A 115,343-nucleotide genomic window follows, 5' to 3' on the forward strand; every position below is an offset into this window, starting at 1 on the left:
GTTTTCGTTATAGATACTTACCCGAGTGCAGGAGTGGAGTTTTTGAAAATCAGAACTGATTGCATGGGTAAATTCAGCGCGGTTTTCGCTTGAAATCACGAAACGCTCCGTAAGCCGATGGCTTATTAAGCGGCAATCGTCTATTTTAATCAAGCTGGATTCGTGAAGACAAACACATTGCTCCTCGCCTTTTTGCTACTGGCATCGGTAGTGCAGGCCCAGAAAAAAGTATTCCCCCAGGCGCCGGGTATGGTGTCGTATACCTATCGCAACAGCTTCTCGAAAAATGTGGCTGCAACCCTCGATACCATCAAAGCCCTCGGTATAACGGATATGGAATTCTCCAACTTGTTTGGGAAAACCGCAGCTGAATTACGTAAGCTCCTCGACGAACGCGGCATGAAGTGCTCCTCGTTCGGGGTTAGCTACCCGGATGCCCTGAACAAGACGCAGGAGGTGGGCCAGAACGCCAAAACCTTGGGCGCCAAATTTGTACGGGTTGCCTGGATTCCGCACGATGGACCGTTTACGCTCGACATGGCCAAAAAAACCGTGGCGGATTTCAACCAGATTGGCAAACGCCTGAACGATGACTATGGCATTACGTTCTGCTACCATAACCACGGCTTCGAGTTCCAGCCCTATCAGGACGGCACCCTCTTCGACTACATTGTTCAGCAGACCGACCCCAGGTACGTAAGCTTTGAGATGGACATTCTCTGGACTTTTTTTCCGGGTCAGGATCCCGTGGCCCTGCTTAACAAATATGGCAAACGCTTCAAACTCATGCACCTGAAAGATCTGCGCAAAGGCGTTACCGGCAACCTGTCAGGGGGTACTCCTGTCGAGAATGACGTGGCGCTGGGAACGGGTCAGATCGACCTGGCGGCTGTGCTGAAGGCAGCCCGCAAAGCCGGTGTGCAGCATTATTACATTGAAGACGAAAGCCCCAGCATCAAAACCCAGGTGCCGCAGAGTATTGCCTACCTCAAAAATCTGAAAGATTAAGCGCTGGCGGAGGCCGGTTCAATTAGCTGTCCGCAGGTGGTCGTTGCAGAATCTGAAGCATATTCCCCTCCGGATCGAAGAAACTACGGACCTGGCCTCCGCCAATAGCCTCGACCCGCTCGCCATCCCAGCGAACGCCCTGCTGGTCGAGATAGGCGATGGCCCGATCGATGTCGGCAACGCGCAAGGCCAGATGCGACCAGCCGGGTGTCCAGGTGGTGCGGGGGGACCGGGTCGTGTCATCTTTGGGCATGATCTCGAGCAGGGTATTGTCGGGCGCCTGCAGCATCCAGACCGGCCGGCCCGCATCGGCTTTCCAGTGGCGGAACCACTTCGTATAGCCCAGCACTGTGCAGTACCAGTCGGCCAGGGTTTCTACGTCGTCGGCAGCAACAGCCGGATGGTCGACACCCGTAAGCGTAAGTTCATTCATCGGTCAGTGGTTAGATGCCTATTTTCTCCCGAACCAGCCGCAGCCAGATAGCCCGCCCTTCACAATCCCAGTGCGTATCGCTCTTCAGATAGGGTGAGGCAGGGGCCTGGCTAAAAGGACTGTACACATCGATGGTCGGAACGGCCAGCTTCGGATGTTGCTGAATACGTTCGATCAGGTGATTATAGGCGTACCGGTTTGGTTCGAGGATACTCGCTTTGTTGGGAATGATCGACAGATATACGGCGTCGAAGCCCTGCTGCTTATAATAGTCTGCCGTAGCATTGAGGCTATCGACATAGGCATCGACCTGAGCGCTGGTCAGGGGCGAGTAGGACGATAGTACGCTGCTGGTATCGGTGTCGGAGTTCAGAAAGATGTGTTGTCTGTTCCGGGACAGACTAACCCCCTCGTTGGACCGGTCAAACCAGCGCAGGGTCAGCGTGGCTTTTAGCTCCTTGAACCAGAAGGCCCACTGGTGACTGAACAGGGCCGTTTCGAGTCGTTGCTCCACATCGCTCCAGTGAATATCCGTTTTGACGCGCTCCCAGCCCGTTGGCGGTGGTAGCCGCGACTGGTTGGTGTCGGCGTCGACGACCAGCTCACGCACGGGCTGGGTCACGTGATCCCGAAAATGGCGCTCGATGGTTTCGATCAGTAACACGTTTCGTTTGCTGGTATCCAGCTGGGCCCGTTGCTTGTTGTACCAGTGTACTCGCTGGTAATGGCTGACCCTAAAATCATCTTTGGTAATCCGCTGCGGCTCCGAAAAACTGTCGCCGATGATGTACAGATGGGTTGACGCGGTGTCGCTGTCGCGGTTGGAAGGCGTACAGGTGGGTTGTTCCTGTTTGAACTGAGGCAGCGCTGACAACCGGTACAGGTCGCCATAGCGGTAATCGTCGGCTATGACCCCGGCTTCGTATAACCAGTGCGAAACTGTAGCCGACAGGCCACATAGCCAGAATATACCGGCAATTACTAAGACAGCGTAGCGAAGAAAACGCATGGAAAAATAAATTATCGGACCCGGATCGAGTAAAGGTTGACGGCGCGCTGAACGCTGCTGAGCACGTATAACTCATTCGATCGCTCATCGAACTGCAAAACTACCGGAAAATCGCTTGGGATGGGTCGATCACCTACAATGCGTCCGTTGAGATCATACAAGGTGGTGAAACTGCCCGACTTGATACTCACCAGCTCGACCCCCGCGCCCAGCCGGTGGTACCGAATGCTGTTACGACCCGACTGAAGCGCCCGGACCTCGAACCGGCGTTCGCCTTTCTGATCCAGTATGGCCACCTCGGTATCGGTTGAGCGCAGCACCAGCCAGTTCGTCTGTTCTTCGTCGGGAAGGAGCCGGAACGTGCCGCTGCGGACGGGCCGGTACAACTGCGTTCGTTTGGTTACAGTCCCGTTGGTGAGCAGGGTCAGGAGCTGACCTTCGTCGGTGATGGTCTGTAACGTCGACTGACCGGGCGGAATCAGGGCGGGACCGGCGAAGCGAACGTCGGGTTCGTCTTCGGTCTGCCGCTCGACCTTAACCGGGAAATGAGGATGCTGCGTACCGGTTTCGCGCCAGTAGTTGAGCGTACCGTCCGCCTGTGCGGCCAGGATATCCATACCATCGGGGGTAACCATAATCTGGAACGGCAGCAGCAACGGTCCTTTGCGGGGAGCGCTCATGAGTTTAACAAAGGCTTTTCGCTGACGATCCAGCCCATAGACCTGCCCGTTTGGATGAGTGGCGAGCGCAACGATGCTGCGTTGCCGGCTACCCCGGGGGCGTACCAGGTAAGTTGGATCAAGACCAGCGGGGAGTGGTATCTGCTGGAGCGATACGGCACCCGTACTACCTGGCTTCTGACCCGGGTCGGCGATGTACAGCGTCCGGTCGGTCATGAACAGGTACTGCAACCGCCCATTATCCAGAAAATCAACGGCCAGCGCGTTGCTGCGAACCGGCCCGTCGGTGCTGCTCTGTATGGCCCCATCGCCGTTGGGGGTGATCAGGCTCAGCTGCGCATCGGCCTGCTGGGCGTAGAACGGTGCCGTTCCGTCACTCAGGCTACCGGTTGCAAAAGGAGCTGCCACGAGCGGAGCGGCCAGTTCGGTGCGTTTGCGGAGCAGGAGCTTGTTCAGTACGGCCCGGCTGGCCCGGCGGGTCGTGCGGCCGAGAATTACCGTCGACTGAATATTTTCATTACCGTAGCTGGCCTGGTACGCCATGTTCTCCAGATTGGCCAGGGCGGGGCTACCCGTGGCGGGGTCTGGCTGGTCGAGGAGATTTTGCCAGGCTAACGGCCAGGTTGTTGGTACGGTGGTGTGGGCCCGGTTGAGCCGTACGAAGGCGGTAAAGTTGGCCGGGCGCAGGGTACCGTTCAGAAATTCGGCCTGACGGTCGTCGGCCGACCAGACCGCTTTTCGTTGGACCTGCTGAAGATAATCCTGCAGGGCTTCTTCGCTGTTGGCCACAATGAGGGCCGAGCCGTGTTGGGTAATCCAGCTTTGCGGAAAGCCGGTAAACAGGCTGCTGAATAAGGACGCAGGCAGCTCGGGAACGTTCAAGAGCAGCGTTTTGTGGCCCAGAAAGCTTCGCAGGGGAGCGGGGGCGGTGGCGCCGGCGCGGTATGCAATGCGCTGATACGCACTGACGAGCTGTTTACCATCCCGGCCGGGTAAGATAAGCACCTGCCGCTGAGCGCCTGTTGCCGACTCCATGCGGCAGAGGAGCACGTCCCGGTCCAGCGCCTGATAAAACGGTTTGGTGTCTGGTTTGATCTGATCGAATCGGTCGCGCAGGAAGTCGCTGGAAGCGGACCCCAGCAGCTGGCTCAGGGACCGGCCAAACCGCGCAGCATCGCTGATGCCGATATGGTACAGACTGGCGGTTGTCTGCGGAATCAGGTCGGGCCGGGCAATGCGCTGGGGCGTCTGGTCCTGAAAAAGGGCTGCTACATCACGCCGACCACCGATCTCATCGACGGCATACCCGATCAGGTGGGTCCGCGAGGCCGATGGCCGAAATTGTAAGGTTAACGACTCGGGTAAGAAAAGCCGTACCAGCGAGCTTGCATCGCTGAACAGGCCCTGTAGCACCTCCGGCCGAACGCTGACCCCGGCGGGATGGTCGGCATCGACTTTTCCTTCTACCCGGATGATAGAGCCGTTTTCGGCCAGTTTGAGCGGACGATGCATCTGCCGCGCTACGTTCTCGACCAGGATGCCGGATACGCTGCCAACCAGGAAGTCGTCGGTCAGGATAAACGAACCGACCGGCTCATTCGCTCGCGAGACCAGGTCAAATATCTTCTCCCCCGAGAACGTGTGATTAAGGACCCGGTACTGGCGGGGATCGGGGTTGGTGAGCCGTTGCAGAAACGACTGATCAGTTTCTGTCAGAGGAATGTAGAAGATATAGTCGAGGGTCGTTCTGGATACGGTATGGAGGGAATACCGGACGTTCCTGCCCGAGATAAACTGCAGCACCGTGGCCGTGTCGGCGGTAGCGTACAGGAACCGGTCGAGCCGCTGACGGGCTTCGTCAAAAACGGGTAGCTGCCGCAGGGCGATCTCATTCCGCAAAGCCTGGGCCGACACCGTATCCTGCAGGCGATCACTGGCCAGCATCATCAGCGCCCCCGGTGGAATGAATGCATCGATACTGCGGTCGTTGGCCCGGTAATGACGGTAGCCGAGCCAGCCACCGACCAGCAGCACCACTACACCAATACCCAACCAGACGTTACGGTTCATAGAGTAAATAGAAATAAGCAAAACAAGACGGGGCCAGCTGGTCGTCATAAGTGATAAAGATCGCCAAAGTAGGCATACTACTTACGACTTTCCGCACTCACAACGGCCGGGTGGCCCCGTCGGGATACTAATTCAGATTTATTTACCCCACATCGCGTTGGCGGTTTCGGGGAACGGCAGGGTCAGCTCCGGTACGTTGGCTGCTACGCGGTTAGCCCATTCGACCCCCTGCATCAGCGAGTGGTCCTGGTTGCTTACCTCGTATTTCCAGGCGCCGAACCGGCCCCGCGAATAAATTCCGAACGGTTCCAGTTTCGGCAAAACAGCTTTCAGAATCCCGTCGCGCTCGACCGAAGGGGTCGGGTAGCCGTAATCGAACGCCATGTGGAAGGTCGAGATAACATCGTCGGCCGACTCGATCAGCTGATCTTCAACCAGGGCGCGGATGGTGTCGTCGATCAACGTTTCGCGATTGACGGGTTTTGCCGACGATTCGCTGGTCTCGGTCATCAGCGACCAGTGCTGGTTGATATCGGGTACGTTGTTGGGGCTGTAATTCGAGAATACCGTTACCCGGTAATACGGGCTGTTGGCTTCCGGGAAATACATCCAGCACATCGTTTCGAGACTTGGCTTCGGCTTGCCTTTCAGGCCGATACCCACCACGTTGGTCGACGAGTGTTTCAGACCCTGGGCGGTTTGTACCGTTTCGGGGGCCAGCCCTTCGACCCGCTGGGTGAAGAGGTCGAGCGGCATGGTGCTCATCAGGTGTTCGTACTGAATGGTTGAGCCATCGGCCAGCACGATTTTCTTCTCGGGGCCAATTACTTTCTCAACCGTACAGTTCAGCTTCACGTATTCGCGGCCAACCAGATCGCCCACGGCTTCCCAGATCCCGCCGGTACCGCCTTGTTTCGGAAATTTGAAGGTGCTGTTCGGCCCCCACGAAAAGTCGTCCTGATTGAAGATGATATTTTTCGTAACCCGCTGCAGATCGGTAACGGCAACGCGCTCGCCCACCCAAACCGCGTTCATATCTTCCGGTGGGTAAGCCCACACCTTGAAGTTATAGGGGAACATGAAGGTGTCGGCCAGCCCCTGTCCGAACGTTGCCAGAATCCACTCGCGGAAGTTGGCCGGCTTCTGATTGTTCGGGAATTTGTAGTTGTGGATAATCCCTTCCAGGCATTTCCACATCGTTTCGGGCGACAGGTATTTGATGTTGTTCTGGAACGGGTAAGGAACAAACCGGTTCTCGATCCAGACCCACGATTCGCGCTGGTGACTGAGCCAGCCATCTTCGCCCAGTGCTTTGAGCATCAGGTCGTCGAAGTACTTGTAGTGGGAAAACTGCACGTGGCCGCCCACATCCCAGGTAAAGCCCTGTTCATCGACAAAGCTTTTCGACAGACCCCCGATCCGGTTTTCTTTTTCCAGGACAATAAAGTCGGTGATGCCCAGTTCTTTCAGGCGATACGCGGCTCCCAAGCCGGTAGGGCCCGAACCGATAATAACATATTTATAGTTCATGATGACGTTTTTGGCCAACCCGATTCAGTGGTCCGGGCGCTACGGCCCCGTAGGGACACGCCAGCGACTGGACTACCGGAAAAGGGCAGACTTGTTTTCAGGCGGCTACTGGCTCTGGTGATTTGAGGGCTTTAACTTTACTGCCCAGGTCGAACCGGAACTGAGCCAGTTCTTTAAAACTCTGCATACAAACTTTCAGCAGCTTCCACTTCAGAATCGATACCGTACCGGTTTGCCGCTCTTTGTGGGTAATGGGAATATCGAAGGTGTTGTACCCGGCTTTCTTGGCCATAACAGCCAGAAAAATGTTGGGCGCAAAGGGCGTTGGCGTTGGCAGCTGGGCCAGCAGCCGACGCAGGAACGAACCCCGGATCAGACGGAACGGGATATTGCTATCCATAATGTAGGTTCCGTAGATGAAGGCGATACTGAATCGCAGGATGCGGGTGATGATCAGCCGCGCAAACGCATCGTAACGTTCTTCGCGGTAGCCGAGAATAAACGGTGAGTCGTTTCGCCGGGCCCATAGTTTCTCAAAATCCTCGGTGACGAACTGATCGTCACTGTCGGTCTGAAAAACGTATTCGGAATCGAGCGCAACGGCTTGCCGGTACCCGTTTACCACGGCATTACCATGGCCGCCATTGGGCTGATGAACGACCATCAGTTTAGGGTAGCGTTCTTTGATCTGGTCCAGAATAGCCCCAGTATTATCTCGGGAACCGTCATTAACAACAATCAGGCGCGTGTTCTCGGTAGGGAATCGACGGGCCAGCATGTCTGTCCATTGCCGGACAACAACTTCGATGACTTCTTCTTCGTTGTAGGCCGGCATTACTATTGACAAGAGGAGACTCATGCAGGGGTATATAGTGATGAATGTATACTGAACGGTGTATAGTGAGAAGAGTCACTACATACATCCTAAACATCGCAAATATAAGAAATTGTTGCCGGGAGTCTGACGAACCGTCTAGTAGATTATCGAGCGGACTAATCCGGGTGCTCAATAGGAAAAACGGTCTTTCAGATTATTGATCGGTTTTTCGATCAAATACCACGAAACGGTAGCCAGCGCAACTGTCAGCAACAGGAAAAACGAAAACTGAAACACGTAGGTGCTATCCAGAACAGGGGCCATGTCTGTAAGCCGGCGCCAGGCCCGGAGCGAAAAATGGGTGGGCTGGGTATGATATACGTTGAAAACAAAGTTGTGGAAGAGATACAGGCCATAGCTGATCCGGCCGAGGTACTGACTTACGGGATTTTCGAGCAGCCATTTCATAATGGGGTTGGTAAAGCCCATCACCGCCCGCCCAATCAGGAAAAAACCAACCAGCGAGGCCGCCAGCCGCTCCCAGACGTCGGACATGATGTTGTGGTGACCGGTCCAGCCGCGCGGATCCGGAATGGCGGGGAGGAGCTTGGTCGCTACCAGCACGATGATGAACAACCCGACGCTGGCCCAGACCCAGCCCGACGACCGGAAAACCTGGTTGAAACGCTCGCGCTGGTAGAGCCACCAGAACGCCATAATAGCGCCCAGTCCAAACGAATCCAGGCAGGCAGGCATGGTCACATACCCGATGAACCACGGCATACGGGCGCGGAAGATGACGTACCGCAGGCATACCGCCCCGATAATCATCAGCGCAGCCGTTAGCGGCACCCACCGGCGGGGCACGACGAACAGCAGCAGCGGAAAAAACAGATAAACCTGCTCTTCAACGGCCAGCGACCACAGGTGATCGACGGTGCCCATCCAGGTCGAGAAGTAGGCCATATACAGGTTGGTCGCGTAGAGGGCCAGCCAGGCGAAGGTACGCCGGACGGGGGGCTCGTTGACCAGATACAGCACGAACAGGGTGAGGTAATAGACCGGAAAAATGCGCAGCGTCCGGCGGATGTAGAAGACTTTCATGTACTTGGAAAATCCTCGTCCGGGCTGATGACTCAGCTTGTCTTTGCTGGAGAGCAGAATCCGCGTGATTAGAAAACCGCTCAGCACGAAGAAGATTGTGACGCCCAGCGCACCCAGCGGTAGCTCAACCCGGCCTGCCATCCAGTGATCGAACAGAACCAGCGCCACGGCGATAAACCGGACTCCATCCAGCTGGAGCAGATGAGTCAGAGTCGGGCGGGTAGCGGATGGGGTCAGGGTTTGATTGGACTGCATACAGTGATGATTGAATCTACCAGTTTTTTTCGGTTGTATCGGCGGGTTGTCCCGCCGACGTAACGGTCTGGCCAGTGTTGATGAGATAAGGTGTTGCCGGGCCGTCCGGAACGACCAGCACGCTTAGCTGATACGTGCCGGCAGCCAGTTCGGCCATCAACACGTCGGCCCGGAAGCCGGTGGTAAACTGCCGGTCCGGCAGCAGACGGGCCCCGCCTGCCGACCGTTTGTTCTGCCAGACAGGAAACAGATACCGCCGTTGACCGGACCGGGCCAGCACATAAGCACCCGCATCGCGCAGGCCCTGGGGGGGCAGCTCTGTTTCCTGGATCGTGAACCCGGCCGGACTGGGTTGAACCGTCATCTTCAGATTACCCGGCCGACCGGCGCTGAACAGAACAGGCAGGGCGGTGTCGTAAAAAGCAGGAGCGGGGTCGGTATAGCGGGCCGTTACGGCATCGAGTTGAGCAACGGGCCGACGGGTCGTATAGTGCCAGTTGAACTGGTTGGTCGTGAGCCAGTGCCGCCACCAGATCGTTTCGTCGAGGAACGAAAAATACGACAGCCAGGCCAGGGCCAGACCGCCAGCTCCGCCAACCAGACCGGCCCACTGACCCAGCCGACCGGGCAGGGTGGCCACGACATAGCTGTACAGTAGGGCCAGCAGGGTAAGCGAGTAAATCTTGTAGCGGCTGGTGATGAGCAGATCGGCACCGAAGCCAGTCCGGGCGTAGGCCACTATAGCCGCCGTGCCCAGCAGAAAGGCCGCGCTGCCCCAGAAAAACAACGCAATGGCCGGCATCGTGGCCAGGCCGCCCGCCCGATTGGGGTGTCTGACCTGCTGCCATACGCGGCTAAGGCTGCGCTGGTTCATAACCAGGCCCATGCCTACTATACCCAGGGTCAGTACGACCGTAAGCCCGCCCAGAGCCGTGCTGTTGGTTAGCGGCCGGCCCATAGGCAAAGCCTCCCCGGCAGCACCGATTACGGCAAACCAGCCCTTCAGCAGATCGGTAACGCCCGGTCGGATGGCATGCGCCCCGCCTGGTTTCTCGAAGCCAACGAAGTACAGGCCTATGACCAGCAGTGCACACAGGGTCCAGCCCAGCAAGGGGCGATAGGATGTCCGGCTGGCACCCGCCCGCACTTCGGCGCTGCGGAGCAGGAGTAGCGCAAACCCAATAGGCCAGACGAGCAGGCCATTGCCGCTCGTAAGCGTCGCCAGTACGGCGGCTCCAACAGCCAGCCCCCACCGGTCTGTGTAGGCCAGCCAGTAGAAAGCGGCCAGCACCCACAGAACAACCGAGAAATTCTGGAGAGCGGCCATGCCCCAGTACATATTTTCCCACTGCGACAGGTTGAAGAGCACCAGTGCCACCGGAACGGCGTAGAGGCCGGTATTCCGGCTGGCGGCTCCGGCGCTTCGACCCAGAACGGCGTAAAAGACGGCCAGCAAGCCAACCAGACTCAGGTTGCCAATGGCCATCAGGTGCACGTAGTTGAGCTTGCCGGTCAGCCAGTAGTCGAGCAGAGTAATCAGTCGGTCATAAACAATCCGGTGTTCGTTATGCTGCCTGAAGAGCTGATAAAGCTTACCGGAGAGGGTCGTTTCCTGATCGGTATTGAACAGAAAAGCCCGCAGCGCGTGGTCGTCCCACTTGGGTATGTTGATGGCATACTGCTGCCACACCCAGCCAAAAACCAGCAGCGGCACGGCCAGTAGTACCCAGCCCAGCGCGGCCTGTCCTCCGGTCGCGGTTCGTATTGAGCGCGACGGGGGAGCGTAGGTAGGTTGCGAGCGGGAAATCATGCCGTATTGATTTTGGTGGACTGGCCGTCAGCGTCGGCCCGGTACTGTTTGTGCGGTCGGTTCGAAGCCAGACGCTAGTAGCGATACTTGGTGCCTTCGAAATCGTAGATCGTAATGCGCTGGCCGGTTTTTCCTTTGATCAGGATGATCCGGTCGGTCTGGGTCGTATCCATCCGCTGATAGTATGTAGCGTCTTTGGGCAGATACAGGTTTGTATACTGGGCGTCGATGATCGAGTGCGTCGTATACGTCTTTTCGATTTCGTCGCGGGGGTTCGTACGCGCCGAGGGGTATAGTACCGTATCGCCGGGCGCATACTGGCTGATGATTCGCTGGGCGGCCGTGTTGTACGGGTTTTCGATCCGGTAACGACCGTAGTAGGTGTATTTAGGCGCCTGATCTTCGTAGATCCGGTACAGCAGATCGCCGATGAAATAAGCCTGTACGAGCAGGATCGCCCCGAGCGTCAGCCGCAGGTAGGCAGGCTGCCGGAACAGCTGCTGGATAATAAGACCTACCAGCGTCAGCGCGTAGGGGAACGAAAAGCCCGAATAGCGCTGGGTGATGCCGTAGGTATGGCCATTTCGAACCGCAAAGGCGATCAGAACCAGCGTCGGAATGGTGCTGCAGAGAACCATCAGGTACAGAAAACGTCGTTCGGACCGGTCGTTATGGGCCACAAAAGCCTGGTAAAGCAGGTAGTAGAGCAGGGGTAGGGCAGCCGCCACCACCAGCCGGGCCGACTGGATCGTATACAGAGCCATGCCGGCAACCAGCAGTATCGGCACCGCGACTTTAACCCAGGCTGGTGGCTGATTTTTCTGACCGAACCGAACTACCACCAGCAGGGCAATCAGGCCAAAACCAACAGCGATGACCAGATTACGGAACGCCAGCGTCTCCGCCGAAAGGCCGTTCGAGATCATGAACAGATCAGCCCAGACCGGTATCGACTTCTTCACAATATTGGCCAGCGTAGCCGGTAAAATGATCCCGAATCCGTTGTTATACGGGTTCGTCAGGGCCAGTCCGCCGTACAGTTTGGCCTGGTACGCCAGCGTAAAGAGGGTGTACTTACCTCCCCCATATACGAACCAGGGTAAAATCAGGCCAACCGCCCCGCCCACCGTACTCAGCCCAAAGCCGATGTAGGTCTTCAGATCCCGGTTGAAGAGCAGCAGATAGATGCCGTGGCACAGAAAAACGGTAAAAGCCAGATAATGGCCCAGCGTCGCCAGTGCAAACGACAGGCCATAGCCGACATACAGGCCGATGGGCTGCCTGCCCTCCGCTCGTTTGTCAAGAATACGCAAAAACAGCCAGGTGCCCAGCAGACACAGAAAAATGGTCATGCAGTAGTTGCGGGCCATGTGGCTGTAGGCGATGAAAAAAGGCTCTACAGCCGCCAGCGCAGCTACAATCAGGGCCAGTGGCTGGGATTTCAGGTAGCGCCTGACCAGGAGAAACAGCAGACCGACGATCAGGGTACTGAAAATGATAGACGGCATCCGGATCGACAGATCGCTCAGGCCAAACACTTCGATCCAGGCCCAGAGCAGCGCGTAGTGAGAGGCACTGTTACCAATATCGGTCTGAATGATAGCCCGGATGTAATCGTTGAGTTGTTTGGGTTTCCAGAACTCCTGGGGGGTAAAATACACTTTACCGGGCGTATGGAACACATCGCGCTGGTTGGCGCCTTCCAGCGAAACGCCCTGGGTGTTGACCAGCGTAAACTTCTCGTCGAGGTAAAGACCGTGTACACTGGACTTGTACAGCCGAAGGCCCAGCGCCAGGAGCAGAATCAGATAAATGGTCCATTGTGACCGACTCAGCGAAGCAAGTAAACCCGAACGGGATTCGTTCATTGTGCGGTTAGTAGCGGGTGATTGCAGCATATTAGCGCAAAAGTAAGTCCGTACCTATCGCTTTTACAATTTAAGGATGGTGAATTCTACCCGCCGGTTCTGTTTCCGCTTTTCTTCGGTCTCGTTACTGGCAATCGGTTTACTGGGTCCCCAGGCTTTGGTCTGAATTCGGCTTTCGACAATACCCTTGCCCGTCAGGTACTCTTTCACCACCCGAACGCGGTCCTGCGACAGCTTCATATTGGGCTCCCAGTCGCCCTGGTTATCTGTATGCCCTTCAACGAGCAGCTCCATAGCGGGGTATTTTTCCAGCATGGCTACCACCCGGTCCAGCTCCACGCTGGCACCCGGCAGGAGCGCAAACTCACTCTGCTGAAACAACACATCGCGCATGATAATTTTCTGGCCCGGCTCTATCTTGACCAGGTACAGGTTGCGCCGAATGTCACGGAATCGTTTGTCTTTGCTCAGGTCCAGGGTTTCGGTCGTGGGGAAATAGCCTTCACGGCTGGCGGTCAGGTTGTAGGTTTTCTGGGTGGGCAGAATGAGCTTATACTCACCAGTCTCCGGGTTGTAGTCTACCTTGCTGACGGCTTTGTTTTCGTTGAAAATACCCGAGATGACTTCCGACGCAACGGGCTTTTTGCTTTGGGCGTCGAGCACCTGCCCCGATACGATGGCCACGGGGTCGGGTTTGATGGCCGGGTACAGCTTGAGCCGGAAAATATCGTCTTCGCCCATCGAGCCCGCCCGCGAACTCAGGTACGCAAAATCACCCGAGGCCGGAATGGTGAAATAACCGTCCCATTCGGGTGTGTTAATGGCTGGTCCCAGGTTTTCGGGTTCACTCCAGTTGCCCCATGAGTCATCGAGCCGGCGCGATACGAAGATGTCGCCATTGCCGAAACCAGGATGTCCCATAGACGTGAAATAGAGCGTACGCCCATCGGCGGCCAGAAAAGGCGAGCTCTCCGCATCGGCGGTGTTCACGACGCCACCCAGCGAGACGGGCTCTGCCCAGGTCTTGTCCGGTAGTTGCAGCGACACGTACAGGTCCCGGTTGCCGCGGGTATCTTTCCGCTGTACGGCCAGAATGATGGCCTGCCCGTCGGGCGAGACGCAGAATTCCAGTTGGTTCTCTTCGTGCAGGTTGTAGTTGTTGGCGATCTTACACTCAACCGGTTGCGACCAGCCTGCCTTGGTCCGGATCGACCTGGAGATGCCGAACGACATAGAACCGTTGGGCTGATATACGTTAATGAGGTAGGCTGTTCGGCCGTCGGGAGCCATGCCGCTGATGGCATTGTCGCCCGCGTTGTTGATGGGAGAACCTATGTTAATGGCCTCGTTCCAGCTGGCGGGATTACCGCTACTGGCCGACGCGAGTGTTGCGTACCAGACGTCCTGATGCTCTGCTCCGCCGATGTTGGCTTTGTTCAGCCCCCGCGTAAAATACAGAGTGCGTCCATCGGGCGAGATCACGGGGGCTACTTCCTGCCCCGGCGAATTGACGGTTTTGCCGAGGTTTTCTTTCTGAATTTCCTTGGGCGTATTCGCCGATACGTTGATGCCAACGCTAACGGGGCTGGGATCTTCCGAAATGCCGATGGCATCGATCTGGTTCATGCCTTTCAGAGCCGCCCCGTTGATGACTACTTTGATCTGATGACAGACGTAGGTGGGGTTGGTCGGAAAAATACGCAGCAGCGGGTCCTGACGCGGCTGGTTTCCTGCATTCTGGTACACCACATGTTCCTGTTTATTTTCATCCAGCACGATAACGCGAACCACGGCGCCCGGATTAATATTCTCGGCGACGACGATCTGGCGGGCGCGGATGGGTTTGTCGAACCCGACCTGCACCCACTCGTCGGTGGTTCCATCCGGATAGAACGGAGCCCAGGCGCAGGGGGTAGTTCCAAGCTGCAGCGGTTTGTTGGGACGCCCCAGCGCCTGCGATGCCTTAAACTGGTCGCCAGTCGTTTCGCCTTTCTTTTCTGACGAAACACCTACCACGCGGCTGGCCCATTGTAGCGTGCCCCGGTTGGCGGTTTGTGCCGAACCCGACAGGGTAAGGCTCAGCAAGCCACCAATCAGGGTCAGAAGACGCTGCGTACACATGAGATGTCTATATTGAATAAAAACAGCTGATCGGCAACCCCCGAACCGCCATTGGCAGGGCTGGTTTCAGGGTGTCGTTCCGTACCACACGTCAGCCAATACTCAAAAATAGCAAACTTAATTAGTCATTACCCGATACTCCCAGGGTTTCATGGCAACACTCATGGCGGGTTGCAGCGTTACGGGCTGATGCTGAAAGACTTCGGTATAGGTGCCTTCGAATCCTGACCCGTTAAGGCGTACTTCCTGCGGCTGGTTGCTCAGGTTGAGCAGCACCACCACCCGATCGTTGTCCCGCTGGCGGTAAAAGGCATAGACCTTGTCGTCGTGATCGGTCTGAATTTTTACCACTTTTCCACCGGCAGGTCCGTTCCAAAGGGCCGTATTCCGGTGTTTGAGCGTGAGTAGCGCCTTGATAAAGTCATTCTTGCTGTAATTGCCCCAGGGTATTGAGTCTTTCTCAAAAAAAGCCAGCCGCTTGTTCAGGTTTGACTCCATGCCGTTATAGACCAGCGGCATCCCTTCCAGCGTGCTGCTGAGGACGATAAGCGCATTGGCCGCGGGACCGAACGACTCGGCCAGCGTTCCATTCCAGCTGTTCTCGTCGTGGTTCTGGGTGAACAGCATCTGGTAATACCAGGCCGGGAACCGCTTCTGGTTGGCCAGTCGCAGCGAATCGATCTTGTCGGCCGTACGTGCGCCTTTGGCCACCGCCTTCATCATGGTGTGCATGCTCCAGCCGTAGTTCATGTTGAAGCAGCTCTTGAAGTGATCCGGTTCATCCTCCCATTCGGCCAGCATGAAAACGGGTTTGATCTTATCCAGCTGCGGGCGGAGCTCGGCCCAGAAGTCGTTCGGTACAAAACCGGCCACATCGCAGCGATACCCGTCGATATCACATTCCTTGATCCAGTACTGCATGGCTTCGATCATACCCCGGCGCATGTCCGGGTTGTCGTAGTTGAGGTCAACGACATCGGTCCAGTCGGTCGGTTTGTTCGTTTTCGGATCGATAGGCGCAATCATTTTCCCGTTAACCAGCGTGTACCAGTCTGGGTGCTGCTGCGTCCAGACATGGTCCCAGCCGGTATGGTTCGGTACCCAGTCGAGAATGACCCGCAGGCCAAGCGCGTGGGCCCGGGTGACCAGGGCCTTGAAGTCGGCCAGGGTTCCATAGGCGGGGTTAACGGCCTTGTAGTCGGCAACGGCGTAGGGGCTACCCAGTGTGCCTTTTTTGTTTTTCTGGCTGATCGGGTAGATGGGCATGAGCCAGATAATATCGACACCCAGTTCTTTCAGGCGGGGGAGCTGGGCTTCAACGGCTTTAAAATTGCCTTCTGGAGAAAACTGGCGGGTATTTACTTCATATATGGTAGCGTTCCTGGCCCAGTCGGGAGCCGGCGGAGGAGTCGACTCAGGGGCTGACGCGCTGGTAGAAGTGGTCGTGGTTTCAGCTTGTTTTTGTTCATTGCGGCAGGCCGTCGCCAGGGTCAACAAACTAAGGGCAACGGCCAGATAGGTTTTCTTCATAAACAGTTCTGTTGTTAGGTCGCCGTACTGGGCGCTACGTTACGGGGTTGGTTTGTTGCACTCAGGCCATCGTTGGCCGATGGCTGTTTTTTAGTTGCTGAACCGCTTCGATCGGATCGGCAGCCCGAAACACCGAGTTGCCTGCTACCAGGATATCGGCCCCGGCCTGTAGTAAAGCCGCAGCATTACCCACACCTACTCCGCCGTCTACTTCGATCAGCGCAGCCGATTGGTTGGCCACCAGCATTTGTTTGAGCCGGGTTATTTTGGGGAGAGTATGCGGAATAAATGCCTGCCCGCCAAAGCCCGGATTGACCGACATGATCAGCACCACATCAATTGACTCCAATACATCGATCAGGCCTTCGACGGGCGTATGGGGGTTCAGCGCTACACCCGCCTGGCAGCCGCGCTCACGAATGTGCGTCAGCGTACGATGGAGGTGCGTACAGGCTTCATAGTGAACGTGAATAATGGCTGCGCCCCCGTCGGCAAAGGCATCGATGTACCGGTCGGGCTGAACGATCATCAGATGGACGTCCAGGGGCTTCTGGCAGTGAGTGCGGGCCGCTTCCAGAAGGGGAAAACCAAACGAGATATTGGGAACAAACTCGCCATCCATCACGTCGAAGTGCAGATAATCGGCCTCACTGCGGTTGATCAGGTTCAGGTCACGTTGCAGATTGGCAAAGTCGGCTGCGAGTAGAGAAGGGGCGATGAGAGGCTGTGACATACCACTATTTTTGTCTCGTAAAAGTACTTTTTTTTGGCCGAACGAAGAAACAATACCCATATTGCCGGCTTAAAACCTATTGGGTTTTGAGTGATTGGCTACAAACTGCCTACTGCCTTATGACACCCCAGCAACGAATTGCCGAATTAACGGAACGACTGAATCACTATAACTATCAATACTACCAAAATAGCACGTCGGAGGTCGACGATTTCACCTTCGACAAGTTGCTGGATGAGCTGACCAGCCTCGAAAAACAGCACCCGGAGTACCGGCAGGCCGACAGCCCTACCCAGCGGGTGGGCGGTACCGTAAGCAAGGATTTTGCTACCGTATACCACCGTTTCCCCATGTTGTCGCTGGGTAACACCTATTCGGAGGAGGAGCTGGTCGAGTTCGATACCCGCGTCAGGAAAGGGCTCGACGGGGCTGATGTCGAGTACATCTGCGAATTAAAATTCGATGGTGTGGCCCTCAGCATGACCTACGAAAACGGGGTGCTGGTGCAGGGGGCCACCCGGGGCGATGGGGTGCGGGGCGACGATATTACCCATAACATCCGGACCATCCGTACGGTGCCGTTACGGATTCCGGCTGCGCTGAACCCACCGGCTCTGTTTGAGGTGCGGGGCGAGGGTTTTTTGCCACTGGCGGAGTTTGAGCGCATCAATAAAGAACGCGAGGATATTGGTGAGCCGCTACTGGCTAACCCGCGCAATGCAGCCTCGGGAACCTTCAAGCAACAGGACTCGACGGCCGTAGCCAAACGGCGTCTCGACTGCTATCTGTACTCGTTTTTATCCGAACCGGCTCCCGATGGTACGTCGCTCTTCAACACCCATGAAGAAAGCCTGGTGGCCATGAAGACGTGGGGGTTCAACGTATCGCCTACCTGGAAAAAATGCGCCGACATCCGCGAGGTGATGCTGTACATCAACGAGTGGGAAACCAAACGATTTGATCTGCCCCTCGGCACCGACGGAATCGTGATCAAGGTGAACCGCTATGACCAGCAGCAGGAACTGGGCTATACGGCCAAAAGCCCGCGCTGGGCAATTGCCTTCAAGTACAAAGCCATGGCGGCCAGCACTACCCTGAACGCAATTAACTACCAGGTGGGTCGAACGGGAGCGGTTACCCCGGTTGCCCTGCTGACGCCGGTGCTGCTGGCCGGTACTGTCGTCAAGCGGGCTTCGCTGCATAACGCCAACGAAATTGCCCGGCTGGGGGTCATGCTGCACGATACGGTCTTTATCGAAAAAGGGGGCGAGATTATTCCGAAGGTAACGGGCGTCGACCTGAGTAAACGGACCGGACAAACCGAGCCGATTACGTATCCGACCGAATGCCCTGCCTGCGGCACTCCGCTGGTCCGGCGCGAGGGAGAGGCTCATTTTTATTGTACCAATACCAACGGCTGTCCTCCGCAGCGGCAGGCGCGTTTCGAACATTTTATCCAGCGCCGGGCCATGAACATCGAAAGCCTGGGCGAAGGAAAAATACAACTGCTGATCGAGCGGGGACTGGTGCAGACACCCGCCGATCTTTACGACCTGACCAACGCCGATCTGCTGGGTCTCGAAAAAGCGTACCCCGCCGACAGCGGCCCGGAAGAAACCGGGAAGGTGCGGGTGGTGAAGTTTGGTCAGAAAACCGTTGACAATATCCTGACCGCTATTGACCGATCCAAAGGGCAGTCGTTTGCCAACGTGCTGTTTGCGCTGGGTATCCGGTACGTAGGCAACACCACCGCCGAACGCCTGTCCGACTATTTTGGGAACATCGATGAGCTGATGAATGCCTCGCTCGAAATCCTGGCCAATGTGCCGGACGTCGGTCCGCGAATTGCCCAGAGTCTGGTTGAGTGGTTTTCGGAAGCTGACAACCGGCTCTACGTAGAGCGGCTGCGGGCGGCCGGGCTAACTATGGTCGGCGAACGTAAGGTAGTCGAAGCCCTGAGTGATACGCTGGCGGGCAAAACGTTTCTGTATACCGGCACCTTTGTCAACTACAGCCGCGAGCAACTCGAAGCCGAAATAGCCGCTCATGGTGGTAAACTGCTCAGCGGGGTTTCTAAAAAACTCAACTACCTGATTGTAGGCGAGAATGCCGGCCCCTCCAAAGTCAGCAAGGCCCAGCAACTGGGGGTGAGCATGATCAGTGAAGACGAGTTTAGTGCTATGCTGAACGTATAGATATTTACTAGATATTTCCCGCTTAATTTCCTGTAACTTTGTTGTCAAATTAGTCCGTGCGGCACATCATGACCACTCAATTTCACGGCGTTGGCGTCGCCATTGTGACGCCCTTCAACGCTGATCATTCCATTGACTTCGACGGCTTCGGCCGCATCATCCGGCATGTCTCCGACGGGGGCGTCCGGTATATCGTCCTGCAGGGCACTACCGGCGAGTCGCCAACGGTGACGAAGCAGGAGAAAGCCCAGCTGCTTCAGTACCTGAAAGAAAACAACCCCCGCCAGCTGCCCATCGTTTTCGGGGTTGGAGGCAACGTAACAGCTGATGTGGTATCAGGCATGAAATCCATCGACTTCGACGGGGTCGATGCTATCCTGTCAGTTTGCCCGTACTATAACAAACCCGGCAAACGGGGCGTCATCGAGCACTTTACGCGCGTGGCCGATGCCAGCCCGGTTCCGGTTATTCTCTATAACATTCCGTTCCGGACGGGTATCAACATGACGGCAGAAACGATCTGCGAACTGGCGCAGCATCCCAACATCATCGGGGTGAAAGAAGCGTCCTGCGTAATTGAGCAGTGTATGGAGATCGTGCGCGACAAACCCGATGATTTTCTGCTCATCTCGGGCGACGATGTGCAGGGCGTTCCGATCATCAGCATTGGTGGCGTAGGCGTCATGTCGGTTATCGCCAATGCGTTCCCGGCTAAGTTCTCGGCCATGATCGATGCGGCCCTACAGGGCGATTTTGCCATGGCTCAGAAAGAGCTTGGCCATTTCCTGCGTATCGATCCGCTGCTTTACGAAGAAGGCAATCCCGTTGGGGTGAAGAGTATTCTGGAGATTATGGGGCTGATTTCGGCCGAGGTTCGTCTGCCCCTCATGCGCGCTTCCGATGAGCTGAGCGAACGCCAGCGGGCCGTGTTGCAACGCGATGGACTGCTGGAACTGGTAACCCAATAAAACAACCAGACTGACAGGCCAGGAGCGCCAGACCTCGCGGGTCTGGCGCTCCTGGTGTTTACGGACTACACCAGCACCAGGCTGGCTGACCATAAAGGCGATTTAAACATTGCGCCGGCCGCCCCCGAAGAGTTTGGATACCAGCCAGATGATTAAAACAATCACGATAACCACGCCTATAATGCCCGTATAGGCACCAGCCTTAAAAATATCGCCAACGAGTTCGCAGCTGGTCAGCGAGAACGTGAGCAGTAAGGCCACAGCGGCCATGGGGAAGAAACGGAGCAGAGTTTTCATGAACGTTGACTGTCAGTAGTGTATAGATATTAAAGGGCCAGCCGGCCGGTGTTCATCTAACCAGCCCCACCCGCGTTTGTTCGACTACGCCGGATCAGATGTTCCACCAGTATGTCCATTTGAGCACCAGCGCCCGGTTTCTAACCGAGAACAGTCCGGGCACATCCTGCCCGATCTGAGCGGCACCGGGCAGGTAGTTGTCGGTGTAAACCAGGAAAAAATCGGAGGCTGGCTTGTACCGCCACTGAACCCGGGCGTTTACGTTCATATTCTGCTGCTGCTCGTTGTACTGCACGAAGGTAGTCAGGTACAGGGTGTTGGTCATCGTGACGTCGAATCGCGGACCAACGAGCCAGAACGTCGTCTGGCCCCAGGGCTGGGGCAGCCGGATATCGTTGTAGCTGGCGCTCATCGCCAGACTGACATAGGGCTGAAACCGGTAACCGGCATCGGCGGTCAGGTTCAGGCGGGTACCGTTGGCGTAGTAACCGCCGTATCGGGACGTGAACCCGTACGTGAACAAACTCTGTGGTTTCGAGATAAACTGGGTGCCCCAGGCATTCCAGCGGTGTTCGGTGCCCGTATTCAGCGTTTCGCGGTTAGTATTGGTCGGGTCGAAAGGACTCAGCAGCCGTACGAAGTCGGTGGCTACCCAGCCCGTCAGCGTGGCCCGGCTGCGGAACGTGATCAGGTAACTCAGCAGGCTTTCACTGTCACTTTTACGCCCTTCCGGATCGAAAAAATACGTAGACTGAACCTGGGGGCCATGGCTCAGGACCTGGCTGCCAGTAGGGAAGAAGGTGTAGCCAATGGTGCCGGTAGCCCGCTGATACCCCCGGCGCGGCACATAGCCTGCTTCGGCCGTATAACTTTTACCCACCGCTTCGAGCTGACCGCCAACGAGCCACTGCCGGCTGTTGTACTGGAGATTACCGGCATAGACGGCATCGCTGCCCGCCACCCCCGGTTGAAACGATTTCAGGAACAGGGCTTTCCCCGACCACAGGTTATTGGATGACGCCAGGTTATACTCGACGCCCAGATTCCGGTTATACTGTGAGTAGGCCGGGGCATCGGCACCGGGCTGGTAGTTCAGCGATTGCTTATTGACAAACAGGACGCCGATGTTCGAGCGGGCAAAGACGCGCCGTTGCAGGGCCAGTACGGCAAAGTTCTGCGCGGGCAGGGCCAGATCGTCTACCCGTCCCGTCTGCATGTCCATCAGGCCCAGTCGCCAGTCTTTGTTGAGCTTGCCACTCAATCGGGCTCCGAACCGGATCGGAACCCCGCCCAGACCGATCCGTCGGCTAAAGAACGGACGTATGGTCGCGTAACCGAAGTTGGTGAACTGATCGCCGTTTTCGAGGAAAAACTGCCGCCGTTCCGGAAAGAACAGCTCGAAGCGGTCGAGGTTGGTCACCTGCTGGTCAACGTCTACCTGCGAGAAGTCAGGGTTGACCGTCAGGTCCAGATTCAGCGAGGAGGTAACGGCTACTTTAGCATCCAGCCCGGCGTCGAAGCGGCCCGTAGTTGGAATGTTACGTTCGTAATCGCGTGTCAGGCCGGCCAGCATGTACGGAATGATGGAAATGTTGGGGCCGGGGTTCGGGGGGGGCTGGTCCCAGACGAGCACACCCGTATAAGCCAGCGATGCCGTCGGGAACTGCCGCTGAACGGGTGCCCAGGCTGACTTCTCGGTCGTTTTAAGGTCCTGGCGGCTGAAGTTGATGCCCCAGCGGGTGATGCCCTGCTTATACCGAATGGTTTTGAAGGGGATCGCCATTTCCAGCACATACCGGTCCGGGTAATTACGGACTGACGAGGTCCATTTATTATCCCAGCTCAGGTTGGCTTTACTGCCTTCGTACAGGAGCCCATCCCACTGCGCCCCAACGGCGTTGGTGCCGAAGGTAAACCCGTTGGTCTGGTCGTCGAAGGTATCCATGAAGAAGATGAAGTTGTCGTTGCGGCCGAAGTTCCAGTCGCGCCGGAGCGACTCGACAATGTAAGGGCCCGACCGGTTACCGTGGTGACAAACGGCACTCAGGTACAGATTCCGGTCATCGTAGGTCATACGTACCTCGGTCTGAACCTGTGCCCGGCTGGTATCCATGGGCAGTACCATCCAGAAGTTATCGGCTACCTCGGCGGCCTGCCAGGCGGGTTCATCCACCTGGCCGTCGACCACCACCGGCGAAGCGGCCCGGCTGATGTGAAGCTGGTATGACTCATTCTTTTTCTGGGCCAGCAGAGGAACGCTGAGCAGCAGGGTGACTAACGAAAGCAGTAGAGGTCGCACTAATCAATGGGATTGGCGTATATGGATAAAAAAGTACCGGATTGAGTAATTATACCGGATAGACAATACAAAGACGCAACGACCCGGGGGCCGTTGCGTCCTGCATTGCTGGTTTATGGATGATCAGTTGCCAACCATAAATACTGCGTTGCCGAAGAGCAGCTTTCCGTTGTACCAGAAGCCCCGGAATAGCGGGTCATCGGCCAGATAAACCACGCTGCCACGTCCGTAATTCTGGACGCCCATCAGCAGGGTATTTTTAAGTTTTTCCTTCGCGTTCTTTCCCGAAAAACCAGCTACGTAATTGTCTGATTTAAGGTAGCCCACGTTCCAGCCGTCTTTCAGGAAATCGAAATTATAGGCGTTCTGCACCAGTGTGTAATACCCGTTGGTCAGGCCAAAACCCAGCGGGTGAGACGAGTCGATATTGACGCGGTAGATACTGCCCGGTGTCTCGTCCGAAATAGCGGTCCGTTCGCGGTCGCCGTAGAGTTTGAGCGAGTCAGCGGCATTGCCTTTTTTCTCCTTGTCTTTGGCCGACTTATCTTCTTTTTCTTTCAGGTCGAACCCGTCTTTGCCGGCCAGGAAAGCCGTAGCCCGCTCGAGTGCAATAAGTTTACCGCCCGACTGGATCCAGCCTTTGACAGCGGCCAGCACACGATCGTTGAGGAAGCGGCCGTAGTTGTAGTTCGTCGGCAGAATCAGCACGTCGAGCTTGTTCCAGTCAACGCTGCCGAGAGCATTGCCGTCGATGACCGAGATGGGGTAATTGAGTTCCTGATCGAAGTAATGCCATACCTCACCCGCAGCCGGTGGGAGGGTGCCATCGCCTACGACTACGGCAACCCGCGGAGCCTTCAGCGCGGTTACGAAGTCAGAACCAAAATCAGATCCTTTCGTTACAAAGCCTGTTTGCACCGGTGTCAGATCGGCACCGGTGCGGGTAGCTTCGGCGCGAACCAGGGCATCGAGCCGGTCGCCGAAACGTTCATTACCGGCCCGGGCCACAATGAGCGTACCGGAGGGATATGTTTTGCCTTCCAGCTCGAACGGTTTTTCAGCCGCCCGCACCCGTATCTTCTGTTTCAGCAGACCCGCCAGCATCTGTACCGCCGGCATCGACTGCCAGCGAACTACGTAGGCATAAGGCTTCGTGGTCGATGGCGCTGGTGCGGCAGCTGCGGCAGGCGCCGTGGCCGATGGGGTCAGGCGGGTGGTAAGGCCATACGTCTGGAGACCGAAGGCGTATGGCATTGACCAGGCCGTAATGTCGTAGGTGGCCGAATCCTCCAGGGCCGAGTTAGGCTCGAACAGGATTTTCAGCAGGGTCGATTTGGGCTGATAGGCGCTGATGACCACATCTTCGGGAGCGATCGAAACGCTTTTCTCATTCTTCTGGCTCGTATAGTTAAAGCCGGGCAGGGTCTGGGCCTTGCCGGCATACCCGTAACTGATCTTGTTCCGGTCGAGTAACTGCTGGAGGGCCTTCAGCCGACCCGCGTCGCCGTTGGCTTTGATGACATAGCTTTTGTAAGCGCCAATGGGCTTATTGCGGGCGTTATCGAAAAACTGGCCGAACTCCTTAACCACATCCGGAGCGCGGTCGGCTACGGATTCGAGAGTGGCGATGCTGGCCGTTACGTGGTGATCGATGCGCTGCCGCAGGGTAAGGGTGTCGCCGTCGGCTTTTTCGATGGCCAGGCCGGCCCGGCCGCTACCGCCCTGCTCGTAAGTCATGCCAATGGCACCGTTGTAGGTGGGGTAGGTGTCGCCGTAGCTGGGGTAGAAGAGGTCGAAACGCTCGCGGGTGTAGTAAAGCCAGCCGTTGCGGTCAAAATAGCGGCTGCAATACTGGCCGATCGTCTGCTGGAAATCGCGCTGAAACTTGGTGATGTCTTCGTGATAGGGTTTGGCCGAAGGCGCAAAGTAATATGGGCTCTCGACGCCCATCTCGTGGAAGTCGCCGTGGAGGTGGGGCATCCACTGCTGGTAAAGCGCCATCCGCTGCTGCGTAATTTCCTGTGTTTGCCAGGCCCAGTCGCGGTTGGGGTCAAACAGGTAGTGGGTATAGCGTCCGCCGGGCCAGGGTTCGTTGTGTTCGCGGGCTGCGGGGGTCGGGTCGGCCGAGCGGCCCATCATCTGGTTGTACCAGTTCACATACCGATCGTGGCCGTCGGGATTGAGACCCGGATCGAGGATGACTACCGTTGCGTTCATCACCTTCTGCGAAACAGGATTGGCGGGGTCCAGCAACTGGTACAGCACGTCCATAAACGCTTCGGAGCTCACGGCTTCGTTGCCGTGAACGTTGTAGCTCAACCAGGCGATAGCGGGCTGGGCAGCGCTGGATGGACTACCCTCCAGCATGCCAATTCGTTTGAGGTTATTGGTGCGGATTTCATCGAGCCGGCTCAGGTTGGCCTCCGATGCAATGGCTACGACCATTAGCTGGCGACCTTCGTAGGTCGTACCATACGGAATGAGCCGAACGCGGCTGGGGACCTGGCGGGCTACCTGTTCGGCGTAGGCTAGCACGCGATGATGTGGCGTGAACCGATCCCCGACTTTATAACCCAGGAACTGAGCGGGTGAATCAATACGGGAGGACGCAGGTGATGAAGCGGTGGGGGTTGTGGTCTGGGCTGATACCGATAAGGCAGCGGCCATCCACATGGCAAGTACTAAAACGTGTTTCATGAAGGCGAAAAAAAAATGAAAGGCTAACCTCCTCAAAAATAGGAGTAAAACGGTCAGGAAGCGGTTTTTTGAAAAAATTTTGCCCCATACTATTGCATTTTAAGATCGCTGCCGTACTTTTGCACCACGATTCGACAACGCAGCGGCTAAAAACTTAAGCGTTGGGTCTTTCACAAAGACGGCCGATTCGTCTAGCGGTTAGGACATCGCCCTTTCACGGCGGTAACACGGGTTCGATTCCCGTATCGGTCACAACTTACGCTACACAAGTTGTAGAAAAAGGCGCAAATCAAGCTGATTTGCGCCTTTTTTCGTTTTCTGGGTCTGTGTTCACTACGTGACTTATTGGCATATACTACGTATAGTATCCGACCAACGATCCGACCAAACGGTCGTACCATCCGACCAATGAACGAAATCTACTTTAAGCAGAAAATCAGCAAGCAGGATCGGTCGGGCTTCGCTCCGATATTCCTGGAATTTAACCACAATGGGGGTACCCTCGTATTGTCGACTGGCGAGAAGTGCAAGCCGTCGGACTGGAATCAGGAGACCCAAAAATTTCGTAGGTCGATGCCCGGCTACCAACAGGCCAACGAGTCATTGGAGCGGCTACGTGATAAACTACGCACGGCGTATCGCGATGCCCGAAACGCGGATGTAGCTATCACCAATGATTTCCTGCGTACTGCCGTATCGGGTCGGGCCGTGCGTCGGGTTGCCGATCTGCCTACGCTCTATGACGAATATGTAGAATCACGCCGGTCGGAGTTCAAACCGGCAACGCTCAAGTCGATGCGGAACACCGGCTCCCGGTTGCGTCGACTGTCTGACCGACTCGGAACGCTACGAGCCGAGCACTATACCACCGAAGTGCATCAGTCGGTAGTCGGTTCAATGCTTGACGATGGTCTGGAGCCGTCGAGTGTGGGTCAGGTTTGCAAGCATCTGATCACTTTCTTTCGTTACTGTCGGGATACGCTCGAAATTACCTTACATCCCAGGCACGCGACTATCAAGAAAGAATCGGCTCCTTCGGATCGAATCTATCTGACCGAAGCTGACCTGCAGAAACTTCATGCGGCCGCCATGCCCCCAAATCTGATACGGGTACGCGATGCCTTTCTGTTCCAGTGCTACACCTCGTTACGGTACGCTGACCTCTGGCGGCTGCAGCATCGGCACATCGAAAATCGCGGGCCGTATTCAGTCATCGTGCTCATACCCGAAAAGTCGGTCAGTCGCCGGGCTACCAAAATCAAGCGGATCGAAATCCCGATCCTGCCCGATGCGCAGACTATCCTGGATCGCTACGCAGGCGACTACCGACTACTGCCCGTACTGAGTAATCAGAAATACAACGACTACATAAAAGACGTGTGCGAACTGGCGGGGCTTACCGAACTCGTTGAGCAAATAGAATACCGTCGGGGAGTGCCTTACATTACGCAAGTGCCCAAATGGTCGCGGGTGTCGTCGCACGTGGCCCGGCATACGTGGGCTACCTTGTCATTGATGAAAGGCGTACCGCTGGAAGTCGTGTCGAAAACCCTTGGTCATTCGAATCTGCACACGACAATGATCTACGCTAAGGTTGTCGACGACTGGAAGAACCAGCAGATTCTTTCGGCCTGGGCAACTCAGTAACTACGGTTGTGAAGGTTCCGGCCGTATCGTGATCCGTGACAACGGGACAATCAGCATCGGCGATCTCCACGAGTCGGCTTGCCGGCATCTGGTAACGGCACAAGTTCCAGAACTCCAGTAGCGCAACCTCCCAGTCGGCTTGTTTGGCTTCCCATAGGCTTATAGCCGCTTCGTGCTGGTACACGTTCCGGATGTACTCCTCGGGGGTCATAGTCTGGCTGCGGTGGGCTTCGTCGTGTATCTGCCGAATTCGATTCAGTTTGTCGAGCAGCTTACGGTCGCGCTGCAGCTGGTCTTTTCGTACCTGTAGCTTCCGGTGTTCTGCCCGTATGCGTCCGAGCGTCTCGGTGAACTCAACCTGGTATCTCGCATCTATACTTTCAAGCCTGGCGCCCCGGGTTACCCGGTCATGGTCAATCTGGGCCAGCACGCCGGTGTTCAGGTGTACCAGTGGACTACGTAGGTTGTAGCCCGCTGTTGGCAGATAATACCACCATTTGTTCCGGCTCACGGCAGTAAATTCCTTCCGGTCGGCTTTCCACCGTTGCTGCATGTAATACCGATACGATTCTTCGTAGGTAGCTATAGAATCGAGCGTTAATTGCTGTCCTGTGCACATAGTACTTTGTATGGCAAAAAATAGACACACAAATAATAGTACTTTTTGTCGAGCGGGGGTCTGGGGGGTATACTGAATAGCCATTTTGCGTTTACGCATTTCGGTGAAAAGTTTACGCGGTTGCCGGCGAGCGCAATTAGATAATTCTCAGATTGAGCCGTGTTAACAAAAGCCGTAGGCGGGTCGGGGTAGACTGTCCTGCGGCTGTCGGCCGTGGGTAGGTTGAATGGCTGGCTGCTGCTGCGGTTGTAGAGAAAACCAGCTGCATGGTCGAGGTGGTCTGCAACGGTCAGTCGTTGGTTCCGGTTTGCCAGTTGCCGGGATCGGGTAGGGGATAGGGGTTTCCGGCACTGGCTGTGTAGATACGGGCCGACTGACACATCGGTACAATCCTGAATCGTTGTTGCCAAAGTTTGCGGGCAAAGGCAGAGGCATCAGCGTTGACAACGCCATAAATGTCATCGGCTGCTTGTTCTATAGTGACCAGCTGCGTGTAGTTCTGGCTACCGTACCGGAAGTTGTAGTGGTTAAGTGGTGGGGGTGTCATGGTCGTGTAAAATGGGAGCCCGAACCTGTCACGATCCGGGGCTGGTGGTTGATTCGTCTATTGTCTCCAGAAGTACCAGGACAAACTCCTGTGTAGTGAAATCCCTGACGATGTTCTTATACATGGTCTGGACGAGGTTACGAAACTCCTCCAGGGAATAGCCCGTATCGATCCGCGCGATCCACTCGTTCACCTGATCGAGCCGTAACACTCTTTTGTCGAGGCACCGGGCCTTCTTGATGGACTTCCCGTTGAGCTGAATGTCGTAGATTTTTCCAACCTGGTACTTCCCGCCCGCTAGCCGAAACGTGGTGAAGCACCTACAATCCAATTTCCCGTTCCAGTTGGTCTGGAAGTTGATAGCCGTGTTCATCGGTTTAGGCCGTTACTGGTTTAGGCTTCTTTTGGCTCTTCCTGACGGGCTTCGGTGCGGTCTGGCGGTCCGGCAGCGCCCCGGATACATTGGCATCGGCCTGCAACAGATCCAGCCCGGCCGGGTCGAACGATTCGACTCCCGCTTCACCGGTCGTAGCCGTTGGTTCTGCAGCGGTGTCCGTTTCATCTACGCTGGCCAGGGTATCGGGCCAATCGGTTCCAGTGTCGGATACATCGAATCCGGTTTCGGGCAGCGGTTGGGCGTTGCGGATGTCGGCCGCTGTAGCCGCTTGGGTCTGCAGCGGATCTGCATCGTTTCGGGCTGCGTCAGCTGAGACGGACATCGTTTGGCCGAAGGCTTCGCCCAGGTCGGCTATATCCAATGCCGTGCGTATGTCAGTGAATGGCCTGACGTCCTCATCCGGATTGGCAGCCTGTTCGTCAAACATGGCCAGCTGACGCTTTGCAGCCGCTTCGTCCTGGTCTTTGCGGCTGGTTTTGTGCCGCAACTCAATCACCTCGATACCGTTTCTGTCGTAGTACTCCGTCATGCCAGACATTTCATTGATGACCGCATGGACGTCGACCTCCTGGGTTACCGTATTGGTTTGCAGATTATAGCGCAATTGAATAACCCGCTTATTCATGTCTTTCAGCTGGCTGTTGTAATCCGCCACTACGGACTTTTTCTCTTCCTCAGTCTGATCGATCTGAGACAGGACCTCCAGCAGTCGTTTCATCAGGTCGCCTTTCTCTTCAGGGCTGGCGGGCCGGGTTACTTCTCGTTTTTCGAATAGCAGGTTCATGTTGATTGTTTGGTATACGGTGAGATCTGAACGCCCTCGTGTTTGAGGAGCTTATAAAGAGTCGGCTTGCTGATACCAAGCTGCCGGCTTAGTTCGTCGACGCCAACGGTTTTGGATTCGTAAAGCAGTTTGGCGGTGGGGCCCTTCTTCATGAGGTCGGGCGTGATACCGCGTCGACGGCCGCCGACGCGTCCTCTCTGTCGGGCAGCAGAGAGTCCGGCGTTCGTTCGTTCGCGGATCAGATCGCGTTCCAGTTCGGCCAGGCTGGAAAAGAGGTGGAATATACAATTACCGACAGCGCTGCTGGTGTCGATGGATTCCTTCAGGCTCCTGAATTCGACCGCCCGGTTTTTGAACTCAGTCACCAGCCCGACCAGATGTTTCATGGAGTGGCCCAGGCGGTCGAGCTTCCAGATCACGACCGTATCTCCTGCGCGTATCTGGCCGAGCATCTTATTCAGTTCGGGCCGTTCGGCCCTAGCAACTGAAACCTTCTCGCGGAAGATTTTTTCGCAGCCTGCGGTTTTGAGTGCATCGACCTGCAGGCTTAGGGTCTGATCTTCGGAGTTTGCCCGCGCGTAGCCAATCAGCACGTTGTCAGTTCAAAGGGTGAGGTTTGCCTTTGCTGAACAAAGATAGGTTTACGGCCGATGCTTACAAATATTTATTAGTTTAATTTATCGAAAAAGCAAATAAATATTTGTATTCTATTGTTTTCACAATTGACCGTTTGAATGAACTTTGGGCATTTCTATATTGCTCAACTATTTCAATAAATAAATACATGTCATCTACGACGAGTGACGTTCGCGAATTACTTTTCGACCGAATATCCCAAAAGCAAGAGTTTGAAGAAAGCTTGTGGAATGCGGCTGATCAACTCCGGGCCAGTGCCAAACTAAAATCCAGCGAGTACGCATCCCCAATGCTGGGGTTATTTTTCCTGCGCTATGCCTCTAACCGCTTCGATGCAATCACGGAAAAGGCGGTAGCCGAATTTGAAGCCACCAAAGACAGCCGGAATGCCGAAACCCTCGAAGAAATTTATTTTCGGCTTTGCGGGTACTATTTGCCCGAAGCAGCCCGCTTTTCTACCCTGCTAGATCTGAGTGGTGACGACAATGCTATTCAAGCGGTAAAGGAGGCCATGAGTGCCTTTGAGCAAGCCAATCCGGAAGCTGGCATTGAGTTACCTAAAAACGATTACGAAAAAATACCCGACGCCACCCTGCGCAGGGTGCTGCGCGAAGTATCCCGCATTACCGTAGCCGAAGGCGATGCTTTCGGGAAAATATACGAGTACTTCCTGGGCAAGTTTGCCTTGTCAGAAGGACAGAAAGGCGGTGAGTTCTATACGCCTACGTCGGTGGTGAAACTGATAGTGGAGATTCTGGAGCCGCACGATGGCCGCATCTTCGACCCGGCCTGTGGTACCGGCGGTATGTTTGTGCAGTCGGCCAAGTTTATCCGATCGCATAATGAAACCGACCACGTGTCGATCTATGGACAGGAGAAAGTAAAAGAGACGGCAAACCTGGCCCGGCTGAATCTGTTCGTGAACGGACTGAAAGGCGACATCCGCAATGTAGATACGTCTCTGTCGGCCAGCGTATACACCGAAGACTATGCCGATACCGAAGGTAAATTCGACTTTGTGATGGCCAACCCGCCGTTTAACGTCGATGGTATTGCGGTAGAAGACATCAAAGGCCACCCGTTGTTTGCCCGTTATGGGCTGCCGGTCAGTGCTGCTAAGTCGGGTAAAAAATCGGATACGTTCTCGAACGCCAACTACCTATGGGTGTCGCTGTTTGCTACTGCGCTTAATGCCAACGGCCGGGCGGGGTTTGTGATGGCCAACTCGGCCAGCGATGCGCGGGGCGGAGAAGCAGAGGTACGGAAGAATCTGGTAGACGCGGGGATCGTAGATGTGATGGTGACTGTATCGTCGAACTTTTTCTATACGGTGACGCTGCCCGTTACGCTCTGGTTTTTTGACAAGGCCAAAACCAATGAGCAACACCCTCGCCATGATCAGACGTTGTTTATCGACGCCCGGCGCATTTATTACCAGACCAGCCGGTCGACGCGGGCCTTTACGCAGGCCCAGTTGATGAACATTACGTCGATTGTATGGCTACACCGGGGCGAGACAGACCAGTTTCACCAGTTGCGCTCTCGCTACCAAACCGCCCTCACGACCTGGCAGAACGCAGCGGTAGCGCATCCCGACGGTAAGAAGACCTACCAGGGCGAAGAAATCCACAGGGGCCGGGTACTGGCCGCGCTGCATAAGCTGGGAAATGGCTTGCGTATCTGGTTCAACACGGTAGCCATGCTGCTCAGCGAAGAAGCCAAAGCCGCCCTTGACAATAACCCGGCCTGGGCAACCACGGTAGACGCGCTGATTGATGCGACGGCCGACCAGCTTACCGACAAAGCCGCCATTAACGCCCTGTACAAACAAGCCGACGAAGCCGTGAGCTTTGCCGACAAAACCCTGCGCCCAGATAAGGATAAAAGCTTCACCAAGGCTGACATTCGGGGGCTGCTGCGGGCGTTGGCCAGTGAGCGCGACGACCTGCTGTTTGTACTGGAGCGGGTCAGTTACTTTGGCCAGCAGCTCCACTGGCTCGACAGCCATTTTCCGGACGCTGAGTACCGCGACGTAGAAGGGCTCTGCAAAGTAGCCAGCCGCGCCGACATTGCCGCTCAGCAATACTCACTCAACCCCGGCCGCTACGTGGGCGTAGCGCTGGAAGACGACGGCATGACCGCCGACGAATTCCGGGAGTTCATACAAAATCAGACTAATACATTGGCAACCCTGCACACCGAAGCCGATCAGCTGCAACAACAGATTGCGGAAGAGGTAAAGCTGTTATTTATGGACGTAAACATGGAGGAAGTAGTATGAAGGAGTGGCAGATTAAGGAATTGGGTAACGTACTTACGTTGCAGCGTGGCTATGATTTACCATCTCAATTTAGGCAAGGGGGGAGCGTCCCAATTGTATCTTCTTCCGGTATTACAGGTTATCATAATGAAAGCAAAGAAAGTGGTCCAGGAGTCGTTACAGGACGATATGGGACGCTTGGAGAAGTTCACTTTGTCAAAACAAATTACTGGCCTTTAAATACTACTTTATTCGTTAAAGATTTTAAAGGGAACTATCCAAGATTCATCTATTATCTCTTAAAGGTTACCGATCTAGAAAGTAGTAATTCTGCAGGAGCGGTACCAGGTTTAAATCGTAATGCACTGCATACAATAAAAGTCGCTGTGCCCCCCCTTCCAATACAACGCCGAATCGCCGACATCCTGGGCCAATACGATGCGCTGATTGACAACTACCAGCAGCAAATCAGCAAGTTGGAAAACATGGCACAGGAAATTTACCGCGAGTGGTTCGTTCGTGGCCGGTGTCCGTACGCGCAGCCAAGTAAAGATGGTGGGTTACCGGAGGGGTGGGAGAGAACAGAATTAGGTAATCTTTCAAGTGTAATCCAGCGTGGAATATCCCCTGCATATGATGAAGAAGGTAAGATTTTATGTCTAAATCAACGTTGTATTAGAGACGGACGCATCGACTACTCAATCGGTCGCTCACAATCTAAACAAGTTTCAGTAAATCGCACGGTATGTTTTGGCGACGTACTTATCAACTCGACCGGGGAGGGAACACTTGGACGAACAGCACAAGTTTATACAACGGTTGATAACGTAACTGTTGATAGTCACGTAACAATCGCTCGGCCTAATAAAGATGTTTCGCCTGAATACTATGGCTTCTTAGTTGCTAGCTTAGAGAACTATTTTGAAGCAATGGCATTAGGTTCAACTGGCCAGACTGAATTACTACGTGAGGTTATTTCAGGTGCAAAAGTGATTCGGCCAGACAGGCATTCCATGGAAAAATTTGGAGTAATTATAGCACCGATAAAAATAAAAATTGCAAACCTGCAAAATCAGCTAATCGCCCTTCGTCAAACGAGGGATGCGTTGTTGCCGCGGTTATTAAGCGGGCAGATTGTGGTAGAGGAAATGATAGAACAGTAAGCTAATCCCTACTGAAACTATGCGATACATTGTAACTGCATTATGTGTTTTACTGGTTTCAGTGGGGAGTTTAGGGCAAAGTACCCGGCAGGCAAAGAAAATTCCGGACATACGCATACTGTCATTTTCGGAGTACAGGTATATAAAAAACAAAGTAACTCAGCGTGTTTTGTCGGCTGTCGATCTGTCAGATCGAGACACATCAATAATTGGTTTAGGTTTATATGATAAAGTGATTTTTTGTGACAAGATTTCCCGTCGTACTACATTTTTGGACTCCTGCTTTTTCTTTTATTGTTACTTCGTAAATTCTGATTTTTCTAATATTTCATTTAATTCGTTCGTAGATTTTAACAATTCATTCTTTTTTGAAAAATCTACGTTTTCAGGTAGCCGTTTTAAAGAAACCGCATCTTTCATAAATGCAACTTTTGATGGGGATGGCCCGTTTAACTTCGTCAGATTTGAAAAAGAAGTAACCTTTGAAAATGCCAAATTTAGTAATCATACTTCGTTCAGTAATACCAAATTTGGGGGTAATGTGTCTTTCAATCAAGTGGTTTTTCATGAAAACCTGGATTTTCAGAAAGTTACCTGTAACGCTGGTATGGATTTTTCGGAAGCACAGCTTCCAACATTTATTTATTTCTACAACACGTCATTTGAGTATGACGATCTCACGGATATAAGTTCAAAAATCGACTTTCGAAGGTCCCGCCTGGATACCTTACAAGCCAGGATAAAAGGGGCAAAATGCAGTATTCAATTTGATGATACAGATGTTGACCGATTTCTTTTGCCTTATGACCGGTTCTTGTTAATGTTTGGACAGGGTACCACTTATGAGCAAAAAATAAGTGCTTACGAAAGTATCATAAAGAACTGCCGGGAAGCCGGCATGAACGAAAGCGCCAGAGACTGGGATATAGACTATCGGAGATTACAAAACGTACATAATTATTGGTTTTTAGGCTTTGGGCATTTAGTTAATCTTTTTAACTGGGTATGGTGGAATTTTGGTTATGCCAAGTGGCGCATTTTAGTTATTTGGCTTCCCTTTTTTTTCTTATTCTTTCTCGCCTATAATTACATTGCACTTAACCGACTGTGGGGTACAATGTATAAGGACAATGAGCTAGGCAAAGCTTTTCTCAAACGTCATGCCCATACCGCGCCCCCGGTACAATATGGGTGGGAGCGGTTTGCGTTTGCTTTCTTCTATACAGCTGTCATTTATTTTGGCTTTAAAATTCGCCACGAAGCCGTCAATTATAAGAACACACGAGGCCTGTTGTATTTATATACTATGTATGCCGTAGGTACCCTTCACATGGCCTTTGCCTTTAGCTATATCATAAGTGCTTATTAAAAGAGGTTATGAAGCGTCTCTCGTGGCTTTTGCTGTACTGCCTGATACATCTGACGGCATTAGGTCAATCTCGTAATTGGTCGTTGCTACCATCGGGGCAACTTATTCCAGAGGATTTACGGAGCAGGGTTTATTTTGGAAGAAGTTTGCCTTTGGCTCCAGTTAATCGTTCCAGGGCTTTTAATAAACAAGCTATTGATCGACATCGTATTCTATTTGCTGAGTACTTAACTAAGCAAAGTGAAAACTTCATAGCACCAGGTTATCGAATTTCTATCAGTAATAAGGATAAAAAGCTATTTACTTTTTCGCTAACTGACACAACCTCCTTCTGTACGTATACCGGAGACGGGAATGTTATAGGGGATACTTGTTTTATACAATGGAGCCGATTTCAAGCCAATGAATTTGGGCATACCACGTTTCGGCGCTATGTAGGGTTCGATTACTCTTACTTTGAGAGTGCAAATTTTAACTATAGCACGTTTGCCGAACCTGCTTCGTTCCAGGGGGTAACCTTCGGAGAAGATACGAACTTTGATGGAGTTGCCTTTTTGGGTAAAGCTGATTTTAGCGGGGCTCTGTTTGAGAGAATATCGCATTTGAGTGACATTTATTTCAATGACGAAGCTAAATTTTCAAGTACAATTTTTCCGCAGTTTACTACTTTTAACAGTAGTACATTTGCCATAAATCCAGTTTTCACCAATGCACAACTTCCCAATGAGTTAAGTTTTAACGATGTGCAGTTTACCTATAAAAGCCCGCTGGAAATCAATGCAAAAGTTGACTTTACGCACACCCAGATTGATAGCCTCAGAAAACGAACGGGAGACCCAAGTGCAAAATGTATTATCTCGCTACGCAACACGGATGTAAGTCGATTTATTCTTCCATATGACTACTTCAAAATAGCATTCGACGAACTATTACCACTAAACGACAGTGTACTAGTTGCTCTCCTGGATTCAAATAAACCGAAGCCAGTCTACACCTATGAAGAGAAATCAAGCCTTTACGAAGCGCTAATTAAGAATTGTCAGGAAGCAGGCATGACTAAGAGTGTGCAAGGCTGGGATATAGAATACCGTAAAATGCAAAATGAATATAAGTTTGGGTGGCTTAGCCTGTTTATAAACTACTTCAACGAATGGTGGTGGAATTTCGGATATGATCGTTGGCGTATACTTGTTATCTGGCTGCCCTTTTTTTTCTTATCCTTTCTAACTTATAATTACTGGCATATTGAGCGTCTACGGAGTAAAATGTACCAAGATTCAGAATTGGGAATCCACTTTAAAGACCAGGCTGGAAATAGTCCAAGACCAGTTTTTAAGAATTGGCGCAAACGTTTTTCTTTTGTTTTCTTCTATACCGCTGTTATTTATTTCGGGTTCAAAATTCGGCATGAGTCAGTCAATTATAATTATACCCGCGGTTTATTATATCTGTACCTCATGTATGCCATAGGTACCATTCATATGGCCTTTGCATTTAGTTACATACTGAGTGCCTATTAATAAATTCGCTTGTGTATCTGCCAAATGGCACCTATTTTTAAGACAAATAACACACCATATGGAATTTGTCTTACATACGGGTTCTGCCGACAGCGGTTTTGGTCTGGTCGATCAGGCACGGGTCGGGGTTAGCCGTGCCAAAGTCGACGAGGTAGCCCGGCTGGTTGGCCTGACCGACCGCGAAATGGCCCGTATTCTCAACGTATCCGAACGTACTCTGCACCGCATCGCACCCGACGCCCGCCTGGATTTGAATGCGTCAGAACGGCTGCTGTTGCTAGAAGTCCTGATTTGGCACGGCCTCGACGTATTCGATGATCGAGCCGACGTGCTGGGGCGCTGGCTACGCGTTCCCCTGGCCGAACTCCGTCGACAAGCTCCCGTTTCGCTGCTGGATACCGTTACTGGCTTCGGTATGGTGCATACCGTACTGGGGCGCATAGAACACGGCATCTACGCCTAACCGGTGCCTGGCCCATGCGTGTATACCGGCTCATCAAAGAGCGCTTTGTCGACACACCCCTTTCTACTGAAGGCGCCCGGCGGTTGGGAGGCCGCTGGAATCCAGTCGGCGTCGGTATACTGTATTCCTCTGCCAGTCCCGAGCTAACCCTACTGGAGCAACTGCTACACTTACCCACCCTGCCGTACGAAGACTTGCCTACCCTTTGCCTGCTGACGCTGGAACTGCCCAAAGGGGAGGAGGGTATTGAACTTGTTCGCACCCTTACGGTTGACCAATTACCCGTCAACTGGCGCGACGAAGCCGACTTTAGGGCCAACCATGCCTGCCTGGCTAACTGGCTGGTTACCCCTGATGTGCTGGCCGTGGGCGTGCCTTCTGCCGTAGTAGCTGAATCGGTAAATTACCTTTTACACCCCCGACATTCAGCCTATGAACGCATTACCGTCATCAGCGCGAAGCCATTTCCGATTGACCCTTGTTTGTGGCGAACCGCGCCAGCCGGGCAGATCAAGCCCGGTTGAATACCAGCAGCGCCGGGCGTTTAACACCTGACTAAATCCCTTTCTCTTTGACATAACTAGTACGTGGCAAACTACATCTCCGAAAACGACATTGAACAGGAATGCATACCCGTTCTTATGAACGAATTAGGCTATGATGAACACCTGAACCTGTGGCAACTACCCGACGATGGCAACGCCGTGTTTGGCCGGAGTCAGGCCGCCGAGGTGGTCCGAAGCCAAATCCTGCAGGCAAGTCTACACAGGCTAAATCCCGCAATTACCGCAGATGTGCTAACCGCTGCTGAGCAGGAACTAACCCAATCCCGCGCTCACCTCAGCCTCTTTGACGCCAACCAGGCCATTACCAAACTACTGCGCGAGGGTTTCGACGTACCTACGCAGGACAGCAAGGGCAATTATACCAAACAGCGGGTACGTTATATTGACTACCAACACCCCGCCAACAACCACTTCTGTGTTGTTCAGCAGTTGACTATACGGGGCAAAGCCACCCGCCGGCCCGATCTGATTGTTTACATCAATGGGCTGCCCATGGTGTTTGTCGAACTCAAGAACGCAGTAGAATCGACCCGCCAGGCTTACGACAAAAACCTAACCGATTATAAACGCGACATTCCAACCCTGTTTCATTACAACCTGGTTGTGGTGCTGTCGAACTCCACCGAAACCAAAGTAGGCAGTCATACGGCCGACTACGAACAGTTTTTTAACTGGGAGAAAATCAGCGACGAAAGCGAATCTACCGTTCCCGAACACGAGATCGACTTATTACGGGTACTGCGGGGTCTCTTTCAAAAGCACGTATTGATTGACCTGCTGGAAAACTTTGTCCTGTTTTACGCCAACCGCGCCAAGATCATTGCCAAAAACCACCAATACCTCGGGGTCAACAACGCCATCGAGTCATTCCGAAAGCGTGACGAAAACAAAGGCAAATTGGGTGTATTCTGGCACACGCAGGGCAGTGGTAAAAGCTTCTCGATGGCCTTCTTTGTGCAGAAGATCCAGCGTAAAATCAAAGGTCAGTTTAAGTTCGTGATCGTTACGGATCGGGAAGACCTGGAAGACCAGATTTACAAAACCTTCGTACGAACGCACCTGATTGAGACCGCCCAGGGTAACGGGCGCGGCAAGCCGAACGCCATTGGACGGGCGCCCGACGGGGCGTCGCTGGTGCGGATGCTCACCGACGCATCGCCCTATGTCTTCACGCTCATCAACAAGTTCAGGACCAACCCTAAAGAAAAAGGAAAACCCTTTCCCGAACTCACCAGCAGTACCGACATCGTAGTCCTGGTAGACGAAGCCCACCGGAGCCAGTATGCCGATCTGGGCGAGAACATGCACCGCGCGCTACCGAGGGCTAATTACATTGCCTTCACGGGCACCCCTTTGTTAGACGCCGACGAAAAAACCAAAGAATGGTTCGGCGACTATGTGAGCCGATATGACTTTGCCGACAGTGTAGCCGACGGATCGACTGTTCCCATCTTCTACCAGAACCGCGTTCCGAAAGTGCTGTTGCAGAATGACACGCTGAATGAAGAATACGCCGAAATACTGGAAGATGAGAACCTGAGCGACGAGCAGCAGGAACGGCTGACCCGACAGTATGCCAATGTGACAACCGTTATTACCGACAACGACCGGCTGGATACCATTGCTAAAGACATAGTAGCCCATTTTCCGGAGCGCGGCTACCTGGGAAAAGGTATGGTTATATCCATTGACAAGTTTACCGCCGTTCGCATGCACGATAAGGTAAAGCGGCATTGGGAAGACCGAATCAAAGAGCTGCGCGGGCAGATCAACAAACTGCCGGTTGGCTCGCCGGAACGGACTGAACTGGACACCAAACGCAAATGGATGCGCGAGACCGAGCTATGCGTCGTTGTCTCCTACGAAGCCGACGAAGACAGTAAATTTAGTAAAGAAGGGCTCGACATACGGCCCCACCGGGACATGATGAACCGAACCTGGGGGGATGACCACGAAACCATCGAAGATCGCTTTCGCAACCCAGCCGACCGGTTTCGATTGGCTTTCGTATGTGCCAAGTGGCTAACCGGCTTCGATGCGCCCACCATCTCTACGCTCTACCTGGACAAGCCCATGCAAAACCACACGCTGATGCAGACCATCGCCCGGGCGAACCGGGTGGCTCCTGCATTGGCCGACGACGGTAGCGTGGCAACGGCAAACTCATTAAAGGTTCACGAGAAAAAAGCAGGGGTGGTTGTCGATTATATCGGCGTATTTACCCGCCTGGAAAAAGCCCTGGCCAAGTATGCACGGTCGCAGGGTGGTAAGAGCGAATATCCCGCTGAAGTGTTCGATGACCTGCTGGGTTACCTGAACGCTGCCATTACCGAAGCCGTCCGATTTATGGATAGCCAGGGGCTACCTGTAACCCAGCTGACGGATAGTAGTCAGGCCTTTGATAAGCTAGCCCAGTTCCAGGCCTTTTCCGACGCCTTGTCGCGTACGGAAGAGCTGAAGAAAGAATTTTCAGTCTATCAAACCGCCATCACCTCGTTTTATGAAGCCTGCAAGCCCGACATACTGACTGAAAGCTTATTGCCCGAATCGCCATACCGGGGCAAATACAAGCGGATTAAGGAAGTCTTCGAATACCTGCGTAAGATCATCAGCCGGCAGGTTAACCATACGGGCGACTACGAGAATGCCCAGGTAAAAGCAAGTCAACTCATCGACGAATCTATTGTATCTACCGGCTACTCCATTGAGTCATTGTCGGAAATTGACCTGAGCGGCATTGATTTCGATCTCCTCCAGCAGAAGTTTCAGCAAAAGCCTTACAAGCACCTGGCCATCACCGACATGGTGGATTTTCTGCGTAATCAGGTACAGAAACTACTAAGTCGTAATGTTAACCGAGTAGACCTGGCGCAGAAGCTAAATGACATCATTGCTAACTACAACAACGTTAGTAGTGATGTTCAGGCTTTTTTCAAGGCCTTGAAAGAATATGCCGAACAACTTCGGGAGGAAGAAAAACGAGCTGCCGCTGAAGGCTTGACTGAGGAGGAATTGGAGATTTTTGACTTGTTGTTCAAAGATGAACTCAGCCCAGCCGAGAAAACCAAAGTAAAAGCCGCAGCCCAGCACTTACTACAGAAGTTGCAGGAAACCGAGGTACAGCGAACCGTACTAACGGTAGATTGGTACAAGGATGTATCCTTGCAGGGGCGGGTTAAGAAACTGGTTGGGGATGTGTTAGACAGTGACCTGCCCGACTCGTATGATAGACAGATTTTTACCGAAAAGCGGGATGCCGTTTACCAGCATGTGTATCAGCAGGCTGCACAGGGACGGGTGTACTGGGCGTAGACAAGCATTTACTAGCTATGGAAGAACTTAAAATCAGTGAATTGATGCTATTGCAGCGTTATTTAGTCGACTTAAACCAGTATACAAATAGTGAGCTTGTGATCTTCATACCCTATTCAGAACCAGTCGAGCAACGCGCCGGTGCGCAAATCCTGTCCGACATGGACGCAGAACTGGAAACATTGGAGCGCAAGCCCGATAAGTACCAGCCCGTTACGCAGGGCATGAGGCAGCAGCTACTAACCAGCAAGATTCAATTCGCTTAACCAAAACCTACCCATCACTAACCTCTATTAACCAGCTCAACAATTCTGCATGAACGCCTTTGTTTCATATAGCCACCAGGACTCGGCCATACTTGATAGTTTGCATAAGCACCTGGCCCAACTAAAACGGGAGAACGTCATCAGCACCTGGACTGACCGAGATATAGTAGCCGGTGGCCAGCTCGACACGACCATATCATCGTCACTCAGCAAATCGAGACTGTTTCTAGCGCTGCTGAGTCCTGATTACATCGCGTCGAACTACTGCTATGATCGGGAGTTTTCAACCGCGCTTGAGATGCAGGAGCGGGGCGAGATTATTATTGTCCCCATCATTGTCGAGCCCTGCGACTGGCATAACACGCCTTTTAGCCAATTTAAGGCACTGCCCCGCGATGGAAAAGCAATCAGCCTTTGGGAGAACAAAAACACAGCGTTCCTGGACGTAATCCAGAATCTCAGAAAGCTGGCCCAGTCGGCCGGAAGTGCACAAGGGACCGATTGGATGACAGAACCAGCAACCTCACCCCCCACCGTTCCATCAAGGAATTATAAGGTCAAAAAAGATTTTGACTCAATTGAAAAGATTGAGTTTGTGGAGAAGACTTTTCAGGAGGTGGCAAACTACCTGAAGCGATTCATTGAGGAAATAATCAGCATCGAAAACATAAAGGCCCGCATTCAGACCGATACCGCTACCGTTTTCGAGTCTCTGCTGGTGAACCGGAATAAGATAAACACCGAGGCCAGATTACGTTTTGCTACCACAGCTGAGCATCAGAACGCTGGCTATTTAAGAAGCGACAGCGGAGAACTGACCTATAAAATCACAACCCAGAACAACCGAGGAGCGGATAAGCAATTTAGGCTCAGTTACGACGATTATCACCTCTTTTGGATGCAGGCTGACTACTACAGCAGACAGGAAGGCAAAGAGTTAAGCGGCAAAGAGATAGCTGACCAAATCTGGGCTGAATGGCTGGAAACGGTCGGTATCATGTAAAACGCCCTAGTCAAGTCTATCCCGTTATGACTTCCCCAATATGCCCTGTCTACATAAATTTCATAACTACCTCAACCTGCAGCGAATTGACTTCGCGCCGAATACACTGCTGGTCGGCACGTTCAATCCTGCCTGGCCTGCGGGTAACGCAGCCGAATGGCTTTACGGTCGTGTCGGTAATAACTACTGCTGGGATGTGCTGCCCCGTCTGCACGATGCCGGCTTAAATCTTCGGTGGCAACCGCCCGAAGTCTGGAAGGCCTTCTGTTCACAGTACGGGATTGCCCTAACCGATATCATTTTCTGCATCAACGACGCTGACCAAGAGAACGAACAGCATCGGCAAATCTTGGGTAGTTACCAGGATGCTAAGATTGCCGAGCACTTTCATGACTTTACATTAACTGATATCGTTGGACTGCTCCGTGAGCACCCCACCATCCAAAACGTATACCTTACGCGGTTGCAAGGCATTGCCCTGTTCGATCAACAATGGGCGGAAGTCGAAGCCTACGGAGAACAGCATGGGTTACACGTACGAAACCTGAGGACCCCCTCAAAAAACGCACGTTTCCACATGAGGCAGTTCCGTCAGGAATTCCCCAACATGCCGGAGCCGCTACGTAACTTCATTCACTGGAGTTGGGCAGAGCAATGGCACTTCTGACGCTTGCTTCTACTATGACTGAACTACACCTATCCGAAACCGCCATCAGTGAAATTAACCAGCTCATCGATAAGGTAGAACAAGCGCTGGTAAATCCGGCCAACGTAATGTATTTCGAAATTGATCCGCTGTGGCCGCAGGAAGAACAGCTGAGCAGTTCAAACCGGGAGAAGCTACGTAATGTTGGGGGTAAGTCGGGCGTTTATGCTATCTGGGTTCAGAACAGTGCTGGATCCGCGCTACGATACATCGGTCACACGGCAGGGAAAACTGCTCAAACCCGTCTGATCAATCACTTCTTACTCGCAATACATTATAATTAGTTGGAGCTGTGATAGTCATTTTGCTTGAATGCATACCCCTGCATCATTACAACTACACAAGATCGATTTGACATCTAAACTACTAATTTAAATATACACCCCCTGTGAATTCGACTAATCCGGCACTAGATGAAAGAAATGATGTTCAAGCAAGCATTGAGCGTAATAACCGCAAACTCACTGCGGATAAGATCATCAGCATCCTGAATCAGGTACGCAACGACAAGGCCAAATCAAATCGGCGCTGGATCTGGGAGTTGATGCAAAACGCCAAAGACTTACCAGTGCCCAAGGACTGGGGTGGTGTATCAATAGAGATCGAATATCTCCCAGACCAGCTAACGTTCAGACACAACGCCGACCCATTTCGAGTGGCCGATTTGACGGGCTTGATTCAGCAGGTTAGCTCTAAGGCGTCAGATAGCAGCGATAACAATGTAACAGGTAAGTTTGGAACGGGCTTTATCAGTACCCATCTACTATCGGCGAAAATAAAGGTGGCTGGCGTGGTTAAGCGTCCCCACATTGGCCAGCATCGGCGTTTTCAGATCCTACTCGATCGTTCGGGAAACTCATCCGAAGATTTGTTAATCAAGCTTAGTTCAGCTCTCGATCAAGTATTGCTCTTGGACCAAGACCCTGCATTTGAATTGATAGAACACTACGACGCTGAACGTACCGAAAATGATCTAGACACAAGCTTTACATATGACCTGGTTACCGGCGAAAGCCAGGAATCGGCGCGAGTAGGCCTTGCCGATTTGGTACATACATTACCAGCGACGCTGGTTAATCTGCCAAAAATCAAACAAGTACGAGTGCTAATGCCTAATGGGACTGAGCAAACTTACCGACGGGTGGCATTACAGGATGAAGAAGACAACGACGCGGTAAGCCGGTTCGAGGTGGTTCAGACTGATAGCGGATCACCAACGGACACACCGTCACGCTACTTTGTAACCTACGAAACGGACTCATTTCGACTGCTGGCCGAAGTAAGTGATTTTTCCACCTGGAAGTTAGTGTATAATACAGGCAAGCAGCCCATGCTGTATCGTGACTTTCCTTTGATCGGTTCGGAGAAATTCTACTATCCATTCACGCTGAATGGCTACCACTTTTTTCCAAATGAGCGACGCGACAGTGTATTTTTGAATGGTACTGAGGGCGTATTTCAAGCGAACCGGGATATCTTGGAAGCGGCCCAAATCGCGACGATAGCGTTCACCGACTGGTTAATAAAGCAAGGAGCAACGAATCGTTTCGTATTAGCGACAACGCGCTTACCGGAAGCCGATTTAGATGATGATACAAAAAAGTGGTATCGAGGGTTACAGCGGAGTTGGCGTGCAAATTTGCTTAGCAAACCGCTGGTAGAAACTGAAGCTGGCACTACAGAGGCCCTATTAATGGTGCGCATTCCACGTTTTACACCGGGCTCATCTGATGAAATTAAAGTAGCTAATGCTGAACTGTATGAGTTGGTAGCCGACTACTTGGGGCCAGCCTCGGTGCCTCGTCATGATTTGCAGGAATTCTGGATATCAGCTATAGGTCCCGAAAGCGAACTGAATACTTGGGGGGATCAGCCGTTATTTATTAATGTTGACGAGCTACTGGAGATAGTGTCTGGGAATGATAGTTTATTAGCAATGCGGCTTGGTGGTGACGTTATCACCGACGAGGTAAAAAAACTATCATGGCTGAATCGACTTTATACTTTTTTGGCAAGGTATAAGAAGCTAGATCTACTGAAAACATATTCGGTAGTTCCCAACCAGAAAGGGGACTTAAGAAATTTGGATAAATTATGGGTAGAGCGTCCTGATGAACTAATACCAGCACCGATACTTGACGTGCTAGATATGTTAGACTTACCGTGGCGTGAAGACCTGATTCCCCGTAACGTCCACTTGCCAGGTTATAAGCACCAAGACAGAGGACTTAGCGATGCATCAAAGGAAATAAACAAGGTACTGAATACGGAAGAAAAGATGGGAAATTTAGTGACGTCAGATTTTCTTTCTCGGTCCGACGCACAAACAGTTCTTGTGTCATTGCTACGTCTTACCACTGCTGAAACTCGAGATAATACATACAGGAGTCGTCTATTTGGTTACGCTGAAGAGCTATTACATTTGAACGGTGGCACCCAGAGAGTGGAGAGTCTGGAAGGCTTCCACCTAGGTAATGCGGCAAAATTGTTCACTCGATTACTAAATCAACGCATTGAGATCTGTGCTACGTTAGTAGGCTTGTCTAACACACTATATGGGAAAAACGATGTTGAAGCAGCGCGGAAATGGTTGAATGATTACCTAGTCTTCTTGGATGGAAGTGCTGAGTATAAGCATTTGATAGAAGATGGAAACATAGTTCCTAACCGGCTTGATATCTTGTGTTCTTATGATTCACTACATAATTATGGAACTCCCGGTGGGCAGATGTTAGACGATGAATTACTAGATATTTTGCATCAGTTCAACCCGTTGAAGTTGTGGCCACCACGGTTGTTAGCCAACGGTATTCAGTTGGCTTTACCGAAGGTTTACAAAATGGAAGAGCTAGGAAATGAGCTAGTTCAGGAAGCAGACTCAGCTATCCATTATAGGCGGCACCAAGAATTCCGTATTCCACTACTAAGTTTGATAGAATGGTGCGAAACCCACGAGATGCTGGCAAGAACCTATTTAGGTCAATTTGTAGATGAGTTAGGGGGGACGTTTTATAAACTTACCATCGAGAAGAGTGACAAGAGTAAGGATGTAATGAGGTTACTGCGAAAGCCTGAGCAGTTATCAGATTTGGTGGCTATCGCGGACTCAAATATTAACTTGGCAAAGTTGAGGCAACTTGTCGAGCTTGAACCGAATGATATACTACTGTCGAAGGCCCTGAATTTTGTACGCGAACAACAAATAGAGGATGCGTCGTTTGCAACCAACTTTGCTATCGGGCAAACTATGGAACAACTGTTCAGAGAAGCATTACTTAGCGTGAATATTCCCGCCACTATCCAATATCAAGGCAAAGGAGATTGTGATTACCTGATTCTAAATACCGCCAATGAAAAGTGTTTTTTTATCGAGGTGAAATCGTATGTGATTGGCTCTAAAAGATACCCTTTACGTATGGCACTTTCTCAAGCGACATTAGCTGTACAGCAACCGGAAAAGTTTGCTCTATGCGTGATTCCGCACCCACTTGATCTTACGACTATAGATGCAGCATATGTTAAGCGAGAATTGGTCTATGTGCCAGGCACGAGTGGCGGCTTCGAGCAGGTGATAGAAGATTGGATTAAGCTTCAAAAGCTTTCGAATCAGCAAGATCAATATATAGCATTGGAGGTTACGATTGAGAAACCTAAGGTACGTGTGTCACACGGATTCATAGATGACCGTGGTAAGAGCTTCGCTGACTTGGTGAGGGATATAATCAAAGCCATAAACTGAAAATTCTCTTATCAAAAACTATAAGAATATGTTGGGGAATTGAAAAAGGCTGGTAGCCGGGTCAACTTTGTATCGACCGCACCGGCGGCCCGGCAAGAAACAAATGTATGACCTCTCAGTGGCAACCACCGCTCCCGTTTGCCGGTCCGATGACCGACTTCCAGTGGACAGCAATCGCTCCGGCGATCCGGTTCGCCTTTTTTCAATGGCACCGGCCACCCGGCTTAAACGCAAGCGTAGGCACGATTTACAGTAGATTATGGACACCATCTTATGGATACTGCGCACCGGTTGTCACTGGGCCGCCCGCGCGGTGGCGAAGCCTGCAATCTGACAGGCCTCATTGGCAGGCTGGCTACTATTACTTTGACCAGTGGAAGACTAAGGGCACCTTCGAGCAGATTAGTGCCGCCCTTAATCAACTAGATCGAATTAACGCCAAACGCAAAGCCTATCCTTCAACGTTATGCATGGATTCGCAATCGGTTAAGCTATCGCCAATGATTGACAATTATCGGGGTACTGACCCGTATAAATGTGTTATCGTGCGCAAACGAACCTTTATCGTTGATACGCAGGGTCGACTCTGGGTTGCGGATGTGGACGCTGCTAATCAAGCTGATGGGACACTCGCGAAACAGCTTGTCGTAGCTGTACTTTGGCGGGTAGGGGACCGGCTGGAAAAGATTTTTGGGGACCAGACTTACATCGGAGTGTTCGCGGGTGAACTGGCTAAGTGGAGCATTGAACGCTCCGGCGCCCCGGTTTAAAAAAGCCTACCGGCCTGAATCCGCGCATAGTTTTGTGCCCGTGGCCAAACGATGGGTGGTGGAGCCTAGCATCGCCTGGACGAATTATTTCCGGCGGATTGTCAAGGACTACAAGCATACAGTATCTTCTTCGGTGAGTTGGCTATATCTAGCCAACAGCCAGCTCATGTTACAACGAATCGAGACGTTTTATTAAATATAATTCCCCAACACACCCTTAGTGAATAAAACAACGGAAAATGACATTAACATATAATAGATACTGGCCTAACACAAATAAAGCTCCTCAGTTTACGATTCATCATAATTTCCATGAAAAATATTTCATATATAAACTAGTTAAAACTGAGACTTCAGTATAGAGCCTAATTCAGGCAGACGGATTAGTTAAACGATAAAGCATTGACTTGTGGAGACTACCTTTTAAAACTTTCTGTTCAGGTAGGGGGCCTTTGTGACAAGTTTAATTTTGAGATAATTAAATGTAGAGTCTGTTTTACTCATTTGTTTTAAACCGTTTTCCTATAACTATTCATTTACAGGGGCCGAACCGGCATTGAGCAAACCTTCTCTAACTTTACTAAACGAACGTAATTGATTCAATTGTTCTATTGAAATCTTCTTAGGGTTTTGAGTTCCAGGAATTTTTCCAAATAGTTCAGTCAGTTGGTCATAAGTCAGCGAAACAGGGCTTGTAAGTTCAAGATACTCAATCGAACAAGCTAAAAATACTTTGTGCTCGTGAGCCCGTTTATTATACGCCTGATTCCACTTCTTAACTTTGTATTCATCGGTAACATTGGGTTCCATACGCTTAGCCAGCTCTTCGGGGAAGCGTTGGTTTGTCTGGGCAAAGGTTAAGGGTTCATTCCCCGCAACCATACAATTAGAAGGAAGTGGTATGTTACTGCTTTTGTACCAGTATGCTGCTTCTTCGTGAGTTTCAAATCGCTTAGCTATGTTAAGAATGGCGACCAGCCGCCAATGCGGATCTTTACGAGGTGGATAGTTACCTTTGCACGAAATGTAGATGACAGTGTCACCTACCTGTAGTTTAGGTGCAAACTTACCTGCTCTACAAAGTGCTGTTATCGACGGATAATTAGATTCGAAATCTGGTTCCCGGCGGCAAGATCCGTCTATGTAAGGAGGATAATTAAACAATTTCACCGCCTGTCGGCCTGCCTTGTTTTGGCAAATTGGGCGATAGGATACTAAATAAATAGATGACATAGGACAAATGTATATATCAGCCTGCTGTCAAGACAACTTGTCGAGTAAAAAATAACATGTTCAAGCAGTTATCCAAGCTCCAGTATAGTTCTGAGAGCAAGTTGACCAGACTGGGCTATTAGCTTAAGTTTAGATTGGTTGAGGGCCCGCTTCGTCGTGATGTAGCTTTCGTCCTTAGATATTGCTGAGCGTAAGGTGAAATAAGCTCCAGCCAACTTCTTAAGATTAAAGTCTAGCTCGTTAAGGCTCTCAATGGAATAATGATCATTACTGACCAGTTCTACAACATTTTTGCCATGCATGACAGTGTTGCGAAGGTTTTTATTGATTGCTTTGATAGTTAGATCATCGTAATGCACACCAGGGTAAGACAGGTGCCTGGCAAAATCTAGTAAATCGCTCAAATTGTACTGCTGGAAGGGAGCGTAATTGTCGTATGGTTTTTTTAGTTTATTGTTGCGTTTTTTTGGGGATTCAGTCTTCAGATACGTATCAATACTGGTATTCGTTTCCTTTAAAAGGATAAGAAACTGGCGTAGCGTCCGCTCGAAGACAAGAATATCATCCTGTATGGTTTGGATGACAACATCACGGTTGAAATCAGAGATGTGGACAACGGCAAGAAAATTGCTATTGCAGTCTTCGTCTTCGTACACAAACAAGACGTTATGGCTAGCTTGTCTAAATTTGTTTAAAATGGAATCATCAAATAGTCGTTCGTGGGGCCTAACACAACTGCCCACCGGAATTGGTTGCGAGGTAAAGTTGCCATCGTCATCCAAAAAATAGCAACTTCGCCCGTCAAGAGCCGGTAGGTTGTCAAGATTCAGGGTTTGGCAAATAGTACGACAGGCATCTTCATTTTCAGCATCATAGAATAGTACATTCCGCTCCATAATGTCGGCGATGGTAAGGGTATAGTAATGCATAAGGTGTGTAGAGGCTTTAGCGGGTATTGGTGAATACGTTAGAAAATCAAATTAACTTAAGAGAATCGTCTTTTCCACACTGTTTCTACAGGCGTATTGTGCTCACATAAAGCACCATGTATACGAAGATTCAACCAAAGGTCAGTCTGGTTATGAGTCGATTAGTGAACTGTACTCGGGAAGTTGTGACGGGCAGTCAATGACAGTCAGGACAATAGCACTTTGTACTATCTGTCGTAAACTCAATCCTATTCATCAGCCTGCCAACATGACGAACGATGAAATATTAATGTCCCTAACCGATCTCAACCGCGAGCTGGTAAAGCCAGTGCGAAACCAAGTCAGATGGCCCTCAAACTAGACGGCTCTTGGGTGAATAGCAAGCAAGTTGTCAGTAATATTCATACTATTTTACAGGTCGAGTTCAATGCGTCAGGCTACGAGTATATCGCTCACGAGTTGAAAAAAAGAATAAGTCATTGATAAAAAGACGGTCTCCCGACCAATGAAGGAGAAGGATAGTTTATTGGCAAAGTTATTCGCCCGAACGGCAGATGAGATTTAGTCAAATTCAAGCGGATCGAAGTGCAAGACCGCTGGAGTATGTATGTTGGGATATCAAATACATCTGGGTGCAGGGTGAACGACGGAACTATTATCTGTTAAGCGTAATCGAGGAATTTGGCCGTAGGATCTTGGCTTGGCTGTTCCAAAGCCGCATTCAAAGGAGCTGATTTAAGATCCTCTGGTTATTTGCAGCTAGTTCAAGGACCCTCTCAACATAGATGGCTGAGTATCGCTGATGGTTCTTCCTGCAAGGTAAAAATCGTGGCTGCGGGTATTAAAATTCGTGAGGATATTATTCTTTGGCGTATGAATTACTACTTCTTGCTGGGTGGTCACGATCTGGAGATGCTGACCATCCGGGCACTTTTAGAAGAACAACGTATCCCGTTTTCTGATCGTGGTCTACCCTGGGGGGCATCCTGGACCGATTATCAGGATGTTATTGAGCTTATAGAACAGGAAGGTCAACTAGTGGTAGGCGTTGAGTTGGGGGGCGCCAAACCGTCAAAGGCATTGCTGATTGATCACCACAACGAAAAAGCTCATTTGCCCTCCTCGCTGGAGCAGGTAGCTACCTTATTAGGCGTACCGCTATCCCGGTATCAGCAGTTGGTTTCAGCCAACGATAAGGGGTATATACCAGCGATGCGGGCGATAGGTGCTACACAGGCGGAGATCGACCATATCCGGCGGCTGGACCGACAAGCACAGGGTGTTACCGAAGCGATGGAAGAGCAGGCAGAAGCCGATATCCGTTTAGTAAATACAAAAAATAACCTGCCTATTGTTTATACGAATCTACCTAAATTTTCACCCATTGTCGATCGCTTACAGGAGCCTCGTCTCCTGATTTATAATGCCGGTGAGTTGACCTATTTCGGGGAACACGCTGCGGAACTGGCCACTGCGTTCGCTGATGACGTAGCGGCTGGCCGGGCCTACTACGGTGGTGGGCCAAATGGGTTCTTTGGCATAGGAAAAGGGCATTACAATAGAAAAGCGATTGAGCAACTTGTTGATCGTATCTGCACCTACTTGTTAACCAGAACATGACCCAGACAACTAGTCCTGGCCTGCCAACTCATCCCTACAGCCATCATATTTTCCTATTTCCCTTCCGCTGGGATTACAAAACTCGTTCCAAAGCCGGTGGTCCCCTGAAGAACACACTCTTTGAACAGCGGACTTATTTGGGAGATATAGAAAAGCTGTTTGCCACCCACAACCTCTACACGGAGGGCGAACTCCCTTTCGATCCCCATCTATACTGGAAACGCTTCAATTTTAACATGAATCGGGGTAGGGACTATAATGAATTTACCTACTTCAACGAACCCGTCCGGGATGTTATCTATGATCCAAAGATACCGGAGGGAGAACCCTATGATCAAATACTACTCCAGTATGATTATCAGTTTGTCAAAGCATCATACGCGATCACAGTAGCTAACAAGACCGATGCCGACAATCCGTCGAAGACATACACGCTGTCGGTGACGGACATTGTGCTCAACTTTTATCAGTCCGGGGTAGGGATCATCTCGTTTCATGGAGACAACTTCGATCATGCCGGCCTGAATGATATTCTCCGCATCAATGAGAGTGGCCGACGCATATATCCGCCTTTTCTGGGCGATCATGGGTCGGCCGGTGAAGTACCAACTCAGCCACCCCAAACCAACAACCTGGCTACATCCATTGCCCTAACGCTTGATAACGCTACCCTGACCGAAGATTTTGCTTTCTATAATACAGGCTGGCAGTCGGTCAATAATAACCCGGAACGGCTTCCCCGCTTTATTCATGCGTTGCTTGGAGGGCGTTTTACCACCACCGAAGCCGACACGGATCAGTTGACAGAATATGTACTGGTCAAGCCCATCATCGACGACCGGATGTTTACCCTCTGCTGGTATTCTAATCCGGATTGGGTTGGTCAATTGACCAAGAATCAGGCACCACTTGACACTGATATACCGGTTTATGCCTACGAAAGGGATGCGGACTGGTTGAGCTACGTGTTTGTCGACCCGGAACGGGGTGGGAGTCTGGCTAACAAGCGCTTGCTGACCCAGTTGAATCGGCACCACACCTATGACCGATGGGTAGAGTACGGTACGCTCTTCGGGATAACCCGCTACTCGTTTGTGGCACTGACCGGATCGGATTTCGGGGCAAAATACGTACTGCCACACATCCAGACTATGTATTTCCAGATGGTGATGCTCGTACTGATCCAGCGGGCCTCGCTGCTGCGCTTTGCTCAGGAAGCTACCGACCTGGCCTCTCTTTCTCCTGATTCGAATAGTCGACTGGACCGTAACGTAGAGGGGCTGTATGAGAAGTATCTGACGTTCATCAACAAGATGTATTTCCGGGATGTAACGGCGCAGGAGCAGGGGATTGAGTTATATGACCGGCTGGCCGAGGCTATTGAACTGGATAAAGAGGTTGACATCACCCGCCGGAACATCGACGAGCTCAACAAATATGTGGCTTTAAAATCGGAGAGCGGGACCAAACGGCGGCTTAGCCTGCTGACATTACTGGTATCTACCTTCTCTATACCCTCGTTTCTGCTAACGTATTACGGAATGGATTTTATCAAGCAGGGGTGGGATAACAATGATAGTAGTGTTGAGCGATACCTGGAGATACATAAGAGTGTGCCAATTCTGGTGGTATTTTTCCTGCTTATCCTGAACGCTGTCTTTTTCTGGAAAGACTTTCGGGCCATCGGGACTTATACCGACAGCCGCTCCGGCAGTGCGAACAGGAGGTGGAGGCTACGAGTACCCCAACTGCTTATCTCGCTCATCATTATTATACTCCTAGTGGCTCTGCTATGGCCATTACTGATACATTGATCAGTACCTAAATCCGTCTCAAACCTCATGAAAAACGACGAATTCCACGCCACCTTTACCCTGCGGCAGCATACGCCCATGATTCACTTTCAGGCCGACCAGCCGGGAGCTTTGTTACGTGCGAGTGAATTGAAACCAGCGTTTGATAATTATCTGTGGCGAAATGTTTTCAAAATTGGCGCAAATACTGAACGAAACAAGATTATTTTCGAAGAAAACAAGGCGTACTTAGCTGGCTACTCCCAAAATCGTGACAAGGATGTATGGCAAGAGTTTGAGCAACAGAATTGGGCCTTAGATTACCGCGTCAGAATCGACTACGATTTGGACAAAGTGAAGCCTACTTCAATCCCGCCTAAGTTTCCCTGCTTTTTCGGCGATATGGGAGACCAACAGCCATCAATCACTCGAAAATTCACACAGATTGATGGAGATTTCACTGTTACGTTTGCTTGTTTTCATAGTGAATTGGTGGAGGTGATCCGACGGTACTTTGCTGACTTTTTGCGTACCAAAAACTTTGGTCTTCGTCAATCAAAAGGATTTGGTTGCTTTACAGCTCAAATCTCGAACAGGTCTGTTGTGCCATTGCAAGCACATAACGCTTACTTTTTTCGAGTAGATGGACTCAGAACGAATGATCTATTTAAACATATAGAGTTGTTCTGGCGAGTACTTCGTGCTGGATATAACAGGCCGGATGGGCAGGGACGCACTGTCATTTATGTGAAGTGTCCCCTTTTTTTCTACCTCCGAGACCAGTGGCACATTGATGTAGCCGCCACTAAAGCTCCGGAAGAATTCAAAGCACGTATGATTGGGAAATCAGTTCAGTGGGACAAACGATCTATCAAACAGGCCTATTTTTCAACAGAGTTGGCCCGGCAGCAAAGTAAACCTTCTCATCTTGACATTCTGGAGGGCTATTCAACGCAATCAGATAACGATCGCTATTTCTTATTCCGCGACCTGCTGGGCCTGTCCTCAGAATCACAATGGAAGAGTTACAGTGCAACCATAAAAAAGGTACACCGACCGCAAAAAGGGCAGGAAACAATTGATCGGTTTAAGTCTCCTGTAACGTTCAAACCTATTCAGAATGGCAATGGATATGACGTTTACGTTTGTATCAGGCCAATTCCGCCAGAGTTTGGTAATCAGGCTTTCTCTATTCAACGAGGCAAGGAAAATCGATTAACACTTGAAACACCTCCCCCCGGCTCGTTTAAGATCACAGATTACTTTGAATACGTGCGCAAGGAAATAGCAGACAAGATTGTAGATGCAGACAGACAAGTCGTCACGCTAAATGACGAGAGAGATCCGGACTGGCTAAAAATCGTAGCTATTTTCGAATCATTTCGTAAAATCTGATCTATGCCTAACTACTATCTTGCCTTTACCATTGGGCCGATTTATCGAACCATGGACGGCGCGCGGTTTACCCGCGAGTTGTGGGCGTCGAGTTATCTATTTTCGTACCTGGTCAAAGAGGTCACCCGACGAATCCAGCAAAAGATTCCGGCGGGTACGTTCATTGTGCCCGCCATTGTAGATGGCCTGGACGATCTCTACAAACCCGCTGCCGAACGGAAAAAGAACGCGCAGGGGGCGGGCTTGTTCCCGGATCGGTTCATTCTGCAAATACCCGAGCCAGGACAGCTGTCCACGCTGGAGAAAATCATTGACGATACCCTGATAGACCTAACGGAGCAGATGCGGTTAACCGCCAGCATTAACGGAAACGTCCTGACTTTCCTTAGGAACTACTTACAGCTGTACGCTCTCGAAATACCGGTGGAGCCGGACCAGAACGTTATTCAGGCTATTATGCCTTATCTGGATACGCTGGAGCTTCAGCGCAGCATTAACTCAACCGACCAGTCGTTTCTGCGAGACCTCTTCGACCGGGTGACGAAATCGTTTCTGACTGATGATGCGTTTGGCAGTAACCACAGTTTCGAGACCATCCTGGAAGTAGCGGCCAGAGACTTTTCGGACACCAACGAATACAAAGCGATTGGAGCCAAACGTTCCGGCCGTAAATCGACCAATTCTGGCCCTGTTTCTTTTTCCGAAGCGATCAAACCCGTATCCGAGGACTCAGAAGAAATTGGCGAAACCGACCCGGTTGCGGAAGAAAACAAACTCATTGCCTATCTGTCAACACATAATGCCGCCACGGCTACCCCCGTCCCTACACGGATCTTCCGGCCCGCCCACAAATACATTGCGGTGGTGCAGGCCGATGGCGATAATGTGGGAAAAGTAATTGCTAAACTGAAGCCGGACGATTATCAGAAATTCTCGAAAAGCCTGAGCGACTTCGCCATTAATGCCGCTGAAGAAATTGCCAGGTATGGTGGCATGAATATCTACGCCGGGGGCGACGATCTGCTTTTCTTCGCGCCTGTCCTGCGGCAGAATGAAACCATCTTCGATTTGCTGATTCGGTTAGATAAGTTGTTCACAACTGCCTTTTCGGCTAAGCAATTTCCGGTTGGGGAAGGTAACCACAGTCCGACGCTTTCCTTTGGGGTGTCGATTACCTACTACAAATTTCCCCTCTTTGAAGCCCGGCAGGCCGCTGCCAGGCAGCTAGTCGGGGTAGCTAAGCAGACGGATGGAAAAAATACGATTGGCCTACGTATTCAAAAGCACAGTGGACAGCCGCTGGAAGGTGCGTTCCGGATTAACAGCGACTCGTTTCAACACCTGATCGGGTTGCTCAATACCGCCAAAACCGATGCCGACCGGACATTGACCTCCGTCATGCACAAAATCCGGGAGAATGAATTTTTGCTCAAACAGATTGGCTCAGATAAAGCGGCTCTGCAAGCCTTTTTCGATAATAGTTTCAACGAGGAAATCCATCAGGATGACGCCAAAGCATTTCTGGATATAGTGGTGCTGCTCCTAAACGATTGCTTCACCGATTATCCGGACAAGCCCGATACGGCGATACGATCAGCCTACGCGCTGTTGCGAACCCACGGTTTTCTGACCTCCACCGAACTCAACTGATCCGCATGGCTATCCATCCCTACCTGTTTCGACTTAAACCCGTAGACACATTCTTCTTTGGCGGTGAACGCTCGTTTGGCTATGACGGCGCAAACGCCCAGGCCGGTGTCAACGCCAATTACTTTGTGAAGTCGAACTACTACCCGCAACAAACAACCTTGCTGGGTGTACTGCGTTACAAACTGCTGGAAGCAAAAGGCTGGTTAGCCACTGGCGGTCGGCCCGTGCCTGATAAAAGCAATGAATGGATTGGTAGGCATAGTTTTAAAAATAATGACCGTGAGGATAAATCCTATGGCCATATCCACGGGTTGTCACCGCTGTTCTGGCTGCACCAGGACACCTCTTATTTGATGGCCCCTTTCGACTGGGGCATTAGCTGGCAATGGCAGACTAGGGGCGGGAGTACGTTTCTGGGGCAGGCAATTCAGTCAAACCTGCCGAAAGCCGTAAAGGGCTATGATCCCAAGAAGGGTATTGCCCGGCAGTTGATAAACCGGCATGGTAACACCTGCCTACTCGATAGCGTGTATGTGCCACAGACACAGGAGGGAATTTTGAAACTCGACAAACGCACCGAAGACGAGCAGGGCTTTTACAAACAGACCTATTACCGATTTGCTACCCCCGACTGGTCGTTTGCCTTCGTCGCTTATCTGGCCGACGAAGCCGCTGACACCCTGACACCCCACCTGCTCACCAACGGCTGGGCCACCGTGGGGGGCGAAGGTCGACCATTTCGACTGACAATGGAACCCGTGCTAAACGTCGCTGACTTGCTGGCCCTACCTGCCCAACCCGATACGGGTGGTCCCGCCCGCCTGACGCTCCTGAGCGATGCCCTGGTGACCAATGAGGTGTATGAGCACTGCGACTTTGCCGTGTCGGAAACCGTAGATTTCAGGGCAATTGAAACCAGTAATATGGTAACAAACTATGCCGATTTAAACCGCGACAGAAAGCCTAATGACGCCATGCCACAGCGGGGACAGCACAGACAACTGCTGCTCGAACGGGGCTCGGTGCTGTATGTGAAAGATGGACAAACCACGGCACTGCGCCAGCTTCTCGACAAACCCCGACACTTCCGACGCATTGGCTACAATGCCTATACCCTGATGAATCAAGTGCCCGACCCAACTTTGTTCACGCCAACCCCAGCCTAACCATGCCTGCTTCAACCTGCGACTGGTACCTGATTACCTGCCTGACCCACCTCCACGCCGGACGGGGCGACACCAACTATGATATTGTGGACAAGGAAGTCCAGCGCGACCCGATCAACGAGTTGCCCGTAATTCACGCATCGAGCCTGAAGGGAGCCTTGCGGGAGTGGTTTCGCCAGGAACTACCTGGCGAAACCGACAAGAAAGACTCTGATGTGGTCAACACTATATTCGGGAACGACACCAAACGCGGCAACAGCACCCAACTGGGTCAGGGAACCCACCAGTTTTTTGAAGGCCGGCTGCTGGCCCTGCCCGTACGGTGCAGCCACCTGCCGTTTATGCTGGCCACCTCCAAAACCCTGCTGATTGATTGCCTGACGCAATTAACCGAGTTTGGCCTTGCCTACGAACCGGCACAAAGTATCATAGACGCCCTGAACGCCCGTCCCGAGCCTGTAGAAGGTCACCCGCTGGCGCTGACCACCCGGTCATTTACGGAGCAGGATGAATTGATGCTGGACGACTACACCGCCCGGACCGGTGCCCCCATTCCTGCCCTGAACACGCTGCTGGGCTTTACGTCGGGCGACATAGCCCTGTTTCACGATACTGACCTGAAAGAACTGGCTGGTCGGCTACCGGTAATTGCCCGTAACAACCTGGAAAACGGGCGGAGTGTGAACCTGTGGTATGAAGAAATTGTGCCCCGCCAAACGCGCTTTACCTTCTTAGTGCGCCACCCCCATAACCAAAATACGTTCTACGATACACTGCATACAGCAGGAAGACCCGTGCAAATTGGGGCTAACGCTACCATTGGATACGGACAATGCACGATGACAAGACTACCGACTAATACACTTGTATCGTGAGCCTGTCTTTATAAGCCAATTTAACTCAAATGCATAAAAACGGCTTTCAGAACCAGCAAAAAAAGAGGATAATAACCCTGAATATCAGATAATTAAAGAAAAATGCGGTAGGAGTGAGAGTCTGACGGAGAAGAGATTGCGACTTTATCCTGGGAGATTTTGCCCAATGCACGAGTGGTAGGAGTGAGAGTCTGACGGAGAAGAGATTGCGACAGGTTTGTTACAACCTTTAATTCTACACTGTGAGTAGGAGTGAGAGTCTGACGGAGAAGAGATTGCGACCCACCGACACGGCCCGTAGCCGCATCTGCCCATTCCTGTAGGAGCGTAAGGCTGACGGAGAAGAGATTGCGACACTACCACCTTCAAATTGACAGTTGTTTATGCCGATGAGTAGGAGTGTAAGTCTGACGGAGAAGAGATTACGACTTAATTTTAACAACATTGTTAGATTGTGCAAAAAGTGTAGGAGCGTAAGTCTGACGGAGAAGAGATTGCGACAACAGCATCTGGGATGCTAGATCGCCTGAGAGAAAAGTAGGAGTGAGAGTCTGACGGAGAAGAGATTGCGACATAAAACTCTCATAGCTTACTGTATCTGCTAATTGCATTTGTGGGAGTGAGAGTCTGACGGAGAAGAGATTGCGACATCAGTCCTATAAACGTCAGCTGGAATATCCAGTTGCGTAGGAGTGAGAGTCTGACGGAGAAGAGATTGCGACTCTGACGCATTTCTGCATCATTACCGCCTAAGAAAAGTAGGAGTGAGAGTCTGACGGAGAAGAGATTGCGACATCAGGCAATTAACCTTGCAAATGGGGCGTAAGCTGTAGGAGTGAGAGTCTGACGGAGAAGAGATTGCGACTTAATCCACTCCACGTCCTCTTTTTTTAGCTCCGAAAGTAGGAGTGAGAGTCTGACGGAGAAGAGATTGCGACACTACCACGGTACCCAGATTGCTTCTTAACCCAGGAGTGTAGGAGTGAGAGTCTGACGGAGAAGAGATTGCGACTTGCCATTGGCGCTTTTTAGTGCTATGGAATCGGCCGTAGGAGCGCAAGTCTGACGGAGAAGAGATTGCGACATGGCGACATCCTCGCTACTTGGGAAACAGCCGTTTTTCCGGGGAAAAATCGGTAGGAGCGCAAGTCTGACGGAGAAGAGATTGCGACATTGTTGTTTGCTGCGGTTACAGCGACTTTGATCGTCGTTGTAGGAGTGTAAGTCTGACGGAGAAGGGATTGCGACTCCGTGCTGCTTTACGATATGATACCGATCGCGTAGAAATAGGAGTCTGACGGAGAAGAGATCAGTTAAATTGACCACGTATGAACCCAATTGAAAAACACTTAGCCGAAGCAAGGAGGCTCATTCAGGAAAGAACGGGACTGCTGACGCAGACCGGTAAAATTCCGGCCGTGTATCGGGGGTATGTATCCTCGTTCGGGGTCGATGTGCGGCAGTCGGGCGTGTTGCCGACGCTGTTGCTTTATAAAGCCACCGATGCCAATACCCATGAGAAAGAGGCACGGCCGCTGGTGGTTGAATTAATAGGTAAGCTGCTGGATCAGCCCAGTCCGCAGGCGTTCGTGAACCACGCCTTTGCCTGCAACGATACCCCCGCCCGCCGAAATAAACTTCGGCGCGAAGTCATGAACGCGGCCGTTGCGCTTAAACTGGCTATGCGCACCTTTCCGTTTGATGACGGCAGAATAGATGCCGCCCCAACCAATGCCGAACTCACCTCTCCAGCCTGACCACTCCCGCCATGCCTATTTATCCAAATCTGCACTGGAAATACTACGTCGATTATTTCCGGGAGCCCCAACCCGGCGCCAATCCGTTTCCCGAGCTTCACGTCCACAACAACGCATTTTACGAGGCCCGCGCCACCCAGTACCGCTCGGCTTTTGCGGCCTTGCAGCTGCCCGGCTCTACCGCCTTTTGTCTGCATACTACCTACCCGGGCTTGCTGGCAGGTAGCGGCTACCGGCACGAAACGGGCAGTGAAAACGAATTGAAACTCGGTTTCTCGTTCGATTTTACCACCGGCCTCCCCATCCTGCCGGGTTCGTCGGTGAAAGGGTTATTGCGGAGTGCGTTTCCCGGCGATCCTAAAACGAATCCCTTGCACAACCGGGCCGATGGCTTCATCCGGTACCTGCTCAAATCACCCGCCGTGAACGCTGGTGATGACTTTCCCGATTTATTTGTGCAGCAGTTGGAACGCGAATTGTTTGATGGCCAGATGCCCAAGTCCGCTGGTAGTGACACCTATGTTGAGTTGCCAATGAACCAGCGAGACACGTTCTGCGACGGGCTGATTGGGTATAACGGAAATCCCGACGTTCCCGAAACAGACCGGGTATATGGCGGGCCATGGCTGAAAAACGATTTCATTACGCCCCACCGAAACCGTAAAAATCCCCGGATGAGCCCGTTTACGAACCCGATACCGATCCAGTTTCTGAAAGTGATGCCGAAGGTGCCCGTTACGTTTCAGTTTATGCTGCCCGACCGCCCCGGCCAACTACTGACCCCTGAGCAACGGCAGACGCTATACCGGGCTATTATCGAAGAACTGGGCGTGGGAGCCAAAACCCGCGTCGGCTATGGTCAACTGGTGTAAGCCCGATATCTCATGCAACTGCTGCTTGATACCCGTGGGCTGGTGATGAAACTGCGGAACCGCTGTTTTCTGATCCGGCACGAGCAGACGGAGCGGCTCATTTCGCCCCGGAAAATAAGCAGCATTGCCGTGACCCAGGGTTGTATGCTGAGTGCGGGAGCTATCCGGCTGGCGGCCCAGCACCAGATTCCGATTTATTTTTTTGACCAGACCGGCGATGTGCAGGCCAGCCTGCAAAGCCCGCGCTTTGGCACCATTGCCACCCTGCGCAGAAAACAGGTTTATTTTTCCATAGCCCAGTGGCTACCCTGGCAGTTCTGGAAATGTTTGCGCTTAAAGCGGGGCAGCAGGTTGAGGTGTTGCGGCACCTAACTAACCGACGTTCAGCCGCAGCCGAAGCGGCTGAACAGGCTATCCGGCAGTTAACCGCCCCTGAACCGTTGCTGCCTACTGACCAGCTCACCTTGCCCCTGGCCCGGGTGCGCTCCACTCTGCTGGGTAAAGAAGGAAGCCAGGCCCGGGCCTACTGGCAGGCGGTGGCCGCGGCTTTGCCCGAAGCGATGGGTTTTGAACAGCGCACCCGCCGACCGGCTACCGATTCTTTTAATGCGGCTCTGAATTACCTGTACGGTATGCTCTATACGCTGGTAGAAAACGCGCTCCTGGCCGCCGGACTCGACCCCTATCTGGGTCTGTTTCATGTGGATGAACACACCGCCCCTACGCTGGCGTTTGATCTGATTGAACCCTTCCGGCCCTGGGCCGACCGGATGCTGATTGACCTCTGTCTGGACGGGCTGTGGCAGGCTGATTTTACCGATACCAAACCCGAGGGCGGGGTATACCTGAACCGGGCGGGTAAACGCTTCCTGATTCCGCGCTGGAACGAATACCTGACCGGGCGCGAACCATTTCATACTTACCAGGTGTCCCGCACGGGCAGTATTTACCGCTATGCCAGTGCATTACGCCAGAAAATAGACCTATTTCCTTTACCTGCCTGACCATGTTATATTTAGCCAGTTATGACATTGAAAACGATAAGCTGCGGCTGAAAGTAGCCAACAGCCTGTTAGCCGCCGGTCTGGAAAGGCTTCAACGGTCAGTATTTGTGGGCACCCTCGACGACGGCGGTCAACAGCGGCTGTTGACCGAGATAAACCGATACCTGCTCGATGCCGATCCGGCCGGTACTCAATTCATGCTCATGCCGCTGGCCGAAGCCTACGCCCGCAAAACGGACTGGCTGGGCCACGGGCCGCCCGACTGGACGTATCATTGTCATCAGGCGTTGACACTCATTATATAACTTAGTTTTAAACCAAATGCATAAAATCGGCATTCAGGACCAGCAAAAAAAGAGGATAATACTTATGAATACCAGTATATTACAAAAAAATGCGGTAGGAGCGTAAGTCTGACGGAGAAGAGATTGCGACCAGACAATCCATACGTAAGCAAAGACAGTCTTTTCCCACGTAGGAGCGTAAGTCTGACGGAGAAGAGATTGCGACTTGAGAATAAAGCCTTCTGGCGCGAAGAAGTCATGTAGGAGCGTAAGTCTGACGGAGAAGAGATTGCGACCTGTCCGTCAAAAGCCGCCAACAGTGCCTTTGCAAGTAGGAGCGTAAGTCTGACGGAGAAGAGATTGCGACATTTTGAAGGAAAGCTTTTCTAAGGTTAGCTCCACCTGTAGGAGAGTAAGTCTGACGGAGAAGAGATTGCGACAAAAGGTAATGCCCTTTCCACGGAATCTTGTTATACCAAGTAGGAGAGTAAGTCTGACGGAGAAGAGATTGCGACTATACCAACTTTTTAGGTTTGGTGATGAAGTTGGTACGGTAGGAGAGTAAGTCTGACGGAGAAGAGATTGCGACATTTTTTGATGCCACAGCTCCATGATGTACCGGTGTACATTCAGCAGAGTAGGAGAGTAAGTCTGACGGAGAAGAGATTGCGACATTTCAGCAAATTCTTTTTCAGCTGTTGTTGCTTGTAGGAGAGTAAGTCTGACGGAGAAGAGATTGCGACACTGTCTGTTTTGCTTCTTCTAATAAATCTTCGGATTTGTAGGAGAGTAAGTCTGACGGAGAAGAGATTGCGACATAAGAGAATGTGGCCATGACATTCATTGAACTGTAGGAGCGTAAGTCTGACGGAGAAGAGATTGCGACTCATTGCCGTTCTTTGTAGCGAGTAACCCCGTGAGGTAGGAGAGTAAGGCTGACGGAGAAGAGATTGCGACATGGCCTACCAGCTTCTTATTTCGTCAAGGATCTCGTCGGGGATGTAGGAGAGTAAGGCTGACGGAGAAGAGATTGCGACAGATTGCATTGGTGAAATCGATTTCCTTTTCCATGATAAGTAGGAGAGTAAGTCTGACGGAGAAGAGATTGCGACATAAGAGAATGTGGCCATGACATTCATTGAACTGTAGGAGCGTAAGTCTGACGGAGAAGAGATTGCGACTCATTGCCGTTCTTTGTAGCGAGTAACCCCGTGAGGTAGGAGAGTAAGGCTGACGGAGAAGAGATTGCGACATGGCCTACCAGCTTCTTATTTCGTCAAGGATCTCGTCGGGGATGTAGGAGAGTAAGGCTGACGGAGAAGAGATTGCGACAGATTGCATTGGTGAAATCGATTTCCTTTTCCATGATAAGTAGGAGAGTAAGGCTGACGGAGAAGAGATTGCGACAACTGATCGAAATGCGTGCTTTCCAGCTTGATGACAACATAGTGTAGGAGCGTAAGTCTGACGGAGAAGAGATTGCGGCCCCCACAGCCATCCGTAAGGCAGCAATGCCAGGGTATAGGTACGAGTCTGACGGAGAAGAGATCAGTATAGCAAGAGGCCACACCATTGACATGAAATACACTCGCAAACGGGTTAACTGGCTGGCCCGGCAGTTCGGCCAGTTGACAGACCCCGCCAGTCTGAGCCAGCTCCTGGGCGTTCAGCTACATCTGCTGCAACTGCTGGCCCTTCAGCCACGCTACAACACCTTTCGGGTACCGAAGAAAAACGGCACGTTCCGACTCATCGAAGACCCGGAGCCTCACCTGAAGCAGGTCCAGAAACGGCTCAACACCTACCTGCAATGTGTGTATTATCTGCGCCGGACCCCGGCGACATACGGCTTCCAGATCAGTGTGGACGGCGATAACGACCCGCGCAATATCCTGACTAACGCTCGTCGGCACGTGGGTAACCCCTGGATGCTCAACGCCGATTTCCTGGACTTTTTCCACCAGGTCAACTATGACTGGGTGTACCGGCTCTTTACCCGGGAGGTGTTCACGTTTGAGCCAGACCTGGCTGAGTTGCTGGCCAAACTCACTACCTACGGCGGTCGGCTCGCCATGGGGGCTCCTACCTCGCCGGTCTTGTCTAACCTGGCCACCATGCCGGTTGATGATGCCCTGACAGAGCTGGCCCGTTCGTACGACTGGACCTATACCCGTTTTGCCGACGACCTTACGGTTTCCGCCCAGGCCTGTATTGCTCCTGCTCAGGTGCAGGAGTTTCTGAACACCATAGCTCCCTTCGGACTGGCGTTCAACGAGGCCAAGTTTGCCGTTCGCTCCCCAGCCATGCCCAAAACAGTAACCGGGCTGGTCGTGACCGCGCAGGATGTACAATTACCTGCTTCCTTTGTGACGGATACCCTAACCGAGATAGAAAAACTGGGGCATCTGCTGGAGATTCACTACCGCAGCGGCCGGCCGGTGACGCGCTGGCTGGAGCAGTATCAGCAGCAGGTGGAGGGGCAACTGGCGTTTGCCGAATTTATCCTCGACGATGCCGACAGTCAACTGCACAGCCTGCGGGCCGCCTTTGTACGCATTCAGCAAACGCCCGACTTGGGCGAGCCGGTCAGCTGGATCAACGCGGCTTATCTTGAACCAGCCAGCCATACCCTTTACTGACGCCCTTGCCCAGCGCCATATGATCGGGCAGGGGCAGGTTTGTGGTGAACTGAAGCTGAAACGACCGGAGCCGCGTTTGGCCAGTCTGGCTCCTGATCGTGCGCAGGCCTGTTTCCTGCACCTCCTCCACGCTTACCTGCAGCGCCCCTGTCGGCAGTCGGCACCCCATGTCGCCACAGAATTTCAGCACCTGCGCGGTGAGTATCCGCTGCAGCATGGCCCGCTGCTGGGCCTCATCGGTCAGGTCATCATATACCGACTCCAGATCGAGCAGGGAGCCATCGCGGTTACGGATGGTGTTAAGGCCCAGCCAGTGATGGAGCGTATAGGCCAGGGGGCGTTCGGTTAGTTCGAGCCGGGTGCGTTGCTCAGCGCGTTCTATGTCCCAGAACGCTTCGGGCAGGTTATCCAGGTGCGTATTCAGAAACTGGCTCAGGGCATCGAATCCGTCCTGTATACCAAACAGAGCGGCCCTGCCCCGGTGCATCCGGTACTGAATACGCGGGTAGCGGTAGATTACCCCGTTCGGTTCTTCGGTATGGTTGTGAAACAGCGGATTCTGCCAGTCGATCTGGTGGTTAAGAAAGCCCCGAAACCGGCCAATTTCGTGCGCCCGCAGCCGCACATTGGGAAAGACGACAAACAAACTTTTGAGCAGCATACAGGCGGGCCTTATAGGGTAGGAGCGCTGGGCTTGGGTGGCTGTTTATAGAACGGGTTGGGATCAAAGAGGCCCTGGTACAGCGGGTCGGTCAGGTAGTCCAGCTTGCGGGCAATAATGGGGGTGCCATCCAGCATAAGCAGTTGCTGTTCTTTTGTCAATTGCCGAATCTGGGCCGACGATACCCCGGTGACCTCTTCAATTTTTCGGGCAATCTGGTGATTTTTGCACCCGAAAAACTGCAGGGCGCCACAATTGTTCATCAGCGTCTGCCAGTCGTACGGGTAGTTGGATTCGAGCTGCTGGAAATCCTGCCAGACCGTCCAGCATTTAAGCCCGTAGCCCCGGCAGAGGGTAATGATACTGTAGAGATAAGCAAAGTGGCCCAGTTGCCCGGCTTCATCCAATAAAAACAGCGTTTGCAGCTCGGGAATATGCTGGCGGCTGGTAATGGTCTTGAGCAGCACCCCAAACCAAACTTTGATCAGAGCCCGATGCGAGGTTAGTTTGTCGGGCGGTACAATGATGTAGATCGACATGGGCTTGCCATCGCGGAAGTCGTTGAGCGAAAACGTGGACGTATTCGTCGCCCTGATCACATCCTCACTTAAATACGCCGACAGATAAGCGTGGGCCGTGGCAATAACGCTGGGGCGGGTGTTCTGGTCGGGCATAGCCAGAATAGCGGCAATCTGGTGATAGCTGGCCTTTGGAATTTTCTTGCCTACTGTATCCAGAATCGTAGCCAGATTAAAAACGACACCATCGCCAAACAGCATATCTCGTACCGTCTCCAGATTCCGTTCCTCAGGCGACTTAACCGAAGCCACATACCCCAGGATACCCGCCAGCAGCATGCCGGCCGTCAAATCCCAGAACGGTTCCTTAGAGCCCCGGTTCCCCTGCGAAAACAACTCGGCCATTAACTGCGCTTCGGTCTCGATATCGATACCCGGCAGATCAAACACATCCATAACGTTAAACGAGTCGGTGGCATCGCTACTGACTCCGAAAGGATTTAGTCGGATCACTTGCTGCCCCATTTCGCGCCTGGCGCGGGCGGTCACTTCGTAGTTCTCGCCTTTAGGGTCGAGCACCACAACCGAGCCGGGGTAGGTGAGCAGCGTAGGAATCACCACGCTGCGGCCTTTACCGGTACCGGTAGGGGCAACGGTCATCAGGTGGGCTGTTCCGTCGTAGACAATATCGTTGGGGGGAATTTGCACAGTCGGTGCCTGATAGCTACTCGACCGGAAGCCCGTAATCTCGTGCTTTTTGGCAGCCTGCAAAGAGTCGTCGGTCCGGTACCCGATTTGAACGGCGGCAGAGTCAAGAGGCATATGTAAAATGGTGTAGATAATTCCCTATAGATATACCTGCAAAATAATACACGCATTTGTATAAATTACTAACCCGCTTCCGGTAAGTCCACAGAGGGAGCGGGCCTTCGTTGCTATCCGGACGTCTTGATTGGCTTCTGGCACAGGATGTTAAAGTAAGTCGTGTCTTTACCGGTAAGGCTCTGTCAGGTTGAGTTTGTTCGCTAAATCGGCACCCTGGAACTGCTTCGCTGGCCGGAAATAGGAGTTCTTAGCCGTTTTACTACTCATGGTAAGAAATAATGTTGCCCCACACCTCTTTGCTTTTTTCCTCATACTGTTAATAGGCCATGCCTTGTCATTGCCAGGGTATGGTCGTCAGCCCAGGATGGCTAAAAATCCGCAATCTGTTGAGGACATATTTCAGGAAAAGCAACATGCCTATAGTAGTGCTCTTCGGGCCGGGCATCGAGCTGAAGCATTGAAGTTGGCCAGGCAGCTGAGTGAGTTATTGTGCATAATGAGCAATAACCAGTATAAAGTGGGGAAATACGGACAAAGTGCTTCGATGGCTAAAAGCGGATTGCATTGGCTGGCCCAGGCAGAAGCCGACATGGATACGCTCCACTTTCAACTCCTCTCGCTAACGGCTGCTTCGTACGGCCGGGTGCCGCAGGCCGATTCTGCCGCCTATTGGTATAGTAAGACGAGCGGATATTTATCTGTACATCCCCGGCTTCGACGGATAATAACCGATGACGTCTGCGGATATTATATGGGGCAGGCTTATTTTCTAAGCAGAACTGGCGACCTGCAACAGGCTTTCAATTACTTACAGATTGCCGGCGAATTGGCTCGCAAAACGGGCAACCGCAGACTGGTAGCCATTATTGATAACTACATCGGTAACTATTTTTTTCAGATACGACAGTATGACCAGGCTGCTGTTTACTATCAGCGCGCGCTGCGTGGCTATAAGCCTGGTACGGTTGATCAGTGCTGGGGCTATGTCATTCTGGGAAATAACGACCGGGCTGCCCAACACCTGGCTGCGGGATTGGCAAACCTGCGCCGAGGGCAGATGATGTATAGCAAACTGATTGCTAAACAGCCGCAGCAGCGTAATGTAGATTTTGAGATTCAGGCCAGTTACTACATGGCCGAATGCCTGAGGGCTTCAAAGCAGGTAGATACGGCCGCCCGCGCCTATCGAATCTGTTTAGCTCTGCACCAGCAGCACTATGGCCCCCGGGGTGAGTTTATGGCGTACAGCTGGCTTGGTCTTTCCCACATTGCCCGGGTGAAGTCAAACCCTTGGCAGGCATTGGATTTTGCGCGCCGGGGCTCCCGGGCATCCTGCTACCGACTCGACGCACAGGCCTCTTCGGCAGACTACATAGGAACGGTAGTCAACGAGAAAACCCTTTATGAATCACTGCGACTCGAAGGTGATATATGGTGGGATGAGTGGATACACCAACGGAAGCGACCTGCTTTGGCAAAGGCGGTACAGCGTTACGATCTGGCTCTGACGGTTGCCGCCCGGCTGCGTAGGAACCTGATGCCAGAAGAATCCAAGTTTTTTTTGAGTACAAACGTAGCCCCTTGTATAGAGCGGGCCCTTGCAGGCAGCTTTGACCTGTTTCAGCAAACCGGGATGGAAACGGACAAAAACCGGTTATTTACGTTGATGGAGCGTCACCGGACAATGGCTTTATCGGATAGGCTGCACGAAAAGTACAGAATGGCCAGGGCTGTACCCTACCTGGTGATTCAGCGCGAACAATCCCTGCGGCAGCAAAAACTAGATTTGGAAAAAGCCGCAGCTGACACGCCCCCAGAGGCTTTGCCCGATAGTATCCGAAAACAGCTCAATTATATTAGAGTAGAGTCGCATGCGTTCTTGGACAGCCTGGAACAGGCTTTTCCTGGTTATTATGCGCTTAAGTACGAAACCCGTCCTGTTTCTGTTGAATATGTTCAGCAGCAGCTGCCTGAACAGGCCGGCTACTTAGGGTATTTTGTTAGTGACCAGTTTGTAATCGGCTTTCTGATTACCAAAACAGGTAGCCATGTGTTCCGGAGACAACTACCCCGTCATTTTTCGGAAACAGTCACCCATTTGTGGCAATCGGTTCGGCGAGATCCCGGGATGTTCATCTATACGGGACAAAACTCAGCGACTGCGCTCCATCGTACGCTAATTCATCCCATTGAGAATCAACTGCGCTCCATCGAGCGTCTTATTACCGCCCGCGATGGGCTGTTACATTATATTCCATTTGACCTGCTTACCCCGTCGGTTTCTTCAACCAGTTACCTCGGCGAGCAGATTGCCATCAGCTATGCCTATTCAGCAGAGCTGACGTTTGCCCGACTAGATAGCCTGCCGACCATCCCACCCCGTATCACTGGTTATGCGCCCTATTACCAAAGCATACAAACGTCCGATACCTTATTACCGTTACGGGAATCGCTGGCCGAAGTACGGGCCTGGGGCGGACGGATATTGGCTGGCCCAGAAGCCACTAAAGATACGTTTATTAGGGCGGTTAAGCAGAGCGACGTCATCGTGCTTGCTACCCACGCCCAGGCCGATGGGCAAAAGTCGGAACGTTCCTACGTAGCTTTTTACCCGAACGGGACCGACTATCGACTTCGGGCCGTAGAAATCGCTACTCTCTCTCTGGAGCAGTTAAAACTGGTCGTGCTGAGTGCCTGCCACGGCAATGCAGGGGTAATTCAGCAGAGCGAAGGACTGCTCAGCTTAGCCCGTGCCTTTCGGATGGCGGGCTGTCGGACCATACTGACAACTTCCTGGTCGGCATCGGACGAAAGCACCGCGGCTCTGAATACGCTCTTCCTGCAGCACCTACTCCGCGGATTGCCTACCGACCTGGCCCTTCAAAAGGCGCGTTCCGACTTTCGGACAGATAAACGTTTTCGACGATGGAATCATCCGTATCACTGGGCTAACTTCACCTTGATCGGCACTCCCGTAACGCTCTATCCTGCGTCGGGCGAACAGACCCCCGTCAAATGGATAGGTGGTCTGTGCTTACTCTGCCTGACCGGTGCCGGATTTTTTTTCTGGCGGCAGCTGCATTTATCCAAACAGGCGCAGGCGCTGTAAGTGCCACCAGATTTTCCATTGTTCTAGTTGTCCGACCTCATACTCACCGTGAGGATCAAGTTGCTTGTAAAGCGCTTCGGCTTTAGGTAGTTCTTTTGTCCTAAGGTAACATACGATCAGGTGCCACTGAGCCACTTCCCGAAAATAAGGTCTGATCTCCTGAAAGCTCAGCACCTCTTCAAAGCGCTGGGCGGCCAGCTGCGCCTGCCCCTGCACCAGATAAGCCTGCCCCTCGTAGAACCGATCGATAGCCTGCTGTTGCCGAATCGATAACTGATCTGCAGTATCCATACGGTAGCGCCCCCGCCATTCGCGCAGCACACCCGGATCGTTTTCCTGCCCAGACAACACGATAGGGGCGTATGATAAATAGAGTATGAAAGCCAGACAGGCAGCTGCCAGGCAACCCGCCCCTATAACCGTACGGCTCAGCCTCTGCCAGCGCTGACGTCGGCGCTGGCGTATGCGGTATAAGGTCTGGCGGGCATGCGTCTGTATCCGAACCTCGTCCACCAATTGAACGCCAAACCGTAAGTCTTCGGCTTCCTGCGCTACTCGTTTGTCATCCCGAATCAACTGCTCAAAAAGCGTTTTTTCGGTTGGGGTGAGCTGGCCAGACCAGTACCGCTCGATCCAGTCCCATTCGTCAAGTTGTCCTGTTGGCTTCTTCATGAGTGCTTGGTTCGTAACGCATCCAGTTTTTTTAGACAATTGTATTTGTGGGCTTTGGCATTATCGGCCGTACCCAGTGACAGCATCTGAGCAATTTCCTGCATGGAGAACCCTTCAACAAAGGCCTCCAGCAACGCCCGGCATTTTGTGCCTAACCGGCTTATCAGTTCCTGAAACAGTTCCTGATGCTCGTCGCTTGTCGACTCATCCTGAGGTAGGTTCACTATCCATTCGTCTGCCAGGCTTACGGTGTTACCAAGCCAGGGTTTTGCTTTTCGCACTTGGTTTAACCAATTGTATTTGGCCAGCGTACACACATACGTAGCAAGTTTGACCGACGCCTGAAGCTGAAACCGGCCGGCCCGCACATTGGTAAATAAACCGTACAGGGCGCTGCTAAGCATCTCTTCTCCGTCCTCGCGTGAACCGCCCTGTCGCTCTATTAATCGAATAACTACAGACTCAAGCGCTTCATAAAGGTATATCAGCGCCTGATCGTGCTGCCGTAAATCATTTGACAGCAGCAGGTCAACTACTTCTTCATCTGTAAACCGCCTTTTCATAGATAGAACACATTTATCTCTTCATCTACACTTACCGGGGAAAAGTAAAAAATAGCAAAAAAAAATAGGAGATATATCGCCCGTCTCAGACAAGATAAGCAGAGTCGGTTGAAGGCGCCAGTACCCACTCTTAATCATTCATTTTATATCCCTACTAACATGATTAAGAACCTGTTAACCACGGCTTCGGGCCGTTGGTGCCGGGCTGGCTTTGCCCTGTCAATCCTGTTTCTGTCGGCTGCCTGCCAGCACGAAGTAGCTATCAAGCCCGACAAATCGGTGGTAGCTGATTCTACGATGAGTATGAGTGACCCACCGGTACAGCCCGGTGGACCGGGTGGCGGTAAATGATCCTGACGGCGTACAGCGAGGTCAAACTTTCCATTTCCAGATTGGCAGTTGTAGCTGTCAATCTGGTTTTTTATTCTAATTTATGAGATACTTGGTGTCTTCCGGAAAATAGGGAGTAGAAACAACTGTAAATGGCTGAATACATGGATTTCTTTCTCCGAAAAGATTGGCGTGATCCCTACCGGCGTTTGGCCGACAGCGACCTGCTGGAGCGCATTCGCGCTGGTTGTGGGCAGGCGCCAGATTATCTTATGGAAACCTATCTCCCCCCCTTGCTGTCGTTTGCCCGCAAAGAGATGTATGGCAAGCCCCAGGCGTTAGGCGAGCCGGGCGATTACGCACACGATGCTCTTCTGTTACTCTGGACACGCGCCAAAACGGAGGGAGCCGCTGTGCTGAAGCACGATGCAACGACCATTCTGGGCTGGTTAAAGCAGACTGTACGGTACAGACTGAACAATGCCGAACGGAAAGAGCAGAAGCATTGGCGGGATGCCATACAAACCAGCCCTGACGATGAGCCGACCGAGTCAATACTGACGCAGATCGCTGATCCTAGTGCCTGTTTGACTGACAAACCCGAAAAAGAAGTGTTTGACATAGTAGAGGAAGTCCTGGACATCTATCCTAAAAAAGAGCCCCCTCTCGACACGCTCGTTCGAAAGAGGTGGATGGAATGGCTAAGCTGGAAAGAAACGGCGGCTGTCATGGCTCATCTTTATCCCACCCATGCCCCCGCCTTTGAACCCATTTACGTGGAACGATCATACTGGGGGCGCAACCACAGAGTACCCTTTAACAACCTGCTTCGTAACGTTCTCAAACGATATGGCTATGACTCCTGAAGAAAAAGAATCCTTACTTGATCGCTATGTAACTGGCTATCCCATGAGTACAGATGAGGAAATGGTTGTTCAACAACTGCTTCGTACCGACCGATCGTTTCGGGAAGAATATAGCCTGAGGCAGACCTTGCTTGAAGCAGGCATTCAACAACGCCGGGCGGCCTGGGCATCTCGGCAGCGTAATCGAGTAGTCACTGACCGACAAACCGCTTTTCCGATGAGCTGGGTTGCGGCTGCTTCGGTACTTTTGCTACTTGGTATAGGGCTAATCTGGCGGCCATGGCAACCTGGTAGTGGTGACCCTACCAACGGTGATGCAACTTTGTACAGATTGGGCAACAACCAGCTTGGTCTCGCTGGCAACGATACGTTGGCAGTCGGTACCATTCACTGGGAGATTATCCAGGCTCCTGAAAATAGCTACGATTTCAGTCAGCTTGATACGCTCCGCATTTTTGCTGTCGATCCTGATCAGTGGAAGAAGTACCCGTTACGACTGACGAGTCTGTCAGAGATACGCTACCAGCTTGAGGTGGGCAATCGTACCTATATGCTTGAGCAGGGTCGCTCAATCCGACTACCGCTGACCCCTGTTCGGTAAATCTGCTATAGGTTCTGAGAGTGGATCATAATTGACGAACGAAATAAAGAGGCTGGAGACTGTCGCCCATTTTGACACGGAAGAATAAAGCTTTTCCTACCTGTTTTGAATCAACGCTGATAAACGGGGGGGGATCAGAGGTCAACTCCATCAGGTAATTACCCGGCCAGCGGACCGAAGCTGGTGCCTGATCAATTTCCTGAAGTAACACATGCTTGGTCTGGCAATAAAGCAACTGGGGGGCAGAGGGCCGAGTCTGGAGTCGCTGCCAGGTTTTTCTCAGCGTGACTAGTTTATGTTGGCGAATTGCCTGAGCAACCAGCTTGTTATAAGCAATCTGATAGGCCCGCTGGGTACCAGGCTGGTCAAAGCATTGTTGAACATTAGGCCAGTTTGCCATTGCTGCATAGGCCATTCCTTTGATTAAATGGCCATTCGGTGGGAGGGGTTGGCCAGTTTTTTGGGTCATCGTCGTCAATATACCCAACACCAGAAATGTATTGTTGGCCAGTAAGGCACCTATCGACTGGTTCAGATAAGCTTGCTTATAGGTGACGTCCAACTCAATGGCTCTTGTAAAAGCCGCGTCTGCTTCTTTTGACCAACTGGCCAACTCGGAAGAGGTAACTGTGCCGCTGCGTTCACTTAAGCCGAGTAGTCGATTGTGGGGATCAACTTCAAAAGGTAAGGCAAAGTAACTGATGTTATCTTTTTTTCGGAATCTGGTCAGCTGCTGTAACCGGCAGACCCCGAAGTTATTATATGCTTCTTTGAGCGGATAACGGGTGAATACGTACTCAAAACAGCGTGCCGCTTCGGGAAATTGTTCACGGCAATAGAGTGCCTGTCCCAGAGCGAACAAGTGTCCATATACGCTAAACTCAGTAGCCCGTAATTTGGCATTTTGCTGCCGTTCAGATTTGGTTGGGTACCCCCAGAGTTTATCGTCTAAACGATAGTGAGTATATATCGCGTCGAACAGCGCATCCAGCATCGGTTCAGGATTATAACCAGCTAAGTAGGCAAACAGCAGGCCCGTCTGGTCGGCCTGACTTTCTTGTTGACGCGATAGCGTTTCCGGCATGACCCCGATATTGAGGTCAGCGAAACTGCGGTACGTATTATGACGGTGGTAAAAGTGCGCTATCTCGTGCGAGAGGACAAATGATAAAGTCGTCCCTTTACGCCTGGCTCGTTCAATGTCTAACGCCATACAGATGTCAAATAGCTCTTCATCCATGAATAGGCGGCTACGATCCATTCGGGTGGCCGATTGCTGCTGCCTGAGTGCAATCATTTCCAGATAAGCGATTCGACGATTGTTTTTATTCCTCGCATGCATAACCAACTTAGGCAGTTCGAGCACACTATACCCATAGGCCGCTCCGATTTGCTCCAGCACCTGATTGGCTGTTGCTTTCTTATCGCTGAGGGTGACTGGTTGGGCCAAAACCGGTTGAGCCGTCACTGTGATTATGATCAGGATACAAATCCAACGCATCGCTTTACTAGTTACTGTGTATTACCATTTTTATTGACCAAGTAGCACAAAGGCGCCCCAATAATAGGGATTAGGATGTTGCCGACGCAGAACAGCCTGAGCTTTATACAACGCCTGCGGTTTGGACGCCCCCGCCAGCCAAAAGCGATAGAAGTCGTTCATCAATTGCTGGGTGAGCTGGTCCTCCACTTTCCACAGGCTCACCAGCACCGACTGGGCACCAGCCAGTAGGAAAGCGCGCTGTAAGCCATTGATTCCTTCCCCTTCCACATAATCACCGGCCCCGGATTCGCAGGCACTGAGTGTGACGAGTTCGGTGTTGTGCAAATTAAGCAAACTGGCCTCATAGCCCGTCAGTAGTCCATCGGTATGATCTTTATGCTGACTTGTATCGGCGGCACCAGCCAGGGCTAAGCCGCAGTTGAGCAGTGAACCAGACGTAATCTGACTGGATGAATCGCGCAGGAGACCGTGGGTCGCTACATGAAGAATTTTAGGCGATTGCATACGTTGAAAAGCTTTCTCCGAAGCGCTTGTGTCAAGCCGCTCCCGGGTTTGTAGCCGAAACGACCTGAACAGTTTAGCCAGCTGCCGAACTTCAATTTCTGTGTAAGGCAGTTCGTCAAGTTTTATTCCATTGCGCAGTCTACTCTGACGGCTACGTTTGGTCTTGTCTTGTTGTGACGTAACAGGGAGTCGGCTAAGCGTATAAGCTGGATGGCCGATGAGCTCAGCAGTCCGACTCGTTGACGGTTGTGGGCTGGCCAGTAAATCCTGCGTTGAATTGAGCAGGACAATCTCCACTTCGCCGGATATATATCGTTTTGTGCGAGGATTCTGAATGGTGCAGGGGTTTATACGCTGATAGCCTCCATCCATGGCCATATACAACCGATTAACGGGGCCAAGCGCGTCAGAAATAGGTTGCCAGAACTGCTCGAATACCCTTTTCTGGTTAATGGGTGAGAAAACAATATTTCGATAATAATCCTGGATAAGTCTACCCCCTGTTTGGTTACTATTCACGTTGTGCCCCAGGCTGGCAGGGTCGGGTAGTGAAATTACTTGGGGGGTTATCCATCCGGGTCGAATCAGGAAGGCTGCATAGGCATTTGAGTCAGAGACCTCTTCACCCCGCGAGTAGTTTGTGTAAAATACTATCTCAACAGCTGCTTCACCCGGTTTCAATTTAGCTTGCACGTGCTGCCAGCGTACCGGCCTGAGGGCTTGATTGAGTGCAATGGCTTCCCCTCCCATACTCCGCTCCAGCGAATCCGCCTGTTGTTGCCATTGCTGCCGTTGTTCAGCTGAGCCATTAAATCTCCTGTCAGACAGTCTGATGCGCGTTTCCATCAGTTGCCGGATGGTGGGCAAGCCAGCATGGCCGTTGTTTTGCCTGTACAGATATCGGTTAATCGTCCGATTCATGTGAAGCCGTACTCCCTGGTTTATTAATTTGTAATTGTAGGCCAGTTCAATTTCTTCGGGTACAGGGTTCCTGCGATGTAAAAAGTGCCAAAAAAGACCTTGGACAGTTGTTGTCTGCAGATAATTATCGCGTTCGGCATCGCTCATTAACCAAATATTCGTGCGGATGTTACGTTCGTAATCGGTGACTAGCCGGTTGAATGAGGTGTAGGCATCGGCCCGCTGACCGGCCTTTGCCTGGCAGGTTGCCAGTCGATTCATCAGCGAGAAATTGATCTGATTACCCCCGTAGGCCAGCGAATCCAGCCGCCACTCTTCTTTCAGACAGCGGACCGCTTCAACATAGTTGCCTGTGTGTTGATAGTATCTACCCAGCAGGCTGTACAGAAAAGAAGGATTCAGTGACTCTTTATAGCTCTTGTTCACTACCCATTCCTGTACTTTCTGAACAATCTTCTCCAAAGGAGTCGTGCGCCTGGCCCCTATGTAAGTTTGGGTAATGCGAGACAACAGGTTATCGGCACCAGCAAACGTTATCAGTTCGTCTAAGGGGTGCTTCTGTAGCACTGAATCAGCCAGCAGGGCGGCTTCCTGATTACGATCAAGCACCCTGAGCAGGGCTATTTCGTTAGCGTACAGATATAGGTAGTGGGGGTGTCTGACATGATTCGGCTGTTGATTCAGTACCCGCCTGGCCAATCTTGTAGCGTCCAGTGCTTTCTGATCATTAATGTCACCCTGAATGTATGCGTACTGGTAAGCGATACCAATAATTAAGGGGTCATTCGGCATGATCTTACTAGCAACCGAATAGCTCTCTTCGCTCTCCCGTAACGCCGTAGTTAGGTCATTTTCCAATAAAGCCAGCAACGTTTGCTGAGACTTGGCTATCGGATACAATCGACTTTTTTCGTAACCAGGTAGTTTTTTAATTGCCACTAACGCTTTCTGACTAAGAAATTTCGCGGAGTCTATCTGCTGTTTATAAACGCAGACGCCAGACAAACCAAGCAGTGCCTCTATCTGATAGGTGGTATATTCTGTTGCCGTAGTATCATTCAGCACCGATATGTACAAGGCGCCTGCCTTGTCAAAGGCTTGTTTTCTGAGTTCTATCTTAGCCAGCATGACCCGGCTTTGGTACTGATAAGACCTCAACTGAAGATGGTCGGCTTTGCTCAAGGCCTTCAGGAGCCATGTACGTGCCAAATCATCTTCGTTCGTTGACACGTAGTAAGTGCCGGCCTTTATGGCAGTTGCTATAGATACCGAGTCAGGTAATTGTCCGGCAATGCTGTACACGGAAGACCATACTGAATCGGCCTGCGGTGTTGGTTTGGTTATCTGGGCCGCCCTCAGCCCCATGGCATACGCACTGACATAATCCTTCTTTGCTAAATAAGCGTTTGCACTGTCGCCCTTCGCCAACCATATCGGCTGAGCATCGACGGATGTACTTATACCCATAAGTGACAGAAACAAACCGAGCCGAATTAGCCAACCCAGAAAAGGGAGCGAGTGATGGTCTTTACAGATCATGTTGCAGGAGGTGTTTGTGAAAATAGTTTCGTAACCCTTTTACCTCGACCGGCGAAACCGGTATCTACCAGGTACAAGCCATGGAAACCCGGCGACGAACGACATGGGTTATCATTTTCTATCCATTCCAGTCGACATGAACGAAAGTTACGCAAAAACCGATGGCGCTCCGAAAGCAGCCTCGTCAGTGCCGGCACTGGCTACTTATAGTTTGGAGGGTGTATTATTCATTCCGAACATGAAGCGTTACGACCGGCTAAGGCAGCAGGATATAGGCTACGTTAAAGGGGACAAGTCGCACGTCACGCTACACATGATCAATGGTAAAAAGGTTTCAGTATCAACGCATTTAGGGAATTTTATGCGCTACCTAGACAGCAACTGGTTTGTCCGAACAAGCCGCTCGCACATCGTTAACCTGGGCCATATTGACGCTGTAACGAGTCGGTCGGTAGTAATTGCAGACTCCGTTATTCCACTTACGATAGCTTATCGAACCACCCTTTGGGAACGGTTGCCGATTGTACGGTTGAAGTCAAATTAACTGGCGGTTTGGCTGGTTGTAGTACGGGATTAGTTAGCTCATTATAGTGCCTGGCCAGATTACCAGGTAAACGCATGGATTATTCAGCCACTGTTGAACAAGTTTGCTCTCCATTACACGGACTTTTCTGCTCGGAGCCAATAAAAAGTAGCGCTATTGATTGAGATAAGTCCGGATGTACTGACAGTATAGAAAACAGACACGCCTACCAACTCATGTCGATTTCCAACGTATAACAATAACTAACGGCTTTCATCATGCGTAAACTGTTCTACCATTTTTTTTTCATTCTGGTGTGTGTAGGCTCAGAGTCCTGGGCCCAGGAAGTGATTAAGAACCAAAGCGTCATAGCTATGGTACAAGCTAAAATAGATCGAGAGCTGATAGTCGGAAAAATCAGCGGTAGTGCCTGTCAGTTCGACTTAACAACGAAAGGGGTAATCGAACTGAAGCAGGCTACCGTTCCTGACCTGATTATCAGTACCATGATACAATCATCGGCTCCGCTGCCTACGGTACGCAATCGGGATATCATCGATCTATACTCGGCCAAAGTGTCGCGCGACATTATTACTAAAATGATCATGTCGTCAAAAACTGATTTTGATCTAAGTCCAGGGGGATTGATCGAATTAAAAACAGCCAAGGTTCCTGATGGGATAGTCAAACTGATGATGAATCCAGTACCTACGGCATCCAAAGAAGCATCACCAAAAGAGGGGGGGCGTAGTACACCGACCAAAAAGGAAGAGTCGGTGGCAAACACAAAATCCACCCGCCCTGTTGACCTACCGGTTCCAGTGTTGACAGACTTTCCTGAAACGGGAATCTATTATGAAGAATACAAAGCAAAAGGTGAGTACCTGCAGCTTGATCCAACTACGACCAATTTAAGTAAATCGGGATCCGTGTATGAATCATTACTGAACTTTAGAACTGGCGGATTAAGTGGAACTACGCAACGGGTAGGGTTAGCCAATAAGTCGGCCAACTTTATCATTGAAGATAATAGACGCCCTGTGTTTTATTTCGTATTCGGCCAGACCCGGAAAGAAATCGATGATGTGGCAGAGAGCACCTGGAGAGGAGTATCCAGTCCAAATGAGTTTGTCCTGGTCAAAGCCAATGTCAGTAGTCGGGGGCGGCAGATCAGCATAGGTCGTCAGTCTGCAGTAACCAGTGAGAGCGGCATCCGCGCAACGACAATCCCCTTTCGCTACAAGAAGCTAGCTACTGGCTTGTACAAAGTCTATTTTGAAGAAGACGTACCAGCTGGCGAATATGTCTTTTTCTACAATAAAGGAAGTGAGCAAGGGTCGTCTATTAAGGTTTATGATTTCTCGTTGCGGAAGGTGAAAAAATAGTCAAACTCTCCTTCCTGCCGATTTTCCTTCTTCTATCCACACCTTTTTTTATGAATCTAAAAGCGCTCAGTCGTTGCCGGAAAAGTTATGTCCTGACTTTTTTACTCATAATGAGTTTGCCGGCCTGTAGCCCACAAAACGTCGAGTCCAGATCTGATAAGCTCAAGCGCGTTTGGACCGCCCAGACTGTCAAAGAGAATAGCAGCCTTGTCTACACCAAAGGGGGTGCAGGCAACATTCGCAACTATGACTCGTTCCGACTCGACTTGAGTAGCCCACCCGCCGTTTCATTCACCGACTACGAGGGAAGCACCTTTACCGGTCAGTATCAGTTGCAAACCGATACGCGATTGGTGCTAAAGGGCTTAAGTCCGATCCCCACCAGTACCAGCGGGACAATTGAATTCACAATCAACGCCGTTAACGACAATCAACTCGACTTAACCCGCACCACAAGCAGCCCTAAAACGGGTGGTAGTACGAATCAGTACGTACTCACTAATCCTTAATCGTTCTTATAAATCATGAAAAAGACGACTTTTCTCTTCACTCTGGCTATTTCATTGTGGATTTCCATCGGCATCACTTCAGCCACTGTCTTTCGGGTCAATAACGGATTAACGGAGAATATATCGGGGCGCCTGTTTACCGAAATTAAATCGGCTCACGATCATGTAAGTGTCAGAAACGGTGACACACTGATGGTTGAAGGGTCCGGTAAAGAATATGAATTTTTTACATGCACCAAACGATTGATCATTATGGGCCCTGGTTATTTTCTGGGTGAAAATAACGGGGTGAATAGTGTTGTTGCGAGCGCAAAAGTTTCTTCGATAACATTCGAGGTTGAGTCAAAAGGCTCTTATCTGATAGGTATGGAGGTAACTTTTAGGGTTAGTGTTTTTGCAAACAACGTATATATCATACGATCTAAAGCGAATCAGCTATACTTTAACCGCGCTGCTGGTTGTAAAGTCGCCATGTCACATATCACTAGCATTGGTGGGTTTGCTGTTGGGGGTGATATATCTGTAACTAACAGTATCATAGATAACGATGCCTCCGGGATTGCTTATGTGAACTATGACAACAACATTCTGATTGGCAAAACCTACACATGGCAAGTATCAGCGGGAACATTTCGTAATAATATTTTAATCGACCGGGATGCTAAAGTCGACATTAAGTCGCCTAACATGCAAAACAATTTAGCGCAAAACGGACAGTTCGGCACTGATAATGGTAATCGGATCTATGAAACCGCTGACCTGTTTGTTGGCGGCACCAGTAGTGACGGCAGATACCGAATCAAAGCCAATTCGCCCTATATCGCGGCTGGTTACAATGGCACCCAGCCAGGTATTTTCGGCGGCTCGGAGCCTTACGTTTTATCGGGTACACCACCGATCCCAATACTATATGACTTGAACGTACCCGGATCCGGATCCGCGGCTTCGGGCCTGACTATCAGCGTCAAAATCCGGGGGGCGAACTGATCATGCGTACGCTCCTCCTCACTCTGCTGCTGGTAGGCTTCGGTATAACCCTACAGGCACAAATCCGCCAGCTCGAATATGGCTGGGATACTGACAAAGGCCATGGTCTGAACACACTGGTCAGTGTAACCAGTGTAGGCCAGGATGCTGATGTTAATCTGACCATTCCAATGCAAGGGCTAAGTAACGGTTATCACCTACTCTTTGTCCGTACACAAGATAGCCGCAATCGATGGAGTCATACTTATCTTCGTTTGGTCAACGTTCGGTCTGGGGCAGTCCCGGCCAGGATTGTGAAAGTCGACTATACGTACACCCCGTCTAATTCCGGTACATTGGTTGGGCAGTATAGCTACAATTTACCCACGCCAGCGACAACAGTTCAGCTTACCGTTCCTGGAGACATTGTACAACTCGTTGCCGGTCAATCTTACACGCTGGGCATTTGGGCAACCGATGAAAATGGCACACGTAGTCACGTCTATTCTCGAACGTTCACATACCGCGTCGTAGACTGTAAAGGACTGTCTGTGAATATGCAGGGAGTGCCTAGTCTTTGTACGGCCGGCAGTACCGTATTGACAGCGGCAGTCTCGGGCGGAAACGCACCTGCTACTGTTGTTTGGACACGGGCGGGAGCTGAAGTGGGTAAGGGTAGCAGCCTGACTGTTACCCAAGCCGGTACATACGTCGCTCAGGTCGCAGACGCACAGGGTTGTGTGGTGTCAGCAACCCAATCAGTTACTGAGTCAGCAGGATTGCCTGTTAGTGTTACTGGGTCCACTTCTTTCTGTGAGGGAGCGTCTACAACATTAACTGCGGTAGTATCGGATGGCACGGACCCGCTCAGCTTCCAGTGGAAACAGGGAACAACTACTACTGGGACCAATACTAGTAGCTATACAGCTGTAGCTGCAGGTAACTATACCGTTGAAGTGACCGACAGAAGGGGGTGCAAAGGGGTAGCTGCTCCAGTAACTGTTACCCAACGCTCATCCCCGGCTCCAGCCACGGTAACGGCTAGCTCATCGGCCATTGTGACGGGTGAAACGGCAATCCTCACAACTACAGTAGCAGCCGGTTCAACCATACAATGGTTACGGAACAACGCTCCCATCCCTGGTGCTGTACAGGTAACCCATATAGCCACACAGGCGGGCGATTACGTGGTTCAAACCACTAACCGAGATGGCTGCTCGGCGGTATCAAAGGCAGTGACAGTGAACCTTATAACCGCTACCAGTGACCCCGTATTCGGCTCCGATTTTAGCGTAGTGGCCTCTCCGAATCCTAGCACTGGACGGGTTGAAATTCGGTTGAGCAGCCCATCTGGTAAAGTCGTATGGATTGCCTTAACGCTCATCGACTTAAGCGGGCGAAGTCTATACCAGAGGCAGATAAAACTAACTGGACAACATGTCGAGTCGCTCTACCTGGAGCATTTACCCGCTGGTATTTTTTTGCTCAGTGCTAAAACGGATAAACAGCAAACTCGGCTACGATTGATTCGGCAGTGAACTCAACTTACTTCACCCATACATCCACACTAAGCAGAAAGTCAATGTATTACAACCAACCTAACATCCGCAATTACGTCGAAACGTCGCAAACGGGTCGTCTGATGGTCTGTCTTGCCGTGGTCAGTTTCTTGTCCGTAACCATGAGCTGCGAAACAAAAAAAGAACCCACGCCGGCCGTAACACCTCCTCAGGTCGTCACTCCTGCTGTTAAACCTAACTTCCCTGCTGCATCGGCTATTCAGATGCGACAGGTTGAAAGTGGGCTTTGGCCAGATAGCCGTCATAACCAAATAGAGCCACAATTCAACGCTGCAGGACAGTTGACTAGTCTAACTTACTCCACCTACCTGCCAGATAATACGATCAGCTCCACCTCGAAAATGACCTACAGTTATAATTCAGATGGTTATTTGACGATGCGGAAGATAACGACTGACTTTGTCCCAGCTACTTTTCAACGAGTATCGACGGAGAATTTCGATTATCAGAATGGGCGATTAAGCAAAGTAACGATGACGCAGAATTATGATGAATCGTATAAGGAAACCGCCGTCTATACAGTATCAAAAACATACCAGTATAACACCGCTGGTCATTTAACAGATTACCGAAAAGTTGCTCAAACCGGCGCTGAAATCGAGCGTTATAAATATGGTTATGATGCCAATGATAAGCTCATCGTGTACCAGGAGTACTTATCAGGTAGTCAAAACACCGACGTAGACTATACATTTACGAACGGCCTTGTCGCCAAAAGAACAATACGATCAAAAGGGGTCATTCAATGGATCAGCGAAAATAGCTACAACGCCGATGGCCAGCCCATCCGCTATAAAGTGACCTACCCCGCAACAGGCTACAGCTTTTATTGGACATACGTCTACGATGATAAAAAAGCTCCACTGGAACTTACGTCATTTTTTCTGAATAATCTGTACGGCGGTGGCCGCTATGATCATCTCCTGTTTAAAGGGCATCCGAGCTACCCGCTCTGGTCGGTAAGCGTCTCCAATCACCATAATATTTTATCCATAACTGACTCCGAACCATTGGGCCGTCAGCATACCTACTCCTATCAGTACAATAGTCAGGGATATCCTACGGAGGTTACCTATTCCATTTATAATGGTACCCAGAAGGCCACTACCAACGGCAAACGTACCTATACCTATTTCAATTGATTATAGATACTGCCCTCTCAAAAGCCGCAGCTACGTGTTTAGGCCACTGGTAGAAAAAAAACGCCAACCAGCTGACGAATCATAAAGGTCAGGAGCTATAGAGCCTGTTTTAATGAATCGGGTTCCGCATGGATGATGTACCGACCGCATTGGCCGGTCATTGGTGGGTACGGCCCCCGCACTTCTACAATCTGTGTTAAGTAGCGTTCGCCAATCCGCGGATGCACAATTTCCTGTCGGTTTACCGCTGCGGGGAAATCTATAGCTATAAATCATAGCCAAGAGCTAATAAAACATGTTGAAAAGGTTGGTTTTGTTTCTGATGATGCCTCTTTTTCCAATACGACTGTTTGCGCAGCAGGCAGACTGTTCAAGCATTGGTTTTGACGCTGGCACCAGGGGCGGATGGGTATTTTCTAACGGTAGGGTGTTGGATCAAAATAACCAGACCATCTTCATGAACGAGACGGCGGGTACGCTTCTCGATGGGCATTATATTACCAAACTTAGTGATGGTAATGATCCGGTTATCAACACAGCTCAGCTGCCTATGGTCGCGCCGGGTAGTACGAACTCCCTACGTATCGGTAACCGCACCAGCGGAGCTCGATTCGACCGTATCCGAACATCTCTATTCATTACCCCCGATAATGCCATTTTTCAATACCGCTTCGCTATTGTATTGCAAGACCCTAACCACCTGCCTTTTCAGCAACCTGCTTTCCGGATACGGGTTTTGACCGATAAGGGTAGCGAAATAGGCTGCGGATATTACGAAGTATCCGCAGCCAGACAAATTTCGGGTTTCAAGGAGCAAGGTAGTTTACGGTATCGTAACTGGACGACAGGAGCTATAAATCTGCGGGCTTTTGTAGGACAGGTTCTAACCATTGAAGTAACAACGAATGATTGTACGGAAGGCGGACACTATGGCTATGCTTATTTTGATGCACAATGCATAAAACCAGAGGTTACAGTTCAAACTAAATGCCCTGGGAGTCAGGATTCACTTGTTATCAGTGCGCCTGCAGGCTTTGAAGCGTATCAATGGTCAAACGGGGCGATAAGTCCCTCGATTACCATTTTTCCAAAAGAAGGGGATCAGTATTCGGTCCGGATCCGCCCATTCTCCAGCCTGAATACTGATTGTGATTTTTCGCTCACGTATACGGTCCCGGCCCTAAGAAAACCGACCGTGCTGTCCGCTTCGATTTGTGCAGGGGAGGGGTTTGTGATCGGTGATACGACCTTTCGTACAAGCGGCACCTTTACAAGGCGTCTTAAACGGGCGGGGGAGGTATGTGACAGCGTTGTGGTCACGACCCTTACTGTTCGTCCGCTGGTGCAGTCAACCCAAAGCGTAACCCTATGCGCTGGCGAGAGCCTTACAATTAATAAATCGGTCTACACCAAAGCTGGTACTTACATCGATACCATTCCCCGTAATGCTCCACTATGCGACAGTGTGGTGACGACCATACTGAGCATCCGCCCGCTGGTTACCCGTGCACAGAGTGTTACCATTTGTGCGGGTGACAGCTACAACATAGCTAATTCGCTTTATCAGCAGGCTGGGATATACACAGACAGGTTCGCCCGCCCCTTGCCACTTTGCGATAGTATAGTAACAACAACCCTGTCGGTGATCGATCCAATAGTGACAATAACTGGTGGCCGCCTATATCAGGCAGGCGACAGCCTTCAACTTCAGGTAGCGATCGTTCCTCCCGGTCTTTATCAATACCAGTGGACGCCCTCCGATCAATTAAGCTGTGCTAGCTGTCCGGCGCCGTGGGCAAGCCCATCAGAAACAACCGTGTACAAATTGACTATTTCGACGGATGGGCAGGGCTGTCAACGGTCAGGAGAAGCAACAGTTGTAGTAGAAGCCTGCAATCTTTACCTCCCTGACGCATTTACGCCGGATGGAGATGGCATCAATGACGTGTTTAAACCAGTAGGCGGGGATTGCGTAGCCGAAGTAAAGACGATGGTTGTATACAACCGATGGGGTGAAAAAATACATTTACAAACCAACTTTTCAATTAAAGACCCAGACGCAGGCTGGGACGGTACGTATCTTGGGAAACCGGTTTTATCTGGTCAATATCCATTTCGAATTGATTACATTCGTCGTAATGGTCGTAGTAGTTCGTTGAGCGGTATGGTTACCCTGGTTCGCTAGTAGAGTGTTATTGCCCTTTCATTGATTCTTAACCGCCAAAAGACTTTGGTCTGCATGTTTATGTAGCAGGATGACACGTGCGGTCGGTTGTAAAACCACCCGGAATCAGACATGATTGGCAAAGTTTTTAGTAGGTAAAAAAACGATCTAATCAGTGAACAAAAGGAATCCGTAAACACCCGTCAAGGACAGTCTAGCCAATTGTGGCTCATACTTTCTATTCTTGGATCAACTCCCCACCATTTTGCCAATATGACGAACGACGAGCTACTGACGATCCTCACTGATCGCACGGACGAACTACTTCAAAAGCTAGTAAAGCCTATTGGGCAATACAGAATAACTCTTGATCAACTTCATAATTGTGATGTCTCAAAAGACATAGACTACCGCCGGAATTTCGCCAGCTTTTACAGACTAAGCCGCAGGAAAGGAGAGTGGCGTGACCACTACTTCTCGTTACTGGAAGCTTGGAAAGCCGATCAGGACGTCAGTTTTGATCGGGTGTGAGTTTGATATCCCATTACTACGCATCACTGATTTACTTATGAACCAGCATCTTTACTCTCCGTCTGCTCACGTAGTACTACTTTACTTTGATAGATTGTTGCGTAGGGTGAGGAAATTAAAGCTTATAACGATTACTATACATTCCACATTTAAATTTTGAAACATTATGAAATGGATCTCCTTAATCAAAAAAAATTTTACCTCTAGCGAGAGAAGAGAACTAGTAAAACAATCGGATGATCATATTGTGCAAAAAAAATCTGAAATAAATGCAATTCATTTGGATAGATTGAAACGCCAACTAAATAAAATACAGCCAGAAGGTGCGCAGCCATTAGTTCAAAATACTCAAAAATTAGCTTCAGAACGATTCCTGAAAGATAATGAACGTATCTGGACTGTAACAACAATTTTTCTCCCTCTAACATTGGCTGGCTTAACTCAGCTCAAGAACCAAGGCTTTGGTGCCATTATACTGCTTGGTCTGGGTTCAATATATTTAATAAACTTCTGGTATGTAGCGACTGAAAAATTGAGAGAGTTTCAAGAAAAAAATCTGGAGGCAGTTGAGTTGTATGATTTGTACTTAGGAATTGATACTAAGGCTCTTTTTTATAAAGATGACAATATAGAGCAAATACATGATGAAATCAATAGAACACGGAAGAATAAGCCTAAAACTGTAACTGACCTTCTCGCTGGTTTTCTAACAACTTTACGATCTGTAAGAATACAGGAGGCTCGCTTATATATGTACTATTTAGTTACTTCAATTTGGCTTTTAGTGATGACAAATGCGATTATACTTAAAATATTTCCAGCAGAATCAGCTAATTTCAAAACTAATTTGTTTATTAAAATACACGATACTACTCTCAAGTACTTCTCATGGAGAAATGGAAACTGTTGACATCCAGGGAGCTATTTTCCTCTAAATGGCTGATGCTTCGTCAAGACGAATGTCTGCTCCCTAGTGGTAGGGTCATTGATGACTTTTTTGTCGTAGAAGTACCCGATGGAGCGGCAATTGTAGCTATTACAGATGATAATGAACTGTTGCTTATCAAACAATATAAACATGGGTTTGGAGATTTTGTATTAGAGCTACCAGCAGGTATTGTAGAGCAAAACGAAGATCCAGCTTTGACAATAGCTCGTGAGTTAAGAGAAGAAACAGGATTCGTTGCCACTAATATCGAATTTGTAACAACATTAATTACAAAGCCCGCTCGTATGTCAGCACGAACACAAATCTATTTTGCTAATGGTGGGAGGTTTGAATATGATCCAGAGTTTAATGATGCAGAAGTGATAGAAAAGATTCTGGTTCCTGTGGCTGAATTACCAGCGTTGATTGCAAAAGGAAATATTATGGTTGAAACGTCCTTAGCCGCTCTATTGATGGTGTGGGATAAGCTTGTCAAGTAATGAGAGTTGTCAAGATTCAACGCATTATATCAGGTGGCCAAACCGGTATTGATCAGTTAGGACTGGAAGTGGCCAAATCGCTCAGCATTCCAACAGGCGGTGTAGCTCCTAAAGGGTTTCTGACCGAAGATGGTCCCAACACCCAATTACGCGACGTTTACGGCCTGGCGGATCATATATCAGCTGACTATCCACCCCGTACCAAATCTAATGTACAGCAATCAGATGGTACCGTCGTGTTTGGCGAACTGACTGGTGGTACGAAGCTCACGGTTGATGCCTGCCAGAAAGCCGGTAAGCCCCACATCATTAACCCAACTGCCGATGCGCTACGCGTCTGGTTGATTGAGCACCAGATTAAGGTACTAAATGTGGCCGGTAATCGGGGGAGCAGCCTACAAGTCGAGCAGCTTCAGCAATACCGTAAAATCCTCTATGATGTACTGACGACGAATCAGCGTCTGGCCGTGCTGTTCCGGAAGGAGCCTGCCCAATGGGGACTGCGCGGTGATCCGTACTTATGGGCTGAACTCAGACAGGCCGGAGAAACGCTGATGCTACCCGAATCGACGGATGCTTTAAAAGAACTACTGCGGTTGCTGATTCACAACTTGACAGGTCTGGAGCTAAAACCTGGTCAGGAACAGCAGGTTTCCCGATACAAGTTTGGTGGCATGAGCAGCGGTGTTGTGAGTGCTAATTTCTGGTTAGAAGAAGCTATACCCTTGTTAAGACATCGGCTTACGCTACTTCGGGAGGGGGACTTGTAATTTGTTGGCGTAGACACTGATCCCGGCAAACTGACAAGAGGGTTAGTTACAGGTGTTGCCGTAGCGTTTCGTAGCCGGATGAATGTCTGAATGTTCTAAAATGAAAACACTTCAGGATTTTGACTTTAGTGGCTTTTCAGCCCTTGAATCAATATTAGAGAAAACGTATGGGGGCGTCGCTCAGGCATTAGCCAGTTTAACGCTCTTCGCGCACCCAGAAACAGTTGCTCAAACAGGAAACAGGGCTCTGTTCCCAATAATCCGCGCAACGGCTGTCTCTCAGCGTGGTACTGTTCTGGTAGACAAAAAATTGGTGTTGTGTGACAATACAAGTTGTCAGGATGCTTTTCTTTGGACACATTCACTGAAGTATCGACAGTTTAAAGATGTACAGTTCAATCATGTCTATTCGATCAATGAGCCTGATTACTATACATCACTGGCTAATATCTGTGTAACGCCGGTTTTTCTGGCTAAGCTGACGGACACTCACGAGGAATTTAAGGCAATACTCAGATATCGGGTTTATGCCTGTTATGGATTTGTACCGACTGGCTTTGCACTCCCAGAAAAACCCACTGTTTATGATCAGTTAGAATGGGCACCGTTTATGCCAGTTGTCAATAACCTGGCTGATGTTATCCGTAAACGGTTAATCAAAAAAAAGAAGGCCAGGGCTGCTATCGCTGTACAAAACTTCGGTTGGATATTCTCGGATGATGCAGTTTAACGAACGCTCAGGATCTCCTTCCATCTCGTCGTATAATTTGGCGATATCCACTGCCGTTTGTGATGCCACTCCGGACTATAGCCCGCGCTTGCCAGCCTGACCCGGTCGCGGCCGTGCCGGTGATTGATCTTGTCTACAACTTTCGATAAGCTGGACAGCCGCTGATCCGGCGCATCAGTAAACAGCGCCTGTTGCCGGTGGCCAGCCGGTACCAGTCCTGACAAGATGACGCCTACTTTCTGATATTCGTAGCCAAAGGCATAGATCGCCTGCAGGGCCGCCTGTGCGTAGCGGACCAGTTCGGGCGTGCTGCTGGTGGCATGAGGCAGGATAGCCGTTCGGCTATTCGTGTACTGCTTGGCCGGTAAGCCGTTGCCGGGCGTTCGGCGAAATCGATTCGTATGTAGGAAGATCGTTAGCGCACAGGCGGCTGAATCCTGCTTCCGTAACTTCTCGGCCGCGCGGCTGACGTGCGTGGTTAGGGCCTCCGTGATGGTGGCCAGATCGGGAATCAGCTTGCCAAAAGAGGGAGCCGTACAGATGGTCTGTTTGGGCGCTGCTTCCAGCTCCAGCAGTTTGCAGGGCATACCCCGTAGCTCATAGGCCAGGCGTAACCCGTTGACTGTCAGATTTGCGTTGATCCAGTCGTCGGGGAGGGCCGCAAACTGCGCGGCTGTACGGATCCCGTTTCGTTTCAGCATACCGGCGTAGCGCCAGCCGATGCCCCATAAGTCTGCCACATCGAAATCGGCCAGGGCCGCCGTAATCTTCTCAGGGGTGTTCAACAGCAGAACCCCGTTGTGTTCGACCTGACGCTTAGCGTAGTAGTTAGCAATTTTCGTCAAGGTCTTGGTCGGCGCGATGCCTATCGAAACCGGTATGCGTGTCCACTGGTCGACCGTAGCGCATAGGGTATGGGCAAACTGCTGCAAGTCGGGATAAATCCGTTCGTAGCCATCCAGATTCAGGAACGCTTCGTCGATGCTATAGATTTCTACCTCCTCGACGAACCGGTTTAAAATGGCCATCACCCGCGCCGACATATCACCGTAGAGTGTGTAGTTGCTGCTGAAGACTCTGACCTGATGCTGTTCGATCAACTCGGTAAGCTGAAAATGAGGAGCGCCCATCTTAATCGGAATGGCCTTGGCTTCATTGCTGCGAGCAATGACACAGCCATCGTTATTGCTGAGTACCACAACCGCTTTGCCATACAGCGAAGGGTCAAAACTGCGCTGACAGCTGACATAAAAATTGTTACAGTCGACAAGGGCCAGCATGATTACCGAGTTTTCTGAATCACGAAGGTAACCACGCCGAACACCCTGAAATCATCGTTGGGCTGTACATAGATAGGCTGGTATCTAGGATTGGAAGGCAACAGGACAACCAGCGGATGAGCATACTGGATACGCTTTACGGTATGTTCACCATTGAACCAGACAACGGCAATTTTGCCGCTGGTGGCCTCCTGAGAGCAATCAACAATTAGGATATCGCCCGGCTCGATGCGGTCGCCGGTCATGCTGTCGCCGGTGACGCGAACGAAATAAGTCGCTTCGGCATTGGTGATGCAGAGGTCGTTTAGATCGCAGACCCGATCAATATAGTTTTCGGCCGGTGAGGGAAAGCCAGCCTGGACCAGACTCTGGAAAAAGGGAATGCGCAGCCGGGTCTCTACAGTTGCCCTGGCGAAGTCATATACGCTCAAGCGTTCTTGTGTACGCAATGCCGTCATGTAATGAATTGATTACGGCAGCGATACTAGAGAGTTAAATTATATAATACAAGTAAAATATAAAAAATTATGTTTTTATGACCCAAACGCAACGTTCACTCGCTAGAATTGATATTCATTCGCCACACCTGGACCTTATGGCATAGTAAAAACATAATATCAATCGATTTTAAGTAGCATTGCTAAGAGTTCGCCATGGGATGCCCGGTTGATTTACAGTGCTGCTCCGGCATACTGCCCTTTACGCATTCGCACGATCTGTGATCTAAGTCGTCTCAAGCTGTGCGGGTATTTCGAGAATAAATTAAAGAACCAATTTTGCTCTTTACTTAGTGTGGTTACTTATTCTCGATCATGTCAGGTGGTTTTTACCTGGTCCTATAACAATGTTGAACGAAGGGACTATCTGCCAAAGCTGCCCTGAGCTGGAAAAAAATACGTGGGGCTTGGAAATGCACGACCACTCATTTGCTCAACACTTGCGCAGGAAATACCAACGATTCAGGCCGTGTAACGCTCAACGCGGATAAGACGCGTTGCTCGGGTATAAAATCGATGCTGAGTTGGCTACCAGAAGAGCCTATGAACTGACTGGTGACTCGCTGATGCCGATCGACTAGACCGGCAGGTAGACATCATCCTGAGGCTTCAAGCTGATCAGTGCGATAAACCGAAGTTTGTTCGGACTGGTAGCGGTGTTATCGTCACCGAACTGGCTCGCTAACGAGCGTTGGCTAGTTGTCCTGTTAGTGGTAGAAGTACTTTCTTGACATATTTCAGATTATATAATCTAACGATAATGGTGTATAGCCGGGAAGTTCGCTTTGATACTGGGTGTCCTTCCATTGCCGATATTATCGACAGGGTCCGTCAGCGGACAGGTATACATCCTATTTACTTGTCTGATAAATGGCTCCTGGTCAACCCACTTGACCAGAACGATCTATTTAGCCTATACCCCATTGGGGAGGATTGTATTGTTCTAACTAACGAAGGGCCTACCACGGATTTATTAATGACTACTTTATATGTACTTTTAGAAATGGGAGGCTATTACACAGACTGGGCTGGTTAAGTAGTTGATTTATCAACATAAGCCAGCTTATCTAACAAAACGAGCCAATATGGCCGGTTGGTCGTTTCCGTTCAATGATATCAGCCTTCTCAAACGTTCTTCGATGATATGATGACCTCTGGTGAGGTACTAGCTGGCAATCTACAAGAGTTAATTCAGCTCAGACAGATCAGACGGATTCAGATTTATATGATTGATGCAGATGAGTTGCACGGTGAAGGATTCATTGGTCTTTCAAGTACGAATTTATTGAGGTTGATCAATCCTGGTATAATCTTAATCGAATACATAAATATGAGTGCAGCGATGATACCCTATCGCTCTATTTTCCCTTCCATTGAGCATCTTCGGTTAACATAGTGGCACATATTCAACAAAACTGTATGAAGCTTTTTCAACTCATTATAGGAGGTGTTTTGCTAGTTCAGCAAGTCTGGGCTCAACCAACAATTCATCTACAATTGATTGGTCAGTCTAAAGAACCAACTTATCTAGAATATATTGATGTTTTTGATAATGAACAACTAACCATCTTATCTAATGTAAGACAGAAAGCGCAGTGGTCCGTCAAACAACCCATATTTTTGAGAGATGCTGACCACCGCAGCCAAGCTCTATACTTACTATTCCCGGGTAGATCCTACACCTTAACACGGGGAACAAACTACTACTTAACCGCAAAAACAGCCTTCGATACAACCAATGCTGTTGCTAACTGCCATCAACAGTTTTTTGATGCACAGAAATCGCTTAAACAAGGCGATTGGGATTTCGAAAAAGAATACTTGGTTGGCACTACCTATAGTAAGCTCACATTTGCCGAACGAGCACTTGAACTTCATCAGCGTTATCGAAGCCGCTTAAATTATTTGACTCATTACGGCCACCAGCACCACTTGACCAGTAAGCAATTAACCCCTTGGAAAGACTACTTTTTCTATCAGTACATACGAGGCTTAGTGGCTCATAATCCAATCCAGATTCCACTTGATTCAACGAAACAGTACGTTCACTTCTTTCGGGATGACGCCAAACTATACATTCCCGAGTACCGTGCTGCGGTTACTGGTCTGTTACGTGTAATGGCTCACCAATCTTCAGGTAAGCTTGATTTCGAGCGGATGTACAATACAGCATATCGGTCGTTTTCGGGGGCTACTCGTGATTACTTGTTATTTCATATTATGAAAACATTGAGCCAGCCGAAAAGGGACAAATCACCCAACCTCGATTTTGATTTACCGCTAGCTCGCAAATTACTACCCGCTTTTCAAAGGGATTGCCAACTGCTGGCTTATGTTGAGTATGTTTCTAAATCAATGGACTTCCTTACCAACACTCGGTCGTCCGCAAGAGATGAAGTAATCCTCTTGGACAGGTTAGGAGTATCTACGACTTGGGCTCAACTGTTAGCCAATCATCGTGGTCGCGTCGTATACGTAGATTTTTGGGCCAGTTGGTGTGCTCCGTGTCGGGCTGAACTGCCTGATTCTCATCAGCTACGAAGATCGTTGGCGAACAACAACATTAGTTTTCTTTACATTTCAATGGACAATGACCCTCAAGCTTGGGCCAACGCGGTGAAACAAGTTGGTCTTGAGAAAACAGCTAGTTATTTGCTGACTCACTCGTTTCAATCAGCTTTGGCTAAACAATACCAGTTGAAAGCCATTCCACGTTACCTATTATTTGATCGAAATGGGAAGTTGATATCGGCCAAAGCAAAACGTCCCAGTGACAAGTCTCTTCGAGTTCAATTGCAAGATTTATCTCGGTAAAATAGTCAATCTAATATTTGATTTTATACAGAGTAATCGCCATTTCGACATACGGCTGATTCTTACTTTCATCTACTAATATAATTGCACTTATACAACATTAGTGAATGAAAAAGGACTCAAAGTTAGGCGTTGTGATCTTTGTATTCATAGTTAGCGTCATGTTGATTAGAGACGTATATCGACATAATGAATTATCAAAAACCTTGAAAGAGTGCTCTGTTTACACAGTGGGAAATATTTATAAAGTCTATACTTTACGCGGTATGCCCCATGCAAAATACACTTATAATATTGGTTCATATACCATTAAGTACGATGAACGCGTAAACAATTTTGATACTGGAGAAACATGGTCAGTTGATGCGAAGAAGCTAGCAAAGAGAAGGTTATTTTTGCAAGTAAGTTGTAGCGACATTAATACTCATCGTATACTATGGAATACCACAATACCGGATACTTTACATCAGATACCCACGGAAGGCTGGCAACAAAAACCATCTTGGGTAAAAGAATGGTTGCATTGAAGATTCAATTATTGTATGAGGATAGTTGCACTATTTTAATAATATTAAGTTTTGCTACGTAATCTAATTTCTGAAAATAAATCCTTTGTATAATGGTACTTATACAACAAAAATGAAACGGTGGCTACTACTTGTTACTTGGCTTCTTTGTGAAGCTTACGTCAGTTTCGGTCAGACTAAACCAAACGATGTGTACTTGATTAAAAAGATACATTCAGTAAATAATTGGAATGTTATATATGCTTCCAAACAGGACAGTTTGTATAAAATAGTTGTACAAAAGGAAAGTGTGACGACACCTAATTGCCGTAAACTATTTAAAGGTCATTACTATAATTTGGTTTTGCATTCGAGAAGAGCTAATCCACCAATTATAAATGGCGTTAAACTAGCGCCAGTAAATTACTCAGACGTTCACTGTTATAGTTATGATGAACGAACAGCTATATGCATTGAGCCAAAAAGAGGAATTTACGATTTATACATGGCAGAGAATATTCATGGATTATGTATCACGCAATAAAACTTTTCTAAGACAGTGATCAGAAGAAAATCTAACCCATTCTCTGTTTAGTCGACTAACATAATCTGCGTTAGACAACGATCTACCAAATAGTACAATATGCAAAGGGTATATAAGGACACTTTATATTGAACTTTTCAATGGAACAACTAAATCAACTACCCTGGTACTTCTATGCATTTTTTGCTTTACTAGCCATCTATTCATGGGTAGCTGGTTTCGCTTACATACATAGAGAGAAAGGTAAAAAAGGCTTAATTAAGGCAAGTATTTTATTTCTAATCAACATTGTTATAACAGTGGCAATGTATAGATACTTTACTACGAAAAAGACTAAAGATCTCACTCGGCACAATACGGCCATTTGTATCACTTTTTGTAGGTCAGTTGTATAACTAGACTTATGTAAAGGGAGTAAATTGAGAAAGGAAACAATTCGTTACAGGGGTTACTTTCTTGGCTTTGTCTTACCTCTCACTGTACCGTCTGGGCTATTTCCTTTAGTTTTATTTGAGGGACATCAATGGTGTTCGTCGTGGAGAGGTTGCAAATAGGATTGGAAACAACATCTGTCTGGTAGAACATAAAGCTATACCGTCTGGCTGAGTCTAACCGGCTCGCTTCTGGACTGTACGTCTTGACTACATTCTTATAAGCTCTCCCATTAAAACTTACATCTCTTCCAAAATTTTCCCTTACAGAGTTGGTATCTAAACTGATTAGCAGGGCATTCAGCGAATCATTTGTGTTGCAGGTTTCTCGACCAATGACTCTGCCTGATACCATTTCAAAATCAACTGTGGGCAGTCCACATCCTGAAATCATCTGGCAGACAACAGCTAACGATATAAATCCCTTTTTCATAAGATCGTCTTTATAGCAAGACTCTAATTAACAAGGAAAGGTGGCAATGGCTGTTGTATAAGTGGAGGTTATGTTAGCCTAAGTCACTATTTCTTCAATCTAACATCCTCGACCCTCGCTCGAAATAAGCCTTAGCAAAAACGGGCCACTGGAGGAACACGATTGATCGATGGGCCATGCACGTCTAACCTCTCATCAAGATCGAACGAAAATGCTCCTTCAACGGTGTTTGACTGCTGATTATAGGCAGTAATCCATATCCAGTTAGGACGACAACCTGCGTACTGGTAGGGTTTGATCAACCCTCCTCCATTAATCAGAAGCCAGCAGTTAGCCCGCTCAACATCAACCGTTCGGTTTCTATCAAGTTGACTCAGCTTAAACTTACCTTTTTTGAGTGGAATGTTGTAGAGATGGAATCGTTATGTATGCATACAATCACTATTACAGCCTAGTACCATTCTTGACTTATTTGGTAGCAGTTACTAGAAGATTGTCAATAGCAGCTTTTGCCTTATAATAAGGGTTTAATGCACCCAGTGAGCTATCAACTCCGATCCAAGCTTGGCGAATAACACCTTCCTGATCTATTACAAAGGTGGTAGGAAAACTCATTACTTGAAAGGATCTGGCCAGGCTCTGCGCATCAGCTACCACCTTAAAATCAAAGCGATTCTGCTCAAAAAAAGCCGACTTTAATCGATCCGCTTTATCGGTTGAGAAACCAATGAAAAGAACATTCTTTCCTTTGTACTCCTCAACTAGTTTATTCAGGGCGGGTATTTCTGCTCGGCAAGGTGCGCAACTCATGAACCAAAAATTCACAACGACGATCTTCCCCTCTAATGAAGCCGCATCATACGTTTCGCCGTTTATAGTTTTAAAAGATTGGAGGGGCGCTTTCTGACCTTTAACACATTCTTCCCAATCGCTATAAGTCTGTTTTAGTTTTTGATAAGTAGGATCCAGGGTGGGAAACAGTGATTGTGTATTTGGAGATTTACTCTCCATTATCTTTCGTCTGTTCTTGTGTAAAGTTTCAGAACAGAGTTTTAGGGTTGCAGTGCTTTGAGCACATGAGCTTGAATTCCCTAGTTGAAGTGAACAAAACAAAATAGCCAGGAAAAGCTGTAGGAAGAGGAGAGGTAAGGAACGCATGGCTGGAATCTTTACGTGAACACTCATTCTAATAACATGGAAAAATTGGTTTCCTTACATAAAAACATCTTCAGAAAGCTACACTTAGTTAATGGTTATTGACCCGTGAATAGGTCTGTAAAGTTTACATCCGATCGATGCATCTTCTGAAAAAGATGGACAACCTCTGCGAGCAGACGTCTTTGCGAACTAATTCACGCATCAATAACTAGAACCTCCCTATAATAACCTCTACGTTATTTCTACTTGAGAGTAGTCATTAAAATACCTGTAAGATCTTGAATTGATAAATCCCGCTTAATAACGGTTCCCGTAGCATCTAGTAATAAATTGTCAGGTATACGTTCCACGTTAAAGGCTTCAAATACGGTGGTGCTCTCCATCGTTGTCAACCAAGGTAAAGATTCTTTTTGTAGTGCGACTTGGCCCATAGCCTTATCAAATTCGCGGGAAATGGTAAGAATTTCAAAACCCAACGGTTGATATTGCTTGTAAAGCTTCTTTAACGAAACATGTCTCCACAAACAGGAGATCAAATGGCTAGACGAAAAATCGATTAGAATAAGCTTTTTCCTGAGCGTTGGTATAGCGATATGCTCGCCTGATAAGTTAGAGAAGGAATAATTGAAAAGTTTGCCTTCTGTCTGTTTGCCTAATAGGTTTCTTTCAATGTATTCGTAAGAAGGATAATGTCTAAAAGCAGAGAGTTTACCAAATAGTTCTAATGCTGTTTTGTAAGGTAAACTAGAAAAATGCGTGGCAAATAAGTACCAACTCGCAGCTGAAGAACTATTCTCTTTGATCATATTCGCTATCACAATCTCATAATTTCTTCTTAGTGAATCAGCCATTTTTTCATACACAAATAAAGAGTCACCAGCGGCATTAAGTAATGATAGATCGATTGGTAATGTTGTAGATACTTCAGTTAGTTGGTCTAGTAAGGATCGTTGCTGTTGCCATACTTCACTGTTGGAAGATCCTGAGATAACAATTGGTATAGAAGCTGTTGGATCATACGCGATATCAATTTGAGGGGAGTCAATCAAGAAATGAACGTCTTCGTTGTTGCCTTCAATCCAAATGTAAGCAGAACTTAAATCGGCTGTACTAACTTTGAACGTAGCCTGTCGATTGACTACTATTGCCGTGTTTACAATTACGTTTTGATATAAAGGCTGGACTACTAATTTCGTTTCTCTGCCTTCCCAAGCAGCTGGTAAAAAGCACTTGACTTGACTAGTACGCTGAGCATTCCCTAGAGTGGGCACACAAAACAACATGCCAAAACATATCAAACTGACTACTATTCTAATGCTGTCTTTTTGTTGCATAAATGGCAGTACGTCAAGAATTTTCTGAGATTACACTTAATCTTTCTGTTAGCTATCACACTTCTTGTGATAATTTATAACCGTCTAGTTCTTCTTAGGCAGAGCTGTTTTAGGCATCACTTGAAACAATGAATCTATCGACCAATGCTCTACTGGCTTGCTTTTAATTTTCGAACTCACTGAAACTTGTCCTCCAGAAGTTAAAGCAACTGGCCTGGACCGGTTAGGCATAGGTATTGCATCCCCCTTCCCGTTTCGAGTAGGTATGTCCAACGCATTTCCTTTTCCTTTGAGTAAAGGCATATTATCTATATTCTGAATCTGCAATGAATCGTTTTTTTGCTTCACTGAATTTTGTTGGGCGAAACTGGCTGTTGCAACTAACAAGCATACCAAGATTGCTACTATTTTCATGGTCAGTTATTTATGCATTTATGTATAGACCCGCCTTATACCTGTAAGTTTACTGTATAGGTGGTACTAGGCTAAGTATTGTTTCTATATCTGATCCTCATACCCCAGATCAGCAATTTTGCAGCCGGTTCGAGTAATAACCAAGACTCCAAATTTATCCGACTCGCAGGAACCTTTTCTTGTACCCAATTTATCATACCGCACACACTCTAGGCTGGTAATTTCCCCTTTGTTATTTCGACTGATTACTTTCACCTCTGCTTTAATTCCATATTCTTGCAAAACCTGTTGTTGAACCTGCTTGATTTGGCCATCTGTGAACGTTCTAGTCACTTTAAAAATAGGTTCATCAAGTATGCTGACATTAGTCGTGATCCATGTCAGTAGCAATAACATCACTTGTTTCATAGTCTGAATTGGTTTTGAATCTATTAAATAATCTAGCGTATGTTAGTTGACTTTTTCTTTTCATTGATTTTCGTACAAATGAAGGCTTACATAGATCTTGAAAAGTCAAAGTCAAAATAAAGGAAGGTTGTAAATAATCTTGTTTTTCAGCGGAACCTGCTCTCCCGTTTTGCGTTGAGCAACCAGTGTCAATTCCAATTCGTAACGGTCTCCCGGCTGAGCCATCGTGTAAAAAATGTTCATGGGCTCGGGACTTCCCTGTCGCCAGAAAGCGAAAGCTGTGTATTTGTTAGAGCGTAATAGTGTAACCTTCGCCTGACTGATAACAAGGGCGGAATAGTATTGCTTTGTTGCAAGAGCTGTGGTGTCAAAAACAACGGAGAAATCTCTGAGCTTAATATCCCTTCTTACTCCAGACCAATCGGTTATAGGCTTGCGATCGGCAAAAACTCGAACGTTGTCTAATTCGTTGAGTGTCGCTATAGTTTCATCAACAGTGTTTTGTGCCTGACTACTGCTCATAAGTAAGCAAAACCCGATAGTTTGGAATACAATGATGCAGAGCATCATAACCATTGTGTCAGCCCCATTACCTAAAGGGGAGAAAGCTAGAATACGTCTACAACACGTCGAACAAAGTTTGCTAGAGTTCGTCAAAAGCTAAGGCAGATTGTAGTCAATCTTTATTACACGCTTACCCTTCTTATCGGGCTCTCCTATCGAGATCGAGTCAATGTCTTTCCTCTTATCAGATACTATCTGCTTAATATATTTGACATCTGTCAATGACTTGCCGTTTAAAAGATAAGTAACTGTGCCTGCTGGATAATCAAACAAGTTAATTGATTTCCTCTCCACTCTAACTATGCTATCAAGTCCCCCGTAATCGGTACGTTCACCCTTTAATGGCTTGATTTGGTCATAAGAGGGGAAAGCTTCTTGGGTCTTCTGTACTTGGCCAATGGCAATATTATTGCAAAGACTCAAGCTACACACAGATATCAATAGGAGATAGCCTTTCATAATTTTAAGCTTTTACGTTGGAGACCCTTATCTACTCGCGTTGGTTTGCATGACATTAACTTATTTGTTGTACTAGCACGAATATGTAAAGAGACTATTTGCATAAAGCAAAGCAACTGCCAGCTTTTGTGAATACGAGTAGGGCTTGTTTAGTTGTATTTAAAATCAATTAAGGTTATTTCATAATGCTGCCTCTGACCATTAGCTATAATTTTTTTTTGTTTGTCCATGACATTATGCAAGCTTGTGTCTCCCACTGTAAAGGATGGGCATGGCTTCTTCGTATCAGGGCACCACTCCTGTTTAGAATAGTTATGGAACTTGCGAACTAGAATACCAACGTCGGATCTATAACCAAATACGCTGTCAATTTGAGTGTAAATTAATGGCAACCGGTTTGTCTCCCAGGCAGTACGGACAACTTTTGCGTAGCAGAAGAAATAATACTTCTGGCTGGTTGTTACTTGACTGAAAGCTATCAAAGGAAAGCTCAACAAGCTTACCAGATAGAGTGTTATAATCTTATTCATAGTCAACTTCGGTTGAGTAATCTTGCGTATCCAAGCGACTGTATCAAACAACGCCACATCACAATTTCTGTTGTATAAGTGGCAGTTCTGCTGATTATGCCTGTAATTGACCATTCACATCTACTACCCTCTTGGTATTAGTGCTTATTAGCAAGTTGATAGTTTAGACCGATTTGCGGTTGCCACGAATTATAACTTCCTCCAGATTCAACTTTATCTTGCCAGCCAAGAGCAAAATCAACTCCTAATGCCGAGCTAGCTTTCATTGTCACTCCAACAGCTACGGAACGAGAATAAATAAATCGAGGCTTAGTATTAAGACCACTAGTGGCCACTACAATCCCGATTGGAGTAGTTTGAGTTGTAGTAATAGGGTCTGGGCCGCAACGAGCTAATTGACCCAATTGATAGGAACCTACCACAAAAGGAGAAAACCGAGTACGTGTAAATTGGTAGCGAACCCCAGGACCCGTTAACCAGGCTTCCGTCTGAATGCCTTGCTGATGCTCCCGGCTCCACGTGCCTACTAGACCTACCCACACGTTACTGGCAATAAAGTATCCTCCACAAGCCTGGACAGATAAGTATTGCTCAGGCCGTAGTCCATTTGAATAACCCACCTGTGAACCTACCAGCCAGGAGCCATGACTGTACGGTAAAATATTGGCATCATGTTTAGGCTGATTCTTACTCTGTGCCTGACAAAACAGTGAGCTACATAACAGTAAAATGAGCAAGTATTTTTTCATTACTGAGATGGTTTTCTTAACTAACTGTTTCTGTCTATTTTCCTGATGTAAAGAATTTACTATAAGGCAAACTTTATTATATAATCTTGCTTATGATAACTAGAGCGCAAGATGACCCTAGTTTATCCGTTCCACCCGGACGCAGTTAACGTAGATAGTATATTCAATCGTCGAGAGTAGTGTATTTGACGAATAATTAACCAAGGGGCAGAAAAGAAATGTTGTATTAATGGACTGATATACAACTGTATATTCTGGTCATTTTAACATGGAGCGCATCATCAGTTTACGGCGAAATAAGATAGTCAACACCCTCAAAATCTCCAACCAAAGTAATACCATCATTCGGCCGCTGCTATCCCGGAGTAGCAAACGCCGAGACCGAATCCGTTAAGCCACCAATGGATCGATTGACTTGTTAGAGCGGGGGAGTATGCAAACCTGAAGCAGTTGTTAGCCGATACCGTGATGACAGAACATGATTGTAATTGATAGGGGTAACAAAGCAGGAACGACTGTGGCAGGTGCGTTATAATCGTCATATAGTAAACGAACGTTTGCATTGGGACAAGGAAGAAACGAGCTCTGAAGGGCAATCCTTGAATGTTCAGGATAAGGAGCGTTTTTGCGAGACCTTAACATTAATTAGTAGCATACGCATAAACGGATGAAAGGCAGTATATCATGGCCTATGTGCTGTGATGACACCTAATCGGGCAAGTCATATAGATGTTGAGGCTCCAACGCGTTGATTTGGTTCGTAGTCTGCCGATACCGTTGAGTGGCCGCATAAACCTGCATCCGGGCCCGCATAACCGAGCCTAAGGGCTGATGCTCCACGAGGGAATGAGCCGGGTTAAAGGACAGCCGCTCATCGAACTCCGCTCGCTTCGTTTCAGAGTAAGCCCGTTGCGGAGGTAAAACTAGGCGCCCTACGGTTCAAAGTAGAAGTATGAATCAACACTTTACAAACTGATTGTCAGCGACCCCTGATCAAACGCGTTTGGCAAACCTAAGCTGCGACACGGCAGGCAGTATAAAGCTAACGTGAACAGATCCGTTAAGAGGGCCGGCACCTGCCGGCCCTTTTTATAGTCTCACGTCAAAATGGCTCTGATTGATTTTCATCAGCTGAAGAGTCCTGATTTTAGCTTGTACAACCGTGAGAGGGAGCGCTGATTCAGGAAGGCTCCCTGTCAATAGCTTTCATAAATTCTTCCGTTTCGATCCCCGAACGAAGTACCGCGCAAACAGCAGTAGTGCCATGATGGCGCTGCCGATGAATGTGAGCCCGTCTTCGCCCGATTCGCGGCCCACGTATTTCAGGATAATAAGCCCGCCGAACAGCAGCAGCAGAAAGGGGCTTGCGTCGATCTCCTGCGTTTGTCGGCCCAGGTACTCGTTGCAGATCGTATCCACCACGTAGCTATCTATAACCGGCTCCTGCCGGATGCGCTCGGCCAGCTCGGTAATCATGCGCGGATTGCCCGCGCTGGTGTCCCAGATCTTGTTCTGAATCCATTCCGTACCGTTCATAGCGAGGTCGGCCGTGAGCCGGTGCAATAGCCTCAGCGAGTCGGGCCGGGATAAGGGCGTCAGCTCTATCTTCTCGAAATTCCAGAGGAACGAGCTTTTATCGAGCGGGATACGGCGCGCACTGGTGACGATTACAAAATGGTCTTTCAGCTGCTCCAGCGCTTTCACCACCGTCGGGGTAATGCGGTCGATGTCGTTGATCAGCAGCACGTATTCCTTCCGGTCACAGCAGTCGGTGAGCAGTTTACACAGGCTGGGTAGTGATTCTTTGCTGACCTTCGCCCGTACCGCGTCGGCGTCGGTCGTTTTGTAGAGCAGCTCGGCTACGGCTTCCCTGCTGCCGAGGAGGTGAATCAGGGCGCTGGCTATCGACTTTTTAAAGTCCGAAACATCGTCGATCTCCAGCACCTTACCCGGGTAGCTGAGCGACTCCAGCAAAAAGCTTTTCCCGATTCCGGTAGGGCCAACGAGAATAACGGACACCTTGTTGCTGATCAGTTGCTGGATACGCCGGGCTTCCTCGTCGCGGCCCACCAGATCAGGAATCAGCATAGCGGGCAGGTTGATTCGGGCCTGGGTTGCTGGAAACAGCGTCGACCGCAAGGCCCGGTGCAGCCGCGCCCAGCGCGTTGGGCGCGGGGTGCTGGCTTCGATCAGCCCGCGCAACCGGTCGCGGTCGGCATGGGCGTAAATGGTGCTGGTCTGCAGCTTTTCATGGCCGAGCAGATCCCGAATATCCGCTAACTCCGCCCCGTTGGCCCGCAGGTTCGTCGCGAACGTATGGCGGAACCGATGCGGGTGCAGGTGCGGAACGTCGGGGTGTTCGTCGGACAGCTGGCGCATCCACTTGTTCACACTGGCGCGGGTAACAGGCCTATCATTCCCATTGCCGGGAAACAGGTATTTTCCCGAACGCCCTTTCTTCTCGACCAGCCTGGCAACGGCCGCAAACAGCCGCTCCGACATAGGCAGTAGCCGGTAAGTCTCCTTGCCGCGCTTTTTCAGTGACCGGACCCGAACCAGTTTCTTGCGAACATCGATATCGGACCATTGCAGTCCGATAGCCTCCGTCACCCGTAAACCAGCGTCCACGAGTAGGAGCACCTGTACCAGATGCGCCGGATTATGGATGTAAGAGATAACCCGTTCGGTTTCCTGAATGGTCAGGAATTTTTCTTCCTGCTGTGCTTCCATGGGTATAGCTGCCTGGGTACTTGAAAGGGGCTGGATCGTTGACCGCGTTTCCGGACCGTAGTTGCTACCGTCTGCAGGATCCGGAACCGATCAACGGTACAGGCCGGTGTTTATCAAATAGGCTGATCGGGCGTACCAGGCTCTGGCTTCGCTGCAGGGTAGCTGGTGCTGGCTGCGCTGGCCAGCGCAGACACAGCCGTAACGATGGCGTTACGCTCAGCGGGTGGTAACTGCTGCAGCCGGGCAATCTCCCGGCTGATCTTGCGCCTGATCCGTTGGCGATCGGTGCGGTCTGTTCCCAGATACCGGTAATCGTGCAGCCGGCCATCCGGCACGTAATTCATGTACAGATACTCCGTGGCCGGTCCCTGGCGCGTCATCGCCCGGAATGTCACAAGATGCCAGTCGGCAAGCATGTCGGCATAGATCGGATTCTCGTAGGTACTGATCAGCACGTCGACATTATCGGGCAGATACCGGACAAGCCGCAACAAGTCGCGGTGGTCGTCGTCGGTCAGTTCGCAGGCATACACCGCCCGGGCTGCGCGCCGGGAACGGATCGGGTAGGGCGGATCGAGGCAGAGGCAGTAGCGCACCGTCTTGTCGAACGGGTAGGCGGCCAGGAACGCCAGCGCATCCCCGTGCAGCAGCTCCACCGACTGGCGGAAGGAAAGCAGCCGATCGAACCAATCGGAAAACACCTGACGGCTGGCGTCCATCAGCACCGATACCGAAGCCGGCCGTTTGTGGCGGAACACCGAACCATTCCCCAAAAACAGTTCCATGTAGATATCATGGGGCCGGATATGGTTGATAATAGTCTGAGCAACCCCGTTGCCCGACTTACCGCCGAAGTAGGAATCGTAAGGACCTGGTAGGGGAGTTGGGTATGTCTGCATCGTCGATGGGTAGTTATTTTTGAATGGCCCTGGCCCCCGTAGCGGGTTACAGCTACAGCGGCCGACTCGTGGAAATGGTAATCAGGTTGGCGTCGATGGTCGTGCTGGGCTGCAGCTGGCGTTTCAGCAGCGCTGATTCCAGCGCATAGCGCCGGTAATCGGGCGCCAGGGGCGGTAGCGGTTCGGACTGTCGGGCGGTAGTGAGCCGGCTCTGCACTTCCCGGCGCTGCCGGATAATCTCTCCTTTTCGATAATCGCCGGCATCCTTGTATTCGTCGGCCAGCTGCTGGAGAAGCAATTCCTGCGACCGGATGCGTTGCCATTCGGAACGGTACACAAGCAGGGCCCTTTCGTACTCGCTACGCCTGGTTTCCCGCTCGATGGTGAGCAGCTGGATTCGGTTAAGGATTTCGGTGTCATCGTGGGGCGCCTGCCGGATAAGCAGGTTCTTTCGGTACGCCAGATCAATCGTATGGCCGGTCTGCATCAGTGGTCCGTCGAAATACGTCAGGTCGGTAGTGCTCTGCACCTGCACCCGCAGGCAATGCCGGTTCAGGAGCCGGTTCAGCGAATCCAGCGGAACGCTGGTCAGCGTGTGCTGGCGTTCGGTGGCGATGATCCCGGAATGGGAGAAGCTAATAAGCTGCGTTTCGGTCGACCGCGGCAACTCGAAACCGGCGCGCGTCAGGACAACCATCGTCGTACCCTCGGCCCGGTAGAACTGGCCCGAACGCTGGCGTTTCTGCGCGTCGGTATAGGTTACCGTCAGCATATCGCGCGACCGCTTTGCTTCCCGCTCCACATGATCCCAGGTCGCAAAGGCCCTGTTGTAGCTGGTCCAGAACCCTTGCGCGATCAGCGGCTGGCAGAAGAACCCGCAGGCCAGAAACACCACGAACACCATAGCCTCGCTGCGGTGGTCCTGCGCGGATAGGCGCATATGCGGGTTAGCAGGCAGCACAAACGGCCGTTTCGAAAACGGATACAGCAGCGGCACCCCCTGTTTGGTACACATATCGAACAGCAGATGCGACAGCAGCGCGTAGCCGGAAACAACGGCGTAGGCCTTCGGAGCCAGCAGCAGCAGGCCCGCTACCCCCGACAGGAAAAACAGCGAGTGGGTAACCGTGCGATGGCCGAACCGGCCCTGCAGCCAGGACGCCAGCGGGAACACCGTGCGACCGATCAGACTGCGCGTATGATCGATGTCGGGCAGCAGCGCGAAAAAAACCGACGCCCCTATCAGCGTCGGCTTTTCAAACACATTGACATCGTGGAAACTGCCGAAGATGCCCGTAAACACGATACCACCCGCTACATGGTTGTAGCCCTGCATACCTCAGAATGAAAAACAGGTTTCGAGTTTGAGGCCGTTGGCCGTGTTGATGGTCTTGTACATCATCCGGCCCGTTTTCACATCGAGCACTTCAACAACGGCCAGTTTCCCGCTGTCGAGGTAGCCCGTGAAAAAACCGGAGGGGCTGAAGTGGCTGCCCTTCCGGCCTTCCTGATTGGTAAACGCCACCTGAATGGCAAACGAATCGTCGGGCACGTCGGCTTCTGTCGGCTCGCCGTCCTCGTCGAGCCCGGGCAGGGTGACCGTTCGCAGCGCCGTAGCCGGGTCGGTATCGGGGTCGAAGTACCAGACCGACAGGGTAATATCCTGTGGCTGCTCATAGCACAGATTCCCGACGAGCTGAAAACCACCATCCTGCTCATCATTGAATGACTCAAAATCGCTATTACCGTAGCCGGTAAACACAGTCGCGACCTCGGTTTGCTGGCACGACACCGCAACCAGGCTGACCGCGATCGTAGCGAACGCGTAGACAAACACAATAACAGCCAGGGACGCAAAGGAAAGGATGAAACGTTGCATACGTCAAGGGGTTAGAAGGTGAATGGATCAGAAAAACCGGAGATGGGGGAACTTGCCCGTGCGGGCAATTGTGAGGCTCCCGGCGTTGGTCAGGCCGGGCATAGAAAAGCTGTACGTACCGGTCGGCATGAACCAGTATTGCCCCCTGTACTTGCCGGTACCATCCTCGGCATAGAGCCAGAAATTCTGAGCAGTTCCGTCTTTCGACAGGGTCAGATTCGCCGTAGCCTCGTTGGCCGGCGCTGTTTTCCAGCTGCATTTCAGCTTGCCGAACGACGGGTAATAGCCCCGAAAGTGGACCGACGAAAAACTGTTTTCGTTGTAGCACAGCAGCCCGTTACTCCCCTCGGCGACCTGAAACTTGAAAAAGCCACCCGTTGCGTAACCGTCGGCGGTCAGGTACTGAGCGATGTACCAACCCGCATTGACAGTTTTACGGACATAGCTTCGGCCCGTTTTTTTCACAACCCGGTACGTCGGCTTCGTTGGGGGTGGGTCGGTGGCCGTGGGTTCGGACTCGGTACGCCACAGAGCGACCGTATAGGACAACGGCCTGAACACTTCCGTCTCATTGTTCATATACTGAAACGTCAGCTTTCCTTTTGGCAGGGCCGCCAGACGGGCGTTCGCGTCGTCGGGTTCATCATCGTCGGGTTCGGGGCTGTCGGCCTCGTAGGAAAGATCAGCCCCGGTGGCCGTGCTGGTCCGGCCGCTCGGCGTCGTCAGCGCCTTGTCGCACGCTGCCAGGCTGAGCACCGAAAGCAGCATGGTAATGAGTTTCATCATATAGTTGGCAGTCTGTGAAAAGCAGACCGGCAAAACTAATAATAATTAGCAAACAAATATTAGTTTGTAATGCATAGTTATAAAACAGAAAACCCGATCAGCAAAGCCAAACGGGTTTCCACCATCTTACAAAATACGATCAGCCAGCAATGAGCATAAATGATGCTTTAGTGTCATTGGGAAACCACCGGTAGTTCCAGTAGCTGATCAGAATATTGACGGGCAATCTGGTTCCGGGTAATTGGTACATTGTATGTTAGCGGCTGCTTACCGGTACCGGGGAGATCCTATACGAAGGCCAAAGCAGCTATGCTGCGGCTACCTCAGTATTCTGGAAGGGTTGTCCGTTGTACTTAAGAAGATAAGTAAAAAGGGGCTGTGTAAGGAACTAGTATGAAGCAGGATAGGCTGTTTCGTGTCGGTTTCTATATAAGGATGTGAATCAGCTTTTGTATAGGATGACTCCCTTTTTGCTTACTACCTGTCAGCCTTTGAAAAGAGCCTCTGACGTCAAGATGGAACTGGAATTGCCCACCTCTGTGCATAGATGATATCCCGCTCTCGAAACGCTCAAAGCAGCTATCAGGTAAAGTTGGGGGCATATACTGTATTGATAGCCATCAAAGGGAGTTACGTACCGTGTTTCGCCTGTCAATTTCCATATGATCCTGACTCTGTTTTCATTAATAAACAAACCTGCCCGGTAAGGAAACAAAAAAGCCGATCCTAAGCAGGTCGGCTTTCCAATTCTATCCACACCATTTGGGTAAAGACCCAATGATAGTACTGCAACAGACTTATAAGATAAAAGTTTCGTAATAAGTCGAAACGACTGGTGCAGCTGGTCATTTTGGCTGTGGAATGGGTCAACAGGTTGACACTTTGCAACAGGGTCGGGCCGCTCCTTACCCTTGGCTACGAGCTCGGGAGGTTCAACGTTCCTGTCGCTTACCAGTAACGGGCTAGATATACAGCGTGCCTACCGCAAAGTTCTGCTCAGTCAAATTATCGTTTATTGAAAACGCACCGTCTTTCGGTCAACAAGCCGAACGTCTTAGTTAGGCATGTTTAGGCTTGCCTTTTGGGCTTTAGGCTGACAGGCTAACCACCACGACAGTGGAAATTATATGTGTTGCTTTTACTTAGGTTATCATAAATGATATTAAGATAGTGAGCGGAGGGGCGAATCAAAGATGAATTACTAAACACTCCAAATTCCAACCACAAATCAGTTTTTCATATGGAGGCCTTACTTTTTATTGTTCTCATTGTTTTCATCGTCATCGTTGTTAGAAACAATAAATCGGCTCCCCCTGTCGTGGTAAGTGCCGATTCGTTCTCTCAAAACGGAGTAACTGTAAACTTTTCAGCGGGCCAAATTTCTTTCAACGGAAAGACTGGCCCTGTTAGTCTTGTGACGGGTGTAAGAATGGAAACAACTCAACCCAAAGGTGAACGGTGGCTCAAAAACAGTACCGTAATGATTGAATTGGATGATTTGCAGTACCCTATCCATAAGGTGAAATTCACGGGTGGTAATTCAGACAATCACGCCAAAGAGTTTATGCAACGGCTCTCCATAGCATTGCGAAAAGCGGGTGGACCCAGTTTTGTGTAGAATCACGTTTCAGAAGTTAACTTTCCTTCGTGTTTTCCACCTGCCGACAGACGGGTGGAAAACACGAAGGAAAGTTTTCTGCCAACGGAACAGGTTAGTCGAGGTGTAAATAGCTCATATTCAGGTAAGAATAGTTCAATAGCTACCAACACCCTTAGGCCTATCTCCAGAGCTGTTTTTTTACTATTGCTTACTTTTACCATTCAAGTCCCGGCAGTACATAGAGTCTATTGTAGGAAGTGGCTTAACACCTGCCTGGAATGTAATCATCAGTGAGTCGATGCGCCTGACGGGCTGGTGCTGATACGGGTAAGACAAACTTACCTGCGTCGGCCGGGTTTGTCGGAGCGGAGCAACCAGCCGCCCATGATCATCAGCACAAACAGCAGCACCGTTTTCAGGACATAGAACGTGGTCAGCATAGGGCAGGATCGGTTTGAAGTTGATGGTTCCAGCTAGTCGGCACAAAGGGCGTTCCTGCATCGGTCCGGCGTTTCCATTCGCGCAGCAGGGCCTTGTATTTCCGGCGTCCGGCCTGAATGAATGGTCCGTCTGTGTGGTGTTCTACCGTCCAGATGGTATAGGGCGCCACTTTCTGAATTGCCACAAAAACAAACTTTTTGCCGCCAATGGCATCCAGATAAAACGCAGCCTGCCGGTCATAGTCGTACGTCTCGCAGCTACGGAGAAAATCAGCGTAGCTTTTGCAGGACGTAGATTTCAGGTCAACTACCAGGCTGTTTTTGTGTACGATGTCGAGCCTGGATTTCAATTCCAGACCCGTAGCTGTATCCTGCCAGAGCTGGACACGTTCTTTCTGGCTGAACCGCAACGCCCACGCAACAAACGGGTAATTTCTGGCTATCCTGGCCAGCATCATGCACAGGCTCAGGTCAACATCGGCCGGCACGCTGACAACTGCCTGCGGCTCCAGGATGAGTGTGTGCAGGGCACTCCCGAACGCAAAAGCGGCTGCGGGCTTATATTGCTTCTCTCCGAAGATGTGCGCCCTGAACTCCGACAGATCGGAATTGGCAATACGGTGTAGTGAACGATAATCCATATACGTAGTTGGAATAGGCCCCGACGCTCACAGCGTCGGGGCTGTTGGTGAAAAATGACGAATCAGACTCCGCCACAATAGCCACACTGTGGCCACCCTGTACCGTAGTGTACAGCCTCGTAGGGCTCCCGGCAGTAGCCGCACCGTTCAGGCTCTTTCGGTTCCGGCTTGTTTCTGGCCGGATGCGTCAGGCTACCTGACGAATGGCTGCGTATACGGCTGGTCAGTACGATGTGCTGGTTCCCCTGTCGGTCGTAACAGTCGATTACATAAGCGCGTCGGCATGATGTTAGTCCGTGGCTGGTGCGGTACTTCTGACCCATGGCCGTTGTGATGGAATAGGGCAGGTGTTTCATAATGGCCAGTCGATAAGTACGGGTTCGTGTGACCTGACAGGAACATTCCCCAAAAACAGAATCATGGGCCGGATCAGCTCAGCCCGTAAGGTGGTACTGATTGTGTGACCATCGCCCGTATAGCCGCAAATCAGCCCATTTCCCGCAAACACATTGTCGGCGCCGACAAACCGGAATTTGGGCGGCTGCGGGTCGTGTAATAATCCCTCATCATCAAGCCAAAGATCATCCGTACCGTTAAGGGTCACCCGGTCAACGCTCCGGCAGCCGATGGCTTTGTACATGGCCCATAAGCCAGGTTTCAGGTCAATATCAGTCACGGTCTGCGCCGTAACGTCGATCAGAATAGCGTTCATAGTGTGGTGGGTTGAAAGGCCCGAACCGTTGCCGGTTCGGGCGTGCTGGTGATTTAATTTCCTGCCGGGAGTGCATGTCCGTTCCCTACCAGCATGCGCGCAATCTCCGCATCAGGCACCCGGTAGCCGTGCGTCATGCAGGCTACCCGCGTATGGTGCAGCGTCTCGCTGCGGTAGATGTCAACCTGAGCAGCCAGCTGGGCGAGGTCGGCGGTACGTTTCGGATCGGCCATGACGTAGCTGAAATCCGCGATAAAATAGATGCCCTTGGGCTTGATCTTCGTGTTCTCCTTCTGCACGGCCGTAACCGTCAGCACAACGTCGGCCAGGCTGCAGTCATCGTAAAACAGCGGTACAGAAACCTGTTTCAGCGCATCGACGCTATAGCCGTGAAAGAGCAGGGCGCACAGCCGGTTCTTCTCGTCCAGATAAAACAGTTCTACCCAGCTTTTCGGGCCCATATTCAGGATATCGGCCGTAAAAAACTCCCAGCCCAGGGGCTGAAAACTAAGCGTTGGCCCTAACGGCTCCTTACCGTTGACGGTAAAAATTCCGGCTTTCGCATCGAACCGGACCTGTCGGGGTGAACCCGGCAGATACTTGATCGAAATGACCTGTTCGCCTGCTTCGCTGGCGGTGAAAACGGGTAAAAATTCCATGGTGTACGTGATTGACTGGTGGTGAAAAAGTGGCCCGACCTTTCCGCGTCGGGCCGTCGCGGTTTACTGCGCTACGATGGTTATCACACCCTCGCAGACGGTGATACTGGCCAGCTGACCGGGGGTAAAACCCGCAGCCCGGAACCAGTCGCCGGAAAGCTCCAGCAATGGCGTAATAGTGGTAACCCGCTGGCCTAAACGACCGGAGACCTTACAGCGCGATTGTATTTTTTTGGTTCTGGTCATGCGTAGCAGGGTTCTGAAACGGCGGATAAAATCAAGTTTTCTACCTCTTCGTGCCAGTCAGCCAGGTCTATCCAGTCCTGCACATCGACACCGCCCACGGTGGCCGTGGTCACGCTCACTGTGGCTTTACTGCCGGGATAATCCCAGGTCGGCAGCTCTGCGGGTTCCCATTCGCCGGTGACGATGACTGATACACCGTGCAATCTGATTTCTTCATTGAACCTCATGATGGTAGGGGAGAAAGCCCCCGACCGAAAGCCGGGGGCGGTGTGGCGTTATAGCGACAAAGCCGCCGACTGGGCTTCGTAGTGGTCAATCAGTTCGACAAAAAGCGCATCCTGAACCGTAGCCGGAACCAGGCCCAGCCGGGCCAGGGCTTCGGACCTGGCAGCTTCAAACTCGGACTCAGAAATACAAATGGCGCCTGCCAAAAAGGCAACCCGCGCGCTCAGGCTTTCCTGCCTGATGCCATAATGAAACGGGTACAGATTAACGACCGTAGCGGACTGGCTGATGAGGTCAACCGCACTGAAGCACTGACCGAAGCGGGTAAATACCAATGATGAATTTTTCATGTGTAAGATGGTCAAGTAGCGTTACGCGAACTACTTACCAAATATAACTAATAATTATTAGTTTGAAAATAGTAATTTGCAAAAAGTACCATTGAAAAAGTAAATAATTATTAGTATATTAGCTAAGCGAAACGGGGGAACGGACAGGCCCGAACCCCAGCGGGACACCATGAAAACAGCGCTACTGATCAGCCGCCAGCTAAGCGGCCCAACTTACTACGAAGCCCTGAGGAACGCACTGGCTGAACTCGGAACTACGCACCTGCTACACGGCGCCGAAGGGGCGGCAAAGGCTCACGCGCAGGCCTGGGCGGCAGAAACCGGCAACCCGGAAACCGGCTACGCGCCGGACTGGAACGAACACGGCCGGGCCGCCGGGCCAATCCGGGGCCGGGAGCTGATCAAAGCAGCCGACAACGTTGTAGCGATCTGGGACGGGCAAAGCAAAGGAACCGCCAACGAGCTAAGGGAAGCCAGACGGCAGGGCAAGCGGGTAAAACTGATCCTGACGCGCTAAGCCAGAGCGAAGAGCGAAACCAGCCAGAACCGAAGCCGGACCGACGAGGGGGCGGGAAACGCGGCCAGACGCCCCCCGCCAACCCCACCCCATATACCAGCCTGAACGGTTGATATGCCGGAGAGAGACCGGAGCCGCAAGCGGGGAGGGAGGGAGGGGCGCGGTAGGGAGGAGGAACGACGAACGAACGCGAACCGACCGATAGCGAGGAGGTACGACGAGCGGCCCCGCTGCCGGGCGTAGGGAACGGCGGTGCCGAAAACGAACGTAGGCAGACAGACCCGCTGATGCGTCAGCCCGCTTCCGGACGGGCCTGCGCGTAGCGAGGCAAGCCGCTTCTGTGCGAAAGCCAACCGGCGTAGCCGAACGGGGACATACCGGCAGACAGCTACTGGATGGAGTGTAGGCCGACTTAGAACAGCGGGTCTACTCCGAACAGGATCTGCATCCAGGCGAAAACCTGTCTGGCATACCACCCGATGACCAATCCACATCCGAATAGTAAGGCATGGCTGATCAGACGCCTTTTATGCTGTTCCGCTGCAGGTACTTCGTCAAACCGCTTCATGAGTGAAGAAACGCCCACCTGATAGCAGGCTTTTTTGGGAATAATGGTGAAAGGGCAACCCAGCTCTGATAGTCGACCCGTATAAAGGATATATCAGTTAGCAACAGCAGGCAAGTTAAAGGTTACGGTAGTTGATTTTTTCAATCCTACATTAAGTTTGGCAACCTGATAGCCGCCCAACGGCGTTTTGGTGATCAGGTAACCCGTTCCTTTCGGCGCCCGGAACGACCTGCCCTTCCCGGGTTGCATGTCGGAAAAAATAGCGTCGTAATCAGTCAGATCGTCGTCGCTGCTGATAGCACTGGTCAGCTCGGCAGCCGTCATGGCCTCGCCCAGCACATCGCTGCCCATGAACCACCATTTCAGCTTATGACCGGCCGGATAATTCTTCAGCACCAGCCGGACAATGGCATGATCGACAGTCTGCGCATAGTTGGAATTGAACCACAGCAACGGTTTATCGGTACTGTTGACGCTGATGACCTGCGGGTTGGGTCCACCGTCAGAAAGCACATGATACCCGATGGCCAGTGAACGCAGCTTAACCGGCGAAACACCCTTGTGTTTCAGCAGCGTCAGCTTTACCGTTTTGGCCGCAATCAGCGCGGCCATTTTCACCGTATCGACATAGTTAGGGTTAGACGCCATCGCCCAGACCGTCCGGTTGTCGGGCGGAGTGGTAAAGTAATAATCCTTCAGCGTAAACACGCCCTGCAGCTCCCGTGACCCAACCGCCGTAGAGGCATACTGAATGTACACCTTTCCTTTCGGGCTGGCTGCCTGTTCACGGGCTCCGGCAGTCTCCCGGACTGACTCGGTATCGTCGGGCTCTTCGACATCGCTGTAGGACACCTCTGTTTCCAGGAAGTTAGTGGTCGGGGCTGAATCATCAGGATCGGAACTGATGGGCTGGCAGGCAGACATAGAGCACAGCGTTGCCAGCAGAAAAATATAGTTCATGGTGATTTGTGGGATATGACAAACGCCCTGAAACGGGCGTTTGTCGGATCGTTGGATAAAGCGCCAGGGCCCTTAGTTCGGGCAGGTCCAGGTCGTCGTGCTGGTGGTAATTGGTCGGCCGATTCGTTTGGTGCCTGCCTTGTTGAGGGCTTTCTCGGCAACCGGATTCGCATCAAGAACCCCCAGCCGGGAATAAACAGCCGGCACCGCACTGACGGCTGGTGTAACAACAGCCCCGTTGGCATCTTTGACCGCCTTAACCGCCTTCTGGGCTGCAGCCGTCATGATGTAGACCGTATACGACTTGGTTTTGTCGAAGGTCTTATAGAGGGTGGTATTGAGCTTGTCGCGCTTGACGCTGAATGACTTAAACCCAGCTTTGGTGTTAATGGCCGTACCCGACAGCGAGGGCGACGAAATGGCGCCTTCGCAATAGCGGAACCCAACCGAAGCCGTACCCGACACACAGGCGGAGGTTACGGTAAATTTCAGCTTGTACTGATTGGCGGTGTCAATGGCTGCGACACGGGCACCCGCTTCGGTATCATCGACGATCTCGTCGCCCTCGAACTCGTCGTCAGCCTGGCTGACTGGCTGGAAATGAACCGACTGAGGAGCCGGTACCCTGGCGTCCTGAGTACAGGCAACCAGGCTGAAAACACCGATGGCGACTAGCGCAACGGCAGAAAGTACCTTGGAGAACATAGTTGGCGTATGCAGATATGACCGACTGCGCGGGTTTGGTTTGTGCAAAGGTGTAGGAAAAGAATGGAGATATGCAAATAATTATTTGCAAAAAAAGATAATAATAATTAGTTGGCTGTCCATGCCGGGCCCTGCCCGCTCCTGCCTCTTTACCAGTCAGCCTGTCGCTTAGGACTCTGGAACCAGCTGTAGACCATCGCCAAATTCCGGACTACCAGGTACGTACCTCCCGCTTGGGTAACAGCCTTACGCGCGCCAGTCTGCTGCCCATTCAGCTGACCAGCACGACCTGTAAGCTCTACAGAAACGTACGTTCCGTCGATGCAGACGTGATTGTCAGCCATTCCACGCTCCGTACTGACCATCGCCAGTTGTCCTTATCAGCCTTGTAAAATCCGGCCATATGGATCCGTACGGCATAGCCACCGTTTGGCCGGGTATACTTGACAACCGTTTTGGTCAGGCTAACCATCTCCGGCTGGCTGGGTGGCGGAAACAAACATACATTATCATAATGGCAAACTACTATTGGTTATCAGCTAATGTAAATTAGTTC

99 protein-coding genes, 1 tRNA gene and 2 CRISPR repeat arrays are annotated in these 115,343 nt (G+C 50.7%); of the genes, 48 read left to right on the forward strand and 52 right to left on the reverse strand.

Annotation, left to right across the window (positions count from 1 at the left end; translation table 11 throughout):
- The first annotated feature begins 162 nt into the window (after positions 1-162).
- A complete protein-coding gene (locus EQG79_RS08975) occupies positions 163-1,008 on the forward strand; it encodes a sugar phosphate isomerase/epimerase family protein (protein WP_394343302.1) in 846 nt (281 codons plus the stop codon).
- A gap of 22 nt (positions 1,009-1,030) precedes the next feature.
- Here EQG79_RS08975 and EQG79_RS08980 read toward each other — a convergent pair whose 3' ends face one another.
- The 11 genes from EQG79_RS08980 to rpe all read right to left on the reverse strand — a co-directional run bounded on the left by EQG79_RS08980 (position 1,031) and on the right by rpe (position 16,968).
- Positions 1,031-1,441: a VOC family protein gene (locus EQG79_RS08980; protein ID WP_077921815.1), complete on the reverse strand. Its 411-nt coding sequence runs from the start codon at positions 1,439-1,441 to the stop codon at positions 1,031-1,033.
- A gap of 10 nt (positions 1,442-1,451) precedes the next feature.
- Positions 1,452-2,450, reverse strand: a complete 999-nt coding sequence (locus tag EQG79_RS08985) for a hypothetical protein (RefSeq protein WP_129601230.1) — start codon at positions 2,448-2,450, stop codon at positions 1,452-1,454.
- An 11-nt stretch (positions 2,451-2,461) separates the two neighbouring features.
- On the reverse strand, positions 2,462-5,200 hold the full coding sequence (locus tag EQG79_RS08990; RefSeq protein ID WP_129601231.1) for a hypothetical protein: 2,739 nt from the start codon (positions 5,198-5,200) through the stop codon (positions 2,462-2,464).
- A gap of 138 nt (positions 5,201-5,338) precedes the next feature.
- Entirely contained in the window at positions 5,339-6,730 is a 1,392-nt protein-coding gene (locus EQG79_RS08995) for a protoporphyrinogen/coproporphyrinogen oxidase (RefSeq protein ID WP_077921905.1), read from the reverse strand.
- A gap of 97 nt (positions 6,731-6,827) precedes the next feature.
- Positions 6,828-7,589, reverse strand: a complete 762-nt coding sequence (locus EQG79_RS09000) for a glycosyltransferase family 2 protein (protein ID WP_077921818.1) — start codon at positions 7,587-7,589, stop codon at positions 6,828-6,830.
- 147 nt (positions 7,590-7,736) lie between these two features.
- Entirely contained in the window at positions 7,737-8,906 is a 1,170-nt protein-coding gene (locus tag EQG79_RS09005) for an acyltransferase family protein (protein ID WP_129601232.1), read from the reverse strand.
- Between the two features lie 16 nt (positions 8,907-8,922).
- Positions 8,923-10,716 carry a hypothetical protein gene (locus EQG79_RS09010; RefSeq protein WP_240699318.1) on the reverse strand — a complete coding sequence of 598 codons (1,794 nt, stop codon included), beginning with the start codon at positions 10,714-10,716 and terminating at the stop codon, positions 8,923-8,925.
- 74 nt (positions 10,717-10,790) lie between these two features.
- Complete coding sequence (locus EQG79_RS09015; RefSeq protein WP_240699319.1) at positions 10,791-12,584, reverse strand: glycosyltransferase family 39 protein; 1,794 nt, start codon at positions 12,582-12,584, stop codon at positions 10,791-10,793.
- A 63-nt stretch (positions 12,585-12,647) separates the two neighbouring features.
- A complete protein-coding gene (locus EQG79_RS09020; RefSeq protein ID WP_129601234.1) occupies positions 12,648-14,705 on the reverse strand; it encodes an OmpA family protein in 2,058 nt (685 codons plus the stop codon).
- 117 nt (positions 14,706-14,822) lie between these two features.
- Entirely contained in the window at positions 14,823-16,235 is a 1,413-nt protein-coding gene (locus EQG79_RS09025) for an alpha-amylase family glycosyl hydrolase (RefSeq protein WP_129601235.1), read from the reverse strand.
- A 61-nt stretch (positions 16,236-16,296) separates the two neighbouring features.
- Positions 16,297-16,968: a ribulose-phosphate 3-epimerase gene (gene rpe, locus EQG79_RS09030; protein ID WP_077921907.1), complete on the reverse strand. Its 672-nt coding sequence runs from the start codon at positions 16,966-16,968 to the stop codon at positions 16,297-16,299.
- Positions 16,969-17,087: 119 nt separating this feature from the next.
- On the opposite strand from rpe, the gene ligA reads away from it, so the two are divergent.
- Both ligA and dapA read left to right on the forward strand, forming a co-directional pair.
- On the forward strand, positions 17,088-19,163 hold the full coding sequence (gene ligA / locus EQG79_RS09035; protein ID WP_129601236.1) for an NAD-dependent DNA ligase LigA: 2,076 nt from the start codon (positions 17,088-17,090) through the stop codon (positions 19,161-19,163).
- 68 nt (positions 19,164-19,231) lie between these two features.
- Positions 19,232-20,131, forward strand: a complete 900-nt coding sequence (dapA, locus tag EQG79_RS09040; RefSeq protein ID WP_077921824.1) for a 4-hydroxy-tetrahydrodipicolinate synthase — start codon at positions 19,232-19,234, stop codon at positions 20,129-20,131.
- Positions 20,132-20,233: 102 nt separating this feature from the next.
- On the opposite strand, the gene EQG79_RS09045 is transcribed toward dapA, so the two are convergent.
- The 3 genes from EQG79_RS09045 to EQG79_RS09055 form a co-directional block, all read right to left on the reverse strand.
- Complete coding sequence (locus EQG79_RS09045) at positions 20,234-20,428, reverse strand: hypothetical protein (RefSeq protein ID WP_077921825.1); 195 nt, start codon at positions 20,426-20,428, stop codon at positions 20,234-20,236.
- 94 nt (positions 20,429-20,522) lie between these two features.
- Positions 20,523-22,727 carry a carbohydrate binding family 9 domain-containing protein gene (locus tag EQG79_RS09050; protein WP_129601237.1) on the reverse strand — a complete coding sequence of 735 codons (2,205 nt, stop codon included), beginning with the start codon at positions 22,725-22,727 and terminating at the stop codon, positions 20,523-20,525.
- 123 nt (positions 22,728-22,850) lie between these two features.
- On the reverse strand, positions 22,851-25,424 hold the full coding sequence (locus EQG79_RS09055) for a M14 metallopeptidase family protein (RefSeq protein ID WP_129601238.1): 2,574 nt from the start codon (positions 25,422-25,424) through the stop codon (positions 22,851-22,853).
- 180 nt (positions 25,425-25,604) lie between these two features.
- Here EQG79_RS09055 and EQG79_RS09060 point away from each other — a divergent pair.
- Both EQG79_RS09060 and EQG79_RS09065 read left to right on the forward strand, forming a co-directional pair.
- Positions 25,605-25,676, forward strand: a tRNA-Glu gene (locus tag EQG79_RS09060).
- A 156-nt stretch (positions 25,677-25,832) separates the two neighbouring features.
- Positions 25,833-27,071 carry a site-specific integrase gene (locus tag EQG79_RS09065; protein WP_129601239.1) on the forward strand — a complete coding sequence of 413 codons (1,239 nt, stop codon included), beginning with the start codon at positions 25,833-25,835 and terminating at the stop codon, positions 27,069-27,071.
- Here EQG79_RS09065 and EQG79_RS09070 read toward each other — a convergent pair.
- From EQG79_RS09070 to EQG79_RS09090, 5 genes are all read right to left on the reverse strand, one after another.
- Positions 27,013-27,690 (reverse strand): hypothetical protein, encoded by a 678-nt coding sequence (locus EQG79_RS09070; RefSeq protein ID WP_129601240.1) that lies wholly within the window; start codon positions 27,688-27,690, stop codon positions 27,013-27,015. The two genes, EQG79_RS09065 and EQG79_RS09070, sit on opposite strands and share 59 nt — an antisense overlap.
- Before the next feature lie 289 nt (positions 27,691-27,979).
- Positions 27,980-28,237 (reverse strand): hypothetical protein, encoded by a 258-nt coding sequence (locus EQG79_RS09075; RefSeq protein ID WP_129601241.1) that lies wholly within the window; start codon positions 28,235-28,237, stop codon positions 27,980-27,982.
- A 28-nt stretch (positions 28,238-28,265) separates the two neighbouring features.
- Positions 28,266-28,610 carry an ASCH domain-containing protein gene (locus EQG79_RS09080; protein ID WP_129601242.1) on the reverse strand — a complete coding sequence of 115 codons (345 nt, stop codon included), beginning with the start codon at positions 28,608-28,610 and terminating at the stop codon, positions 28,266-28,268.
- Between the two features lie 4 nt (positions 28,611-28,614).
- The gene (locus EQG79_RS09085; protein ID WP_129601243.1) at positions 28,615-29,418 is read right to left on the reverse strand and encodes a hypothetical protein; all 804 of its coding nucleotides are present in this window, start codon (positions 29,416-29,418) and stop codon (positions 28,615-28,617) included.
- Complete coding sequence (locus EQG79_RS09090) at positions 29,415-30,011, reverse strand: recombinase family protein (RefSeq protein ID WP_129601244.1); 597 nt, start codon at positions 30,009-30,011, stop codon at positions 29,415-29,417. Before EQG79_RS09090 ends, EQG79_RS09085 begins: the two co-directional genes overlap by 4 nt.
- Positions 30,012-30,202: 191 nt before the next feature.
- On the opposite strand from EQG79_RS09090, the gene EQG79_RS09095 reads away from it, so the two are divergent.
- The 12 genes from EQG79_RS09095 to EQG79_RS09150 all read left to right on the forward strand — a co-directional run bounded on the left by EQG79_RS09095 (position 30,203) and on the right by EQG79_RS09150 (position 46,421).
- Positions 30,203-32,335, forward strand: a complete 2,133-nt coding sequence (locus EQG79_RS09095) for a type I restriction-modification system subunit M (RefSeq protein WP_129601245.1) — start codon at positions 30,203-30,205, stop codon at positions 32,333-32,335.
- Positions 32,332-33,477 carry a restriction endonuclease subunit S gene (locus EQG79_RS09100; RefSeq protein ID WP_129601246.1) on the forward strand — a complete coding sequence of 382 codons (1,146 nt, stop codon included), beginning with the start codon at positions 32,332-32,334 and terminating at the stop codon, positions 33,475-33,477. The genes EQG79_RS09095 and EQG79_RS09100 overlap by 4 nt, the downstream gene beginning before the upstream one ends.
- A 19-nt stretch (positions 33,478-33,496) precedes the next feature.
- Entirely contained in the window at positions 33,497-34,846 is a 1,350-nt protein-coding gene (locus tag EQG79_RS09105; RefSeq protein ID WP_129601247.1) for a pentapeptide repeat-containing protein, read from the forward strand.
- A gap of 8 nt (positions 34,847-34,854) precedes the next feature.
- Positions 34,855-36,366: a pentapeptide repeat-containing protein gene (locus EQG79_RS09110; RefSeq protein ID WP_129601248.1), complete on the forward strand. Its 1,512-nt coding sequence runs from the start codon at positions 34,855-34,857 to the stop codon at positions 36,364-36,366.
- A gap of 58 nt (positions 36,367-36,424) precedes the next feature.
- Positions 36,425-36,829, forward strand: a complete 405-nt coding sequence (parS, locus tag EQG79_RS09115) for a type II RES/Xre toxin-antitoxin system antitoxin (RefSeq protein ID WP_129601249.1) — start codon at positions 36,425-36,427, stop codon at positions 36,827-36,829.
- Between the two features lie 14 nt (positions 36,830-36,843).
- Positions 36,844-37,353, forward strand: coding sequence for an RES family NAD+ phosphorylase (locus EQG79_RS09120; protein WP_129601250.1), 510 nt, complete (start codon positions 36,844-36,846; stop codon positions 37,351-37,353).
- 63 nt (positions 37,354-37,416) lie between these two features.
- Complete coding sequence (locus EQG79_RS09125; protein ID WP_129601251.1) at positions 37,417-40,707, forward strand: type I restriction endonuclease subunit R; 3,291 nt, start codon at positions 37,417-37,419, stop codon at positions 40,705-40,707.
- A gap of 17 nt (positions 40,708-40,724) precedes the next feature.
- Positions 40,725-40,973: a restriction endonuclease subunit S domain-containing protein gene (locus EQG79_RS09130; protein ID WP_129601252.1), complete on the forward strand. Its 249-nt coding sequence runs from the start codon at positions 40,725-40,727 to the stop codon at positions 40,971-40,973.
- Positions 40,974-41,022: 49 nt separating this feature from the next.
- Entirely contained in the window at positions 41,023-41,976 is a 954-nt protein-coding gene (locus EQG79_RS09135; RefSeq protein WP_129601253.1) for a toll/interleukin-1 receptor domain-containing protein, read from the forward strand.
- Between the two features lie 40 nt (positions 41,977-42,016).
- Positions 42,017-42,643: a hypothetical protein gene (locus EQG79_RS09140; RefSeq protein WP_129601254.1), complete on the forward strand. Its 627-nt coding sequence runs from the start codon at positions 42,017-42,019 to the stop codon at positions 42,641-42,643.
- 14 nt (positions 42,644-42,657) lie between these two features.
- A complete protein-coding gene (locus tag EQG79_RS09145; RefSeq protein ID WP_129601255.1) occupies positions 42,658-42,966 on the forward strand; it encodes a hypothetical protein in 309 nt (102 codons plus the stop codon).
- A gap of 104 nt (positions 42,967-43,070) precedes the next feature.
- Entirely contained in the window at positions 43,071-46,421 is a 3,351-nt protein-coding gene (locus tag EQG79_RS09150; RefSeq protein ID WP_129601256.1) for a sacsin N-terminal ATP-binding-like domain-containing protein, read from the forward strand.
- 1,298 nt (positions 46,422-47,719) lie between these two features.
- Here EQG79_RS09150 and EQG79_RS09160 read toward each other — a convergent pair.
- Together EQG79_RS09160 and EQG79_RS09165 are read right to left on the reverse strand one after the other, a co-directional pair.
- Positions 47,720-48,424, reverse strand: coding sequence for a hypothetical protein (locus EQG79_RS09160; RefSeq protein ID WP_129601257.1), 705 nt, complete (start codon positions 48,422-48,424; stop codon positions 47,720-47,722).
- Between the two features lie 68 nt (positions 48,425-48,492).
- On the reverse strand, positions 48,493-49,353 hold the full coding sequence (locus EQG79_RS09165; protein WP_129601258.1) for a hypothetical protein: 861 nt from the start codon (positions 49,351-49,353) through the stop codon (positions 48,493-48,495).
- Between the two features lie 753 nt (positions 49,354-50,106).
- On the opposite strand from EQG79_RS09165, the gene EQG79_RS09170 reads away from it, so the two are divergent.
- From EQG79_RS09170 to EQG79_RS09225, 12 genes are all read left to right on the forward strand, one after another.
- Entirely contained in the window at positions 50,107-50,973 is an 867-nt protein-coding gene (locus EQG79_RS09170; protein ID WP_206445580.1) for a hypothetical protein, read from the forward strand.
- The gene (locus EQG79_RS09175; RefSeq protein ID WP_129601260.1) at positions 50,970-52,787 is read left to right on the forward strand and encodes a hypothetical protein; all 1,818 of its coding nucleotides are present in this window, start codon (positions 50,970-50,972) and stop codon (positions 52,785-52,787) included. The genes EQG79_RS09170 and EQG79_RS09175 overlap by 4 nt, the downstream gene beginning before the upstream one ends.
- Positions 52,788-52,814: 27 nt before the next feature.
- A complete protein-coding gene (locus tag EQG79_RS09180; protein WP_129601261.1) occupies positions 52,815-54,161 on the forward strand; it encodes a hypothetical protein in 1,347 nt (448 codons plus the stop codon).
- A gap of 3 nt (positions 54,162-54,164) precedes the next feature.
- Complete coding sequence (cas10, locus tag EQG79_RS09185) at positions 54,165-55,811, forward strand: type III-B CRISPR-associated protein Cas10/Cmr2 (RefSeq protein ID WP_129601262.1); 1,647 nt, start codon at positions 54,165-54,167, stop codon at positions 55,809-55,811.
- A 5-nt stretch (positions 55,812-55,816) separates the two neighbouring features.
- Positions 55,817-56,977: a type III-B CRISPR module-associated Cmr3 family protein gene (locus EQG79_RS09190; protein ID WP_129601263.1), complete on the forward strand. Its 1,161-nt coding sequence runs from the start codon at positions 55,817-55,819 to the stop codon at positions 56,975-56,977.
- 2 nt (positions 56,978-56,979) lie between these two features.
- Positions 56,980-57,852 (forward strand): type III-B CRISPR module RAMP protein Cmr4, encoded by an 873-nt coding sequence (cmr4, locus tag EQG79_RS09195; protein ID WP_129601264.1) that lies wholly within the window; start codon positions 56,980-56,982, stop codon positions 57,850-57,852.
- Positions 57,853-57,959: 107 nt separating this feature from the next.
- A CRISPR array of direct repeats spans positions 57,960-59,100; the repeat unit is 36 nt; unit sequence GTAGGAGTGAGAGTCTGACGGAGAAGAGATTGCGAC.
- Between the two features lie 80 nt (positions 59,101-59,180).
- The gene (locus EQG79_RS09200; RefSeq protein ID WP_129601265.1) at positions 59,181-59,609 is read left to right on the forward strand and encodes a type III-B CRISPR module-associated protein Cmr5; all 429 of its coding nucleotides are present in this window, start codon (positions 59,181-59,183) and stop codon (positions 59,607-59,609) included.
- An 11-nt stretch (positions 59,610-59,620) separates the two neighbouring features.
- Positions 59,621-60,481, forward strand: coding sequence for a type III-B CRISPR module RAMP protein Cmr6 (gene cmr6 / locus EQG79_RS09205; protein WP_129601266.1), 861 nt, complete (start codon positions 59,621-59,623; stop codon positions 60,479-60,481).
- A gap of 12 nt (positions 60,482-60,493) precedes the next feature.
- Positions 60,494-60,853, forward strand: coding sequence for a CRISPR-associated endonuclease Cas1 (locus tag EQG79_RS31455; protein ID WP_129601267.1), 360 nt, complete (start codon positions 60,494-60,496; stop codon positions 60,851-60,853).
- Positions 60,805-61,485, forward strand: coding sequence for a CRISPR-associated endonuclease Cas1 (gene cas1 / locus EQG79_RS09215; protein ID WP_129601268.1), 681 nt, complete (start codon positions 60,805-60,807; stop codon positions 61,483-61,485). Before EQG79_RS31455 ends, cas1 begins: the two co-directional genes overlap by 49 nt.
- A gap of 2 nt (positions 61,486-61,487) precedes the next feature.
- Positions 61,488-61,790 (forward strand): CRISPR-associated endonuclease Cas2, encoded by a 303-nt coding sequence (gene cas2 / locus EQG79_RS09220; protein ID WP_129601269.1) that lies wholly within the window; start codon positions 61,488-61,490, stop codon positions 61,788-61,790.
- A gap of 94 nt (positions 61,791-61,884) precedes the next feature.
- A CRISPR array of direct repeats spans positions 61,885-63,255; the repeat unit is 36 nt; unit sequence GTAGGAGCGTAAGTCTGACGGAGAAGAGATTGCGAC.
- A gap of 91 nt (positions 63,256-63,346) precedes the next feature.
- Positions 63,347-64,408 carry a reverse transcriptase family protein gene (locus EQG79_RS09225; protein WP_165358861.1) on the forward strand — a complete coding sequence of 354 codons (1,062 nt, stop codon included), beginning with the start codon at positions 63,347-63,349 and terminating at the stop codon, positions 64,406-64,408.
- On the opposite strand, the gene EQG79_RS09230 is transcribed toward EQG79_RS09225, so the two are convergent.
- Together EQG79_RS09230 and EQG79_RS09235 are read right to left on the reverse strand one after the other, a co-directional pair.
- Positions 64,365-65,069 (reverse strand): CRISPR-associated endonuclease Cas6, encoded by a 705-nt coding sequence (locus EQG79_RS09230; RefSeq protein WP_129601271.1) that lies wholly within the window; start codon positions 65,067-65,069, stop codon positions 64,365-64,367. The genes EQG79_RS09225 and EQG79_RS09230 overlap by 44 nt on opposite strands.
- A gap of 11 nt (positions 65,070-65,080) precedes the next feature.
- Positions 65,081-66,409, reverse strand: coding sequence for a type IV secretory system conjugative DNA transfer family protein (locus EQG79_RS09235; protein ID WP_129601272.1), 1,329 nt, complete (start codon positions 66,407-66,409; stop codon positions 65,081-65,083).
- 499 nt (positions 66,410-66,908) lie between these two features.
- On the opposite strand from EQG79_RS09235, the gene EQG79_RS09240 reads away from it, so the two are divergent.
- On the forward strand, positions 66,909-69,521 hold the full coding sequence (locus EQG79_RS09240) for a CHAT domain-containing protein (protein ID WP_165358862.1): 2,613 nt from the start codon (positions 66,909-66,911) through the stop codon (positions 69,519-69,521).
- Here EQG79_RS09240 and EQG79_RS09245 read toward each other — a convergent pair.
- Together EQG79_RS09245 and EQG79_RS09250 are read right to left on the reverse strand one after the other, a co-directional pair.
- Entirely contained in the window at positions 69,495-70,193 is a 699-nt protein-coding gene (locus tag EQG79_RS09245; RefSeq protein ID WP_129601274.1) for a tetratricopeptide repeat protein, read from the reverse strand. The two genes, EQG79_RS09240 and EQG79_RS09245, sit on opposite strands and share 27 nt — an antisense overlap.
- Positions 70,190-70,756: an RNA polymerase sigma factor gene (locus EQG79_RS09250; protein ID WP_129601275.1), complete on the reverse strand. Its 567-nt coding sequence runs from the start codon at positions 70,754-70,756 to the stop codon at positions 70,190-70,192. Before EQG79_RS09250 ends, EQG79_RS09245 begins: the two co-directional genes overlap by 4 nt.
- Positions 70,757-70,915: 159 nt before the next feature.
- Between EQG79_RS09250 and EQG79_RS09255 the strand changes: the two genes are divergently transcribed.
- From EQG79_RS09255 to EQG79_RS09265, 3 genes are all read left to right on the forward strand, one after another.
- The gene (locus EQG79_RS09255; RefSeq protein ID WP_129601276.1) at positions 70,916-71,107 is read left to right on the forward strand and encodes a hypothetical protein; all 192 of its coding nucleotides are present in this window, start codon (positions 70,916-70,918) and stop codon (positions 71,105-71,107) included.
- A gap of 143 nt (positions 71,108-71,250) precedes the next feature.
- Complete coding sequence (locus EQG79_RS09260; RefSeq protein WP_129601277.1) at positions 71,251-71,952, forward strand: RNA polymerase sigma factor; 702 nt, start codon at positions 71,251-71,253, stop codon at positions 71,950-71,952.
- A complete protein-coding gene (locus EQG79_RS09265; RefSeq protein ID WP_129601278.1) occupies positions 71,942-72,553 on the forward strand; it encodes a hypothetical protein in 612 nt (203 codons plus the stop codon). Before EQG79_RS09260 ends, EQG79_RS09265 begins: the two co-directional genes overlap by 11 nt.
- Before the next feature lie 25 nt (positions 72,554-72,578).
- Here the strand turns inward: EQG79_RS09265 and EQG79_RS09270 are convergent, their stop codons facing one another.
- Together EQG79_RS09270 and EQG79_RS09275 are read right to left on the reverse strand one after the other, a co-directional pair.
- Positions 72,579-74,054 (reverse strand): M48 family metalloprotease, encoded by a 1,476-nt coding sequence (locus EQG79_RS09270; RefSeq protein WP_165358863.1) that lies wholly within the window; start codon positions 74,052-74,054, stop codon positions 72,579-72,581.
- A 30-nt stretch (positions 74,055-74,084) separates the two neighbouring features.
- Positions 74,085-77,021: a CHAT domain-containing protein gene (locus EQG79_RS09275; protein WP_129601280.1), complete on the reverse strand. Its 2,937-nt coding sequence runs from the start codon at positions 77,019-77,021 to the stop codon at positions 74,085-74,087.
- Positions 77,022-77,259: 238 nt separating this feature from the next.
- On the opposite strand from EQG79_RS09275, the gene EQG79_RS31600 reads away from it, so the two are divergent.
- The 11 genes from EQG79_RS31600 to EQG79_RS09330 all read left to right on the forward strand — a co-directional run bounded on the left by EQG79_RS31600 (position 77,260) and on the right by EQG79_RS09330 (position 88,749).
- Positions 77,260-77,565, forward strand: coding sequence for a LytTR family transcriptional regulator DNA-binding domain-containing protein (locus tag EQG79_RS31600; RefSeq protein ID WP_394343305.1), 306 nt, complete (start codon positions 77,260-77,262; stop codon positions 77,563-77,565).
- Between the two features lie 257 nt (positions 77,566-77,822).
- Positions 77,823-78,929 carry a hypothetical protein gene (locus tag EQG79_RS09285; protein ID WP_129601282.1) on the forward strand — a complete coding sequence of 369 codons (1,107 nt, stop codon included), beginning with the start codon at positions 77,823-77,825 and terminating at the stop codon, positions 78,927-78,929.
- Between the two features lie 50 nt (positions 78,930-78,979).
- A complete protein-coding gene (locus tag EQG79_RS09290; protein ID WP_240699320.1) occupies positions 78,980-79,438 on the forward strand; it encodes a hypothetical protein in 459 nt (152 codons plus the stop codon).
- Positions 79,439-79,453: 15 nt separating this feature from the next.
- Positions 79,454-80,425, forward strand: coding sequence for a hypothetical protein (locus EQG79_RS09295; protein WP_129601284.1), 972 nt, complete (start codon positions 79,454-79,456; stop codon positions 80,423-80,425).
- Positions 80,426-80,961: 536 nt separating this feature from the next.
- Positions 80,962-81,942, forward strand: coding sequence for a T9SS type A sorting domain-containing protein (locus tag EQG79_RS31605; RefSeq protein WP_394343306.1), 981 nt, complete (start codon positions 80,962-80,964; stop codon positions 81,940-81,942).
- 44 nt (positions 81,943-81,986) lie between these two features.
- Positions 81,987-83,126, forward strand: a complete 1,140-nt coding sequence (locus EQG79_RS09305; protein WP_129601286.1) for a hypothetical protein — start codon at positions 81,987-81,989, stop codon at positions 83,124-83,126.
- Positions 83,127-83,583: 457 nt separating this feature from the next.
- Positions 83,584-85,311 carry a T9SS type B sorting domain-containing protein gene (locus EQG79_RS09310; RefSeq protein ID WP_165358865.1) on the forward strand — a complete coding sequence of 576 codons (1,728 nt, stop codon included), beginning with the start codon at positions 83,584-83,586 and terminating at the stop codon, positions 85,309-85,311.
- A 676-nt stretch (positions 85,312-85,987) separates the two neighbouring features.
- On the forward strand, positions 85,988-86,731 hold the full coding sequence (locus EQG79_RS09315) for a hypothetical protein (protein ID WP_129601288.1): 744 nt from the start codon (positions 85,988-85,990) through the stop codon (positions 86,729-86,731).
- A 32-nt stretch (positions 86,732-86,763) separates the two neighbouring features.
- Positions 86,764-87,249, forward strand: coding sequence for an NUDIX hydrolase (locus EQG79_RS09320; protein ID WP_165358866.1), 486 nt, complete (start codon positions 86,764-86,766; stop codon positions 87,247-87,249).
- The gene (locus EQG79_RS09325; RefSeq protein WP_129601290.1) at positions 87,249-88,019 is read left to right on the forward strand and encodes a YpsA SLOG family protein; all 771 of its coding nucleotides are present in this window, start codon (positions 87,249-87,251) and stop codon (positions 88,017-88,019) included. The genes EQG79_RS09320 and EQG79_RS09325 overlap by 1 nt, the downstream gene beginning before the upstream one ends.
- A 100-nt stretch (positions 88,020-88,119) precedes the next feature.
- Positions 88,120-88,749, forward strand: coding sequence for a hypothetical protein (locus EQG79_RS09330; RefSeq protein WP_129601291.1), 630 nt, complete (start codon positions 88,120-88,122; stop codon positions 88,747-88,749).
- On the opposite strand, the gene EQG79_RS09335 is transcribed toward EQG79_RS09330, so the two are convergent.
- Both EQG79_RS09335 and EQG79_RS09340 read right to left on the reverse strand, forming a co-directional pair.
- Entirely contained in the window at positions 88,746-90,029 is a 1,284-nt protein-coding gene (locus EQG79_RS09335; protein WP_129601292.1) for a Y-family DNA polymerase, read from the reverse strand. The genes EQG79_RS09330 and EQG79_RS09335 overlap by 4 nt on opposite strands.
- Before the next feature lie 2 nt (positions 90,030-90,031).
- Positions 90,032-90,487, reverse strand: a complete 456-nt coding sequence (locus EQG79_RS09340) for a LexA family protein (RefSeq protein WP_129601293.1) — start codon at positions 90,485-90,487, stop codon at positions 90,032-90,034.
- A 1,458-nt stretch (positions 90,488-91,945) separates the two neighbouring features.
- On the opposite strand from EQG79_RS09340, the gene EQG79_RS09345 reads away from it, so the two are divergent.
- Positions 91,946-93,340, forward strand: coding sequence for a TlpA family protein disulfide reductase (locus EQG79_RS09345; protein ID WP_129601294.1), 1,395 nt, complete (start codon positions 91,946-91,948; stop codon positions 93,338-93,340).
- Between the two features lie 107 nt (positions 93,341-93,447).
- Entirely contained in the window at positions 93,448-93,867 is a 420-nt protein-coding gene (locus tag EQG79_RS09350; RefSeq protein WP_129601295.1) for a hypothetical protein, read from the forward strand.
- A 997-nt stretch (positions 93,868-94,864) separates the two neighbouring features.
- On the opposite strand, the gene EQG79_RS09355 is transcribed toward EQG79_RS09350, so the two are convergent.
- The 13 genes from EQG79_RS09355 to EQG79_RS09415 form a co-directional block, all read right to left on the reverse strand.
- Positions 94,865-95,254 carry a hypothetical protein gene (locus EQG79_RS09355; RefSeq protein WP_129601296.1) on the reverse strand — a complete coding sequence of 130 codons (390 nt, stop codon included), beginning with the start codon at positions 95,252-95,254 and terminating at the stop codon, positions 94,865-94,867.
- A 468-nt stretch (positions 95,255-95,722) separates the two neighbouring features.
- Positions 95,723-96,265, reverse strand: a complete 543-nt coding sequence (locus EQG79_RS09360) for a peroxiredoxin family protein (protein WP_165358867.1) — start codon at positions 96,263-96,265, stop codon at positions 95,723-95,725.
- Between the two features lie 389 nt (positions 96,266-96,654).
- On the reverse strand, positions 96,655-97,746 hold the full coding sequence (locus EQG79_RS09365) for a DUF4369 domain-containing protein (RefSeq protein WP_129601298.1): 1,092 nt from the start codon (positions 97,744-97,746) through the stop codon (positions 96,655-96,657).
- Between the two features lie 84 nt (positions 97,747-97,830).
- Positions 97,831-98,160 carry a hypothetical protein gene (locus EQG79_RS09370; protein ID WP_129601299.1) on the reverse strand — a complete coding sequence of 110 codons (330 nt, stop codon included), beginning with the start codon at positions 98,158-98,160 and terminating at the stop codon, positions 97,831-97,833.
- Positions 98,161-98,244: 84 nt separating this feature from the next.
- The gene (locus tag EQG79_RS09375) at positions 98,245-98,568 is read right to left on the reverse strand and encodes a hypothetical protein (protein ID WP_129601300.1); all 324 of its coding nucleotides are present in this window, start codon (positions 98,566-98,568) and stop codon (positions 98,245-98,247) included.
- Positions 98,569-98,679: 111 nt separating this feature from the next.
- Positions 98,680-99,090, reverse strand: coding sequence for a hypothetical protein (locus EQG79_RS09380; RefSeq protein ID WP_129601301.1), 411 nt, complete (start codon positions 99,088-99,090; stop codon positions 98,680-98,682).
- Between the two features lie 138 nt (positions 99,091-99,228).
- Positions 99,229-99,591, reverse strand: coding sequence for a hypothetical protein (locus EQG79_RS09385; protein ID WP_129601302.1), 363 nt, complete (start codon positions 99,589-99,591; stop codon positions 99,229-99,231).
- Positions 99,592-100,258: 667 nt separating this feature from the next.
- Positions 100,259-100,870, reverse strand: a complete 612-nt coding sequence (locus tag EQG79_RS09390) for a hypothetical protein (RefSeq protein ID WP_129601303.1) — start codon at positions 100,868-100,870, stop codon at positions 100,259-100,261.
- 1,206 nt (positions 100,871-102,076) lie between these two features.
- A complete protein-coding gene (locus EQG79_RS09395) occupies positions 102,077-103,600 on the reverse strand; it encodes a tyrosine-type recombinase/integrase (RefSeq protein ID WP_129601304.1) in 1,524 nt (507 codons plus the stop codon).
- Between the two features lie 113 nt (positions 103,601-103,713).
- A complete protein-coding gene (locus EQG79_RS09400) occupies positions 103,714-104,499 on the reverse strand; it encodes a DNA adenine methylase (protein ID WP_129601305.1) in 786 nt (261 codons plus the stop codon).
- Positions 104,500-104,551: 52 nt separating this feature from the next.
- Positions 104,552-105,835 carry a metal-dependent hydrolase gene (locus EQG79_RS09405; RefSeq protein ID WP_129601306.1) on the reverse strand — a complete coding sequence of 428 codons (1,284 nt, stop codon included), beginning with the start codon at positions 105,833-105,835 and terminating at the stop codon, positions 104,552-104,554.
- A gap of 3 nt (positions 105,836-105,838) precedes the next feature.
- Positions 105,839-106,378 carry a hypothetical protein gene (locus EQG79_RS09410; protein WP_129601307.1) on the reverse strand — a complete coding sequence of 180 codons (540 nt, stop codon included), beginning with the start codon at positions 106,376-106,378 and terminating at the stop codon, positions 105,839-105,841.
- Positions 106,379-106,405: 27 nt separating this feature from the next.
- Positions 106,406-107,164, reverse strand: a complete 759-nt coding sequence (locus EQG79_RS09415; RefSeq protein WP_129601308.1) for a hypothetical protein — start codon at positions 107,162-107,164, stop codon at positions 106,406-106,408.
- 1,240 nt (positions 107,165-108,404) lie between these two features.
- Here EQG79_RS09415 and EQG79_RS09420 point away from each other — a divergent pair.
- Positions 108,405-108,782 carry a hypothetical protein gene (locus EQG79_RS09420; RefSeq protein WP_129601309.1) on the forward strand — a complete coding sequence of 126 codons (378 nt, stop codon included), beginning with the start codon at positions 108,405-108,407 and terminating at the stop codon, positions 108,780-108,782.
- 415 nt (positions 108,783-109,197) lie between these two features.
- On the opposite strand, the gene EQG79_RS09425 is transcribed toward EQG79_RS09420, so the two are convergent.
- The 7 genes from EQG79_RS09425 to EQG79_RS09455 all read right to left on the reverse strand — a co-directional run bounded on the left by EQG79_RS09425 (position 109,198) and on the right by EQG79_RS09455 (position 112,037).
- Positions 109,198-109,845, reverse strand: a complete 648-nt coding sequence (locus tag EQG79_RS09425) for a PD-(D/E)XK nuclease-like domain-containing protein (RefSeq protein WP_129601310.1) — start codon at positions 109,843-109,845, stop codon at positions 109,198-109,200.
- Positions 109,846-109,907: 62 nt separating this feature from the next.
- Positions 109,908-110,201 (reverse strand): hypothetical protein, encoded by a 294-nt coding sequence (locus EQG79_RS09430; protein ID WP_129601311.1) that lies wholly within the window; start codon positions 110,199-110,201, stop codon positions 109,908-109,910.
- Positions 110,198-110,557, reverse strand: a complete 360-nt coding sequence (locus EQG79_RS09435; protein ID WP_129601312.1) for a DUF3846 domain-containing protein — start codon at positions 110,555-110,557, stop codon at positions 110,198-110,200. Before EQG79_RS09435 ends, EQG79_RS09430 begins: the two co-directional genes overlap by 4 nt.
- Before the next feature lie 53 nt (positions 110,558-110,610).
- Positions 110,611-111,216, reverse strand: a complete 606-nt coding sequence (locus EQG79_RS09440; protein ID WP_129601313.1) for a hypothetical protein — start codon at positions 111,214-111,216, stop codon at positions 110,611-110,613.
- 63 nt (positions 111,217-111,279) lie between these two features.
- Positions 111,280-111,462 carry a SymE family type I addiction module toxin gene (locus EQG79_RS09445; RefSeq protein ID WP_129601314.1) on the reverse strand — a complete coding sequence of 61 codons (183 nt, stop codon included), beginning with the start codon at positions 111,460-111,462 and terminating at the stop codon, positions 111,280-111,282.
- A complete protein-coding gene (locus tag EQG79_RS09450) occupies positions 111,459-111,689 on the reverse strand; it encodes a hypothetical protein (protein ID WP_129601315.1) in 231 nt (76 codons plus the stop codon). Before EQG79_RS09450 ends, EQG79_RS09445 begins: the two co-directional genes overlap by 4 nt.
- 48 nt (positions 111,690-111,737) lie before the next feature.
- On the reverse strand, positions 111,738-112,037 hold the full coding sequence (locus EQG79_RS09455) for a hypothetical protein (RefSeq protein WP_129601316.1): 300 nt from the start codon (positions 112,035-112,037) through the stop codon (positions 111,738-111,740).
- A gap of 169 nt (positions 112,038-112,206) precedes the next feature.
- On the opposite strand from EQG79_RS09455, the gene EQG79_RS09460 reads away from it, so the two are divergent.
- Positions 112,207-112,554: a TIR domain-containing protein gene (locus EQG79_RS09460; RefSeq protein WP_129601317.1), complete on the forward strand. Its 348-nt coding sequence runs from the start codon at positions 112,207-112,209 to the stop codon at positions 112,552-112,554.
- Here EQG79_RS09460 and EQG79_RS09465 read toward each other — a convergent pair.
- The 3 genes from EQG79_RS09465 to EQG79_RS09475 form a co-directional block, all read right to left on the reverse strand.
- Entirely contained in the window at positions 112,551-112,907 is a 357-nt protein-coding gene (locus tag EQG79_RS09465) for a hypothetical protein (protein ID WP_129601318.1), read from the reverse strand. The two genes, EQG79_RS09460 and EQG79_RS09465, sit on opposite strands and share 4 nt — an antisense overlap.
- A 308-nt stretch (positions 112,908-113,215) precedes the next feature.
- Positions 113,216-114,082, reverse strand: coding sequence for a hypothetical protein (locus EQG79_RS09470; protein WP_129601319.1), 867 nt, complete (start codon positions 114,080-114,082; stop codon positions 113,216-113,218).
- A 72-nt stretch (positions 114,083-114,154) separates the two neighbouring features.
- The gene (locus tag EQG79_RS09475) at positions 114,155-114,787 is read right to left on the reverse strand and encodes a hypothetical protein (RefSeq protein WP_129601320.1); all 633 of its coding nucleotides are present in this window, start codon (positions 114,785-114,787) and stop codon (positions 114,155-114,157) included.
- Positions 114,788-115,343: the final 556 nt, after the last annotated feature.

The organism is Spirosoma sordidisoli, assembly GCF_004138325.1.
GTDB lineage: Bacteria > Bacteroidota > Bacteroidia > Cytophagales > Spirosomataceae > Spirosoma > Spirosoma sordidisoli.

Coding starts and splice junctions, on each gene's coding strand:
- EQG79_RS09080 (WP_129601242.1), bottom strand. CDS start 28,610: ATGAACACGGCTATCAACTTCCAGACCAACTGGAACGGGAAATTGGAT.
- cas10 (WP_129601262.1), top strand. CDS start 54,165: ATGCCTAACTACTATCTTGCCTTTACCATTGGGCCGATTTATCGAACC.
- EQG79_RS09270 (WP_165358863.1), bottom strand. CDS start 74,054: ATGCGTTGGATTTGTATCCTGATCATAATCACAGTGACGGCTCAACCG.
- EQG79_RS09145 (WP_129601255.1), top strand. CDS start 42,658: ATGACTGAACTACACCTATCCGAAACCGCCATCAGTGAAATTAACCAG.
- EQG79_RS09335 (WP_129601292.1), bottom strand. CDS start 90,029: ATGCTGGCCCTTGTCGACTGTAACAATTTTTATGTCAGCTGTCAGCGC.
- EQG79_RS09410 (WP_129601307.1), bottom strand. CDS start 106,378: ATGCAACGTTTCATCCTTTCCTTTGCGTCCCTGGCTGTTATTGTGTTT.
- EQG79_RS09350 (WP_129601295.1), top strand. CDS start 93,448: ATGAAAAAGGACTCAAAGTTAGGCGTTGTGATCTTTGTATTCATAGTT.
- EQG79_RS09010 (WP_240699318.1), bottom strand. CDS start 10,716: ATGATTTCCCGCTCGCAACCTACCTACGCTCCCCCGTCGCGCTCAATA.
- EQG79_RS09190 (WP_129601263.1), top strand. CDS start 55,817: ATGGCTATCCATCCCTACCTGTTTCGACTTAAACCCGTAGACACATTC.
- EQG79_RS09005 (WP_129601232.1), bottom strand. CDS start 8,906: ATGCAGTCCAATCAAACCCTGACCCCATCCGCTACCCGCCCGACTCTG.
- EQG79_RS09140 (WP_129601254.1), top strand. CDS start 42,017: ATGCCCTGTCTACATAAATTTCATAACTACCTCAACCTGCAGCGAATT.
- dapA (WP_077921824.1), top strand. CDS start 19,232: ATGACCACTCAATTTCACGGCGTTGGCGTCGCCATTGTGACGCCCTTC.
- rpe (WP_077921907.1), bottom strand. CDS start 16,968: ATGTCACAGCCTCTCATCGCCCCTTCTCTACTCGCAGCCGACTTTGCC.
- EQG79_RS09175 (WP_129601260.1), top strand. CDS start 50,970: ATGACCCAGACAACTAGTCCTGGCCTGCCAACTCATCCCTACAGCCAT.
- EQG79_RS09295 (WP_129601284.1), top strand. CDS start 79,454: ATGAAAAAGACGACTTTTCTCTTCACTCTGGCTATTTCATTGTGGATT.
- EQG79_RS09415 (WP_129601308.1), bottom strand. CDS start 107,164: ATGATGAAACTCATTACCATGCTGCTTTCGGTGCTCAGCCTGGCAGCG.
- EQG79_RS31605 (WP_394343306.1), top strand. CDS start 80,962: ATGCAGGGAGTGCCTAGTCTTTGTACGGCCGGCAGTACCGTATTGACA.
- EQG79_RS09390 (WP_129601303.1), bottom strand. CDS start 100,870: ATGAAAAAATACTTGCTCATTTTACTGTTATGTAGCTCACTGTTTTGT.
- EQG79_RS09230 (WP_129601271.1), bottom strand. CDS start 65,069: ATGCTGCTCAAAAGTTTGTTTGTCGTCTTTCCCAATGTGCGGCTGCGG.
- EQG79_RS09250 (WP_129601275.1), bottom strand. CDS start 70,756: ATGAAAAGGCGGTTTACAGATGAAGAAGTAGTTGACCTGCTGCTGTCA.
- EQG79_RS09320 (WP_165358866.1), top strand. CDS start 86,764: ATGCTTCGTCAAGACGAATGTCTGCTCCCTAGTGGTAGGGTCATTGAT.
- EQG79_RS09045 (WP_077921825.1), bottom strand. CDS start 20,428: ATGAAAACTCTGCTCCGTTTCTTCCCCATGGCCGCTGTGGCCTTACTG.
- EQG79_RS09440 (WP_129601313.1), bottom strand. CDS start 111,216: ATGGAATTTTTACCCGTTTTCACCGCCAGCGAAGCAGGCGAACAGGTC.
- EQG79_RS09425 (WP_129601310.1), bottom strand. CDS start 109,845: ATGGATTATCGTTCACTACACCGTATTGCCAATTCCGATCTGTCGGAG.
- EQG79_RS09055 (WP_129601238.1), bottom strand. CDS start 25,424: ATGAAACACGTTTTAGTACTTGCCATGTGGATGGCCGCTGCCTTATCG.
- EQG79_RS09290 (WP_240699320.1), top strand. CDS start 78,980: ATGAATCTAAAAGCGCTCAGTCGTTGCCGGAAAAGTTATGTCCTGACT.
- EQG79_RS09105 (WP_129601247.1), top strand. CDS start 33,497: ATGCGATACATTGTAACTGCATTATGTGTTTTACTGGTTTCAGTGGGG.
- EQG79_RS09325 (WP_129601290.1), top strand. CDS start 87,249: ATGAGAGTTGTCAAGATTCAACGCATTATATCAGGTGGCCAAACCGGT.
- EQG79_RS09475 (WP_129601320.1), bottom strand. CDS start 114,787: ATGTTCTCCAAGGTACTTTCTGCCGTTGCGCTAGTCGCCATCGGTGTT.
- EQG79_RS09450 (WP_129601315.1), bottom strand. CDS start 111,689: ATGAGGTTCAATGAAGAAATCAGATTGCACGGTGTATCAGTCATCGTC.
- EQG79_RS09275 (WP_129601280.1), bottom strand. CDS start 77,021: ATGATCTGTAAAGACCATCACTCGCTCCCTTTTCTGGGTTGGCTAATT.
- EQG79_RS09160 (WP_129601257.1), bottom strand. CDS start 48,424: ATGTCATCTATTTATTTAGTATCCTATCGCCCAATTTGCCAAAACAAG.
- EQG79_RS09075 (WP_129601241.1), bottom strand. CDS start 28,237: ATGACACCCCCACCACTTAACCACTACAACTTCCGGTACGGTAGCCAG.
- EQG79_RS08995 (WP_077921905.1), bottom strand. CDS start 6,730: ATGAACTATAAATATGTTATTATCGGTTCGGGCCCTACCGGCTTGGGA.
- EQG79_RS08980 (WP_077921815.1), bottom strand. CDS start 1,441: ATGAATGAACTTACGCTTACGGGTGTCGACCATCCGGCTGTTGCTGCC.
- EQG79_RS09310 (WP_165358865.1), top strand. CDS start 83,584: ATGAACGAGACGGCGGGTACGCTTCTCGATGGGCATTATATTACCAAA.
- EQG79_RS09345 (WP_129601294.1), top strand. CDS start 91,946: ATGAAGCTTTTTCAACTCATTATAGGAGGTGTTTTGCTAGTTCAGCAA.
- EQG79_RS09020 (WP_129601234.1), bottom strand. CDS start 14,705: ATGTGTACGCAGCGTCTTCTGACCCTGATTGGTGGCTTGCTGAGCCTT.
- cmr6 (WP_129601266.1), top strand. CDS start 59,621: ATGCCTATTTATCCAAATCTGCACTGGAAATACTACGTCGATTATTTC.
- EQG79_RS09470 (WP_129601319.1), bottom strand. CDS start 114,082: ATGAACTATATTTTTCTGCTGGCAACGCTGTGCTCTATGTCTGCCTGC.
- EQG79_RS09065 (WP_129601239.1), top strand. CDS start 25,833: ATGAACGAAATCTACTTTAAGCAGAAAATCAGCAAGCAGGATCGGTCG.
- EQG79_RS09015 (WP_240699319.1), bottom strand. CDS start 12,584: ATGAACGAATCCCGTTCGGGTTTACTTGCTTCGCTGAGTCGGTCACAA.
- EQG79_RS09120 (WP_129601250.1), top strand. CDS start 36,844: ATGCGTGTATACCGGCTCATCAAAGAGCGCTTTGTCGACACACCCCTT.
- EQG79_RS09395 (WP_129601304.1), bottom strand. CDS start 103,600: ATGGAAGCACAGCAGGAAGAAAAATTCCTGACCATTCAGGAAACCGAA.
- EQG79_RS09360 (WP_165358867.1), bottom strand. CDS start 96,265: ATGGAGAGTAAATCTCCAAATACACAATCACTGTTTCCCACCCTGGAT.
- EQG79_RS09315 (WP_129601288.1), top strand. CDS start 85,988: ATGAAATGGATCTCCTTAATCAAAAAAAATTTTACCTCTAGCGAGAGA.
- EQG79_RS09370 (WP_129601299.1), bottom strand. CDS start 98,160: ATGAAAATAGTAGCAATCTTGGTATGCTTGTTAGTTGCAACAGCCAGT.
- EQG79_RS09255 (WP_129601276.1), top strand. CDS start 70,916: ATGATTAAGAACCTGTTAACCACGGCTTCGGGCCGTTGGTGCCGGGCT.
- EQG79_RS09375 (WP_129601300.1), bottom strand. CDS start 98,568: ATGAAACAAGTGATGTTATTGCTACTGACATGGATCACGACTAATGTC.
- EQG79_RS09380 (WP_129601301.1), bottom strand. CDS start 99,090: ATGAGCAGTAGTCAGGCACAAAACACTGTTGATGAAACTATAGCGACA.
- EQG79_RS31455 (WP_129601267.1), top strand. CDS start 60,494: ATGCAACTGCTGCTTGATACCCGTGGGCTGGTGATGAAACTGCGGAAC.
- EQG79_RS09180 (WP_129601261.1), top strand. CDS start 52,815: ATGAAAAACGACGAATTCCACGCCACCTTTACCCTGCGGCAGCATACG.
- EQG79_RS09420 (WP_129601309.1), top strand. CDS start 108,405: ATGGAGGCCTTACTTTTTATTGTTCTCATTGTTTTCATCGTCATCGTT.
- EQG79_RS09135 (WP_129601253.1), top strand. CDS start 41,023: ATGAACGCCTTTGTTTCATATAGCCACCAGGACTCGGCCATACTTGAT.
- EQG79_RS09085 (WP_129601243.1), bottom strand. CDS start 29,418: ATGAACCTGCTATTCGAAAAACGAGAAGTAACCCGGCCCGCCAGCCCT.
- EQG79_RS09235 (WP_129601272.1), bottom strand. CDS start 66,409: ATGCCTCTTGACTCTGCCGCCGTTCAAATCGGGTACCGGACCGACGAC.
- EQG79_RS09340 (WP_129601293.1), bottom strand. CDS start 90,487: ATGACGGCATTGCGTACACAAGAACGCTTGAGCGTATATGACTTCGCC.
- EQG79_RS09260 (WP_129601277.1), top strand. CDS start 71,251: ATGGATTTCTTTCTCCGAAAAGATTGGCGTGATCCCTACCGGCGTTTG.
- EQG79_RS09305 (WP_129601286.1), top strand. CDS start 81,987: ATGTATTACAACCAACCTAACATCCGCAATTACGTCGAAACGTCGCAA.
- EQG79_RS09265 (WP_129601278.1), top strand. CDS start 71,942: ATGACTCCTGAAGAAAAAGAATCCTTACTTGATCGCTATGTAACTGGC.
- EQG79_RS08985 (WP_129601230.1), bottom strand. CDS start 2,450: ATGCGTTTTCTTCGCTACGCTGTCTTAGTAATTGCCGGTATATTCTGG.
- EQG79_RS09385 (WP_129601302.1), bottom strand. CDS start 99,591: ATGAAAGGCTATCTCCTATTGATATCTGTGTGTAGCTTGAGTCTTTGC.
- cas1 (WP_129601268.1), top strand. CDS start 60,805: ATGTTTGCGCTTAAAGCGGGGCAGCAGGTTGAGGTGTTGCGGCACCTA.
- EQG79_RS09200 (WP_129601265.1), top strand. CDS start 59,181: ATGAACCCAATTGAAAAACACTTAGCCGAAGCAAGGAGGCTCATTCAG.
- EQG79_RS09460 (WP_129601317.1), top strand. CDS start 112,207: ATGAAAACAGCGCTACTGATCAGCCGCCAGCTAAGCGGCCCAACTTAC.
- cas2 (WP_129601269.1), top strand. CDS start 61,488: ATGTTATATTTAGCCAGTTATGACATTGAAAACGATAAGCTGCGGCTG.
- EQG79_RS09405 (WP_129601306.1), bottom strand. CDS start 105,835: ATGCAGGGCTACAACCATGTAGCGGGTGGTATCGTGTTTACGGGCATC.
- EQG79_RS09095 (WP_129601245.1), top strand. CDS start 30,203: ATGTCATCTACGACGAGTGACGTTCGCGAATTACTTTTCGACCGAATA.
- EQG79_RS09225 (WP_165358861.1), top strand. CDS start 63,347: ATGAAATACACTCGCAAACGGGTTAACTGGCTGGCCCGGCAGTTCGGC.
- ligA (WP_129601236.1), top strand. CDS start 17,088: ATGACACCCCAGCAACGAATTGCCGAATTAACGGAACGACTGAATCAC.
- cmr4 (WP_129601264.1), top strand. CDS start 56,980: ATGCCTGCTTCAACCTGCGACTGGTACCTGATTACCTGCCTGACCCAC.
- EQG79_RS08990 (WP_129601231.1), bottom strand. CDS start 5,200: ATGAACCGTAACGTCTGGTTGGGTATTGGTGTAGTGGTGCTGCTGGTC.
- parS (WP_129601249.1), top strand. CDS start 36,425: ATGGAATTTGTCTTACATACGGGTTCTGCCGACAGCGGTTTTGGTCTG.
- EQG79_RS09000 (WP_077921818.1), bottom strand. CDS start 7,589: ATGAGTCTCCTCTTGTCAATAGTAATGCCGGCCTACAACGAAGAAGAA.
- EQG79_RS09245 (WP_129601274.1), bottom strand. CDS start 70,193: ATGAAGAAGCCAACAGGACAACTTGACGAATGGGACTGGATCGAGCGG.
- EQG79_RS09435 (WP_129601312.1), bottom strand. CDS start 110,557: ATGAACGCTATTCTGATCGACGTTACGGCGCAGACCGTGACTGATATT.
- EQG79_RS09165 (WP_129601258.1), bottom strand. CDS start 49,353: ATGCATTACTATACCCTTACCATCGCCGACATTATGGAGCGGAATGTA.
- EQG79_RS09070 (WP_129601240.1), bottom strand. CDS start 27,690: ATGTGCACAGGACAGCAATTAACGCTCGATTCTATAGCTACCTACGAA.
- EQG79_RS09455 (WP_129601316.1), bottom strand. CDS start 112,037: ATGAAAAATTCATCATTGGTATTTACCCGCTTCGGTCAGTGCTTCAGT.
- EQG79_RS09025 (WP_129601235.1), bottom strand. CDS start 16,235: ATGAAGAAAACCTATCTGGCCGTTGCCCTTAGTTTGTTGACCCTGGCG.
- EQG79_RS09330 (WP_129601291.1), top strand. CDS start 88,120: ATGAAAACACTTCAGGATTTTGACTTTAGTGGCTTTTCAGCCCTTGAA.
- EQG79_RS09400 (WP_129601305.1), bottom strand. CDS start 104,499: ATGCAGACATACCCAACTCCCCTACCAGGTCCTTACGATTCCTACTTC.
- EQG79_RS09285 (WP_129601282.1), top strand. CDS start 77,823: ATGCGTAAACTGTTCTACCATTTTTTTTTCATTCTGGTGTGTGTAGGC.
- EQG79_RS09100 (WP_129601246.1), top strand. CDS start 32,332: ATGAAGGAGTGGCAGATTAAGGAATTGGGTAACGTACTTACGTTGCAG.
- EQG79_RS09365 (WP_129601298.1), bottom strand. CDS start 97,746: ATGCAACAAAAAGACAGCATTAGAATAGTAGTCAGTTTGATATGTTTT.
- EQG79_RS31600 (WP_394343305.1), top strand. CDS start 77,260: ATGAAGCGTTACGACCGGCTAAGGCAGCAGGATATAGGCTACGTTAAA.
- EQG79_RS09355 (WP_129601296.1), bottom strand. CDS start 95,254: ATGAAAAAGGGATTTATATCGTTAGCTGTTGTCTGCCAGATGATTTCA.
- EQG79_RS09430 (WP_129601311.1), bottom strand. CDS start 110,201: ATGAAACACCTGCCCTATTCCATCACAACGGCCATGGGTCAGAAGTAC.
- EQG79_RS09445 (WP_129601314.1), bottom strand. CDS start 111,462: ATGACCAGAACCAAAAAAATACAATCGCGCTGTAAGGTCTCCGGTCGT.
- EQG79_RS09130 (WP_129601252.1), top strand. CDS start 40,725: ATGGAAGAACTTAAAATCAGTGAATTGATGCTATTGCAGCGTTATTTA.
- EQG79_RS09110 (WP_129601248.1), top strand. CDS start 34,855: ATGAAGCGTCTCTCGTGGCTTTTGCTGTACTGCCTGATACATCTGACG.
- EQG79_RS09240 (WP_165358862.1), top strand. CDS start 66,909: ATGAGCAATAACCAGTATAAAGTGGGGAAATACGGACAAAGTGCTTCG.